98 protein-coding genes and 2 pseudogenes (2 of these 100 running past the window's edge) are annotated in these 113,892 nt (G+C 71.8%); 59 read left to right on the plus strand and 41 right to left on the minus strand.

The genetic code is table 11. From position 1 onward, the window contains the following. Positions 1-1,698: the 5' portion of a protein kinase domain-containing protein gene (locus tag ACZ56E_RS32545; protein WP_471219848.1), read on the minus strand. It extends 192 nt beyond the left edge of the window; the window shows 1,698 of its 1,890 coding nt (coding positions 1-1,698); it begins with the start codon at positions 1,696-1,698; its stop codon lies off the left edge, out of view. Positions 1,699-1,947: 249 nt separating this feature from the next. On the opposite strand from ACZ56E_RS32545, the gene ACZ56E_RS32550 reads away from it, so the two are divergent. Both ACZ56E_RS32550 and ACZ56E_RS32555 read left to right on the plus strand, forming a co-directional pair. Beyond that, positions 1,948-2,478, plus strand: a complete 531-nt coding sequence (locus ACZ56E_RS32550; protein WP_471219681.1) for a cupin domain-containing protein — start codon at positions 1,948-1,950, stop codon at positions 2,476-2,478. Between the two features lie 28 nt (positions 2,479-2,506). Further along, the gene (locus ACZ56E_RS32555) at positions 2,507-3,316 is read left to right on the plus strand and encodes an SDR family NAD(P)-dependent oxidoreductase (RefSeq protein WP_471219850.1); all 810 of its coding nucleotides are present in this window, start codon (positions 2,507-2,509) and stop codon (positions 3,314-3,316) included. 54 nt (positions 3,317-3,370) lie between these two features. Here the strand turns inward: ACZ56E_RS32555 and ACZ56E_RS32560 are convergent, their stop codons facing one another. Then, the gene (locus ACZ56E_RS32560; protein ID WP_471219683.1) at positions 3,371-4,201 is read right to left on the minus strand and encodes an alpha/beta fold hydrolase; all 831 of its coding nucleotides are present in this window, start codon (positions 4,199-4,201) and stop codon (positions 3,371-3,373) included. Between the two features lie 220 nt (positions 4,202-4,421). Here ACZ56E_RS32560 and ACZ56E_RS32565 point away from each other — a divergent pair. The 3 genes and pseudogenes from ACZ56E_RS32565 to ACZ56E_RS32575 form a co-directional block, all read left to right on the plus strand. Next, a pseudogene (locus ACZ56E_RS32565) lies at positions 4,422-5,159 on the plus strand (response regulator transcription factor); the annotation flags it as partial. Positions 5,160-5,355: 196 nt separating this feature from the next. Next, the gene (locus ACZ56E_RS32570; RefSeq protein WP_471219685.1) at positions 5,356-7,470 is read left to right on the plus strand and encodes an ATP-binding protein; all 2,115 of its coding nucleotides are present in this window, start codon (positions 5,356-5,358) and stop codon (positions 7,468-7,470) included. 378 nt (positions 7,471-7,848) lie between these two features. Then, entirely contained in the window at positions 7,849-11,448 is a 3,600-nt protein-coding gene (locus tag ACZ56E_RS32575; RefSeq protein WP_471219687.1) for a BTAD domain-containing putative transcriptional regulator, read from the plus strand. Between the two features lie 53 nt (positions 11,449-11,501). On the opposite strand, the gene ACZ56E_RS32580 is transcribed toward ACZ56E_RS32575, so the two are convergent. Beyond that, complete coding sequence (locus tag ACZ56E_RS32580) at positions 11,502-13,256, minus strand: bifunctional 3'-5' exonuclease/DNA polymerase (RefSeq protein WP_471219689.1); 1,755 nt, start codon at positions 13,254-13,256, stop codon at positions 11,502-11,504. Between the two features lie 255 nt (positions 13,257-13,511). On the opposite strand from ACZ56E_RS32580, the gene ACZ56E_RS32585 reads away from it, so the two are divergent. Then, the gene (locus ACZ56E_RS32585; RefSeq protein ID WP_471219691.1) at positions 13,512-14,354 is read left to right on the plus strand and encodes a nitrilase-related carbon-nitrogen hydrolase; all 843 of its coding nucleotides are present in this window, start codon (positions 13,512-13,514) and stop codon (positions 14,352-14,354) included. A 149-nt stretch (positions 14,355-14,503) separates the two neighbouring features. Here the strand turns inward: ACZ56E_RS32585 and ACZ56E_RS32590 are convergent, their stop codons facing one another. Together ACZ56E_RS32590 and ACZ56E_RS32595 are read right to left on the minus strand one after the other, a co-directional pair. After that, entirely contained in the window at positions 14,504-16,657 is a 2,154-nt protein-coding gene (locus tag ACZ56E_RS32590; RefSeq protein ID WP_471219852.1) for an ABC transporter permease, read from the minus strand. Beyond that, positions 16,657-17,406 carry an ABC transporter ATP-binding protein gene (locus ACZ56E_RS32595; RefSeq protein WP_471219693.1) on the minus strand — a complete coding sequence of 250 codons (750 nt, stop codon included), beginning with the start codon at positions 17,404-17,406 and terminating at the stop codon, positions 16,657-16,659. The genes ACZ56E_RS32590 and ACZ56E_RS32595 overlap by 1 nt, the downstream gene beginning before the upstream one ends. Positions 17,407-18,220: 814 nt before the next feature. Between ACZ56E_RS32595 and ACZ56E_RS32600 the strand changes: the two genes are divergently transcribed. Both ACZ56E_RS32600 and ACZ56E_RS32605 read left to right on the plus strand, forming a co-directional pair. Continuing rightward, a complete protein-coding gene (locus tag ACZ56E_RS32600) occupies positions 18,221-19,429 on the plus strand; it encodes a DUF2786 domain-containing protein (RefSeq protein WP_471219695.1) in 1,209 nt (402 codons plus the stop codon). 132 nt (positions 19,430-19,561) lie between these two features. Further along, complete coding sequence (locus ACZ56E_RS32605) at positions 19,562-20,029, plus strand: hypothetical protein (protein WP_471219697.1); 468 nt, start codon at positions 19,562-19,564, stop codon at positions 20,027-20,029. A 20-nt stretch (positions 20,030-20,049) separates the two neighbouring features. Here ACZ56E_RS32605 and ACZ56E_RS32610 read toward each other — a convergent pair whose 3' ends face one another. From ACZ56E_RS32610 to ACZ56E_RS32620, 3 genes are all read right to left on the minus strand, one after another. Continuing rightward, complete coding sequence (locus tag ACZ56E_RS32610) at positions 20,050-20,550, minus strand: hypothetical protein (RefSeq protein WP_468608436.1); 501 nt, start codon at positions 20,548-20,550, stop codon at positions 20,050-20,052. A gap of 68 nt (positions 20,551-20,618) precedes the next feature. Further along, positions 20,619-22,316, minus strand: coding sequence for a sensor histidine kinase (locus ACZ56E_RS32615; RefSeq protein WP_471219700.1), 1,698 nt, complete (start codon positions 22,314-22,316; stop codon positions 20,619-20,621). Then, positions 22,313-23,014, minus strand: coding sequence for a response regulator transcription factor (locus ACZ56E_RS32620; protein WP_471219702.1), 702 nt, complete (start codon positions 23,012-23,014; stop codon positions 22,313-22,315). Before ACZ56E_RS32620 ends, ACZ56E_RS32615 begins: the two co-directional genes overlap by 4 nt. Positions 23,015-23,168: 154 nt before the next feature. Between ACZ56E_RS32620 and ACZ56E_RS32625 the strand changes: the two genes are divergently transcribed. From ACZ56E_RS32625 to ACZ56E_RS32645, 5 genes are all read left to right on the plus strand, one after another. Continuing rightward, on the plus strand, positions 23,169-23,813 hold the full coding sequence (locus ACZ56E_RS32625; RefSeq protein WP_471219704.1) for a hypothetical protein: 645 nt from the start codon (positions 23,169-23,171) through the stop codon (positions 23,811-23,813). Positions 23,814-23,863: 50 nt separating this feature from the next. Beyond that, entirely contained in the window at positions 23,864-24,928 is a 1,065-nt protein-coding gene (locus ACZ56E_RS32630) for a peptidoglycan-binding protein (protein WP_471219705.1), read from the plus strand. Continuing rightward, entirely contained in the window at positions 24,925-25,707 is a 783-nt protein-coding gene (locus ACZ56E_RS32635) for an ABC transporter ATP-binding protein (protein ID WP_471219707.1), read from the plus strand. The genes ACZ56E_RS32630 and ACZ56E_RS32635 overlap by 4 nt, the downstream gene beginning before the upstream one ends. Position 25,708: 1 nt before the next feature. Next, positions 25,709-26,875 carry an ABC transporter permease gene (locus tag ACZ56E_RS32640; protein ID WP_471219708.1) on the plus strand — a complete coding sequence of 389 codons (1,167 nt, stop codon included), beginning with the start codon at positions 25,709-25,711 and terminating at the stop codon, positions 26,873-26,875. A gap of 83 nt (positions 26,876-26,958) precedes the next feature. Then, entirely contained in the window at positions 26,959-30,213 is a 3,255-nt protein-coding gene (locus tag ACZ56E_RS32645; protein WP_471219710.1) for an FUSC family protein, read from the plus strand. A gap of 2 nt (positions 30,214-30,215) precedes the next feature. Here the strand turns inward: ACZ56E_RS32645 and ACZ56E_RS32650 are convergent, their stop codons facing one another. From ACZ56E_RS32650 to rpmB, 3 genes are all read right to left on the minus strand, one after another. Continuing rightward, the gene (locus ACZ56E_RS32650) at positions 30,216-30,788 is read right to left on the minus strand and encodes a hypothetical protein (protein WP_471219712.1); all 573 of its coding nucleotides are present in this window, start codon (positions 30,786-30,788) and stop codon (positions 30,216-30,218) included. A 104-nt stretch (positions 30,789-30,892) separates the two neighbouring features. After that, positions 30,893-31,198 (minus strand): 30S ribosomal protein S14, encoded by a 306-nt coding sequence (gene rpsN, locus ACZ56E_RS32655; protein ID WP_471219714.1) that lies wholly within the window; start codon positions 31,196-31,198, stop codon positions 30,893-30,895. Next, complete coding sequence (rpmB, locus tag ACZ56E_RS32660; RefSeq protein ID WP_055568530.1) at positions 31,198-31,434, minus strand: 50S ribosomal protein L28; 237 nt, start codon at positions 31,432-31,434, stop codon at positions 31,198-31,200. The genes rpsN and rpmB overlap by 1 nt, the downstream gene beginning before the upstream one ends. Positions 31,435-31,549: 115 nt before the next feature. On the opposite strand from rpmB, the gene rpmG reads away from it, so the two are divergent. The 5 genes from rpmG (at position 31,550) to ACZ56E_RS32685 (ending at position 33,918) form a co-directional block, all read left to right on the plus strand. Further along, positions 31,550-31,714: a 50S ribosomal protein L33 gene (gene rpmG, locus ACZ56E_RS32665; RefSeq protein WP_362997281.1), complete on the plus strand. Its 165-nt coding sequence runs from the start codon at positions 31,550-31,552 to the stop codon at positions 31,712-31,714. Between the two features lie 5 nt (positions 31,715-31,719). Next, positions 31,720-31,965, plus strand: coding sequence for a type B 50S ribosomal protein L31 (locus ACZ56E_RS32670; RefSeq protein ID WP_468090922.1), 246 nt, complete (start codon positions 31,720-31,722; stop codon positions 31,963-31,965). 47 nt (positions 31,966-32,012) lie between these two features. After that, positions 32,013-33,158, plus strand: coding sequence for a CobW family GTP-binding protein (locus tag ACZ56E_RS32675; RefSeq protein ID WP_471219716.1), 1,146 nt, complete (start codon positions 32,013-32,015; stop codon positions 33,156-33,158). 3 nt (positions 33,159-33,161) lie between these two features. Next, a complete protein-coding gene (gene rpsR / locus ACZ56E_RS32680; RefSeq protein ID WP_468608462.1) occupies positions 33,162-33,398 on the plus strand; it encodes a 30S ribosomal protein S18 in 237 nt (78 codons plus the stop codon). Positions 33,399-33,678: 280 nt separating this feature from the next. Then, entirely contained in the window at positions 33,679-33,918 is a 240-nt protein-coding gene (locus ACZ56E_RS32685; RefSeq protein WP_223775964.1) for a DUF397 domain-containing protein, read from the plus strand. Between the two features lie 22 nt (positions 33,919-33,940). Here the strand turns inward: ACZ56E_RS32685 and ACZ56E_RS32690 are convergent, their stop codons facing one another. Continuing rightward, on the minus strand, positions 33,941-34,429 hold the full coding sequence (locus ACZ56E_RS32690; RefSeq protein ID WP_468608464.1) for an ATP-binding protein: 489 nt from the start codon (positions 34,427-34,429) through the stop codon (positions 33,941-33,943). Positions 34,430-34,742: 313 nt separating this feature from the next. Here ACZ56E_RS32690 and ACZ56E_RS32695 point away from each other — a divergent pair, with 313 nt between their 5' ends. The 8 genes from ACZ56E_RS32695 to ACZ56E_RS32730 all read left to right on the plus strand — a co-directional run bounded on the left by ACZ56E_RS32695 (position 34,743) and on the right by ACZ56E_RS32730 (position 41,999). Then, positions 34,743-35,606 carry a helix-turn-helix domain-containing protein gene (locus ACZ56E_RS32695; RefSeq protein WP_468090928.1) on the plus strand — a complete coding sequence of 288 codons (864 nt, stop codon included), beginning with the start codon at positions 34,743-34,745 and terminating at the stop codon, positions 35,604-35,606. 78 nt (positions 35,607-35,684) lie between these two features. Next, positions 35,685-37,142: an aldehyde dehydrogenase family protein gene (locus tag ACZ56E_RS32700; protein WP_471219719.1), complete on the plus strand. Its 1,458-nt coding sequence runs from the start codon at positions 35,685-35,687 to the stop codon at positions 37,140-37,142. 161 nt (positions 37,143-37,303) lie between these two features. Beyond that, complete coding sequence (locus tag ACZ56E_RS32705) at positions 37,304-37,855, plus strand: DinB family protein (RefSeq protein ID WP_471219721.1); 552 nt, start codon at positions 37,304-37,306, stop codon at positions 37,853-37,855. 32 nt (positions 37,856-37,887) lie between these two features. Then, a complete protein-coding gene (locus ACZ56E_RS32710) occupies positions 37,888-38,529 on the plus strand; it encodes a PadR family transcriptional regulator (RefSeq protein ID WP_471219723.1) in 642 nt (213 codons plus the stop codon). Positions 38,530-38,609: 80 nt separating this feature from the next. Continuing rightward, positions 38,610-39,545, plus strand: a complete 936-nt coding sequence (locus ACZ56E_RS32715; protein ID WP_471219855.1) for an ATP-binding cassette domain-containing protein — start codon at positions 38,610-38,612, stop codon at positions 39,543-39,545. 8 nt (positions 39,546-39,553) lie between these two features. Continuing rightward, positions 39,554-40,330 carry an ABC transporter permease gene (locus ACZ56E_RS32720; RefSeq protein WP_468608623.1) on the plus strand — a complete coding sequence of 259 codons (777 nt, stop codon included), beginning with the start codon at positions 39,554-39,556 and terminating at the stop codon, positions 40,328-40,330. An 84-nt stretch (positions 40,331-40,414) separates the two neighbouring features. After that, on the plus strand, positions 40,415-41,176 hold the full coding sequence (locus ACZ56E_RS32725; RefSeq protein ID WP_471219725.1) for a MerR family transcriptional regulator: 762 nt from the start codon (positions 40,415-40,417) through the stop codon (positions 41,174-41,176). A gap of 142 nt (positions 41,177-41,318) precedes the next feature. Further along, positions 41,319-41,999, plus strand: a complete 681-nt coding sequence (locus ACZ56E_RS32730) for a DedA family protein (RefSeq protein ID WP_471219727.1) — start codon at positions 41,319-41,321, stop codon at positions 41,997-41,999. 40 nt (positions 42,000-42,039) lie between these two features. On the opposite strand, the gene ACZ56E_RS32735 is transcribed toward ACZ56E_RS32730, so the two are convergent. Both ACZ56E_RS32735 and ACZ56E_RS32740 read right to left on the minus strand, forming a co-directional pair. Then, a complete protein-coding gene (locus ACZ56E_RS32735; RefSeq protein ID WP_471219728.1) occupies positions 42,040-43,713 on the minus strand; it encodes a threonine/serine exporter family protein in 1,674 nt (557 codons plus the stop codon). A gap of 118 nt (positions 43,714-43,831) precedes the next feature. Then, positions 43,832-44,323, minus strand: a complete 492-nt coding sequence (locus ACZ56E_RS32740) for an inorganic diphosphatase (RefSeq protein WP_055568469.1) — start codon at positions 44,321-44,323, stop codon at positions 43,832-43,834. A 124-nt stretch (positions 44,324-44,447) separates the two neighbouring features. On the opposite strand from ACZ56E_RS32740, the gene dacB reads away from it, so the two are divergent. From dacB to ACZ56E_RS32775, 7 genes are all read left to right on the plus strand, one after another. After that, entirely contained in the window at positions 44,448-45,992 is a 1,545-nt protein-coding gene (gene dacB / locus ACZ56E_RS32745) for a D-alanyl-D-alanine carboxypeptidase/D-alanyl-D-alanine endopeptidase (protein ID WP_471219731.1), read from the plus strand. 459 nt (positions 45,993-46,451) lie between these two features. Next, positions 46,452-47,579, plus strand: coding sequence for a zinc-dependent metalloprotease (locus ACZ56E_RS32750; RefSeq protein WP_471219732.1), 1,128 nt, complete (start codon positions 46,452-46,454; stop codon positions 47,577-47,579). Positions 47,580-47,812: 233 nt separating this feature from the next. After that, the gene (tilS, locus tag ACZ56E_RS32755; RefSeq protein WP_471219734.1) at positions 47,813-48,877 is read left to right on the plus strand and encodes a tRNA lysidine(34) synthetase TilS; all 1,065 of its coding nucleotides are present in this window, start codon (positions 47,813-47,815) and stop codon (positions 48,875-48,877) included. A gap of 54 nt (positions 48,878-48,931) precedes the next feature. Then, on the plus strand, positions 48,932-49,492 hold the full coding sequence (gene hpt / locus ACZ56E_RS32760) for a hypoxanthine phosphoribosyltransferase (RefSeq protein ID WP_030785774.1): 561 nt from the start codon (positions 48,932-48,934) through the stop codon (positions 49,490-49,492). Positions 49,493-49,689: 197 nt separating this feature from the next. After that, the gene (gene ftsH / locus ACZ56E_RS32765) at positions 49,690-51,711 is read left to right on the plus strand and encodes an ATP-dependent zinc metalloprotease FtsH (RefSeq protein WP_471219736.1); all 2,022 of its coding nucleotides are present in this window, start codon (positions 49,690-49,692) and stop codon (positions 51,709-51,711) included. Positions 51,712-51,819: 108 nt separating this feature from the next. Beyond that, positions 51,820-52,425 (plus strand): GTP cyclohydrolase I FolE, encoded by a 606-nt coding sequence (gene folE, locus ACZ56E_RS32770; protein WP_398302467.1) that lies wholly within the window; start codon positions 51,820-51,822, stop codon positions 52,423-52,425. 163 nt (positions 52,426-52,588) lie between these two features. Continuing rightward, positions 52,589-53,485 carry a hypothetical protein gene (locus ACZ56E_RS32775; RefSeq protein ID WP_471219738.1) on the plus strand — a complete coding sequence of 299 codons (897 nt, stop codon included), beginning with the start codon at positions 52,589-52,591 and terminating at the stop codon, positions 53,483-53,485. An 18-nt stretch (positions 53,486-53,503) separates the two neighbouring features. Here the strand turns inward: ACZ56E_RS32775 and ACZ56E_RS32780 are convergent, their stop codons facing one another. The 6 genes from ACZ56E_RS32780 to ACZ56E_RS32805 all read right to left on the minus strand — a co-directional run bounded on the left by ACZ56E_RS32780 (position 53,504) and on the right by ACZ56E_RS32805 (position 58,434). Beyond that, positions 53,504-53,989: a DUF3180 domain-containing protein gene (locus tag ACZ56E_RS32780; protein ID WP_471219740.1), complete on the minus strand. Its 486-nt coding sequence runs from the start codon at positions 53,987-53,989 to the stop codon at positions 53,504-53,506. Between the two features lie 62 nt (positions 53,990-54,051). Next, positions 54,052-54,663 carry a 2-amino-4-hydroxy-6-hydroxymethyldihydropteridine diphosphokinase gene (gene folK / locus ACZ56E_RS32785; RefSeq protein ID WP_471219742.1) on the minus strand — a complete coding sequence of 204 codons (612 nt, stop codon included), beginning with the start codon at positions 54,661-54,663 and terminating at the stop codon, positions 54,052-54,054. Then, the gene (gene folB, locus ACZ56E_RS32790; RefSeq protein ID WP_468608490.1) at positions 54,660-55,019 is read right to left on the minus strand and encodes a dihydroneopterin aldolase; all 360 of its coding nucleotides are present in this window, start codon (positions 55,017-55,019) and stop codon (positions 54,660-54,662) included. The genes folK and folB overlap by 4 nt, the downstream gene beginning before the upstream one ends. A 155-nt stretch (positions 55,020-55,174) precedes the next feature. Further along, entirely contained in the window at positions 55,175-55,714 is a 540-nt protein-coding gene (locus ACZ56E_RS32795; RefSeq protein ID WP_471219746.1) for a nuclear transport factor 2 family protein, read from the minus strand. Further along, on the minus strand, positions 55,711-56,583 hold the full coding sequence (gene folP, locus ACZ56E_RS32800; protein WP_468608494.1) for a dihydropteroate synthase: 873 nt from the start codon (positions 56,581-56,583) through the stop codon (positions 55,711-55,713). The genes ACZ56E_RS32795 and folP overlap by 4 nt, the downstream gene beginning before the upstream one ends. Before the next feature lie 30 nt (positions 56,584-56,613). Then, positions 56,614-58,434: a phosphatidylglycerol lysyltransferase domain-containing protein gene (locus ACZ56E_RS32805; protein WP_471219749.1), complete on the minus strand. Its 1,821-nt coding sequence runs from the start codon at positions 58,432-58,434 to the stop codon at positions 56,614-56,616. Positions 58,435-58,682: 248 nt separating this feature from the next. Between ACZ56E_RS32805 and ACZ56E_RS32810 the strand changes: the two genes are divergently transcribed. Then, on the plus strand, positions 58,683-59,801 hold the full coding sequence (locus tag ACZ56E_RS32810) for an alpha/beta hydrolase (RefSeq protein WP_471219751.1): 1,119 nt from the start codon (positions 58,683-58,685) through the stop codon (positions 59,799-59,801). Positions 59,802-59,860: 59 nt separating this feature from the next. On the opposite strand, the gene ACZ56E_RS32815 is transcribed toward ACZ56E_RS32810, so the two are convergent. Continuing rightward, a complete protein-coding gene (locus tag ACZ56E_RS32815; RefSeq protein ID WP_398302483.1) occupies positions 59,861-61,018 on the minus strand; it encodes an ABC transporter ATP-binding protein in 1,158 nt (385 codons plus the stop codon). Between the two features lie 158 nt (positions 61,019-61,176). On the opposite strand from ACZ56E_RS32815, the gene ACZ56E_RS32820 reads away from it, so the two are divergent. From ACZ56E_RS32820 to ACZ56E_RS32835, 4 genes are all read left to right on the plus strand, one after another. Then, a complete protein-coding gene (locus tag ACZ56E_RS32820; RefSeq protein WP_468608500.1) occupies positions 61,177-61,911 on the plus strand; it encodes an ABC transporter permease in 735 nt (244 codons plus the stop codon). Then, entirely contained in the window at positions 61,908-62,570 is a 663-nt protein-coding gene (locus ACZ56E_RS32825; RefSeq protein ID WP_471219753.1) for an ABC transporter permease, read from the plus strand. Before ACZ56E_RS32820 ends, ACZ56E_RS32825 begins: the two co-directional genes overlap by 4 nt. Positions 62,571-62,603: 33 nt before the next feature. Next, positions 62,604-63,575, plus strand: coding sequence for an ABC transporter substrate-binding protein (locus tag ACZ56E_RS32830; RefSeq protein ID WP_471219756.1), 972 nt, complete (start codon positions 62,604-62,606; stop codon positions 63,573-63,575). 108 nt (positions 63,576-63,683) lie between these two features. Continuing rightward, positions 63,684-64,790, plus strand: a complete 1,107-nt coding sequence (locus ACZ56E_RS32835) for a hypothetical protein (RefSeq protein ID WP_471219758.1) — start codon at positions 63,684-63,686, stop codon at positions 64,788-64,790. 60 nt (positions 64,791-64,850) lie between these two features. Here the strand turns inward: ACZ56E_RS32835 and ACZ56E_RS32840 are convergent, their stop codons facing one another. Next, positions 64,851-66,185: a PH domain-containing protein gene (locus ACZ56E_RS32840; protein ID WP_471219858.1), complete on the minus strand. Its 1,335-nt coding sequence runs from the start codon at positions 66,183-66,185 to the stop codon at positions 64,851-64,853. Positions 66,186-66,226: 41 nt separating this feature from the next. Beyond that, the gene (locus ACZ56E_RS32845; protein ID WP_468090964.1) at positions 66,227-66,736 is read right to left on the minus strand and encodes a PH domain-containing protein; all 510 of its coding nucleotides are present in this window, start codon (positions 66,734-66,736) and stop codon (positions 66,227-66,229) included. A gap of 86 nt (positions 66,737-66,822) precedes the next feature. On the opposite strand from ACZ56E_RS32845, the gene ACZ56E_RS32850 reads away from it, so the two are divergent. Next, a complete protein-coding gene (locus ACZ56E_RS32850) occupies positions 66,823-67,986 on the plus strand; it encodes an NADH-quinone oxidoreductase subunit D (protein WP_471219760.1) in 1,164 nt (387 codons plus the stop codon). Here the strand turns inward: ACZ56E_RS32850 and ACZ56E_RS32855 are convergent. Beyond that, complete coding sequence (locus ACZ56E_RS32855) at positions 67,951-68,940, minus strand: SAM-dependent methyltransferase (RefSeq protein ID WP_471219860.1); 990 nt, start codon at positions 68,938-68,940, stop codon at positions 67,951-67,953. The genes ACZ56E_RS32850 and ACZ56E_RS32855 overlap by 36 nt on opposite strands. Before the next feature lie 163 nt (positions 68,941-69,103). Between ACZ56E_RS32855 and ACZ56E_RS32860 the strand changes: the two genes are divergently transcribed. Further along, positions 69,104-70,306, plus strand: a complete 1,203-nt coding sequence (locus tag ACZ56E_RS32860; protein ID WP_471219761.1) for a sensor histidine kinase — start codon at positions 69,104-69,106, stop codon at positions 70,304-70,306. Positions 70,307-70,369: 63 nt separating this feature from the next. Further along, positions 70,370-71,041 carry a response regulator transcription factor gene (locus ACZ56E_RS32865; protein ID WP_471219763.1) on the plus strand — a complete coding sequence of 224 codons (672 nt, stop codon included), beginning with the start codon at positions 70,370-70,372 and terminating at the stop codon, positions 71,039-71,041. Positions 71,042-71,076: 35 nt separating this feature from the next. Here the strand turns inward: ACZ56E_RS32865 and ACZ56E_RS32870 are convergent, their stop codons facing one another. Then, positions 71,077-72,183 carry a DUF5937 family protein gene (locus ACZ56E_RS32870; RefSeq protein WP_471219765.1) on the minus strand — a complete coding sequence of 369 codons (1,107 nt, stop codon included), beginning with the start codon at positions 72,181-72,183 and terminating at the stop codon, positions 71,077-71,079. A gap of 251 nt (positions 72,184-72,434) precedes the next feature. Here ACZ56E_RS32870 and ACZ56E_RS32875 point away from each other — a divergent pair, with 251 nt between their 5' ends. Next, positions 72,435-72,680: a hypothetical protein gene (locus tag ACZ56E_RS32875; RefSeq protein WP_468608514.1), complete on the plus strand. Its 246-nt coding sequence runs from the start codon at positions 72,435-72,437 to the stop codon at positions 72,678-72,680. Here the strand turns inward: ACZ56E_RS32875 and ACZ56E_RS32880 are convergent. Beyond that, positions 72,637-73,785, minus strand: a complete 1,149-nt coding sequence (locus tag ACZ56E_RS32880; RefSeq protein WP_471219767.1) for a threonine aldolase family protein — start codon at positions 73,783-73,785, stop codon at positions 72,637-72,639. The two genes, ACZ56E_RS32875 and ACZ56E_RS32880, sit on opposite strands and share 44 nt — an antisense overlap. Before the next feature lie 146 nt (positions 73,786-73,931). On the opposite strand from ACZ56E_RS32880, the gene ACZ56E_RS32885 reads away from it, so the two are divergent. From ACZ56E_RS32885 to ACZ56E_RS32930, 10 genes are all read left to right on the plus strand, one after another. Further along, positions 73,932-74,870 carry a Rossmann-like and DUF2520 domain-containing protein gene (locus tag ACZ56E_RS32885; RefSeq protein ID WP_471219769.1) on the plus strand — a complete coding sequence of 313 codons (939 nt, stop codon included), beginning with the start codon at positions 73,932-73,934 and terminating at the stop codon, positions 74,868-74,870. Next, positions 74,867-75,892 (plus strand): pantoate--beta-alanine ligase, encoded by a 1,026-nt coding sequence (gene panC / locus ACZ56E_RS32890; protein ID WP_471219771.1) that lies wholly within the window; start codon positions 74,867-74,869, stop codon positions 75,890-75,892. Before ACZ56E_RS32885 ends, panC begins: the two co-directional genes overlap by 4 nt. After that, positions 75,889-77,604, plus strand: a complete 1,716-nt coding sequence (locus ACZ56E_RS32895; RefSeq protein ID WP_471219774.1) for an L-aspartate oxidase — start codon at positions 75,889-75,891, stop codon at positions 77,602-77,604. Before panC ends, ACZ56E_RS32895 begins: the two co-directional genes overlap by 4 nt. Positions 77,605-77,606: 2 nt before the next feature. Beyond that, positions 77,607-78,599, plus strand: a complete 993-nt coding sequence (gene nadC / locus ACZ56E_RS32900; protein WP_471219776.1) for a carboxylating nicotinate-nucleotide diphosphorylase — start codon at positions 77,607-77,609, stop codon at positions 78,597-78,599. Beyond that, positions 78,599-79,405, plus strand: coding sequence for a type III pantothenate kinase (locus tag ACZ56E_RS32905; protein WP_365359611.1), 807 nt, complete (start codon positions 78,599-78,601; stop codon positions 79,403-79,405). Before nadC ends, ACZ56E_RS32905 begins: the two co-directional genes overlap by 1 nt. A gap of 1,034 nt (positions 79,406-80,439) precedes the next feature. Then, on the plus strand, positions 80,440-81,141 hold the full coding sequence (locus tag ACZ56E_RS32910) for a hypothetical protein (protein ID WP_471219778.1): 702 nt from the start codon (positions 80,440-80,442) through the stop codon (positions 81,139-81,141). Between the two features lie 14 nt (positions 81,142-81,155). Next, positions 81,156-81,338, plus strand: coding sequence for a hypothetical protein (locus tag ACZ56E_RS32915; RefSeq protein ID WP_398302517.1), 183 nt, complete (start codon positions 81,156-81,158; stop codon positions 81,336-81,338). A gap of 210 nt (positions 81,339-81,548) precedes the next feature. After that, a complete protein-coding gene (locus ACZ56E_RS32920) occupies positions 81,549-81,983 on the plus strand; it encodes a BlaI/MecI/CopY family transcriptional regulator (RefSeq protein ID WP_471219779.1) in 435 nt (144 codons plus the stop codon). 9 nt (positions 81,984-81,992) lie between these two features. Further along, the gene (locus ACZ56E_RS32925) at positions 81,993-82,589 is read left to right on the plus strand and encodes an amino-acid N-acetyltransferase (RefSeq protein WP_471219782.1); all 597 of its coding nucleotides are present in this window, start codon (positions 81,993-81,995) and stop codon (positions 82,587-82,589) included. 241 nt (positions 82,590-82,830) lie between these two features. Next, positions 82,831-83,166 (plus strand): Lsr2 family protein, encoded by a 336-nt coding sequence (locus ACZ56E_RS32930; RefSeq protein ID WP_398302523.1) that lies wholly within the window; start codon positions 82,831-82,833, stop codon positions 83,164-83,166. On the opposite strand, the gene ACZ56E_RS32935 is transcribed toward ACZ56E_RS32930, so the two are convergent. Further along, the gene (locus ACZ56E_RS32935) at positions 83,145-83,753 is read right to left on the minus strand and encodes an SCO3374 family protein (protein WP_471219783.1); all 609 of its coding nucleotides are present in this window, start codon (positions 83,751-83,753) and stop codon (positions 83,145-83,147) included. The two genes, ACZ56E_RS32930 and ACZ56E_RS32935, sit on opposite strands and share 22 nt — an antisense overlap. Positions 83,754-84,194: 441 nt before the next feature. Here ACZ56E_RS32935 and ACZ56E_RS32940 point away from each other — a divergent pair, with 441 nt between their 5' ends. Beyond that, entirely contained in the window at positions 84,195-86,723 is a 2,529-nt protein-coding gene (locus tag ACZ56E_RS32940; RefSeq protein ID WP_363248329.1) for an ATP-dependent Clp protease ATP-binding subunit, read from the plus strand. A 96-nt stretch (positions 86,724-86,819) separates the two neighbouring features. On the opposite strand, the gene ACZ56E_RS32945 is transcribed toward ACZ56E_RS32940, so the two are convergent. Continuing rightward, a complete protein-coding gene (locus ACZ56E_RS32945) occupies positions 86,820-89,381 on the minus strand; it encodes an NACHT domain-containing protein (protein WP_471219785.1) in 2,562 nt (853 codons plus the stop codon). Positions 89,382-89,430: 49 nt separating this feature from the next. Then, the gene (locus tag ACZ56E_RS32950; RefSeq protein WP_471219787.1) at positions 89,431-91,983 is read right to left on the minus strand and encodes an NACHT domain-containing protein; all 2,553 of its coding nucleotides are present in this window, start codon (positions 91,981-91,983) and stop codon (positions 89,431-89,433) included. Between the two features lie 88 nt (positions 91,984-92,071). Here ACZ56E_RS32950 and ACZ56E_RS32955 point away from each other — a divergent pair, with 88 nt between their 5' ends. After that, positions 92,072-92,947 carry an alpha/beta fold hydrolase gene (locus tag ACZ56E_RS32955; protein ID WP_471219790.1) on the plus strand — a complete coding sequence of 292 codons (876 nt, stop codon included), beginning with the start codon at positions 92,072-92,074 and terminating at the stop codon, positions 92,945-92,947. A 26-nt stretch (positions 92,948-92,973) separates the two neighbouring features. Here ACZ56E_RS32955 and ACZ56E_RS32960 read toward each other — a convergent pair whose 3' ends face one another. The 3 genes from ACZ56E_RS32960 to ACZ56E_RS32970 all read right to left on the minus strand — a co-directional run bounded on the left by ACZ56E_RS32960 (position 92,974) and on the right by ACZ56E_RS32970 (position 99,270). Next, complete coding sequence (locus ACZ56E_RS32960; RefSeq protein WP_471219792.1) at positions 92,974-96,066, minus strand: NACHT domain-containing protein; 3,093 nt, start codon at positions 96,064-96,066, stop codon at positions 92,974-92,976. 17 nt (positions 96,067-96,083) lie between these two features. Then, entirely contained in the window at positions 96,084-96,416 is a 333-nt protein-coding gene (locus tag ACZ56E_RS32965; RefSeq protein WP_471219794.1) for a hypothetical protein, read from the minus strand. A gap of 82 nt (positions 96,417-96,498) precedes the next feature. After that, on the minus strand, positions 96,499-99,270 hold the full coding sequence (locus tag ACZ56E_RS32970) for an NACHT domain-containing protein (protein WP_471219796.1): 2,772 nt from the start codon (positions 99,268-99,270) through the stop codon (positions 96,499-96,501). Between the two features lie 486 nt (positions 99,271-99,756). Here ACZ56E_RS32970 and ACZ56E_RS32975 point away from each other — a divergent pair, with 486 nt between their 5' ends. Continuing rightward, positions 99,757-100,449, plus strand: a complete 693-nt coding sequence (locus tag ACZ56E_RS32975; protein WP_471219798.1) for a M23 family metallopeptidase — start codon at positions 99,757-99,759, stop codon at positions 100,447-100,449. A gap of 45 nt (positions 100,450-100,494) precedes the next feature. Here ACZ56E_RS32975 and ACZ56E_RS32980 read toward each other — a convergent pair whose 3' ends face one another. Next, the gene (locus ACZ56E_RS32980) at positions 100,495-101,088 is read right to left on the minus strand and encodes a TetR/AcrR family transcriptional regulator (protein WP_471219800.1); all 594 of its coding nucleotides are present in this window, start codon (positions 101,086-101,088) and stop codon (positions 100,495-100,497) included. A 167-nt stretch (positions 101,089-101,255) separates the two neighbouring features. On the opposite strand from ACZ56E_RS32980, the gene ACZ56E_RS32985 reads away from it, so the two are divergent. Further along, on the plus strand, positions 101,256-102,881 hold the full coding sequence (locus ACZ56E_RS32985) for an MDR family MFS transporter (RefSeq protein WP_471219803.1): 1,626 nt from the start codon (positions 101,256-101,258) through the stop codon (positions 102,879-102,881). Between the two features lie 78 nt (positions 102,882-102,959). Here the strand turns inward: ACZ56E_RS32985 and cseC are convergent, their stop codons facing one another. The 5 genes from cseC to ACZ56E_RS33010 form a co-directional block, all read right to left on the minus strand. After that, positions 102,960-104,333 (minus strand): two-component system sensor histidine kinase CseC, encoded by a 1,374-nt coding sequence (cseC, locus tag ACZ56E_RS32990; RefSeq protein ID WP_468608548.1) that lies wholly within the window; start codon positions 104,331-104,333, stop codon positions 102,960-102,962. A 94-nt stretch (positions 104,334-104,427) separates the two neighbouring features. Then, entirely contained in the window at positions 104,428-105,141 is a 714-nt protein-coding gene (cseB, locus tag ACZ56E_RS32995) for a two-component system response regulator CseB (protein WP_468608550.1), read from the minus strand. Between the two features lie 65 nt (positions 105,142-105,206). Beyond that, complete coding sequence (locus ACZ56E_RS33000; RefSeq protein WP_468608552.1) at positions 105,207-105,815, minus strand: hypothetical protein; 609 nt, start codon at positions 105,813-105,815, stop codon at positions 105,207-105,209. Positions 105,816-105,835: 20 nt separating this feature from the next. Then, complete coding sequence (locus tag ACZ56E_RS33005; protein ID WP_365359563.1) at positions 105,836-106,384, minus strand: SigE family RNA polymerase sigma factor; 549 nt, start codon at positions 106,382-106,384, stop codon at positions 105,836-105,838. Positions 106,385-106,579: 195 nt separating this feature from the next. Next, complete coding sequence (locus ACZ56E_RS33010; protein WP_468608554.1) at positions 106,580-107,536, minus strand: HhH-GPD family protein; 957 nt, start codon at positions 107,534-107,536, stop codon at positions 106,580-106,582. Positions 107,537-107,720: 184 nt separating this feature from the next. On the opposite strand from ACZ56E_RS33010, the gene ACZ56E_RS33015 reads away from it, so the two are divergent. Then, complete coding sequence (locus tag ACZ56E_RS33015; RefSeq protein ID WP_471219807.1) at positions 107,721-109,367, plus strand: sensor histidine kinase; 1,647 nt, start codon at positions 107,721-107,723, stop codon at positions 109,365-109,367. Positions 109,368-109,444: 77 nt separating this feature from the next. Then, a complete protein-coding gene (locus tag ACZ56E_RS33020; RefSeq protein ID WP_471219862.1) occupies positions 109,445-110,095 on the plus strand; it encodes a response regulator in 651 nt (216 codons plus the stop codon). Between the two features lie 245 nt (positions 110,096-110,340). Here the strand turns inward: ACZ56E_RS33020 and ACZ56E_RS33025 are convergent. After that, a pseudogene (locus tag ACZ56E_RS33025) lies at positions 110,341-110,958 on the minus strand (phosphatase PAP2 family protein); the annotation flags it as partial. Between the two features lie 172 nt (positions 110,959-111,130). Here ACZ56E_RS33025 and ACZ56E_RS33030 point away from each other — a divergent pair. Next, entirely contained in the window at positions 111,131-111,961 is an 831-nt protein-coding gene (locus ACZ56E_RS33030; RefSeq protein ID WP_471219809.1) for a hypothetical protein, read from the plus strand. Positions 111,962-112,019: 58 nt separating this feature from the next. On the opposite strand, the gene disA is transcribed toward ACZ56E_RS33030, so the two are convergent. Together disA and radA are read right to left on the minus strand one after the other, a co-directional pair. Beyond that, positions 112,020-113,144 (minus strand): DNA integrity scanning diadenylate cyclase DisA, encoded by a 1,125-nt coding sequence (gene disA, locus ACZ56E_RS33035; RefSeq protein ID WP_362997138.1) that lies wholly within the window; start codon positions 113,142-113,144, stop codon positions 112,020-112,022. Between the two features lie 124 nt (positions 113,145-113,268). Next, positions 113,269-113,892 carry the final stretch of a DNA repair protein RadA gene (gene radA, locus ACZ56E_RS33040; protein ID WP_398302560.1) on the minus strand. 786 nt of this gene lie beyond the right edge of the window, so only the last 624 of its 1,410 coding nucleotides appear in the window; its start codon lies off the right edge, out of view — the gene reads right to left on this strand; the stop codon is at positions 113,269-113,271.

Consider the following 113,892-nt stretch of genomic DNA (forward strand, 5'->3'; position numbering starts at 1 on the left):
CAGGCAGGAACCGGACTGCTTGTTGACCACCTTGAAGCTGTTGTTCTCCGCGCTCACGGTCTTCCAGGACGCGCTCGGGTCGCCGCAGCTCCCGTCGTCGGCCGCGCCGTAGACCTGGGTCAGGCACGCTTCGTTGTCGGCGTTCTTCAGCCGGAAGGGGCCGGAGGAACCCGAGGAAGGGGACGAGGGCGAGCCTCCGGAGCCGGTGCCGGCAGAGTCCGAACCGGAGGAGCCGGAACCGGAGCCGGAGCCGGATCCCGAGCCCGAACCGGAAGAGCTTCCGTTCGACGAGTCCGAGCCGGACGAGTCGCTGTCCCTGCCGCTGTCCCTGTCCTTTTCCTTGTCCCCGGAGTCCCGCGAGCCGGACGAGTCACCGCCCTTGCCGTCGGAGCCGTCCTTGCCGCCGGAGCCCGCGGATCCGCTGTCGGCCGCGTCCTGGGACGCCTCGTCCTTCGGCTTCTTCGCCGCGGGGTTCGACGCGTCGTCGGACGGCTGCCCCGGGTCGGCGGGTGCGGTGACAGGGGCGGACGGCGTCGAGCCCGACGCGCGGTCCGGCCCGGTGACGTACGGCAGGTTCTGCAGGGCGAGGGTGGTCCCCGCGGCGACCACCACGACGGGGACGGCGGCCATCACGATGCGCGTACGACGCCGCTCGCGCCGCGGCGGCCGGGTGCGGGCGTCGGCGTCGGCGTCGGGGGTGGTGTCCGGTACCGGGACGGGGGTGGGCGCGGGGGCCGCAGGGGGTTCGGGGGCCGGTTCCGGGGTGGGCTCGGGTGCGGCCTCCGGTACCCGCGCGGCGAATGCGGCCCGCTCGGTCAGCAGCGCAAGGACGGGGCCGGGCCAGACGGGAGATGCCGCGTCCGACGGGCCGCGCCGCTCGGCGAGTTCCACCAGCTCGGAGGCGGTCGGGCGGCCCTCCGGATCCTTGTCCAGGCAGGCCGCGACGTGCTCCGCCAGCTCGGCGTCGAGCGCGCGCAGCGGCGCAAGGTCGGGCTCGTCGTGCACGATCCGGTAGAGCGGACTGCCCTCGCCCGCGTCGGTGAACGGCCAGCGGCCGCTCGCCGCGTACCCGACGAGGAGCCCCAGCGCGAAGATGTCGGACGCGCTCGTCAACCGGCGCTTCCCCGAGGCCTGTTCGGGAGACATGTACGCGGGCGTGCCGACGACGAGCCCCGTCTGCGTCAGCTGGCTCTGCTCGGCGGCACGGGCGATGCCGAAGTCGATGAGGGTGACACCGTCGAGGGTCAGCATGACGTTCGACGGTTTGAGGTCCCGGTGCACCATGTCGAGGCCGTGCACCGCCGTCAGCCCCGCCGCGACCTCCCGCAGCAGCAGCCACAGCGCCTCGCCCGACAGGGCACCGCCGTGCTGCTCGACGGCCTCGGACAGGGTGATGCCGGGGACGTACGCCGTGGCGAACCAGGGCGGCTCGGCGGTGCGGTCGCTCGCGAGGAGGGGTGCGGTGGCGTCGGCGGGCAGCCGCCCGAGGTTGTCCATCTCCTGGCCGAAGCGGCGCAGGAACCCCCGGTCCTCAGCTACGACGGAGGCCAGCATCTGCTTGACGGCGGCGAAGCGTCCGTCGGCTATGCCGAGGTACACCCGGCCCATGCCGCCGGCTCCCAGCCGGCCGACCAGCGGGATCGGCCCGATCCGCCGCGGGTCCTGCGCGCGCAGCGGTTCGGCGCCACTGCCCGTCAGATCGAACCCGCCGCTCCCCTGAGCCCCGCCGCCGGCCCCGGCTGTGCCCCCGGCCCCGCCCGACCCGCCCGAATCGCCTGTCCCGCCTGCCCCGTTCACCCTCACCCCGTTCACCGGCCTCCCCGCGGCCGGACCCGCCGCACAGTCTGGCCCATCCGGCGGCCGGAGTGGAAGATCACGGCGACATCGTCGGCGTGCTCAACAAAACCGGTGGGGTTACGGCACAGCCGGGCCGGGGAGCGATCGACCATGGTCGAGACTGTCGAGACTGCTGACGAAGTGGCCGAACGGCACGGGCTGCGGCCGCTGCCGGTCGAGGGCGGGCTGTTCCGGCGTACCTGGACGGGGCCCCCGGACACGGAGGGCCGCCCCGCGGGCTCGGCGATCGTCGTGCTGCTGACCACGGCCGCGGGCGACTTCTCCGCACTGCACCGCCTGCCCATCGACGAGGTCTGGCACTTCTACGAGGGTGACGCGCTGGAACTCCTCCTCCTCGCGCCCGACGGCACGGACCGGACGGCCGTGCTGGGCAGCGGAGGGCAGGTGCAGCTGGTGGTCCCCGCCGGGACGTGGATGGGGGCGCGCGTCAGGGCCGGCGGGCGCCACGGGTGGGCGCTCTTCGGGACGACGATGGCACCCGGATTCGTACCCGAGGATTACGAGGGCGGGGACGCCGAGGAGCTGAGTGCCCGCTATCCGGGGCGCGCCGGACTCATCCGGGAGCTGTGCCGCCCCGGGGAGCCGCTGCGGATGCGGGGAGAGGACGGCGGGGATGAGTGAGGGGAGGTCCGAGGGAATGTCCGAGGGAATGTGCGAGGGGGCTTCGGTGGGTGATGCGGTGCTGCGTGACGAGACACTGCCCGGGCTGACCGGTCGCGTCGCTCTGGTGACCGGGGCGAGCGGGGGCATCGGCGCCGGGGTCGCCCTGCGGTTCGCGCAGGCGGGAGCCGCGGTCGTGGTGCACTACCGGCGGGGCAAGGAGCGGGCCGAGGAGCTGGCCGGGCGGATCGTGGCGGGGGGCGGTGACGCCGTCGCCGTACCGGCGGACCTGACGCGCGAGGAGGAGTGCCACCGTCTCGTCGCGGAGGCGCACGCCTGGCGCGGGCGCCTGGACGCGCTGGTCAACAGCGCGGGAATCCAGCCGGTGCGGGAACTCCCCGGCATGACGGCCGACGAGTGGCGGCAGCTGTCCGAGGCGAACGTGACGAGCGCGTTCTGCTGCACCCAGGCGGCCGCCGAGGTCATGGCAGGACAGGACGGCGGCGGCACGGTCACGCACATCGCGTCCATCGAGGGATCGAGTCCCGCCCCCGGCCATGCGCACTACAGCGCGTCCAAGGCGGCCCTGATCATGTTCGCCCGCTCGGCGGCCCTGGAGTACGGGCCGCGCGGCATCCGCGTCAACAGCGTCTCGCCCGGCCTCATCGACCGGCCGGGCCTCACCGACGACTGGCCCGACGGCGTGGCCCGGTGGGGCAGGGCGGCGCCGCTCGGACGGCTCGGACGGCCCGAGGACGTCGGCAGCGCCTGCGTGTTCCTCGCCTCGGACGCGGCGTCCTGGATCACGGGGACGGATCTGGTGGTGGACGGCGGGGTGGGGGCGCGGCCCACCTGGTAGGTCCAGATACGTGAGGACCATGCCGAAGGGCTGATGTGCGGGCCGGCGGGGTTCTCAGGAGATGCGGGCCAGCCACGCGCGGACCGCCGCGTTGAACTCGTCGGGGCGTTCCAGGTTCGGCATGTGGGCCGCCGACTCGACGATGTGCAGGGCCGAGTCGGGGAGCGCGGCGTGCATGGCCTCGGCGTCGGCGACCGGCGTGAACGCGTCGTCGCGGCCCACGACGACGAGGGACGGGACGTCGACGCGGGTCAACAGGGCGCGGTAGTCCGGGCGTTCGGCCCGCCCGCGCAGGGCGGCGGCCGCTCCCTCGGGCGGGGCGGCGAGCATCATGCGGTGGACGTACGCGGACGCCTCCGTGTTGTACGGCGCCACCATCTTGTCCCGCACCTCGTCCGCGTACCCCTTCATGCCCTCGGCGAGGAGACGGTCGGCGGAGGAGTTGCGGACGACCTTGCCCTCCGGGGTCTCGGCGGCGGGGAAGGTGTCCGCGAGGAGGAGCCCGGTGATGCGCTCCGGGAAGAGGCGGTAGCACTCCATCACGATCTGACCGCCCATCGAGAGCCCGCCGAGTGCGAACTCCCGTATGCCCAGATGGTCCATGAGGGCGGCGATGTCCTCGGCGAAGGTGGCGAAGCCGGTGGTGCCGGGGACGACGGTGGACGCGCCGTAGCCACGGAGGTCCGGGGTGATCACGCGGTGGGTCGCGGCGAGAGCGGTGCGCTGCGGGGCCCACATGGAGCGGTCGAAGGGGTGGCCGTGGACGAGTACGAGGGGGTGGGTGTGGGGGTGGGAGCGGGGGTGGGGTCGGGTGTTCGGGGGTTCCGGCTCGCTGTGGGTGTCGTCGTAGCCGATGGTGATCCCGTTGAGCTGTGCGGTTGCCATGCGGGGAGGCTAGGCGGGGGGATCGGGCGGTGCAATGAGTTACGGGGGCGGCGGGGGCCGGGGGAGTGGGGGGACACGGGGCGGGGCCAGTGGTGTCCCGAAGCGGGGCGCTTCCGTGGCCGCACCAGTCTGGCGGTCACTTATGAGGATCCTGTCAGGCCGCTGTCCTGATCCCGTTTGGGCGGCCTGAACCAGCCGTGGCATGCCTATCCTCAACGCCATGTGCGCTTTTGTCCTGGTCGCGGAGGACGACGAGAAACAGGCCGAGCTGGTCCGCCGCTACCTGGAGCGCGAGGGTCACTCGGTCGCCGTCGTCCACGACGGTTCCGCCGCCCTCGCCGAGGTGCGGCACCGGCTGCCGGACCTGCTGATCCTCGACGTGATGATGCCGGGCGCCGACGGCCTGGAAGTGACCCGTCTCCTGCGGGACGGGAGCGGGCCGCCCGAGCTGGCGCGGCTGCCGATCCTGATGCTGACCGCCCGCACCACCGAGGACGACCTGCTCGCGGGCCTCGACACGGGCGCCGATGACTACCTCACCAAGCCGTACAGTCCGCGCGAGCTGATGGCCCGGGTGCGGACGCTGCTGCGCCGGGCGGGCGGCATCCAGCCGCCGCTGCCGGACGCCGACCGGCGGATCCTGCGCGTCGGCGGCCTCGTCGTCGACCCGCTGCGGCACGAGGTGACGGTCGACGGGCGGCACGTGGACTGCACTCCGGGGGAGTTCGACCTGCTCTCCGCGCTCGCGGAGGAGCCGGACCGGGTCTTCACCCGGCCCCAGCTGCTCGACCGGATCCACGGCTCGTCCGGCTACATATCCGCCCGCACGGTCGACGTGCACGTCCTCAACCTCCGCAAGAAGATCGAATCCGACCCGCGCCGTCCCGATCGGCTGGTGACGGTTTTTGGGGTGGGGTACAAGCTGGCGGGTGGGGGATCGGGTGCCGGTGCCGGTGCCGGTGGGGGTGCGGGCTCCGGTGGCGTGGTTACCACCGGTGGTTCGGTAGCCCGTGGCGTCGTCGCCGGTGGGCCGGCGGCCCGGGGTGGGGTCACCACCGGTGGGCCGGCGGCCCGGGGTGGGGTCACCACCGGTGGGCCGGTCGCCGACGGCGTGGGCGTGGGCGTGGGCGACGGCGGGGCGGCGGCGCAGCGTCGTGCGTGATGTTCCGCTTCGTAAGAGTCTGCTGGCGCGCCTCCTCGCCGTGTCCGTCCTGGTCTCCATCGGCTCCATCGCCGCCACCGCGTGGCTCGCGGCGCAGACCACGTCCGGCGCGCTGCGGCAGGAGCAGGGGCAGGTCCTCGCCGACGACGCCCGTATCTACGACAGACTCCTCGGCGTCGGCGCGAGCGCACCGCAGTGGCGGGGCGCCGACCAGGCCGTACGCGAACTGTCCCGCAGCACCGGCCGCCGTATCGCCCTCACCACCCAGGACCGCAAGGTCATCGCGGACTCGGCGGCCCGCCGCACCGCCCTGCCCCCGACCGCGTCCGCCGTGCTCGACCCCCTCTCCGTGGACGCGACGCTGGCCCCGGGCCGCGCGGACGAGGGCACGGCGGTCGACCGCATCGACCCGCGCGCGATCGGCCCCTACCGCCTCCCCGAGCGGGAGCGCAAAGCCCTCAAGGAGGCCGCCGACCGGAGCGCGGCCTGTCTGACGGAGCTCGGCATGGGCCCCGAAGTCGTCTTCGGGACCGGCGGCCGGCCCTTCGTCCGACTCGACTACCACTCCGGCGAGTTCATGGACTCGCGCTGCCGCATGAGCCTGCTCGACGTGCCCACCGCGCACGAACAGAAGGCCCTCGACAAGCTCAACTCCCTCTCCGACGCCTGCATGAAGCGGCGCGGGCTCGCCCCCGTCCCGATCGGCCTCGACCTGACCGCGCGGTCCGGGCCGAAGCCGGTCGGTGCCGCCCCGACGTCGGTGCCCGTGGCGCCCCGCGAGACCCCGCCCGTCGACTCTTCGGCCGCTCCCTACTCCGACCTCGGCCCCGCCCTCGCTCCGGCCTACCCGGACCCGGCCCCGGCCCCGGCCCCGACCCCGACCCCGAGTGAGCCGACGGCAGACGAGCAGGGCACGGACGAGCAGGGCACGGGCGAGGAGGGTACGGACGAGCAGGCGGCGGACAGGACCGCCGTCGCAGGCAAACCGGCCGCCGGTGAGCCGACCGACGCCGCCATCAGGTCCTGCGTCGACACCGCACGCCGCGAGCAACTCGGCCCGTACGTCTCCTCGCCCGCCCTGCTCTTCATCACCAGCTCCGACGGCACCCGCAGCACCCCTGCCTTCAGCCTCTCCCGGGCCAACACCGTCCGCCTGTCCGGGCTCGCCGCCGCCGTCCTCGCCGTCACGGTGGCCGTCACCGCGCTCGCCGCGACCCGGCTCACCCGGCCGCTGCGCGCGCTCACCACCGCGACGCGCCGCATGAAGGCGGGCGAGCCGAGCGAACCGGTACCCGAGCGGATCACCCGCTCGGCGGGCGAGATCAGCCAACTGGCCGCCGCCTTCAACGACATGGCGGCCCACCGCAAGGCACTGGAGGAACAGCGCAAGGCCATGGTGAGCGACGTGGCGCACGAACTGCGCACCCCGCTGTCCAACATCCGCGGCTGGCTGGAAGCGGCGGAGGACGGCGTCGTCGACACCGACCCCGAACTGGTCACCTCGCTCCTCGAAGAGGCCCTGCTGCTCCAGCACATCGTCGACGACCTCCAGGACCTGGCGGCCGCCGACGCGGGCACGCTCCGGCTGCACCGCGAGCCGGTGCGCGCCGCCGAGATCGCCGACCAGGTGGCGGCGGCGCACCAGGCGCGCGCGGACACGGCCGGGGTGAAGCTGAGGGCCACCGTGTTCGGTGACCCGTGGGTGACGGCCGACCCGCTGCGGCTGCGCCAGGCGATCGGCAACCTCGTCTCCAACGCCGTCCGCCACACCCCCGAGGGCGGCAGCGTCCGCATCAGCTGCCGCACCACGTCCGACGCGGTGCTCATCGAAGTCGCCGACACGGGCACCGGCATCGCGCCCGCCGATCTGCCGCATGTCTTCGACCGGTTCTGGCGCGCCGACAAGTCGCGGACCCGTGCGACGGGCGGCAGCGGGCTCGGCCTGTCGATCGTACGGAAACTGGTGGAGGCGCACGACGGGACGGTGTCGGCGGAGAGTGTGCCGGGGAAGGGCTCGCTGTTCACGGTGCGGCTGCCGGAGGGGGAGCGGCTGCCGACGTCCGGGGGAGCAGCGGCTTCCGGGGGAGCAACGGCTTCCGGGAAGTGAAGGGAAGGCGAGGGGCCGCGAAGAGGCGGTGAGGGGCCGCGAAGAGACGGCGAGGGGCCGCGAAGAGGCGGCGAGGGGGGCGGCAGGGCGAAAGCCCCGGTCGGTCACCTCCGCCGACCGGGGCTTTCTCTGCCCCCGGATCCGGCCGCGGCGGCGACACTCCCCCGAGCTACGCGCTGTGCGCGAGTACCGGCGGGCCAGATCCGATGGAGTGATCAGATCAGGCCACGCCAACAGATCGCTAACATGTGGCCCGACGGCTCTCTGAGCACTTCGAACCGGACTCCGGCACACGACACACAGCCGCCCACGAGCCGGCGCACGGAGCCGGTACACACAGCGGGACATGGCGATACGAGTACGGCACGGGGGAACGGTGTGAGTGAGCGATGCGGGCTGCGGTTCGGTCTGCTCGGGGCACCCGCCGTGTACGACGACGAGGGCGAGCCGCACCCCGTACGCAGCGCGAAGGGTCGCGCCCTGCTGGCCGCGCTCCTCCTCGAACCCGACCGGGTCGTCTCCCTCGGCGCCCTCAAGGACGCCCTGTGGGGCGACTTTCCGCCAGCTTCGGCACAGGCGTCCCTGCAGAACCACGTGTCGCGGCTGCGGGGACTCCTCGACGACCCGCGGCGGCTGCGCGCGGTGCCGCCGGGGTACCGACTCCGGGTCGGCGACGGCGAGTTGGACGTACGGGTATTCGAACACCTGGTGGCGCAGGCGCGGGCCGCGCACGCGGCGGAGGACTGGGCCCGGACTGTCGCCTGTGCGACGGATGCGCTCTCCCTGTGGCGCGGCACGCCGTTGAGCGGTCTCCCGGACTCGCTGGACGGCCACCCCCTCGTACCGCGCCTCGAAGAGGCACGTCTCCTCGCCCTGCAATGGCGGTACGACGCCGAACTGGCACTCGGCACCGGCGGCCGCCTGGCGACGCTCGCCCCCGAACTCGCCGCCCTGGTCGCGGAACACCCGCTCCGCGAGGCCTTCCACCGCCAACTGATGCTCGTCCTGCACCGCACGGGCCGCCGGGCCGAGGCTCTCGCCGTCCACCGCGAACTGCGCCGCAGACTCATCGAGGAACTCGGCGTGGAACCGGGCACGGCGGTACGTGATGCGCACCGGGAGGTGCTGGGGGCGACTCCGGGCGGAGGGCCGACCGTTCCTACGGGAGGGCCCCGGACGGACTGTCCGGATGAGACAGGTAAGGCAGGTAAGGCGGGTAAGGCAGGTAAGGCGGGTGAGAGGGGTGAGGCGGGCGGTACCGGGGCCGCCCGCCCGGCGCAACTGCCGCCCGCGCCCGCACACTTCACCGGCCGGACCGGCACGGCACGCTCGCTCCGGCTCGCCCTGGCCGGAGGCTCGCGTGTCGCCGTCGTCTCCGGCATGGCCGGGGTCGGCAAGAGCGCGCTCGCCGTCCATGTGGCGCACGCGCTGCGGGAGGAGTTCCCGGACGGACAGCTCTACGTCAACCTGCGCGGCGCGACACCGGGCATGGCACCCCTCACCCCGTGCCAGGCCCTGGCCGCCCTCCTCCGCGACCTCGGCGCCGAACCACCCCACCTGTCCGACCAGGGCACCGGGAGCCCTGCGGATTGCGAATCGTCGGGTGCCGGGGGTGCCGGGGGTGCCGGGGGTGTGGGTTGTGCGGTGCCGGGTGCCGTCGGGGTGGGCCGTGCGTCGACGGATGCGGCGAGTGCGTTGTTGCGGTCGCTGCTTGCGCCCACCCGGACGCTCATGGTGCTGGACGACGCGGCGACGGCGGCGCAGGTGCGGCCCCTGTTGCCCGCCGGCTCCGGGTGCGCGGTGATCGTCACCAGTCGTTCGCCGCTGACGGCCATCGATGGCGCCGCCCGTTTCCCGCTGGCGCCCCTGTCCGACAGGGACAGCGCCGCGCTGCTGCGCGCCGTCTCCGGCCGCGCGGGGCTCGACGCAGGACACCCCCTGATAGAACTCGCGGGCCGCCTCCCCCTCGCCCTGCGCATCGTCGCCGCCCGACTCGCCGCCCGCCGCGCCCTCACCCCGGACGCCCTCGCCGAACTCCTCACCGTCAGCGGCGGCCGCCTGCACCACCTGGAGTACGACGACCTCAGCGTGCGCCGCTCCCTCGCCGTCGCCCTCGACGCCCTGCGCACCTCGGACCGCGAGGCCGACCGCGACGCCGCCCGCGCCCTCACCCGGATCGGCGCGCTCGACCTGCCGACATACGGAGTGCCGCTCCTGGCCCGCCTGTTGGGCACCGACGAACTGCGCGCGGGCGCGGCCCTCGACCGTCTCGTCGACGTCGCACTCCTCGAAGAGACGTCCTACGGCCGGTACGCCCCGCACGACCTCGTACGCGACTTCGCCCGCGAGACGGCCACCAGGGACCTGGGCGGGGACGCCGCGTGTGCCGGCGTCGTCGAGGAGGCCTTCCGCTGGTACGCGGAGTCCGCCCGCCACACCCTCCTGGCGATCCTCCCCGACGGCCTGGACCGCTCCGACCGCCTACGCGACGTCGAGCCCCACCTCACCCGCGCCGCCCGCGCCGGCGCGGAAGTGTCCCCGTCATCGGTGGCGGACGGCGCCCGGCCTGGGGAGCCCACGGCGCCGTCCGCAGGAAGCGATCCCTTGGCCGTGGGTGACGCTGCCTGGGCCGTGGGGGATGCCGCCCGGGCCGTGGGTGACGCCGCCCGGGACGTGGGGGATGCGGCCTCGTCGGTGGGTGATGCTGCCCGAGCTGGGGGAGGTGGCGCCCGGTCCGTGGAGGGCGTCGAGCGGCTCGTGGGTGATGCTGCCCGGCCTGCGGGAGGTGTCGCCCGGTCCGTGGAGGGCGTCGAGCGGCCCGTGGGTGACGCTGCCCGGCCGATGGGGCGCGCCGCCCAGTCCGGGGGTGATGCCGCTCAGCCCCCGGCGGGCGCCGCCACGTCCGTCGGGGCTGCCGCCCGGCCCATGGGAGGCACGGCCCAACCCGTGGGCGACGCCTCCCCACCCGTCGCGGTGGCGAGCGCGCCTGCGCCGAGGACGAGTGCGGCGGACGCGGCCATGTCCGCGGAGGATGCCTTCGCCTGGGGAGATGCCGAGCTTGCCAATGTGCTCGCCCTCGCCGAGAGGCACAGCGACCCCGTCGGACTGCTGCCCGTCCTGGTCCGCTGCCTCTTCCCGTACCTCCAACGCCGCGGCCGTCTCACCGAGTTGGCCGTGCTCGGGGCCCTCGCTCTGGACGGCGCCCGCCAGCAGGGCGACGCCGCTGCCGAGGCCCAGGCCCTCACCGACCTCGCGGGGCTGCACTTCATGTCCGGCCGAAGCCGGGAAGCCCTCACCCTGAACGACGAGGCCCTCACCCTCTGGCGGACACTCGGCATCGTGTCCTGCGTACGCCGCGGCCTCAACAACCGCGGGCTCCTCCTCGAAGGCCTCGGCCGGCACGCCGAATCCGCCGAGGCGCTCCACCAGAGCCTCGACCTCGCGCAGGACCTCGCGGACCCGCTCAGCGAGGCGATCACCCTCAGCCACCTCGGCAACCTCTACGAGCACACCGACGCCCGCGCCGCCATCGCCCACCACGAACGCAGCCTCGCGATCGGCGAGACCATCGGGCACGCCGTCGTCCGCCAGTCCGCCCACTGCAACATCGGCTACGCCCACCTCACCCTCGGCGAACCGGCCGCCGCACTCGGCCACTTCGAGGAGAGCCTGCGCCTGCACGGCGAGTACGAGGACTGGCACGGCGCGTCCCAGGCCCGCCTCGGGCTGGTCCGCGCCCTGCGCGGACTCTCCCGTTCCGTGGAGGCGACGCACGAATGCGCCGCCCTCCTCGACCGCGCCGAACAACGCGGCGACACCCACATGACAGGCCTCGCCCGGCACCAGAGCGGCCTCCTGCTCCGGGCGGCGGGCCGCGACGAAGAGGCGTACGAACAGTGGAGGGCCGCGCTGCGCGCGCTGGACGGGACGGACAGCAAAGTGGCAGATGAGGTGCGGGCGCTGCTGGCGGCGGCGTAGCGCCACCTCCTCTTCATACTCCTTCTGCTTGCCCCTTCTGGCTCCCCGTCTTCCTACTTCGCGTCCGCGTAGCACTTCACGACAGCCGTCGTGAACGGGAACCGGACCGGGGTCTCCCCGAACGCGATCCGGCCCGCCAAGTCCCCCGCCTCACGCACCGCGAGCGCCACCGTCTCCGCCTCCTCGGCGGGGCAGTGCACGATGACCTCGTCGTGCTGGAAGAACACGAGCTGGGCCCGAAGGCCGCCCTCCGCGATCGACCGCCGCAGGGCGGCCAGCATCAGCAGCGCCCAGTCCGCCGCGCTGCCCTGCACCACGAAGTTGCGGGTGAAGCGGCCGCGGGCGCGGGCGTCGGACGAGGCGTAACCGGGGGTGAAGCCGCCCTCTGAGGGCTGGCCCCTGTCGCCCCCGTCGCCGCCGGCGCCGGACGGGACGGCTGTCGCCGGCGGGCCCTCCTGGGGAATGCCCGCCTCGTCGTCCTCCCCGGCGCCCGCCGCGGGCGGACTCGTCCGGCCCAGCCACGTCCGTACGAGCCGGCCCTCCTCGCCCGCCTTCGCCGCGTCGTCGACGTACGCCACGGCCAGGGGGAAGCGGCGGCGCAGCGCCGCCAAATTCTTCAGGCCGTCGCCCGACGTCTGTCCGTACACCGCGCCGAGCAGGGCGATCTTCGCGTGCTCGCGGTCGCCGGAGAACGCGCGGTCCGAGAGGCGCGTGTACAGGTCCTCCTCGCTGCCCGCCACCTCCATCAGGCCCCGGTCCCGCGAGATCGCGGCTAGGACCCTCGGCTCCATCTGATCGGCGTCGGCGACGACGAGCCGCCAGCCGGGGTCGGCGACGACGGCCCTGCGGATCACCTTCGGGATCTGGAGCGCGCCGCCGCCGTTGGTCGTCCAGCGGCCGCTGACCGAGCCGCCCGGGGTGTACTCCGGACGGAAACGGCCGTCGTGCACCCAGTCCTGGAGCCAGCTCCAGCCGTGCGCGGTCCAGATCCGGTACAGCTTCTTGTACTCGATGAGGGGCTTCACCGCGGGGTGGTCGATCCCCTCGAGCTCCCAGCGCCGCGTCGACTTCACCCTGATGCCCGCCTGCGCGAAGGCCTTCACGACGTCCGCGGCCAGATCCGGGCGGACGCGGCGCCCGAACGCGCCGGACACCTCGTCGGCCAGCTCGGCGAGCCGGCGGGGCTCACCGCGGCCCGCGTACCGCTCGCCGAGCAGTTCGGTCAGGAGCGCGCGGTGGACGTCGGCGCGCCAGGGGAGGCCCGCGGCGTTCATCTCTGCGGCCACGAGCATGCCGGCGGACTCGGATGCGGTGAGCAGGCGCATGCGGCCGGGGTGGGCGGTCGCGTCGTGTCTCCGCTGCTGCTCGGCGTGCACCTCCACGAGCTCCGCGAGGGACAGGTCGGTGCCGCCCGGGCGGGGCTCGAAGAGGGAGTCCTGGGTGCCGGGCTCGGCGGCGCGGGGTGGGGGATCGGGGGGTACCGGGGTGTTGCGGATGCGGGCGAGGGCGGCAGCCGCGGAGCGGGGCTCGCCGAGGCGGCCCTCGTGGCCGAGGAGGAGGAGTTCGGCGGCTTCGATGTCGTAGCAGCGGGGGACGCGGAGGCCGGCGGCGAGGAGGTGGGGATAGACGGTTGCGGTGGACCGCCAGACCCAGCGGTCCACGTGGGGGCGCTTGCGGACGGCTTCGGCGAGGTCGGGCTCGCGGACGGGGGTGCCTCCGGGCAGGCCGTCGTCCCCGAGCCGGACGAGCTCCGCAGCTCCTCCCTCGACCACCCCGACAACCCACCTCTCACCCACACCTCCCACCATCGCACCCCCCACTGACATCGCCTCCTGTCCGCCCGTGGGGCGGGGCCCCCTCGGTCGCGCGAGCGGCTGCGGCCAGGTGGGGGGGCTTGCCCCTACTCCCGCAAGGCGTTGCGGGGCAAACGGGTGGGTGGGTGGGAAATATCCGCCGCGGAGCGGCGGGCTTGTTGCTCTTGCCCCGGCGGGGGCGCCGGTGGACCCCGCCCGTCCGGGGGGCTCCCGGGTGCGGTGGGTGGGCGGTGCTGGGAGGCTCGGCGCATGCGAGTCGCGCTGGCACAGACGGACTGCGCCCTGGGCGAGGTCGACCAGAACCTGGAAACCGCGCGGGCCCAGGCCGCCCAGGCCGCCACCCAGGGCGCCGACCTCGTCGTCTTCCCCGAGCTGAGCCTGCACGGCTACCACCTGGGCGGCCTGAAGAGGGACACGTCGATCACGACGGACGACCCGAGGCTGCTCGGCCTGACGGAACCCGGCGGCCCCGACGTCCTGGTCGGCCTCCACGAGCACACGAGCCTCCGCGCGTACAACACGGCGGCGTACGTCACGGAGGGCCGCCTCCTGCACGTACACCGGAAGCTGTACCTCCCGAACTACCTGGCATGGGAGGAACGCAAGCACGTGAGCCCGGGCCAGCACCTCCGCGCGTACGACCTGCCCCACGGGCACGGCCGCGCCGCGACCCTCATCTGCAACGACGCCTGGCAGCCCGCGCTCCCCTGGCTCGCCGTGCAGGACGGCGCCGAGGTCATCTTCGTACCGACGAACAGCGCGGCAAGCCTGGACCCGGAGGCCATGGACACCGGCCTGTACTGGGACACGCTCCTGTCGTACACCGCCCGCATGCTGCAGTGCTGGGTCGTCTTCGTGAACCGGGTCGGCAATGAGAACGGCGCCTCGTTCTGGGGCGGTTCACGCGTCGTCGACCCGCGCGGCACGGTCGTCGCGCAGGCGCCGAAGTGGGAGCCGGGACTGGTGACGGTCGACATCGACGTACACGAGGCGCGCCGCCAGCGCCGCGCCGTGCCGCTCGTCGCCGAGGCGCGGCTCGGCCTGGTCGACCGCGAGGTGCGACGCCTCATCGACGAGGGTGGCGACAGCTGAGGAGGCCGGGGGCCTGGGAAGCCTGTCAGTGGGCTGCCACGGGGGATTCAGGTGATCCTCCTCCCGGAGGTTCCCGGAGGTTCCCGGAGGTTCCCGGAGGTTCCCGGAGGTTCTCGGAGGTTCAGGGTGGCCCTGAAGCTCCGGGAGGTTCACAGTGACCCCCCTGGTCTTCTCCTCGCACCCACCACCGCCGCCGTCACCGCCACCCCCGCACACACCCCCACGCTCACCCCGAGCTCGCCCCACGGCACCGCCACCCCCGCCGGTACGGAGAGGCGGGCGAGGCCGGCGGACAGGCCGGTCAGGTTGACGGCGGTGACGGCCAGGCCGAGCAGCGTGCCTGCCGCCACGGCCACCAGAGCCTCCCCGGCGACGACCAGCCGCACCTGGCCGTGCGTGGCGCCCGCGAGGCGCAGCGAGCGCAGTTCCGTGCGGCGTACGGAGGTGGCCATCAGCAGGGTGCTCGCCAGCGATATGCCCGTGTAGAGGAGGGAGATGCCGAGGAGCATGAGGAGGCCGAGGCGCGTCTGGGCCTTGGTCCGCGGGTGCGTCGCGGCCAGCCACTCCTCGGCCGTACGCACCTCACCCCCGCTGCGGGCCTTCAGCGCGGCGGCCGCGGCACCCCGGTCCGCGCCCGCCGTCAGCCGGACGTCGATCCGGTCGACCGGGACCGACGGGGCGTTCGCCCTGGTGACGTACGCGCCGTTGTCGCCGGTCCCGCGGGCGAGGACCGCCACGATCCGCAGCCGCGCGGGTCGTCCGTCGCCGAGCCAAACGGCGACGCGCTCGCCGACCCGATGCTTCTCCCACTCCTCGTTGACGACGATCGAGCGGTCGTCCAGGTCGCGTACGTCACCGGCGGTCACCGGCAGCCGCGAGGTCGCCGCCAGCGCCGCCGGGTCTCTCACCGCACGTGCGTCGGTCCGTACGAGGGCGCTGCCTTCCTCGCGTACGTAGACGGCGGTGGCGGCGGAGAGGGAGACGGCGGATGCGCCTGGCACGTCCCGGGTTCGGGCCGATTTCAACGAGCCGCCTTCGGCCACCAAGTGGGCCGACGTCCGCCGCTCCGCTTCCACCGCCTTCGCCGCGCTCACGGTCTGCGCCGAGCCGAGCAGGCTGCCCGCGAGGGCGACGCTGACCAGGACCGGTGCCGCGACGGCGGCGGTACGGCGCACGGCGGCCGTGGAGTTCTCGCGGACGAGCAGTCCGACGGCGCCGGGCAGCCGGAAGACGCGGACGACGGGACGTACGAGAAGGGGCGCGAGTGCGGAGGCCGCGGTGATCAGGATCATCGGCTGGGTCGTGTACGCCTTGCGCTTCAGGAGCGCGGACGGGTCCGTGCCCAGGGCCCGTACGAGCAGTCCGAGCCCGCAGGCCAGCAGCAACGCCCCCACGACCCGGCGGCTCCACGGCATGACGCCGCTGTCCACGGACGCGTCGCGCAGCGCCTCGACCGGGCCGATGCGCCCGGCCCGCCGCGAAGCGGCCCAGGCTCCGACGAATGAGACGAACAGGCCGGTCCAGAAGGCGAGTTGGAGGGGCCAGGAGAGCCAGTTGCTTCCCTCGGCTCCTACCGCGAACCATTCCGGTGCGATTCCTGCCCGTACCAGCGCCTCGGCCTGCGGGCGCGCGCCCCATGTCCCGAGCGCGCACCCGGTGGCGGGCGCCAGCACGCCCACCGCGAGTGCCTCGCCCAGGAGTTGTCTGCGCACCTGGCCCGGCGTCGCCCCTGCCATCCGCAGCAGCCCGAACTCCCTGCGCCGCAGCGCGACCACGAAGGCGAACGTCGACGCCGTGACGAACACCGATACGAAGGCGGCCACACCGCCCGCCGTGCCGAGGAAGGAGTTGACGGCCACCAGCGCCTCGGCGTCCCGCGCGGTGCCGGGATCCGCGTGGCGGCGGTCGTCGCCGGTGAGGACGCGGGCCCGTCCACCGACGACCTCGCGTACGGCCGGGGCGGGGGCTTCGACGCCGACGGCGTCCCGTTTGTCCCCGTCGAGCCGTACGGGTCCGAGCCGCCGAAGCTCGCGCAGAAGTTCGATATCCACAGGGTGTGGATGAACGAGCGGCTTCGTTACGTGGCTGACGTCCGGGCCGCGCCGGACCGGAACCGTCAGTGTGTCCTGCCCCATGACGACGACGGGCCACCTGGCGAACCGCTCCGGCGCCCGCTCGGGCGCCGAGAGGCTCGCGGCCAGTCCCAGCGCCATGGCGGCGGTGAGTCCGACGCCCAGGGCGACGGCCACGAAGGCGCCCACGAGACTGCTCCAGCGTGCGCGGAGGGAGGCGAGGAAGATCATCACGCGCGCGCCCCCGCCGCTCGGACCGCTCCGACCGCTTCGAGGCCCGCCATCGCCGCCGCCACCTCGCCGGCGTCCGGCGCCCGCAGCTCGCTCGCCACCCGCCCGTCGACGAGGAACACCAGCCGGTCCGCGTACGAGGCCGCCACCGGGTCGTGGGTGACCATCACGACGGTCTGCCCCTCCTCGTCCACCAACCCCCGCAGCAACGTCAGCACCTGGCGGCTCGTCCCCGTGTCGAGCGCTCCGGTCGGCTCGTCGCCGAAGAGGACCGCGGGGCGGGTGACCAGCGCCCGCGCGAGCGCCACCCGCTGCTGCTGCCCGCCCGACAGCTCACCGGGCCGGTGCCCGGCACGGTCGGCGAGGCCCACCCGTCCGAGCGCGTCGCGAATCTCCGCACGGGAGACCTTGCGGCCTGCGAGGCGCAGAGGGAGGGCGACGTTCTGGGCGGCGCTCAGTGCGGGGAGGAGGTTGAAGGCCTGGAAGACGAAGCCGATGTGCTGCCGTCGCAGCAGCGTCAGGCGCCGCTCGGTCAGGCCCGTCAGTACGGTTCCGCCCACCTCGACGAGGCCGGACGTCGGGCGGTCGAGTCCGGCGGCGCACTGCAGCAGTGTGGACTTGCCGGAGCCGGAAGGGCCCATGACGGCGACGAAGGTGCCGGCTCGGACGTCTAGGTCGACGCCGTCCAGGGCGGTGACGTTGGCGTGGTGGCGGTGGACGTCGGCGAGACGTACGACGGTTTCGCTCATGCCTCCCACCCAACCGCCGCGCCCCCTCAGGGACACGCCCCCTGGAGGGCGTCCGGGGGTAGGGCAGGCCATACCCTCCGGGGTGGGCGGGGTGGGGTTCTGCCCGGCGCCGCCCCGCTGGGGAAGGACCCCCAAGCCCGCCGCTCCGCGGCGGATGCCTCCCACCCACCCACCCGTTCACCCCGCAACGCCTTGCGGGGGTAGGGGCGGGTGGGTGGGTGTTCCCCCGCGACGCCCCGCCGGGGTAGGAGCACCGAGCCCGCCGCTTCGCGGCGGATGTTTCCCACCCACCCACCCGTTTGCCCCGCACCGTCTTGCGGGAGTAGGGGCGGGTGGGCGGGGGTTCACCCCGCGACGTTCCGCGGCAGTAGGGGCGGGCGGGTGGCAGTTCACCCCGCGACGTTCCGCGGGAGTAGGGGTGGGTTGGGTGGGTGTACCCCGTGACGTCCTGCGGGGAAGGGGCGGGCGGGTGGGGGACTGCCCCGCCCCGTCCTGCGGGGGTAGGGGCGGGTGGGTGGGGATTGCCCCGCGACGGCCCGCAGGGGAAGGCGTAACCCCCGCCGGGCCGTAGGCGTGAGCGCGCCCGCAGGGGAAGGCGCGAGGCCCCCGCCGGGCCGCAGTCGCGAGCGCTCGCGAGGGGACGTGGGGGTATGTGCGAACGGAGCACCGAGCCAGCTCTGGCGTCTTTGTTCGGGCAGCGCGGCGCAGGGATGGCGAGTACGCACATACCCCCGCGGCCCCGCCCCACAGACGGGCAGTGGGCGCGACCCGCCCGAGGCGCCCCGCCAGAACCCGTCCCCCATACCCTTGCCCCATGGACTCGGTGATCGACAGGGCGTTCGCGGCGGCGCTCTACGGCGACGGCGACGAAGGGCTGGACGCCGGGGCGTCACTCCTCGCGGCCACCCCCGACGCGGACGCCGACCTGCGCCGCCGCGGCGAGGAGTACCTGCATCGCGCCTGGCACCGAGGCTGGCAGCCCGCCGACATCATCCGCCTCGTCCGCCGCGACCTGGCCGACCCCCACGTACGCCTGACCGCCACCCTGATCCGCGCCGAGACCAGCCGTTACGCCCACCTGCCGCCCCGCTGGGCCGCCCAACTGGCGGACCTCGGGCCGGCCGACGCGGAGGGCCCCGCCCAGGACCGTTTCACCCGGGCCACCACCCACCTCCAGCTCTACCGCCTCCTCCTCCGCCTCCCCCCGATCGAGCCGGCAGGCCCACCGCCCGGCGACGCCCTCCCCGGCCCGGTCCACGGCGAGCCCCGCACCCTCACCCGTATCCGCGCCCTGCTCGCCAAGGCCGAGGCGACCGGCTTCCCGGAGGAGGCCGAGGCGCTGACCGCCAAGGCGCAGGAGCTGATGGCACGGCACTCGCTCGACGAGGCGCTGCTCGCGGCCCGTACGCACGCGAAGGACGTTCCTGCCGCGTGCCGCGTCGGCGTCGACGCCCCGTACGAGACCGCGAAGGCGATCCTGCTCGACGCCGTCGCCGCCGCGAACCACTGCCGGGCGGTGTGGAACGAGGCGTACGGCTTCTCCACCGTCGTCGGCTTCGAGCCCGACCTGGAGTCGGTCGAGCTCCTCTACACCTCCCTGCTGGTGCAGGGCACCACGGCGATGACCAAGGCGGAGGCCGGCCAGCGTGCGGCGGGACGTAAGCGTACGAAGACGTTCCGGCAGGCCTTCCTGATGGCGTACGCGCACCGCATAGGTGGCCGCCTGGCCGAGGCGGGCGAACACGCGATGACGGAAGCGGCACGGGAGGCCTCCCGGGCCACGGGTACGGGCGAGGAGGTCGGCCCGGGCGCCCTGCTCCCCGTGCTGGCCGCGCGCGACGTCGCCGTCACCGACCACACCGAGCGGATGTTCCCCGAGACGACCACGACGCGGGTGCGGGGCGTGACGGACGCCGAGGGCTGGAACCACGGAACGGCGGCAGCGGACCGCGCCCACGTCGCGCACCGCGGCCGCGGCCAGGGGCAGGGCCGGGACCGGGGCCGGGGCCCGGCGCTGCCGTGAGCGGACGCGTAAGAACGCGAACGAACACGAGCGCACGCGTCCGCACGCCAGCCAATACCCCCACACCACACGGCAGTTCGCCTACCCTGGACACCACTCCGCACTGACGGTTCAGGACCTCGGGGGCGCCGGATGGATCCGTATCTGCTCACTCTGGCCGGCACCGCCGGCACGTCCGTCGTCACCCTCCTCGTGACCGACGGCTGGCAGCAGGCCAAGGACGGCGTGGTGGAGCTCTGGCGCCGTTTCCAGCCCGAGGCGGCCGACGACGTGGAGCGGGAGCTCGAAGCTTCGCGCCGCACGGCGCTGGACGCGACGGAAGGCGCCGCCACCCCGGAGACCGGCCGCCCGGACAGCCGCCCGGACAGCCGCCCGGACAGGCGTCTGAACAGCCGCCTGGAGGGCCACTGGTGTGCCAGAGCAGTCACCCTGCTGAGCGAACACCCGGAGGCAGCAACCGAGTTGGAGGCCCTGCTCGACCGCCTCACGCGCGGAGCCGGCGGTCAGGCAGTCACCGGCGGTATCCACATGGAGGCCCACGCGGAGAGCAACGGCAGCATCTACCAGGCCGCACGCGACCAGCACATCACCCGGCGCTGACCCTCACCACCCAGCCCCACCTACTTCAAGAAGTCCGAGCAGACATAGGGCCCCAACTCGCCCTCCTCCTGCGTGCGCACGGACACCCGCACATCGTCAGGACGCGTCCGCCCCCGCTTGTCGAGGACGGCCCGCGCCCGCGCCAGACTGCACACCAGCTGCCCGGTGAAGTTGCGGTCACCGACGGAGGTCGGGTCGAGCGCGGCGACGGGCACCCGCACCGACAGCCGGTCGCCGTCGCCGGTGACCTCGAACGACCCGCTGTCGACCAACGAGGTCAGCCCGGACCGCTGCTCCGCCTCCGTGGGGCCCGACATCAACAACTTGATGACGGCGGCGGGTTCGCGGATGGGCGTGGTCCGTGTGACCCCTTCGAGTCGTCCCGTCTCGGAGACGAAGTAGATCCGTAGCCCCTTAGTGAGCCCGCCCGCCGCCTCGCCCGCGTCCACCACACCGGTGGGCCGCACCCCGCACCCCGCGAGGATGAGCGCGCCCACGATCACGCCCACGGCCACGCCCACGACCGACGTGCCTCCCAGCACACCCCTGGCCGCACGCCCAGGCCCACACACGACATCGCGTACGACCTTCACCGCGCGTCACCCTCTTCACCCTCGTCGCCCTCTCCTCCCTCTTCGCCCCGCCGCCACGGCAGCCTCAGCGTGAACACCGCCCCGCCACCCGCCCTGTTGGCCACGTCGATCGTCCCCCCGTGCAGCCGTGCGTTCTCCAGCGCGATGGCCGTGCCGAGCCCGCTGCCTTCCGACCGCGTCCGCGCGCTGTCGGCCTTGTAGAAGCGGTCGAAGACGTGGGGGAGGACATCGGGGGCGATGCCGGGCCCGCGGTCGGTGACCTCGACCGTCACCCAGTCGCCCGCAGCGTGCAGTGTGAGGGTGACCGGCTCGGCGCCGTGCCGCAGGGCGTTGCCGACGAGGTTGGCGACGACGACATCAAGGCGCCGCGGATCGGCGACCACCCGCACCCCGCCCCCACCCCTGTCCCCGAGCCCGCCCCGTACCCCTCCCCCCACCTCGACCCGAACCCGCTCCGTCCACCCCCGCAGCGCCAGTGTGTTCCGCACGGTCTCGGTGAGGTCGAGCTCGCGGAGGTTGAGACGCGCGGCGCCCGAGTCGAAGCGGGACATCTCCATCAGGTCGTCGACGAGCCGCGCGAGGCGCGCCGTCTCCGCGCTGACCGTGCGTGCGGCGCGCGCCGCATCCGGCGGCAGCTGCCCGGCGTCCTCGTCGAGAACGGTGGCGACCATCGTCATCGCGGCGAGCGGCGTCCGCAGCTCGTGCGAGACGTCGGCCACGAACCGCCGCGCCTTCGCCTCCTGCTCGCGCAGCTCGGCGACGGATGTCTCGAGGGCCGCCGCGGTCCGGTTGAAGTCCCTTGCCAGCTCGGCGAGTTCGTCGCGCCCTTTCGGCACCACGACCCGCGAGGTGAGGTCACCGGCCGCGTGCCGGCGCGTGGCCCGCCCCAGTTCCCGTACGGGCCGCAGCACCGTACGGGCGGCGAGCAGCGCGAGCACGACGGTGAGCAGCAGGACCGGCACCAGGCCGTCCCGCACGGCGGCGAGTATGGCCTCCGTGTCGTCCTGCTCGGCGCGCAGCGAGCTGACGGCGAAGACGTCCAGCCCGGACGGCGCCCCGGAGCCCAAGTCGGAATCGGAGGCGGAATCGGAGGTGGGATTGGAGGCGAGATTGGAGGCGGAGTCGAAGGTGACGGGCGTGCCCACGACCAGGTAGGGGCTGCCGTCCCGCTCGACACGCTGGAGGCTCATCCGGTTCCGGGTGCGTACGGCGTCGCGCAGCGAGGCGGAGATCAGCGACCGGTCGGCGGACGCCTCGGCGGAGGCGTCGGAGGATGCCGTCAGCGACCGGTACTCGGCGACGACCACGGTGTCCCCGAGCCCGTCGGCGACCCCGGCCGCGAACCGCGTGAGGGACACCTCGTCGGGCGGCATGGCGAGGTCGGCGGACGCCTGGTCGACGCGGTTCTTGAAGTCGGTGCGCACGGCGTCCTGTTTGCGGTCCAGGACGGCGTTGCGGGACTCGCGGTAGGCGAGCCCGGTGGCGGTGACCGCGCTGACGAGCGCGACGAGCACGAAGGCGACGACGAGGCGCGTACGCAGCCCGCCCCACACCTTCCACGGAGGCCGCCCCTTCGAACGCTGCCGCCCCTGCCGCCCCTGCCGCCGGGGCCACCACAGCCACAGGGGCCGCCCCTGCCACCGGAACCACCACTTCCACCGGGGCCGCCGCGCGCCGGGCCCGTGGTCGTTCATACCGGCCCGAACCGATACCCGAAGCCCCGCACCGTCTGCACGAACACCGGCCTGGCGGGCACGTCCTCGATCTTGGCCCGCAGCCGCCCGACCGCCGCGTCGACGAGCCGCGAGTCCCCGAGGAAGTCGTGCTCCCACACCGACCGCAGCAGCTGTTCGCGGCTGAACACCTGCCCCGGCGACGCGGAGAGTTCCAGCAGGACCCGCAGCTCGGTCGGCGGCAGGGCGATGGGCGTGCCGCACTTGGTGACGGTGAGCCCGGCGCGGTCGATGACGAGACCGGCGTACGTGTCCTCGCCGGGCCGCCGCCGCACCGGTTCGGCCCGCCGCAGCGCCGCCCGGATGCGGGCCTCAAGGACCGGTGCGGTCACGGGTTTGACCACGTAGTCGTCGGCACCCGCCTCCAGGCCGCGCACGATGTCGCTGTCGTCGCCGCGCGCGGTGAGCATGACGACGGGGATCGTCGACCCGCCGGCCCGGATCCGCCGGCAGACCTCGAAGCCGTCCATGCCGGGCAGCATCAGGTCGAGCACGGCGAGTTCGACGTCGTGCCCGGCGGGCCTCGCGAGGAGGGCGAGGGCGTCCTCACCGGTGGCGGCGGTGTCGACGGCGTACCCGTGGCGGCGCAGCACGAGTTCCATGCCGTCGCGCACGGACGCGTCGTCCTCGATCAGCAGCACGTGGGGTACTCGGGCCATGCGGACGATTATGGGCGAGGGTTTGCCCTGTTCAGGGGCCGGCGGGACAGTGATTGCGGCCTCGCGGGGCATTGTTACGTGCTCATCATGCGGCGTTACGTGTTCATCATGCGGTCGTGGAACGACCACCATGTGGCGGCGGCACATTGCCGCCATGAGCATCCACACCAACCACATCCACGCCACACCCGGAGCGGCCGTCCGGCGCCGCCTCGCCGCCCTCCTCGCCCTGCCCGTCCTGGCGATCACGGTGGCCTGCGGGGCTGACGGCGACAACGCTGACGGCAGCAACAAGGGCACAGCCACAGCCGGCGACACAGGGAAGAAGGGAACCAAGGGAACCGACGCGACCAAGTCCAGAAGCGCCTTCTACGACGCCCAGCTGAAGTACGTCCAGTGCATGCGCGGGAAGGCCGACGTCAAGGACTTCCCGGATCCGAAGCTGAGCGGCTATCTCGACTGGGCGAAGATCGACGAGGTCGTCGACCCGGCGGGGAACGGCGAGGAGTACAAGGGCGGCAAGGACGGCGTCTGCGCCCCCGAGCTGAGGGCCGCCATGAACCTCGAGCCCGAGCGTGACGCCCAGAAGGACTACGAGTCGATGCTCGCGCACGCCAAGTGCATGCGGGAGAACGGCTTGTCGAAGTTCACCAACCCCACGATGTCGGGCGGCAACGTCATGCCCGGCGGCGAGCCGAACCCGACGGACCCGACGATGGACCGCGACTCACCCGCGTACAAGGAAGCCCGCGAGACCTGCAAGGGAAAGCTGCTCGAGGGCCTGGACGGCATGCAGTGACGAGACGCCGCCGTACGGAACTCCTGACGGGCAGGGGCAGGAGCGTGGCCGTGTCAGCCGCCGCAGTGGTCACGGCGATCACGGCGGGCGTCCTCGTCCTCTCCGGCCCGGGAGACGACACTGGCACCGGAAGCAGCGAGGGCGACCTGCCGCCGGCCACCGCCACCGTCATCCGCACCGACCTCGTCAAATCCGAGACCGTCGACGGAAAGATCGACTTCGCCGGGCGCCGAGCAGTGAAGTCACCCGTCGACGGCACGGTCACGGTCGCCGCGCGGGAGGGTGCCACCGTGACGCGCGGCCAAGCCCTCTACGAGCGGGACGACAAGCCGGTGACGCTCCTCTACGGCCCGGTGCCCGCCTTCCGCGAGATGAAGGCGGGGAACCGCGGCAGCGACGTGCTCCAGCTGGAACGCAACCTCGTCGCCCTCGGCCACGGCGCGGGCCTGTACGTGGACCCGCGCTTCGACCGGGCGACCGAGGCGGCCGTCAAACGGTGGCAGAAGTCCCTCAACCGCACACCGACGGGCCGGGTCGGCAAGGGGGACGTGGTCTTCCAGACCGAACAGGTCAAGGTCGTCTCGGCGGACGCGGCACTCGCCGATCCCGTCGGCCCGGACGAGGCGGTCCTCACCGTCGCCTCGACGCAGCCGGTCGTCCGGGCCGAGCTCGACCAGTCCGACGCGTCCCTGACCGCACGCGGCACGAAGGTCGAGGTCACGCTCCCCAGCGGCAGGAAGGAACCGGGCCGCGTCACCGGCACGGCGCGGCCGGAGGACTCGGCCGCGTCCGAAGGCGGCGGCTCCGGGACCTCCGGCGACGGCATCACGGTCGAGGTGACCCTGGACGGCGGCAGGTCGGCGGCGTCGGGCGAGGACACCAGGGCCACGGCGAGCGTGAAGTTCGTCAGCGAGTCCCGGAAGAACGTCCTCACGGTCCCGGTCGAGGCGGTCGTCGCCCTGCGCGGCGAGAACGGCGGCTACGGCCTCCAGACGGTCCGGGGCCGTACGTCGCGCATGGTGCGGGTCAGGACGGGCATGACGGCCGACGGCAGAATCGAGGTGACCGCCCCCGGACTCGAGGAGGGCACGAGGGTAGGCGTGGCCGCCCCATGAACCCCCCACCCACCTCCACCCCAAAGCCCCTGCCCCCCACTCCCACCGCCGCCCCCGTCATCGAACTACGCGACGTCACCAAGTCGTACGCCGGTGACGTGCACGCCCTGCGCGGCGTGTCCCTCACCGTCCGCGCCGGGGAACTCCTCGCGCTGGTCGGTCCTTCGGGCTCCGGCAAGTCGACGATGCTGAACATCATCGGCACGCTCGACAAGCCCACCTCCGGCACGGTCCGCGTCGCGGGCCACGACGTGAGCGCGCTCGGCGACGCCCGTCTGTCGGCCCTCCGCGCCCGCCACATCGGCTTCGTCTTCCAGCACTTCCACCTCGCGGCAGGCCGTGACGCGCTCGACAACGTCGCGGACGGACTGCTGTACGCCGGCGTGCGCAGCAAGGAGCGCCGCGCCCGGGCCCGCACCGCCCTGGAACGCGTCCGCCTAGGCCACCGCCTGGACCACCGGCCGAGTGAGCTCTCCGGTGGCGAGAAGCAGCGCGTGGCGATCGCCCGCGCGCTCGTGGGCGGCCCGTCCCTCCTCCTCGCGGATGAGCCGACGGGTGCCCTGGACACGGCGTCGGGTGCGGTCGTCATGGAACTGCTCCGCGAACTCAACGAGACGGGCACGACGATCTGCGTGATCACCCACGACAACGACATCGCCGACTCCCTGCCCCGCAGAATCCGCTTCCGGGACGGCACCATCACGTCCGACTCCGGCACCGACCCCGTATCCGCATCCGCATCCGCATCCGTGTCCGCATCCGTATCTGGGGGAGGTTGAGATGCGCCCGACCGACATCCTCAGAGTCGGCGCCGTCGGCCTGCGGGCCCGCCGCGCGCGGGTCGTTCTCTCCGCGCTGGGCATCGCGATCGGCATCGCCACGATGGTCGCGGTCGTCGGCCTCTCCCAGTCCAGCAAGTCGGACCTGATGGCGAAGCTCGACCGGCTCGGTACGAACCTCCTCACCGCGGAGGCGGGCAAGGACGCCATGGGGAACGACGTGCCGCTCCCCAAGTCGGCGGTGGCGATGGTGGAGCGCATCGGTCCGGTGCGGCACGCCACGGCGACCGGTGACGTCGACGCCCGTATCCGCCGCAGCGACGTGGTCCCCGAGGAGCGGACGGCGGGTGTGACGGCACAGGCCGCCCGCCCGGACCTCCTGGAAGCGCTCAACGCCCGGGTGCGGGAGGGGAGGTGGCTGGACGAGGTGAGCGAGACGCTTCCCGTCACCGTCCTCGGCTCGGTGGCCGCGGACCGGCTCGGCGTCACGTCCCCCGGCGAGAAGATCGTGATGGGCGACGAGTACGTGGTCGTCATCGGCGTCCTGGAACCCGTGGAGCTGGTCCCGAACCTGGACCGCGTGGCGATGGTCGGGTTCCCCGCGGCCGAGAAGTACTTCCGCTTCGACGGCCACCCGTCCATGGTCTTCGAGCGGTCGCCCGACCACACGGTCGAGGACGTACGAGAGGTACTCGCCCGTACTGTCAGCCCGGGCGACGAGGGCTCGGTGAAGGTCTCCCGGCCGTCCGACGCGCTGGCCGCGAAGGCGGCGACGGACGAGGGCCTGACGACCCTCATGCTGGGCCTCGGCGCGGTGGCGCTCCTGGTCGGCGGGGTCGGGGTCGCCAACACGATGGTGATCTCGGTCCTGGAACGCCGTGCGGAGATCGGCCTGCGCCGGGCGCTGGGCGCAACGAAGGGGGCGATACGTCTCCAGTTCCTGGCGGAGTCCCTGCTCCTGTCGGCGCTGGGCGGGGTGGCGGGCGCGCTGCTGGGCGCGACGGCGACGTACGCCTTCGCCCTGAGCCGGCACTGGACTCCGGTGGTCCCGCCCTGGTCCCTGACGGCGGGTTTCACCGCCACGCTGCTCATCGGCATGGCGGCGGGTCTCTACCCCGCCGTCAGAGCATCCCGCCTGCACCCGACGGCAGCGCTGAACGCGACGTGACCCGGCACTGAACGCGACGTGACCGGGCCACTTGCGGCCCCCCTCACTCCATCCCCGCCCGATATGCCCCGTATCATCACAGAGTGACCTGGCTCCGCGCGCTGAAAGAGACAGCTCGCTCGGGTCTGACCGTCGAGCGCAAACGCCTTGAGCCGCTGGTCGCCCTGCGGGGTGCGGCCGGTCTGGCGATCATCATCGGCGTCAGCCTCACCCTGTTCGGGCCGGCGGTGGCGGCGAGCTCCGCGTTCGGGGCGTTCCAGGCGGCCATCGCCACGTTTCAGCGCAGCTGGCGCCCCCGCCCCGAACTGGCCCTCGCCTCCGGCACGAGCCTCGCCGTCTCGACCTTCCTCGGCTACCTCACCGGCTCCCACCTGCTCCTCTTCCTCGGACTGCTCTGCCTCTGGACCTTCCTGGCCGGGCTGAGCTGGGCGGCGGGCCCGACGGTCGGCATCATCGCGTCGTCCAACGTCGCGATCATGCTGGTGACGGTCACGATTCCGACCTCGGTCGCCGCGGCGGCGGGTCACGCGGCGATGATGATCGTCGGCGGCTGTGTGCAGGCGGGGCTGGTGATCCTCTTTCCGGTACGCAGATGGGGCGCCCACAGGGACGCGCTGGCGGACGCGTTGGCCGCCGAGGCGGACTACGCGCGCAGGCTCCGGCACGACCCGGTGGCCGCGTTCGACCCGGAACCCCTGATGGCGGCGCGCGACGCGGCGACGATCACTCCGCGCCAGGCGCGGACGCGCCCCGCGGAGCTGCACGGCGCGCGAGGCGTCGCCGAACGCATCCGTCCGGTCCTGGCCTCCCTCGCGGACCCGGCGGTCGGTGTACCGCCGGAGGGCAAGGAGCGGGACAGGGTCCGCGAACTCCTCGGCGCGGCGGGCGCGGTCCTGGACGCGGCGGCCCGGGCGATCCGCCACGGCGCCCCGGTCCAGATCCCCCCAGCAGCCCTGGCCGCCCTGAAAACCCCCGACACCGGCACAATCCTCACGGGCCCGGCCCACCGAGCGGCAACCCGCCTGACCGCCCTCCTAAACGACGCCCTAGAAACAGCAGGCAACACCCAGCCATCACCCCCCACCCCACCCCCCTCAAGCAACACCCCAGCAACTTCGGCCGCGCCCACCGCCCCGGGGGCCCTGGCCGAGTCGGCCGCGCCCACAGCCCCGGCGGCCCCGGCCGGACCGGCTACGCCCTCTGCCCCCGGCGTCCCGGCCGAACCGGCCGCGCCCATTGCCCCCGGCACCCCGGCCGAACCGGCCACGCCCACTGCTCCCGGCACCCCGGCCGAGCCAGCCGCGCCCACCGCCCCCGGGGCCCCGGCCGAACCGGCCACGCCCACCGCCCCCGGCACCCCGGCCGAACCGGCCACGCCCACCGCCCCCGGCGCCCCAGCCGGGCCGGCTGCGCCCACCGCCCCGGACGCCCCAGTCGGACCCGGCGAGCCTGCCGCCTCCACCTCCCCCACCAGGCCGGTTACGCCTACCGCTCCGGGCGGCGTCCCCGCCGCCCCCGCAACCTCCGTCACCCCGACCGGGCCGACCACGCCTGCCGGGGCCGGTCCGGACACTCCCGCCGACCCCGACCCCGACCCCGACCCCGGCGCCTCCGCCGGGCCCGGCGAACCTGCCACCTCCATCACCCCGACGCGTCCGGGCGCTCCCGCGGCCCCGGACGCGCCCCCCGCCCCGGGCACCCCCGCCGAGCCCGGCGAGCCTGCCACCTCTGCCGCCCCCACGGGGGCGCCTACGCCTGCCACTCCGGGCGGCACCCCCGCCGCCCCCGCCGCCACCCCGCCTGGGCCTGCCGTGCCCGCCGGCCCAGGCGCTCCCGCCGAGCCCGGCGAGCCTGCCACCTCTGCCGCCCCCACCGGACCGCCCACGCCTGCCACTCCGGGCGGCACCCCCACCGCCCCCGCCGCCACCCCGCCTGGATCTGCCGCGCCCGCCGGCCCAGGCGCTCCCGCCGAGCCCGGCGAGCCTGCCGCCCCCGGTACCCCGACCGGGCCGGGCAGTCCCACCGCCCCGACCGGGTCGGGAGCGCCCGCCGACCCGGCTGCCCCGGCTGACCCAGGCGCCCCGGCCGGGCCGGACGCGCCCACCGACCCCGGTGCCCCTGCCAGCCCCAACACCCCCACAGAGCCCCTCACCCCCGTCACCCCCACCACCGACCCTCCAACCCAGCCCAACCTGCACCCCCACAAGCCCCGCCCCCAAACCCCTCACCCCAACCCCCTCCTCCGCCCCAGCCTGCTGGCCCTCGTGCCCGCCGCTATTCGGGCCGTTCGGGATGACTTCAGGCACGATTCGGCTGTGACGCGGCATGCGATCCGGGTCACGGCGGTGGCTGCCGCCGGGTATCTGCTCGGGCACTGGCTGCCCCTCGGGCACGGGTACTGGGCCCCCATGGCGTCCGTCATGGTGATGCGCCCGGACTTCTCCCAGACGTACTCCCGCGCTGTGGCCCGGTTCGGCGGCACCCTCGTCGGGGTCGCCCTCGCCACGGGCCTCGTCCAGCTGGCCCACCCCGGCACGGGGCTCTCCGCCGCGCTCGCCGTGCTCTGCGCCGGGCTGATGTACCTGCTGATGCGCACCGGCCAGGTGGCCGCGCAGGCCTGCGTCGCCGCGTACGTCGTGTTCCTGCTCGGCATGGGCGGCCAGCAGTGGACGCAGACCGTGCCGGAGCGCGTGGTCCTGACCCTGCTCGGCGGCGTCCTCGCGATGATCGCGTACGCGGTCTACCCCGCCTGGGAGACCCCGCGCCTGCGCACCCGCCTCGCCGATTGGCTGATCGCGGACGGCCGGTACGCCGCCGCGGTCGTCGACCACTACGCCCACCCGGCGGGCAAGGCCTGCCCGGACGTGCGTCAGGCCCTGCTCGCGGCCCGCGACGCCCGCGTCGCCTGGCAGGAAGCGGTGAACCGGGCCAAGAACGAGCCCGTACGCCACCGCGGCCTCTCCCGCGCCGCTGCCGCCGACGCAGAGGAGACACTCGCCCAACTCGGCCGCGTGGCCATGCTGATGGAAGCGCATCTGCCGGAACGCGGCGACACCCCCGTGCCCGCGGCGGCCCGCCTCGCCGAGGCGCTGCGCAAGTCGACGGAGCAGGGCGCGAAGGCGGTGCGCGAACGCCGCGTACCGAAGTGGGACGCGGTCCGTACGGCTCTGGAGGAGTGGGACGGCGAGGGCGTCCCCGACCGGGTGGTCCGCAGGGGGGCTGGGCTGCTCCTGGAGACTTTGGATGAGCTCTCCGACGCCCTGGACACGGCGCCCCCGCCGATGCTGGTGGACGGCTCCACCACCCCTGACCCTCCTCCGGGTCCCACGGCCCGGTGACGTCAGGGCTGGGGCGCCCCCGCCGTGGGCAAGCCGTCCGGCAGCTTGCCGCCCCGCGTCTTCAGGAACACGTCCTTGCCGGCGCCCTCCCAGGCGACCTTCATGGACTTGCCGTCCACGGACTCGACACGTCCCGTCGTACGGTCCGCCTTCCCCTGCGGGCACTTGAGGCTGATCACCTGCGACCCCGCCCGGCCCCCCGCCGTGCCGTTGCACAGCACGTCCTCGCCGAGCAGCGTCACCGTCTTCCCGGTGACGGCGAGGGCGAGCGGCGTCCCGCCGGCCGTGGTGACCCACGTACCTTCCAGGCTGCCGCCCTTGGCCCCCGAGCTGCCCGAACCACCCGAGCCGCCCGAACCACCGGAGGTGCCGGAGCCGCCAGAGGTGCCGGAGCCGCCGGTCGAGCCCCCGTACTCGTCCCCGTAACCGCCGGAAGAGCTCGAACCGGAAGAGCCGTAAGAGCCGGAAGAGCTCGAACCAGACGACCCTCCGCGGCTCTTCTTGCCCCCACCCCCGCCCCCACCACTCCCACACCCCGACAGCACCAGCGCGACGACCACCCCCGCACTGGCCACGACAGCACCTGCACGGACCCTACGGACGTACGCGCGCACTTGAAGTCCCCCTGAGAGCGGCCCGATCCGGTCGGATCGGATCGCGCGTCAAGCTACCAGGGCGTCTACCAGGAGGACTTGCGTACGCCGGGGAGATATCCGGCGTGCGCCTGCTCGCGCAGCTTCACCCTCGACAGGCCGAACGCCCCCACGTATCCCCGCGGGCGCCCGTCGACGCTGTCCCGGTTGCGTACCCGCGTCGCGCTGGCGTCGCGCGGCTGGCGCGCCAACTCCCTTTGTGCCGCCAGCCGTTCGGCGTCACCCGTGCCGGGTCGGCGGATGATCTCCTTCAGCTCGGCCCGCCGCGCGGCGTACCGCGCGACGATCTCGCGCCGCTGCTCGTTCTTCGCGATCTTGCTCTTCTTGGCCATCAGATCCTCACTCCACGCGCACGGATCCTGGCGACGGCCGCCTCGATCCCGATGCTGTCGACGGTCTTGATCCCCTTCGTGCTGAGCCGTAGCCGCACGTACCGCCCCTCGCTCGGCAGCCAGTACCGCTTGCGCTGGACGTTGGGGTCGAAGCGGCGGGACGTCCGCCGGTGGGAGTGGGAGATGTTGTTGCCGAAGCGGGGTTCCGCGCCGGTCAGCTGGCAGTGGGCGGACAAGGTGACACACCTCTCGGTAGTCGGGACAGGGCTCCTGCTGAGCCCCCGGGGCTCCTGTTCGCGGCCCCGTCGAACCCCCAGTTGAAAACGGGAGTCATTTTCATATACTAGCCCCATGGCCCGCACCGAACACCGCCCCGTCATCAAGCTCCGCTCCACGGCAGGAACCGGCTACACCTACGTGACCCGCAAGAACCGCCGTAACGACCCCGACCGCCTCACGCTGCGCAAGTACGACCCGATGGCAGGACGCCACGTCGACTTCCGAGAGGAGCGCTGACCGCCATGCGCAAGGACATCCACCCGCCCTACGGCCCCGTCGTCTTCCGCGACAAGGCCGCCGGCTTCGCCTTCCTGACCCGTTCGACCGCGACCAGCGCCAAGACGGTCGAGTGGGAGGACGGCCGTACGTACCCCGTCATCGACGTCGAGGTCTCGTCCGCGAGCCACCCCTTCTACACGGGCACCGCCCGCGTGATGGACACGGCCGGCCGCGTCGAGCGCTTCGAACGCCGCTTCGGCAAGCGCTGATGCCGGGCCCGGACCGGCCCGCGCGAGCCGAGGGAGAGGCATCCCGGATGGAGACGCCCCGTATGGACGTCGTGATCGTCGCCGGCCTCCACGCGGCCGCCCGCACGGCGGCCGTCGACGAACTGCTCGCCGGCGTCCCCGGCAGCGTGGCCCTGCACCACGACCTGTCGACCGCCGTGACGGGCACCGTCGTCCGCACGGTCCGCGACGCCACCGGCGTGCTCTCGACCGGTGACGCCCCGCTGGTCAACGACTGCGCGTGCTGCGCGCTCCGCGAGGACCTCGTGCCCGAGCTCGACCGCCTCGCGGACGCGGGGCTCACCCGCCTCGCGGTCGTCGAGCTGTGGGACTCGGTCGAGCCCAAGGCCATGGCCGAGGTCGTCGCCGCGCACGGCGGCGACGGCCTCGCGCTCACGGGTGTGGTCACGGCGGTCGACCCCGCCCTGCTCCTGCCCTGCCTCGGCAACGGAGACGACCTCATGGACGCCGGACTCGCCGCCGCCCCCACCGACCAGCGCACCGTCGCCGACACCTGGGCGCGCCAGCTGGAGTACGCGCCCGTGCTCGCCGTCGCCGACTCCCCGGAGGCCGACGACGAGGACCGCGCCCTGCTCGCCCAGCTCCACCCGACCGCCCGCCAGGTGCTCATCGGCCGTGGCGACCTGGCCCGCGCCGCGCTCACCGGATTCGACGTCGAGGCCGCCGCCGCGGCGCAGCACCCGGCCTGCGCGCTGCTGCCGACCGAGGCCGACGCGTGCGGGGTCGCCACCCTCGTATGGCATCGGGAGCGGCCGTTCCACCCGGAGCGGCTCTACAACGCGCTGGAGGACCTGACCTGCGCGGCCGCCCGCAGCCGTGGCCGCTTCTGGCTGGCCGACCACCCGGACACGCTGCTCGGGTGGGACGCGGCGGGCGGCGCGCTCTGCGTCGAGAGCGCCGGGCCGTGGCTGGCCTCGCTGCCGGACGCCGCGTGGGAGATGGTGCCGCCGGTGCGCCGCGCGGCCGCCGCCCTCGACTGGCACCCCGAGCACGGCGACTGCTGCAACCACCTGGTGTTCACCTCACCGGGCCTGGACCGCGAAGGACTCATGGAGGTCCTGGAGTCCTGCCTGCTGACGGACGAGGAGTACGCCGCAGGGCGCGACGCCTGGAAACACCTGCCCCCCGCCTTCGACACCCTCCTGGAGGTCTGACCCTTGTCCCCGCGCAAGCCCCCGCGCCCGCAGAAGCCGAAGCCCAACCCGCTGGATCAGGCCGGAATCACGTACGTCGACTACAAGGACACGGAGCTGCTCCGCAAGTTCATCTCGGACCGCGGCAAGATCCGCAGCCGGCGGGTGACGCGCGTGACGGCCCAGCAGCAGCGGCAGATCGCCGCGGCGATCAAGAACGCCCGCGAGATGGCGCTCCTGCCGTACGGGGCGCCTCGCTGATCGGGCCGGCCCCGGCCCCCGGAACGCCCCCTGCGGCACCCCAAGGTGCCGCAGGGGGCGTTTTCCTGCCCGAGAGGGTCCGAGGGCGTCCGAGGGAACAGGACAGGCCCGGTATGCGTCTCTCCCTAATACGAGACGCCGACAGGGCTGTAATCAGGGGAACACCCCGCGTGCACGTGCATCTGCCCATGCATCGGCATGTGAACACAGCTATGATCCGGGACAGTTGACCACTGCATCTAGAGCCACTCACGGCACCGCACCACCCGGGGAGCGACCTGTGCACCACGCGTTTAACGGCATGGCGGCCACGGAGCTTCACGGGGTCGTCTGGCAGAAGAGCAGACACAGCAACTCGCAGGGCTCGTGCGTCGAGTTCGCGAAGCTGCCGGGCGGCGACGTCGCCGTGCGCAACTCGCGCTTCCCGGACGGCCCGGCGCTCGTCTACACGCGCGCCGAGATAGAGGCGATGCTGCTGGGGATGAAGGACGGGGAGTTCGACCACCTGATAGGCGGCTGACCCACTCCCCGCACATCGGGTCTCAACCCAGGCGGAACAGCGCCCAGACCACCTTGCCGCGCAGCGCGCCGGCGAGCGGGTGCCAGCCCCAGCTGTCGCTGAACGAGTCCACGAGGAACAGACCCCGGCCCGACTCCGCCGAGAAGTCGTCGTCGGTGTCGCGCGCGACCGGGCTGTCGTCGCTGGGGTCGCGCACCGCGCACACGAGACGCGTCGCCCAGTGCATCAGGTGCAGCCGCACGGGCGGCTCCTGCCGGTCCCGCGGGGTGTCCGCGGGCAGCGCGTGCCGCAGCGCGTTGGTGACGAGCTCGGAGACCACGAGCGCGATGTCGTCGAACCTCTCGTCGAGATCCCACTGGCCGAGCGTCGTCCGGGTGAACCGCCGTGCGCTGCCCACCGCTTCATAGCGGGCGGGGAGGGCGATGGAGGCCGCGTCGGAGACCGCGGAGGGGTCGATCGGAGGTAGCCCCTGCCTTAACGGCTCGAGCATGGTCGATCCATTCGTCCCCATGCGAGGCACTCCCCGGTTTCGCGGTACATAGCGATGGAGCGGTGGCGCGGTCGGTCGCCGATGGTGCGGTGGTACGCGGTCGGTACAGCAGTGGCGCGCGGACCATGGTTCCGAATGCGCACAGCAGATGCAAGGGCAGATGCACGTGCACGCGCCGGACTTGGTCGCTCCCGTGCCACTTCTTGCCCATTTCTTCCCACGACTTCTTCTGGAGACCTTTCGGACCCTTTCCGTTTCTGTAACCGGACGTGTACGGCCCGGAGCGTTTAATGGCAGACTGCTGGCTTCCAGTCGATCGGGAGGATTGAGCGAAGTGACCGCAGGGGAGTCGAGCGGCTCGGTGGTACGGCGCATCCTGCTGGGCTCGCAGCTGAGGCGGCTCAGGGAATCCCGCGGCATCACCCGTGAAGCGGCCGGATACTCGATCCGCGCCTCCGAATCGAAGATCAGCCGCATGGAGTTGGGACGGGTGAGCTTCAAGTCCAGGGATGTCGAGGATCTTCTGACGCTCTACGGCGTCACCGACGAGGCCGAGCGCGGCGCACTCCTCTCGCTCGCCAAGGAGGCCAACCTCACCGGCTGGTGGCACAGTTACTCGGACGTCCTGCCCGGCTGGTTCCAGACATACATCGGCCTGGAGGGCGCGGCCTCGCTCATCCGTGTCTATGAAGTCCAGTTCGTCAACGGCCTGTTGCAGACCGAGGCGTACGCCCACGCGGTCGTCGCACGCGGCATGAAGGGCGCGAGCAAGGCGGAGATCGAGCGGCGCGTCGCGCTGCGCCTGGAGCGCCAGAAGCTCCTCGCCTCCGAACACGCGCCCCGCTTCCACTGCGTACTGGACGAGGCCGCGCTCCGACGGCCGTACGGCGACCGGGAAGTGATGAGGGGTCAGATCCAGCACCTCATCGAGATCTCCGAGCGCCCGAACGTCACCCTCCAGGTGATGCCGTTCAGCTTCGGCGGGCACGCGGGCGAGAGCGGCGCCTTCACGATGCTGAGCTTCCCGGAGTCCGACCTCTCCGACGTCGTGTACGTGGAGCAGCTCACCGGTGCGCTCTATCTCGACAAGGCGGAGGAAGTGGCGCAGTACGACAGGGTCGTGGCCCAGCTGCAGAAGGACAGTCCCGACCCGGTCGGCAGCCGGGATCTTCTGCGCGGACTGCTTCAACTCACCTGAAACATAAGTACTATGACGTGAGATCAGGTGTCTGCTTCCGTTAGCGGCCGTCAGCTGCCGCGGCAAGGGGTCCGTCTCATGTCCTTCTTCACCGACCTGGCTCACCAGTACATCGACGGCGAGTGGAAGGCCGGGTCGGGTTCCTGGGACATCATCGACTTCAATCCGTACGACGGGGAGAAGCTGGCGTCCATCACGGTCGCCACGGCCGACGAGGTCGACCAGGCCTACCGCGCCGCCGAGCGCGCGCAGCAGGAATGGGCCGAGACCAACCCCTACACCAGGCGTGCGGTGTTCGAGCGGGCCCTGCGGATCGTCGAGGACCGCGAGGAAGAGATCACCGAGGCGATCATCGCCGAGCTGGGCGGCACCCGGCTCAAGGCGGCCTTCGAGATCCACCTCACCAAGGAGTTCCTGCGCGAGTCGGTCCACCTCGCGCTGCGCGCCGAGGGCCGCGTCCTGCCCTCGCCGGACGACGGCAAGGAGAACCGCCTCTACCGCGTCCCCGTGGGCGTGGTCGGGGTGATCAGCCCCTTCAACTTCCCGTTCCTGCTGTCGATCAAGTCCGTCGCCCCGGCCCTCGCCCTGGGCAACGCGGTCGTCCTCAAGCCGCACCAGAACGCGCCGGTGCTCGGCGGCGCCCTCGTGGCCAAGGTGTTCGAGGACGCCGGACTGCCGGCCGGACTGCTCAACGTCGTGATCACGGACATAGCCGAGATAGGCGACGCCCTGATCGAGCACCCGGTGCCGAGCATCATCTCGTTCACCGGCTCGGACCGCGTGGGGCGGCACGTCGCCACGGTCTGCGCCGCGAACTTCAAGCGCTCGATCCTGGAGCTCGGCGGCAACAGCGCGCTAATCGTCCTGGACGACGCCGACATCGACTACGCCGTGGACGCGGCGGTCTTCAGCCGCTTCGTGCACCAGGGCCAGGTCTGCATGGCCGCCAACCGCATCCTCGTCGACCGGTCCGTGGCGGACGAGTTCACCGAGAAGTTCGTCGCCAAGGTCGCGAGCCTGAAGGTCGGCGACCCGGCCGACCCGGGCACCCACATCGGCCCGCTCATCAACTCCTCGCAGGCGGACGCCGTCACGGCCGTCGTCGACCAGGCCGTCGCCGCCGGCGCGAAGCCCCTGCTGCACGGGCGGACCGAGGGCAACCTCGTCGCCCCCTCGGTCCTCACGGACCTGCCGGCCGGCTCCCCGGTCCTGAGCCAGGAGATCTTCGGCCCGGTCGCCCTGCTGCTGCCCTTCGACGGCGAGGACGAGGCCGTCCGCATCGCCAACGACACGCCGTACGGCCTGAGCGGCGCCGTGCACACCGCTGACATCGAGCGCGGCGTGCGCGTCGCCAAGCGCGTCAGGACCGGCATGATCCACGTGAACGACGGCACGGTGCACGACGAGCCGATCGTGCCCTTCGGCGGCGAGAAGAACTCCGGCGTCGGACGGCTGAACGGCGAGTCGACGGTCGACGCCTTCACCACACAGAAGTGGATCTCGGTGCAGCACGGCAGGTCGCGCTTCCCGTTCTGACCTTTCCTCTTCTGGCGTTTTCTCTTCTGGCATTTCCTCGCCCTCGGAGCCTTGCGGACAGCACCTGACCGCAAGGCTCCGTAGCGTCTGTGGTGTCGGAAAGCCCGGCGGAACGGCCCAGCGGGACCTGCGTGAAGCAGGCCGGAGAAGAGGCGGACACCATGGTCACTCACGTCAGCGCGGAAGCCAGGGGCGACGAGCGCGGCGCCCTCATCGCCTTCGTCGAGGCCCAGCGCGGCGGCATCCGCCGCTCGGTGCTCGGCCTGACCGACGAGCAGGCGAAGGCCCGCCCGAGCGCCAGCGAACTCACCCTCGGCGGTCTCGTGAAGCACGTCGCGGAGACGGAGCTGAACTGGCTGCGCATGGCCCAGCAGAAGCCCAACGAGAAGGCGCGCACGGAAGCGACCTGGGGCGACAGCTTCCGCCTCGTGGAGGGCGAGACGCTCGCCGAGACGCTGGCCTTCTGGGACGAGGTCGCCCGCGAGACCGAGGACTTCATCCGCGCGGTGCCGAGCCTCGACGACACGTTCCCGCTGCCCGAGGCGCCGTGGTTCCCGCAGGACGGCGCGGTGTCGATGCGCTGGCTGATGCTGCACCTGGTCGAGGAGATCGGCCGGCACGCGGGCCACGCCGACATCGTCCGTGAATCCCTCGACGGAAAGACGGCCTTCGAGCTGGTGGCGCTGGAGCGGGGATACCCTAGTCAAAATTGATGACCGGGGGGCTGAGCGGAAGGGCGCGGTACATGTCAGCGATCCGGCTACTGGTTCTTGGAGCCGTCCGGCAGCACGGCCGCGCCCACGGCTATCAGGTCCGCAACGACCTGGAGTTCTGGGGCGCCCACGAGTGGTCCAATGCCAAGCCCGGCTCGATCTACCACGCCCTGAAGCAGCTGGCGAAGCAGGGCTTCCTGCTCGCGCACGAGGTCGCCCCCTCCACGGCCGGCGGCCCGCCGCGCACCGAGTACGAGGTCACGGAGAAGGGCACGGAGGAGTACTACTCCCTGCTCCGTGACTCCCTGACCACGTACGACCAGCGGCCCGACGTCCTCACGACCGGGATCGGTTTCATCGTGGACCTGCCGCGCGAGGAGGCCGTGGCCCTGCTCAAGGAGCGGGTGCGCCGCATCGAGGAGTGGCGCGCGTCCGTCACGGAGTACTACACGCCGCAGGACGGCCCCGAACAGCTCGGCCACATCGGCGAGATCATGAACTACTGGGTGCACTCGGCCGACACGGGCGCGGAGTGGACCAAGGGCCTGATCGCCCGCATCGAGGCCGGCGCCTACACCTTCTCCGGCGAGGGCGATCCCTTCGTGGGAGTGCTTGCCGAGGACCAGGAGAATCCGTACGCGGCGGGGAGCGGGTCCGCGGGGGACGACCACTAATCAAGTTTGACGAATGGTGAGACTCGGGCTACCTTCCCTGCGTAGTCAACTTTGACTAGATGATCAGCGAGGGGAGCCGGATGACGGACGCGATCGTCGTTGAGGGTGCACACAAGGCGTACGGGAGCAAGAAGGCGCTGAACGGCCTCGACCTGCGGGTGGAGCGCGGCACCGTGCACGGGGTGCTGGGGCCGAACGGCGCGGGCAAGACCACGGCGGTGCGGATGCTCGCCACCCTCCTGCGGCCCGACGAGGGTCGCGTGGAGGTCGCAGGGCACGACGTGCGGCGCAGGCCCGACGAGGTGCGCAGGCGCATCGGTCTGCTCGGCCAGCACGCCGCGGTGGACGAGGAGCTGAGCGGCCGGCAGAACCTGGACATGTTCGGGCGGCTCCATCACCTGGGCGCCCGCCACGCGCGCGTGCGGGCCGACGAGCTCCTGGAGCGGTTCGGCCTCGCGGACACCGGCCGCAAGGCGGTCAAGCAGTACAGCGGCGGCATGCGGCGCCGCCTGGACCTCGCGGCCTCCCTCGTCACGGAGCCCGAGGTCCTCTTCCTGGACGAGCCCACCACGGGCCTCGACCCCCGCGGCCGCGCCGAGGTGTGGGACTCGGTGCGCTCGCTGGTCGGCGGCGGCACCACCGTGCTCCTGACCACGCAGTACCTGGAGGAGGCGGACCAGCTGGCCGACCGCATGTCGGTCATCGACGAGGGCCGCGTCATCGCGGACGGCACGGCGGACGACCTCAAGGCGAGGCTGGGCGGCGACCGCATCGACGTGGTGGTGCGCGACGCGGCCCAACTCGTCCGTACGGCCGCGCTGTTGCCCGCGGGCGCCACGGTGGACCCGGACCGCCGTCTGGCGTCCGCGCCCGTCACGGACCGCATGGAGGCCCTCACGGCGGTCGTACGGGCCCTGCGGGACGCCGGCATCGACGCGGAGGACGTGGCGCTGCGCAGGCCCACGCTGGACGAGGTCTTCCTGAGCCTGACCGAGCGTACGAAGGAGAGCGTGTGAGTACGTCGATGAGTCTGGCCGCGACCGACTCCTGGACCATGACACGGCGCGAACTCGCCCACTGGGCACGGCAGCCGGTGCAGGTCCTCGTCGGCCTCGTCTTCCCCGTGATGATGCTGCTGATGTTCACCTATCTGATCGGCGGCGGAAAGGGCATCGCGGGGGAGTACGCCGAGTTCCTGGTCCCCGGCATGTTCGCGCTGACGATGGTCTTCGGCCTGGACGCGACGATGGTCGCGATCACCCAGGACCTCAACAAGGGAGTGATCGACCGCTTCCGCTCCATGCCGATGGCCAACGGCGCGGTGCTGGTCGGCCGGTCGGTCGCCGACATGCTCCAGTCCTTCGTCTCGCTCCTGGTCATGATGGGCGTGGGGCTCGCGATCGGCTGGCGCTGGCACGGCTCGTTCGGGGCGGTGCTCGGGGCCGTGGGGCTGCTGATGATGCTGCGGTTCGCGATGCTGTGGCTCGGCATCCACCTGGCGATGGTCGCGGGTAGGCCGGAGCTGGTGACGGCCGTGCAGATCCTGGTCTGGCCGGTCGGCTTCCTCTCGAACGCCTTCACGGTTCCGCAGAACATGCCGGGCTGGCTCGGCGCCACGGTCGAGTGGAACCCGATGTCGGCGACGGCCACCGCCGTCCGTGACCTCTTCGGCAACCCGGGGGTGACCGGCACCTCCTGGGCGGCCGAGAACGCGGGTCTCCTGGCGGTGCTGTGGCCCGTGGTGCTCGTCGGGGTGTTCCTGCCGTTGGCGGTCCGCAGGTTCGGGGCGCTCAGCAAGTAGGGGCGGTCTCGGCGGCCGGCTTGCACCTCACGTGACGTGAGGGCGCAGGCTGATCCGCGTACCGAAAGAAGAAGGGCGGAAGCCATGGCCTACTCCGTGGGACAGGTCGCCGGTTTCACCGGAGTGACGGTGCGCACGCTGCACCATTACGACGAGATCGGCCTGCTCGTGCCCGGCGGGCGCAGCCACGCGGGACACCGGCGCTACGGCGACGCGGACCTCGACCGGCTGCAGCAGATCCTGTTCTACCGAGAGCTCGGCTTCCCCCTCGACGAGGTGGCGGCCCTCCTGGACGACCCGGACACGGACCCGCGGGACCACCTGCGCCGTCAGCACGCGCTGCTGACCGACCGGATCCACCGGCTCCAGGAGATGGCCGCCGCCGTCGAGACCGCCATGGAGGCGAAGAAGATGGGCATCAACCTCACCCCCGAGGAGAAGTTCGAGGTCTTCGGAGACCACGATCCCGAGCAGTACGCGGAGGAGGTCGAGCAGCGCTGGGGCGACACGGAGGCCTACCGCGAGTCGCAGCGCAGGTCCGCCTCGTACACGAAGGACGACTGGAAGCGGATCAACGACGAGATGAACGCGGTCCACGCGCGCGTGGGCGACCTGCTCGCCCGGGGTGTCCCCGCGGACTCCCCGGAGGCCATGGACGCCGCGGAGGCGCACCGCCGCTGCATCACGGCGCACCACTACGCGTGCTCGCCCGAGATGCACACCTGTCTCGGTGAGATGTACGTCGCCGACGAGCGGTTCACGGCCTTCTACGAGGCGATCCGCCCCGGCCTCGCCGTCTATCTGCGGGACGCGATCCTGGCGAACGCGGCACGCGACGGCGGGTGACGGGGCGCGCGGTGTGGTTGCAGTTTCCGCACAGTGCACGCCGAGAAGGGGAGTGGAACCCGGTCGGGGCGCCTGGCGTTGATAACTTTGGGCGGCTGCACCCGCCGCCGCACCACCCCCTCACCCTCAGGAGCCCGGAACCGTGACGACGCTTGCGCTCGGACCAAGCTGGTTGGATCCGGATTACCTGCTCAACCAGTTCGGCCTCTGGGGCCTGCTGGTGATCGTCTTCGCCGAGTCGGGCCTGCTGATCGGCTTCTTCCTGCCCGGTGACTCCCTGCTGTTCACCACGGGCCTGCTGATCACCACGCACAAGCTGGACACCCCGCTGTGGCTGGCCTGCCTGCTGATCTGCATCGCCGCGATCCTCGGCGACCAGGCGGGCTACCTCTTCGGCAAGAAGGTCGGCCCCGCGCTCTTCAACCGCCCGGACTCCAAGCTCTTCAAGCAGGAGAACGTGGTCAAGGCCCACGACTTCTTCGAGAAGTACGGCCCGAAGTCCCTGGTCCTGGCCCGCTTCGTGCCGATCGTGCGGACGTTCACGCCGATCATCGCCGGCGTCTCCGGCATGCGGTACCGCTCGTTCATCACGTTCAACATCATCGGCGGCGTCCTGTGGGGCGCGGGAGTCACCCTGCTCGGCGCCTGGCTCGGCAACATCGAGTTCGTGCACAAGAACATCGAGGCGATCCTCATCCTGATCGTCCTCATCTCGGTGGTGCCGATCGCCATCGAGTTCCTGCGGGCCCGCAGCAAGTCCAAGAAGACCGCGGCGGCCGAGGGCACGACGCCGTCCCAGCGCGGCCGCCACGCGAAGCGGTGACAGCGGGGCAAGACAGCCCCGGCCCCGCCGACCCGCAGGGTCAGAAGCCCCTCGTCCGCTTGGCCGCACGGCGATTCGCCGCCGACGCGGCCCCCGGCACCTTCAGGATCAGCCGGGAGACCTCGCTCCCCAGGTTCACGCCGATCGCGATGGCCAGCGCCGTCGCGACGGCCCTGGTGAGCGAGTTCATGCCCGTGTTGAGGTCGTTCTGCGCCAGGGCGAGCAGCCCGAAGTACGTCGCGCTACCGGGCAGCAGCGGCCCGATCGCAGCCGTCACATAGGGCAGTGACGACGCGAACCGATAGCGCGAGAACAGCTGCCCGAAGAGGCCCACAAGACCGGCCGCGATGGCCGTCGCCGCGACGGGCGAGAGCGCCAGCGGAGTCTGCGCCAGAGCGCCGAACATCACCCACGCGACGCCGCCGTTCAGGGTCACCATCAGCACGGTGTTACGTTCCTGCTGAAGCAGTATCGCGAAGGCGAGACTCAGCGCCATCGACGCCAGGATCTGGATCACCGGCCGCGACGACGTCACGCCGAACTTCGTCTCCGGAGTCAGGTTCGTCGCGTCGAGCATCACGCCGAGCGACAGCACGAGCAGCACACCGCAGACGATGCCCACGATCAGGTACATGACCTCCAGAAGGCGCGCGGCAGCGGTGATGTAGTAGCCGGTCAGCCCGTCCTGCACACCCGCCACCAGGGCCCGCCCCGGGATCAGCGCGAAGAGCCCACCGGTGATCACCGCCGAGGCCATGGACGCCTCGGTGTGCACGAAGCTGAGCGCCACACCCATCCCGGCGGGCGGCATCGCGGCGCCCACGAACTGGTAGAACTCCGGCAGCCCGCGCCCCGCGCACAGCCAGGCGAGCCGGTCGCCGAGCATCGCGCCGACCGCGGCCACCACGAAGACGAGAGCGCCACCGCCGACCAGCACGGACGCGGAGCCCGCGAGCAGGCCGCTGGCCGCCGTGAGCGCCCACCCGGGGTAGGGGTGACGGTTACGCCGAATGCCCGCAAGACGGCGGTAGGCCTCCTCCAGGGAGACCTCGATCTCGGGGTCGCTGATGTCGTCCACCAGGTGGAAGACCGCCGCCAGACGCGTGTAGTCCGTGCCCCGGCGGCGCACCGTCCTGGAGGCCGTGACGGGGTCGTCCACCAGCGAGGGCTGGTGCGAGATCGACAGGAGCGTGAACGTCACGTTCGGCTCGCAGCGGTCCAGGCCGTACGAGCGGCAGACGGCGAACATGGCCGCCTCCACGTCCTCGGCGCCCTCACCGCCCGCCAGCAGCAGCTCGCCGATACGGAGCGTCAGGTCGAGCACGCGCGGCACGGCGGGCCCGGCCTCGTCCTCCTGCTTCTGCGCGGCCTCCGTCGCCGGACGCTCGGTCACCGGCATGCGCAGCATCGTGCGCATCTGGTCCTGCCAGGGGACGTCCTTGGTGAGCTTCACCAGGGGTATGCCCTGCGCGGGCGTGAAGGCCTGCGGGGCGTTCCGCGCGCTGTAGGTGTGCGGCGGCGTGAACGCCGACTTGTCGGTCTCCTGGGTCGTCGTGGACGGCGTCGCGAGGCCCGTGGGGATGGCGAACTCGGATGTCGTCTGGGACTCGTCCTCAGGGGCCTGTGGTTGCGGCATCACCCCGCTGGGCTGCGCGAACGCGCTGCGGGCCTCGTCCGACTGAGGCTTACGGTCCTCGGCCTCCTGTTCGGCCACTGATGCCCTCACTTCTCATATGACTCGTACGCACCCTCCGTATGGCCAGTATGGGCACAGATACACGAACGGGCCGCGTGACCCCCTTGGGTCCCGCGGCCCGCCCGGAACGACTGGCTCAGTGGCCGCCCTCGTCCTTGAAGCGCTTGTAGGAACGCTCGATCTCGGCCTCGGCGTCCGTACGGCCGACCCAGTCGGCACCCTCGACGGACTTGCCGGGCTCCAGGTCCTTGTAGACCTCGAAGAAGTGCTGGATCTCCAGGCGGTCGAACTCGGAGACGTGGTGGATGTCCCGCAGGTGCTCCACGCGCGGGTCCGAGGCCGGGACGCAGAGCAGCTTGTCGTCGCCGCCCGCCTCGTCGGTCATCCGGAACATGCCGATCGCGCGGCACTTGATGAGGCAGCCGGGGAAGGTCGGCTCGTCCAGGATGACCAGGGCGTCCAGCGGGTCACCGTCCTCGCCGAGGGTGTTCTCGACGAAGCCGTAGTCCGCGGGGTAGCTGGTCGACGTGAAGAGGCGACGGTCCAGACGGATCCGGCCGGTCTCGTGGTCCACCTCGTACTTGTTCCGCGAACCCTTCGGAATCTCGATGGTGACGTCGAACTCCACGGGTGGCTCCTCCATGATCAGCACATACTTCGGGTGATTAAGTGTCCCTCACGCAGATGTGTGATCGCGAAAGGGGCTGGTCGTCGTGCCGGAGCTCAAGCCTTGGCAGCGGCCTCGACAGCTTTTGAGACAGCTGTCCAAGCCTTCCGCCGACAAGCTCGCCGGGTTCTCCGGCAAGCTCACGACCTTGCAGCTCACGGCTGGTGCCGCCACCTTCGGCCTGGTCATCGCGGCCGGGGCGGTGGCCGCGGCCGGCCCTTGGGACTCCTCCGGTCAGCGTACGGCGGAGCGGGTCCGGGCTGCTTCCCAGGAGGCCTGGGGTGGCGCAGATCACGCCGGCGGAGCGCCGGGACGCGGGCCGGCGGCCGCGCCGAGCGCCCCTTCCGTGCTCGCCGGCCTCGGCGCGCCCGCGGGCACGGCACCCCGGCCGACGGACCGCGCCCTCGCGGAGGTGCTCGATCCGCTCCTGAAGGACCCCGCGCTCGGCCCGAAGCGGTCGGCCGTCGTGCTCGACGCGGCCTCCGGCAAACGGCTGTACGGCAAGAACGCGGGCGACGGCCTGACACCCGCCTCGACGATCAAGATCGCGACGGCGGTGGCGGCGCTGGATGCGGTGGGCCCGGACCACCGCATCCCCACGAAGGCCGTGCTGGAGCCGAACTCCGTCGATTCCTCCGACTCGTCCGACTCCTCGGGCTCCTCCGAGGCGCCGGATGTCGTCCTGGTCGGCGGCGGCGACCCCACGCTGACGGCCCGCAAGGACGGCCGCTACACCGACACGGCGGCCAGCCTGCGCAGGCTCGCCGAGGACACGGCACGCTCCCTCAAGAGCCGCGACATCGACAAGATCAAACTTTCGTACGACACGTCGCTGTACTCCGGCCCTCCGCAGCACCCCATCGGCCCCAACGAGAACATCACGCCGGTCAGCGCCCTGATGGCCGACGAGGGACGCCTCGACGACTCCTCAAGCGGGCCCGCCCCGCGCGCGGGTGACCCGGCGGCCGAGGCGACGAAGAAGTTCGCGGGCTTCCTGAAGGACCACGGCATCACGACCGAGCCCGCCCCGGACGCCGCTCCCGTCCCCTCCAAGGCGACGGACCGGGCCGAGTCCCTCGCGAAGGTCGAGTCGCCGCCGCTGTCCTCGCTGGTCGAGCGGATGCTGACGCACAGCGACAACGACATCGCGGAGGCGCTGGCCCGCCAGACGGCGATCGCGGCGAAGGAGCCGGCGAGCTTCGACGGTGCGGGCAGGGCGGTCCGGGCCCGCCTGGAGAAGCTGGACCTGCCCCTCTCCGGGACGACGTTCGCCGACGGCAGCGGTCTGGACCGCGCCGACCGCGTCTCCGCGGAGCTCCTGGCGGCCCTCCTGGACCACGCGGCGGACCCGGGCCGCCCCGGACTGCGCTCCGCGGTGACGGGCCTGCCGGTGGCCGGCTTCACCGGCACGCTGGTCGACCGCTACCCGAAGGACTCGCCCGGCACGGGCCTGGTCCGCGCCAAGACCGGCACCCTGACCGGCGTGAACAGCCTCGCGGGCACGGTCGTCGACGCCGACGGCCGCCTTCTCCTCTTCGCCTTCATGACCACAGGCACGACGGACCCCCAAGCAGCCCAGTCGGCCTTGGACCACATGGCCTCCACAGTGGCCAACTGCGGCTGCCGCTGACCCAACGGCCGAACGACTCCAACGGGCCGCAGGGCTACCCAGGGACGCGGGGAACTGCGCACCCAGCCACCCCCATGACTCCGACGGGCCGAAGGCGCCGCTAAGGGGCGCGGGGAACTGCGCGCCCAGCCACTCCCATGACTCCGACGGGCCGAAGGCGCCGCTCAGGGGCGCGGGGAACTGCGCACCCAGCCACTCCCATGACTCCGACGGGGCGCAGGCGCCGCTGAGGGGCGCGGGGAACTGCGCGCCCAGCCACCCCCAAGCGGCAGCCGCCCAAAAACCGAAGCCAAACGGCGCCCCGCGCAGGACACCCGCCCCGGGCACCCAGGAACAGCGAGCCCACCCCACACCACAGCCCCCCACAAGGCCCCCACAGCCCCCTAGGGGCGAGCTCCGGGCCAATGTCAGGGGTGCAAGCCCCTCCACCAGAGGGAGCCACCACGTACCGTTGAGCGCATGACGAGCATCCGTGGTGCGGAGATGGTCGACTGGAACCTCGCGGTGGCGACCGCGACCCGCCTCGTGAGGCCGGGCCCAGAAGTGAGCCGGGACGAGGCGCGAGCCGTCGTCGCCGAGCTCCGGCGGCACGCCAAGTCCTCGGAGGAGCACGTCCGTTCCTTCACGAGGATGGGCTCGGAGGACACCCACAACACCCCGGTCCTCGTGGTGGACAGAGCGGGCTGGGTCCGGGCCAATGTGGCGGGCTTCCGGGAGATCCTAAAGCCCCTCCTGGACAAGATGCAGGACAAGCGCGGCAGCGGCCCGGGCGGCGCCGTGCTCGGCGCGGTGGGCGGCAAGGTGACGGGCGTGGAGCTGGGCATGCTCCTGTCCTTCCTCGCCTCCCGCGTCCTCGGGCAGTACGAGACCTTCGCCCCACCCACCCGAGACCTCCCCGCGGGGGCGAACGGCGGGGGCCGCCTCCTCCTCGTCGCGCCGAACATCGTGCACGTCGAGCGCGAGCTGGACGTGGACCCCCACGACTTCCGCCTCTGGGTCTGTCTGCACGAGGAGACGCACCGCACGCAGTTCACCGCCGTGCCCTGGCTGCGCGACCACCTCGAAGGCGAGATCCAGTCGTTCCTGGGGGAGACCGAGGTCGACCCGATGACGGTCCTGGAGCGCGTCAGGGAGGCCGCCCAGTCGCTCGCGGGCGGCCGCACCGACGCGGAGGGCGAGGAGGACGAGGGGGGCCGTTCCCTCGTCGAGCTGGTGCAGACGCCCGCCCAGCGCGAGATCCTCGCCCGTCTGACAGCGGTGATGTCCCTCCTGGAGGGCCACGCGGACTTCGTGATGGACGGCGTCGGCCCGGACGTCGTGCCGTCCGTGGCCGAGATCCGCGAGAAGTTCCAGCAGCGGCGGGCGCGCGGCGCCAGCCGCCTCGACCAGGCCCTGCGCAAGCTCCTCGGCCTCGACGCGAAACTGCGCCAGTACCGGGACGGCGAGCGGTTCGTCCGCGCGGTCGTGGAGCAGGTCGGCATGGACGGCTTCAACCGCGTCTGGACCTCCCCGAACACGCTGCCCACCAAGGCGGAGATCGCCAAACCGGCGGACTGGGTCGCGCGGGTGCACCGTAAGGGAGAGTGAGGAACCGGTTGCGGCCGATGGCAGGAGAACGCCCCCGCAATCACCCGTCCGAGGGACCGTGGGCGATGGGTAGGCGTGCAATGCTCGGGTAACGGCTCGGCTCTGTCACCATCGACACACTCTGAGTGACCGTACGCAAGGGAGAGAAGGCCCCGCATGGGACCGGATCTCGCTGGTGGGTCCTGAGTGACTGGTCCGAGCTCACCCCCCGAACTTCACGAAGGGAACCGGACATGGGTCCCCATCCTGCGGTCGCGGCGATACGCCTGGCGGTCCGCCGCGTACTCCACGACGTACTGACCGACCTACAGCGCAGCGCCGAAACCGACCCTCCACACCCCTCCCACCCCCTGCACGCCCCGCACTCCCCGCACGAGCAGGCCCCGCCACCGACCGTGCTCGTCGCCTGCTCCGGCGGCGCCGACTCCATGGCGCTCGCCTCCGCGCTCGCCTTCGAAGCCCCCAAGCTCGGCATCCGCGCGGGCGGCGTCACCGTCGACCACGGCCTGCAGCCCGGGTCGGACCTGCGCGCCGCCGAGGTCGTCGTGCGCCTCACCGCCCTCGGCCTCACCCCGGTCGAGTCCGTCGCCGTGGACGTCGGGCGCGAAGGCGGCCCCGAAGCCGCCGCCCGCGACGCGCGGTACGCGGCCCTGGACGCCGCCGCCGAGCGGCACGCGGCAGCCGCCGTCCTGCTCGGACACACCCGCGACGACCAGGCGGAGACCGTGCTGCTCGGCCTCGCCCGCGGCTCCGGCATCCGCTCCCTGTCCGGAATGGCCGCGACCTCGGGGGTCGCGGGCCGTTACCGCCGCCCCTTCCTGCACATCGACCGGCAGACCGCCCGCAAGGCCTGCATGGTGCAGTCGCTGCCCGTCTGGGACGACCCGCACAACGCCGACCCGGCGTACACCCGGTCCCGGCTGCGCCACGAAGGCCTGCCCGCCCTGGAGAAGGCCCTAGGCAAGGGCGTCGTCGAGGCGCTCGCCCGGACGGCCCAGCTGTCCCGTGACGACGCCGACGCGCTCGATGCCTGGGCCGCCCAGGCCGAGGCGACCGTCCGTGACGCCGCCGGCCGCCTGGAGTGCGCGAAGCTCTACGCCCTGCCGCCCGCCGTGCGCCGCCGCATCGTGCGCCGGGCCGCCATCGAGGCAGGGGCACCCGCGGGCTCGCTCTTCGCCCGGCACATCGAAGAGGTCGACCGGCTGATCACCGGCTGGCGAGGCCAGGGAGTCATCAATCTCCCGGGCAAAGTCGTGGCTCAGCGCCAGGGTGGCAGACTGGTGATCCGGCAAGGCTGACGAGAGCCCCGTGTTCGTTGGGGACCGAGTCGGCCGGTGGGACGACCGAAAGTGATGCGGGTGGACGCGAAAGACATGGGCACCGACCTCAAGTCGGTGCTCATCACCAAGGAAGAGATCGACGCGAAGCTGGCCGAGCTGGCCGCGAAGATCGACGCGGAGTACGCGGGCAAGGACCTGCTGATCGTCGGAGTCCTCAAGGGCGCGGTGATGGTCATGGCGGACCTGGCGCGCGCGCTGTCCACCCCCGTCACGATGGACTGGATGGCCGTGTCGTCGTACGGCGCGGGGACCCAGTCGTCCGGCGTCGTGCGGATCCTCAAGGACCTGGACACCGACATCAAGGGCAAGCACGTCCTGATCGTCGAGGACATCATCGACTCCGGTCTGACGCTGTCCTGGCTCCTGTCGAACCTCGGCTCGCGCGAGCCCGCCTCCCTCGAGGTGTGCACGCTGCTGCGCAAGCCGGAGGCGGCGAAGGTCGCGATCGACGTGAAGTGGATCGGCTTCGACATCCCGAACGAGTTCGTCGTGGGCTATGGCCTCGACTTCGCGGAGAAGTACCGAAACCTCCCGTTCGTCGGCACGCTCGCCCCGCACGTCTACGGCGGCTGACGTCCCGCGGAAGCACTCCGCGGGCTTGCGTACGACGTCGGGGAACCCTCACCCGTTTCCCGGCGTTGAAGCATGCGAAGGCGGGATTGCCAGCCGTCCCCGGCGGCTTCGGGTCACAATGCTGGGGTACCGTCCGAAGAACAGTCTTTATCAAACTCACTATGGCAGGAGGGACGGGGCGTCATCGCTCCGTATGGATGGACGTGAAGCGATACTTCCGTGGGCCAGTCATGTGGATCGTGCTGGCCGTCCTTGCCGTGGTCGTGTTGATGCAGGTCGTCGGCTCGTCCGGTGGCTACAAGACGGTGGACACCGGCGAGGTCGTCCAGGCGATCGAGAAGAACCGGGTCGAATCCGCGAAGCTCACCACCGGTGACGAGCAGATCATCAAGGTCGAGCTCAAGGACGGCCAGAAGGTCAAGGACAGCAGCAAGATCCAGGCGAGCTACATCGGCGACCAGGGCGTCGACCTCGCCAAGACCCTGCAGGCCAAGTACCAGAGCAAGGACATCCCGGACGGTTACACCGTCTCTCCGTCGAAGCAGAATCCCTTCGTCGGCATCCTGCTCTCCCTGCTCCCCTTCGTCCTCATCGTCGTCGTCTTCCTGTTCCTGATGAACCAGATGCAGGGCGGCGGCTCCCGAGTCATGAACTTCGGGAAGTCCAAGGCCAAGCTCATCACCAAGGACACCCCGAAGACGACCTTCTCCGACGTGGCCGGGTCCGACGAGGCGGTCGAGGAGCTCCACGAGATCAAGGAGTTCCTCCAGGAGCCGGCGAAGTTCCAGGCCGTCGGCGCCAAGATCCCCAAGGGCGTGCTCCTCTACGGCCCGCCCGGCACCGGCAAGACGCTGCTCGCGCGTGCCGTCGCCGGTGAGGCCGGAGTTCCGTTCTACTCGATCTCCGGTTCCGACTTCGTCGAGATGTTCGTCGGTGTCGGTGCCTCCCGTGTCCGTGACCTCTTCGAGCAGGCCAAGGCGAACGCCCCGGCGATCGTCTTCGTCGACGAGATCGACGCGGTCGGTCGGCACCGCGGCGCCGGCCTCGGCGGCGGCCACGACGAGCGCGAGCAGACGCTGAACCAGCTGCTCGTCGAGATGGACGGCTTCGACGTGAAGGGCGGCGTCATCCTGATCGCCGCGACGAACCGGCCGGACATCCTCGACCCGGCGCTCCTGCGCCCCGGCCGCTTCGACCGGCAGATCGCCGTCGACCGCCCGGACATGCAGGGCCGTCTGGAGATCCTCAAGGTTCACCAGAAGGGCAAGCCGGTCGCCCCGGACGTCGACCTGTCGGCGGTCGCGCGCCGCACGCCGGGCTTCACCGGCGCCGACCTGAGCAACGTCCTCAACGAGGCCGCGCTGCTCACCGCCCGCAGCGACAAGAAGCTGATCGACAACCACTCGCTGGACGAGGCGATCGACCGCGTCGTGGCGGGCCCGCAGAAGCGGACCCGGATCATGTCCGACAAGGAAAAGAAGATCACCGCGTACCACGAGGGCGGACACGCCCTGGTCGCGGCGGCTTCCCCGAACTCGGACCCGGTCCACAAGATCACGATCCTGTCCCGCGGCCGGGCCCTGGGTTACACCATGGTCCTCCCCGAAGAGGACAAGTACTCGACCACGCGCAACGAAATGCTCGACCAGCTCGCGTACATGCTGGGCGGGCGCGCGGCCGAGGAGCTCGTGTTCCACGACCCGACGACCGGCGCGGCGAACGACATCGAGAAGGCCACGGCCACCGCACGCGCGATGGTCACGCAGTACGGCATGACCGAGCGGCTCGGCGCGATCAAGTTCGGCGGGGACAACACCGAGCCGTTCCTCGGGCGCGAGATGGCGCACCAGCGGGACTACTCGGAAGAGGTCGCGGCGCTGGTCGACGAAGAGGTCAAGAAGCTCATCGAGACCGCGCACAACGAGGCCTGGGAAATCCTGGTCGAGAACCGCGACATCCTCGACAACCTCGTCCTCCAGCTCCTCGAGAAGGAGACGCTCAACAAGGAGCAGATCGCCGAGGTCTTCGCCGGCATCGTGAAGCGCCCGGCCCGCCCGGCGTGGACCGGTTCCTCCCGGCGCACGCCCTCGACCCGCCCGCCGGTGCTCTCCCCCCGGGAGCTCTCACTGACGAACGGTGCGAACGGCGCGACCCCCGCCGTGACCTCGGGCACGGAGAAGTCCCTCGAGGTGGCCCCGGAGGACCGCCCCGAGAGCTGACCCGCGCCTCAGCAGGCCCGGAATGGATGCCGCGCCCCCCTGGTTCTAGCCTGGGGGGCGCGGCTGATTTCGTACGCCCGCGCGAGACGCACAGGAACGAGGCACAACATGACCGACCCGGTGACGCTTGACGGCGAGGGCTCGATCGGCGAGTTCGACGAGAAGCGGGCCGAGAACGCCGTGCGTGAGCTGCTGATCGCCGTGGGAGAGGACCCCGACCGCGAGGGCCTCCGGGAGACCCCGGGCCGCGTGGCACGGGCGTACCGGGAAATATTCGCAGGCCTGTGGCAGAAGCCCGAGGACGTCCTGACGACGACGTTCGACCTGGGCCACGACGAGATGGTCCTGGTGAAGGACATCGAGGTCACTTCCTGCTGTGAGCACCATCTGGTCCCGTTCAGGGGTGTGGCGCACGTGGGCTACATTCCGGCCACCAGCGGCAAGATCACCGGCCTGTCGAAGCTCGCCCGCCTCGTGGACGTCTATGCTCGCCGCCCGCAGGTGCAGGAGCGTATGACGACGCAGATAGCGGACTCGCTGATGGAGATCCTGGAGCCGCGTGGCGTCATCGTCGTCGTGGAGTGCGAGCACATGTGCATGTCCATGCGCGGTATCCGCAAGCCTGGAGCGAAGACCATCACTTCCGCGGTGCGCGGCCAGCTGCGGGATCCGGCCACGCGCAATGAGGCGATGAGTCTGATCATGGCGCGATAGCCACCGCTGTCAGTGCCGCCCGATACGGTCCTGGATCAGTGCGATTGGGCGCTCGGCAAAAGGGATCGCGATGGGCTACGGGTTACCGAGCAGGCAGACGGTGAACGCCGTAGACGGGCGTCGACGTGCACGAGACGTGCAAGTGGGCTGCAGGCTGTGGACGTTGGACGGTGAGCGCACGGTTCAAACGGTTGTTACAGGTGTGACGGCCGTCAAGGCGCGTGAAGTGGTGGACGTCGTAACCGACAGCGTGACCTTGACGGTCGCAGCGGATCAGATGTTGGGCACACCCGACGGATGGGTTCACGCGCGCGACGCTGTGGGAACGGTGGTCGCGTGGACCCCCGCCCGCAAGCTGTGTCGACTGCGCCTGGCGATGCGGCCCGGTTACGAGTGGGGATATCTGATCGGTGCCACGTGCTCGGACGGCACCGTCGGAACGAACTATGTCTCGCTGGTGGTGAACGACAAACTGTTCGCCGAGCATTACGCACGGTGCCTGAGCGTCGCCACAGGCTTGCGGGGCGAGCTTGAGGCTGTCGTGCGTCCCTCTGGTTATCTGGGACGCGAGGTACCCGGCTACCGGGTCCGTGTCGTCTCGTCGTACCTCGCGGATTTACTGCGGCAGTACGTGGGTGGGGACGCCCACCACATGCGTCAGCGGTTCCCGCGGGTAGTGCTGCGCAGCAGGGAGACCTTTCAGGGCTTCCTGGACGGTTACATGGACGGCGACGGGTTCCCCATCAAGACGTGGCCCGCGCGAGTGCTCGTCAGCGCGAACGTGCCCTTCCTCACGGAACTCGCCCGCATCGTCGGCGCCAGGTTCACGGCGCGGACCGACGGACGGGCATCGAAGCTCATCGTGGCCGACAGCTGGCCCAGCCGAGGCACCTTCACGCCTGAGAGGCATCCGATCGACCTGAGGGAGTCGTCCTGGGCCGGAATCCAGGAAGTACGTGAACGCTCAGCCAAGGACAAGCCGTTCACCCTTTATGCGTTCCAGCTCGCTCCGCAGCCCAGTTTCCTGGTCAACGGTCACCTGGCCCGACAGCAGTGGTGACCCTCGGACAGGTCAGAGCTACGCCGCCGGGGCCGTCTCTCCGTTTTCGTCGTCGTCTTCGGGGAGCTTGCAGACGCGTTCCATGAAGAAGGCGGCCGCTATCACCGCGATGCCCATCAGGACGGAGAGCCCGGCGTAGACCGCTTGGTCGCGGCGGGGCGGGATGTCGAGGAACTCCAGCAGGAATGCGCCCGTGCCGCCGTACATCCCGGCGACGAGGGCCGCGACCAGGGCGCTGGCCTGGCCGAAGACGACGGCGCGGGCGGCCATCATCGGATCCACGCCCTTCGCGCCGGGACGGCGCTCGCGCTGGGCACGCAGGCGTGAACGCAGCGAGAGCGCCGTCGCCAGCAGGACGACGGCGATCACCGCGAGCACGATGGGCGCGGCCAGCGGGACGCGCGGCAGCGTGCCGACGGAGTCCCACAGTCGGGCGCCCGACCAGGACAGCACTCCGGCCGCGAGAAAGAGGCCGGCCAGCGTCCTGATGCGCAGTTGCTTCACGGATGACCCTTCATCGGCTTGATTGCCTCGACCGCTTGATTGCGTCGACCGCCTTCTAACGACTACTCGGGCAGTCGGAGTTCCAGGTCGGCGCGGGGTGCGACGCCGTCGCGGGTGACCGCGGCCAGCAGCTGTGCCACCGGGCCGTGGCCCGTGAGCTGGGCCTCGGGCTCCACGTCGTGCCAGGGGGCGAGGACGAAGGCACGCTCGTGGGCGCGCGGGTGGGGCAGCGTGAGCGCCGGGTCGTCGGAGACCACGTCGGCGTACGCCACGATGTCCACGTCGATCGTGCGCGGGCCCCAGCGCTCGTCGCGGACGCGGTGGAAGGCCTCCTCGACCGCCTGCGCGCGCTCCAGGAGCGAGGCGGGCGGCAGGGTGGTCTTCACCACCACGACCGCGTTGAAGTACGAGGGCTGGCTGCCCGGGTCGACGCCCCAGGGCTCGGTCTCGTACACCGGGGAGACCGCCTTGACCCGCAGGCCGGGGGTGTCCTCCAGGGCGTCGACGGCGCCCTGCAGCGTCTCCAGGCGGTTGCCGAGATTGCTGCCGAGGGAGATCACGGCGCGCTTGGGGTTGGACAGGGTGGTGTCCGCCGCATCGACCTGCTCGACCACGGAGGTGGGCACCGGCTGGACGGTGGGGTCGCTCTGACCCGCTTTGAAGGGCGCAGTCATACTCGGCTCCGGGTGATGGTGACGGTCACGTCGTCGAACGGGACGGTGATCGGGGCGTCCGGCTTGTGCACGCACACCTCGACCTCCAGGACTCCGTCGTGCTTCAGACACGCCTGGGCGATGCGCTCGGCGAGCGTCTCGATGAGGTCGACGGGGTCGCCCTCGACGACGGCCACGACCTCTTCGGCCACGACTCCGTAGTGCACGGTCTTCGCCAGGTCGTCGTCGGCCGCGGCCGCTCGCGTGTCCAGGCCGAGCACCAGGTCCACGATGAAGGTCTGGCCCTCTTCGCGCTCCCGCGGATAGACACCGTGGTGCCCGCGGGCCTTGAGGCCGCGCAGCGCGACACGATCCACGCGAATCACTCCTGCAATCGTCGGTATCGGCAGGCCTGCACCGAGTGCGGTCGGCACACCAGCCTCGTTCGAATCTACCTGCGAGCACTGACAGTGTTCGCCCGAGGGGCCCGTCGGCCGCCGCGTCGTACGCCTGTCGAACCGCGCCTACCCACTCAGGAGGGGGTCTCGTCGTCCTCTTCGTCGTCGGTTTCGGCCAGCACAGGGGACGCGTGGTGCGACCAGAGCTTCCAGCCGTCGGGTGTGCGGCGGAACACATTCGTGGCGACCACGAGCTGGCCGACGAGCGGGCCGAGCTCGCCGCCGCCCGCCGGGGGCGGGCCGCCGCTGAGGATGTTCTCGGTGCACGTCACCAGGGCGGTGTCGCCCGCCACGCCGACCTTCACGTCGGTGAGGAAGAACTGGATGTACTCCGTGTTCGCCATGATCAGGGCGTACGACCTGAGGACCTCGCCGCGGCCCGTGAGGACCGGCCAGCCGGGGTGGACGCAGGAGACGGCGTCTCCCGCCGCGTCCTCCGCGTCCTCTGTGTCCTCCGCGTCTTCAGGGGCGTCGGTGTCGTCCGCGTGTCCGGTGGTGTCCTCGGAGTCCAGCCACAGGTCGGACACCTCGTCGAAGTCGCCGCGTTCCAGCGCTTCGTAGAAGGCGGTGTTGGCGCGCTCGACCTGCTCGATGTCGGTGCCGGCCGCGGTCACCGGTGGCCGCCCGCCGCACCTGTCACGGCGCGGGCGACACGGACCGCGTCGGCCGTCGCCCGCACCTCGTGCACGCGGACCGCCCAGGCGCCCTGGTGGGCGGCGATGGCGGAGACCGCGGCGGTGGCGGCGTCGCGCTCGCGGGCGGGCGGCGGGGCGCCCTCCGGGCCCGCGAGGACGCGGCCGAGGAAACGCTTGCGGGAGGCGGCGACCAGGATCGGGTGGCCGAGCTCGCGCAGCCGGTCCAGACGGGCCAGGAGCGCCAGGTCGTGCTCGGCTTCCTTGGAGAAGCCGAGGCCCGGGTCGACGACGACGCGCTCGGGGGCGATGCCGCCCTCGATGACGGCCGCCACGCGCGCGTGGAGCTCGCCGACGACTTCGGAGACCACGTCTTCGTAGACCGGCTTGGCGTGGATGTCGGTGAGGAAGCCGCGCCAGTGCATGACGACGAAGGGGGCTCCGGCGGCGGCGACCGCGGGGACCATGCGCGGGTCGGCGAGGCCGCCGCTGACGTCGTTGACGAGGACGGCGCCCGCGGCGAGTGCCTGCTCGGCGACGGTGGCCCGCATGGTGTCCACGGAGACCGTGACGCCCTCGGCGGCCAGGCCCCGCACGACGGGGACGACGCGCTTGAGCTCCTCGTCCTCGTCGACGCGGGTGGCGCCGGGCCGGGTGGACTCGCCGCCGACGTCGACGAGGTCGGCGCCCTGCTCGACCAGGTCGATGCCGTGCTTGACGGCGGCCGTCGTGTCGAACCAGCGGCCGCCGTCGGAGAAGGAGTCCGGCGTCACGTTCACGACGCCCATGACCGCACAGCGGTCCCACTCCGGCAGCCCCTGGACCGATCCCCGCCCGCGCAACGTACTCATACCTCCAGCCTAGGCCCGGACGGGGACGGGTTACGCCGCCTGCATCTCACGTTCGGTGCTCTGGTGCGGGCAGGGGCGGCGCTGCGGGGTGCCCCTGCGCAGGAAGCGGGGGAGCGCCAGCGTGACGAACCCCTCGGCCTGCATGGCGGCGAAGCCGATGCGGGGGAGGTCCTTGCTGGAGCGGTAGACGACGAAGCGGGGCTCCCAGCGGGGGCGGAACTTCGCGTTGAACTTGTACAGCGACTCGATCTGGAACCAGCGGGAGAGGAAGACCAGCAGGCCGCGCCAGGCGCGCAGCACCGGTCCTGCGCCGATCTTCTCGCCGCGGGCGAGGGCCGCGCGGAACATCGCGAAGTTGAGGGACACGCGCGCGATGCCGAGCTTCGGTGCGGCCTGCAGGGCGGCGACGATGAGCAGCTCGTTCATGCCGGGGTCGGCGGCGCGGTCGCGGCGCATGAGGTCCAGGGAGACGCCGTCCTTGCCCCACGGCACGAAGTGGAGGACAGCCTTCAGGTCGCCGTAGGGGCCCGGCTCCTCGTCGGCCTTGTGGGCGGTGGCGATCAGGCAGTCGCCGTCGTCCGGGTCTCCGATGCGGCCGAGCGCCATGGAGAAGCCGCGCTCGGTGTCGGTGCCGCGCCAGTCGTCGGCGGCGCGCTGGATCTTGGCGAGTTCCTGTTCGCCCAGGTCACGGATGCGCCGTACGCGCGTCTCGTAGCCATTGCGCTCGATCCGCTTGACCATCTGGCGTACGTTGCGCATCGCACGCCCGGACAGGGAGAAATCCGCGACGTCCACCACCGCCTCGTCACCCAGTTCGAGGGCGTCGAGGCCGGTCTCGCGGGTCCAGACCTCGCCGCCGGTCTCGGAGCAGCCCATGACGGCGGGCGTCCAGGAGTGGGCCTTCGCCTCGTCCATGAAGCGCTCGATCGCGCCCGGCCAGGCCTCGACGTCGCCGATCGGGTCGCCGCTGGCGAGCATCACTCCGGAGACGACGCGGTAGGTGACGGCGGCCTTGCCGCTGGGGGAGAAGACGACGCCCTTGTCGCGGCGGAGCGCGAAGTGGCCGAGGGAGTCGCGGCCGCCGTGCTTGTCGAGCAGCGCGCGCAGCTTCGTCTCGTCGTCCTCGGTGAGCCGGGCGGCCGGGTGCTCGGGGCGGAAGGCCAGGTAGATGGTGGTGAGGGCGGTGAGCATGCCGAGGGCGCCGAGGGAGAAACCGACCGTCCAGGACGTGCGTCCGTAGTAGTCGACGGGCCCTTCGAAGCCGAAGAGTCCGTAGAGGACGTGTTCCAGGCGCTCCGTGATGCTCGGGTCCCCGATGACCCTGCCGGGATGAACGCTGACGATCACCAGACCCAGCAGAATCGATCCGGCACCTAGGAGGACGAAGTTGGCCAGGGCACGCCAGCGGCTGCGCGGGTCGGGGAGGGCGGTGAACTCACTCCGATGGCGCAACAGAAGCGCGAGCAGCGCGAGCGAGATCACGACGCCGACGACCGAGTGCCGGTACCCGAACTGCGCCACGGCACCCGCGGGCAGCAGCACCACGGCGGCCCGCCAGGCCCGCCGCTTGTGGCGCCGCAGGCCGTGCGCGAGCAGGAGCAGCAGAATGCCGGAGCTCAGCGCGAGGGCGGCGGCGAAGGGGCCGAGAGCGCCGGGCAGCACCTCGGCGATGGCGTGCATGCGGCTGTGCCGGAAGCGGGGGAACACGCCCGCCGCGACGTTCAGCAGGCCGACGAGGGCGCAGGCTCTCGCGACGAGGGCCGGCACGGCCTCGGGGCGCGGCCCCCGCAGTATCCGGCGCAGCCGGCTGTCGTGGTGGCGCACCTCACTGCCCGGAACCCCGCCCGACATTTCCCCATCTATCCTGACAGACATCGCATCCCGTAGTTCTGCGAGAGAGCTTTAACCCGGTGCCAAAGAGGCATCCGGCAACATTGCCCCCTCTAGGACGGTCCTTCGGGTAGACGGGTTCATTCCCGACCGGAAACCGCTGGAAAAGCTCTGGCAAGGCCCCGACTCGCGTCGGCAGGCCCGGTCCCGGGTCCGGTCAAGCCGAGGCATGTGCCCGGCAAAGGTAGAAAGCGCAGGCTGAACACCCCATGGGTCTCACGAGCAACAAGGTACTCGCCCTTGCGGTCTTGCTGGCCGTACTGCTCTTCGTCGGCACGATCTGGCTCTGGCCGCGGCTCTCCCGCCGCAGCTGGAAGGCGATCACCGGCCGCGTCGGGCTGCTCCTCGCCACCCAGGTCGCGATCTTCGCATCGGTGGGCCTCGCGGCCAACCAGGCCTTCGGCTTCTACGCCACGTGGGCCGACCTCTTCGGCCAGGAGACGGCGCCCGGACTGGTGGTCGACCACGATCCGGCCAAAGGAGCAGGGCCCGTCAAGGTCGTCGACACCCAGACCGTGAACGTGCCGGGCGGCAGCAGGACCGTGACCGGCGGCCAGATCCAGAAGATCGAGGTCAGCGGCCAGCAGTCGAAGATAGCCAGCCCGGCCTACGTCTATCTGCCGCCGGAGTACTTCCAGCCGCAGTACAAGGACCGGAAGTTCCCCGCGGCCGTGGCGCTCACCGGCTACCCCGGCACCGCCGAGGCGCTCATCAAAGGGCTCCACTACCCGCAGACCGCCCACCGGCTGTCCTCCGAGGGCAAGATGCAGCCGATGATCCTGGTCATGATGCGGCCGACGGTGGCGCCGCCGCGCGACACGGAGTGCGTGGACGTCCCCGGCGGGCCGCAGACCGAGACGTTCTTCGCCAAGGACCTGCCCACGGCGATATCGGACCACTACAGGGTGGGCGTCAAAGGGCAGAACTGGGGCGTCATCGGTGACTCGACGGGCGGCTACTGCGCCCTGAAGCTCGCCATGCACCACCCCGACGCGTACGGCGCGGGGGCGGGCCTGTCCGCGTACTACAAGGCGCCCATCGACGTCACCACCGGCGACCTCTTCCACGGCGACAAGGAGCTGGAGCGGCGCGCCGACCTGATGTGGTACCTCGACCACATGCCGGCGCCCAAGACGTCCCTCCTGGTGACCAGCAGCAAGAAGGGCGAGGACAACTACCGCGACACCCTGAAGTTCATCGACAAGGTGAAGGCGCCCACGCGCGTCTCGTCGATCACTCTCGAAAGCGGTGGGCACAACTTCAACACCTGGCGCAGGGAGATCCCCGCGACGCTCCAGTGGATGAGCGGGCGCCTGAGCGGCGGCTGAGCACCGCTCGAGCACCAACTGAGCGCTGCTTGAACGTCGGCCGAGCGGTACCTAAGGGGTCAGTCCGTGCCGATGGCCGCCACCGTCTCCAGTTCGACCTCCGCGCGCGCGATGTCGCGCGCGTCCGCCGCCGTCGAGCGGCGCAGCGCCTCGTGCAGCCGGGCCGGGGTGAGCACGCCGAGGAAGCGTCCCTCGCTGTCCTTGTCGATGACCGCGATCCAGCCCGCGTCGTGCTGCAGCATCGTCGCGAACGCCTGCTTCAGGCTCGCGCCGACCGGGAGCCACGCCTCCATGCGGCGGGCGTGCTCGCGGACCGTACCGCTCCCCACGCGCGCGTGCTCCGCCGACAGCCAGCCGTGCAGGTTGTTCTCGCCGTCCAGGACGACGGCCCAGCGGGCGTCGAGCTCCTTGGGCAGCGGGTCGTCGAGGTGCACCACGGGAGGCTGTTCCAGGTCGCCCTCCTCGATCGGTGTCACGGAGAGCCGCTTCAGGCCGCGGTCCGCGCCGACGAAGTCCGCCACGTAGTCGTTCGCGGGGGCGCCGAGCACCGTCGAGGGCGTGTCGAACTGCTCGATGCTGCCCTGGCCGTAGACGGCGATGCGGTCGCCGAGCCGGACCGCCTCCTCGATGTCGTGCGTGACGAAGAGCACGGTCTTGCGCACCGCCTGCTGGAGGCGGAGGAACTCGTTCTGCAGGTGCTCGCGGACGACGGGGTCGACCGCGCCGAACGGCTCGTCCATCAGGAGCACCGGCGGATCGGCCGCCAGGGCGCGCGCCACACCGACGCGCTGGCGCTGCCCGCCGGAGAGCTGTTCGGGGTAGCGGTCGCCGAAGACGGCGGGGTCGAGGCCGACCAGGTCGAGGAGTTCGGCGGCGCGCTCCCGGGCCTTGCCGCGCTTCACGCCGAGGAGATGCGGGACCGTCGCCGTGTTGTCCAGCACGGTCTTGTGCGGGAAGAGACCCACCTGCTGGATCACATAGCCGATGCGGCGCCGGAGTTGGACGGGATCGATGCCGGATATGTCGTCGCCGTCGACGAATATCCGGCCCTCGCTCGGCTCGATGAGCCGGTTCACCATCTTCATCGTGGTCGTCTTGCCACAGCCCGACGGGCCGACGAGCGTGACCAGTTCACCCTCGGCGACCTCGAAGGACAGATCGTCGACGGCCGTGGTGCCGTCCGCGTAGCGCTTGGTGACGTGCTCGAACCGGATCATGGTTCCCCATTGTGGACGGCGGTGGCGGGCTCTGCGTGACGGCCGTGTTGCGGCCGTACGACGAGTCTCTGCGATTGTCGGTGCCGCGCGTTAGGGTCGCCAGACACGGGGGGACGTGTGTGCGGCATACGTCCGGGGATTCGGGGGAGGTGGGGCGCGTGGCCGAGCAGAACTGTCTGGTGAGGAACGACTGGATCTGCGGGGAATATCTCCGCACCCGCAGCCAGGAGTTGATCGACGCGACCCTTCAGCACGTGGGGATCACCGTCGCCGCCGTGGCGATCGGCGTCGCCGTGTCCCTGCCGCTCGCGCTCCTCGCGCGACGCTGGCGGTTCCTCTCGGGACCGATCCTCGGCGTGACGACCGTGCTGTACTCGATCCCCTCGCTGGCGATGTTCTCGCTGCTCCTGCCCTTCTTCGGGCTCTCCGTCTCCCTGGTAGTCACCGGCCTCGTGCTGTACAGCCTCACGGTCCTCGTGCGGAACATCCTGGCCGGCCTCCAGGCCGTCCCCGACGAGGCGCGGGACGCCGCGAAGGGCATGGGGTACGGCCCGTTGAGGCTGCTGTGGGAGGTCGAGCTGCCGCTCGCGCTGCCCGCCCTGCTGGCCGGCGTCCGCATCACCACGGTCTCGACGGTCGCCCTGACCACCGTCGGCGCCATCGTGGACTACGGCGGCCTGGGCACCCTCATCCTCGACGGCCTCGACACGACCTTCAAGGCCCAGGTGCTCACGGCGTCGGTGCTCTGCGTCCTCCTCGCCGTCACCGCCGACCTGCTGCTGCTCGCGCTCCAGCGCTGGCTGACCCCGTGGACGAGACTCCATCGACGTCGAATACGGACGAGCAGGGCGGCGCGCGAGACCGCCGTGGCCAAGGTGGCTGAGCCGGTATGAACGCGATCACGGGTGCGTACGACTGGCTGACCACGGGCGCCAACTGGCAGGGCGAGAAGGGCGTGTGGCACCGCCTCGCCGAGCACCTGTACTTCAGCGGGGTCTGCCTCGCCGTCGCCTGTCTCGTCGCGCTGCCCCTCGCGCTGTACCTCGGCCACATCGGCAAGGGCGGCGCCCTCGCGGTCAACATCTCGAACGTGGGCCGCGCGGTGCCCACGCTCGCCCTGCTGATCCTGCTCACGCTGACCCCGCTCGGCGAGCACGGCGACGCGCCGACGCTGATCGCGCTGGTGCTCTTCGCCGTGCCGCCGCTGCTGACCAACGCCTACCTCGGGATGCGCGAGGTGGACCGGTCCGTGGTGGAGGCCGCCCGCGGCATGGGCATGAGCGGCGGTCAGCTGTTCGCGCGGGTCGAGCTGCCGCTCGCGTATCCGCTGATCATGACCGGCATCCGCTCCGCAGGCGTGCAGGTCGTCGCGACGGCCACGCTCGCCGCGATGGCGGGCGAGGGGGGCCTCGGCCGGATCATCACGGCCGGGTTCAACCTGCAGAACACTCCGCAAGTGGTCGCGGGCGCCTTCCTCGTGGCGCTGCTCGCGCTCCTCGTGGAGGGGGTCCTGGTGGTCGCCGGGCGCCTCTTCGACCCGATGCGGCGTTAGCGAATTCCTTCCTTTCGAAATGGTGGTTCACCGATGAACAGCACAACGCGTCGCGCGCGACGGATGGCAGGGACGGCCGCGGCCGTCGTGGCGCTGACCGCGGGGCTCGCCGCGTGCGGCGGGGACAGCCTGGAGGACGACGGCAAGGGCTCGGACAAGGTGGGCGGTGACAAGAAGGGCTCGCTCGTGGTGGGTTCCGCGCGGTTCACCGAGCAGAAGGTGCTCGCCGAGCTCTATGTGGGTGTGCTGGCGGACGCCGGTTATGACGCGCAGGTCAAGACCGTGCAGAACCGCGAGATCTACAAGCCCGAACTGAAGAAGGGCACGATCGACATCGCGCCCGAATACGCGGCGACCCTCGCGGAATTCCTCAACCTGGAGAAGAACGGCCCGAAGGCGAAGACCGTCGCCTCCAGTGATCTCGACGCCACGGTGAGCGCTCTGGAGAAGCTCGCGGAGCCGCAGGGGCTGAAGGTGCTTCCGGCCGGTGAGGCGGTCGACCAGAACGCGTTCGCGGTCTCCAAGGAATACGCGGAGAAGCACAAGCTCAAGACCCTCTCGGATCTCGGCAGGTCGGGGGAGAAGGTCAGGATCGCGGCGGGTGACGAATGCGAGTCCCGCCCGTTCTGCGCGCCGGGGCTGAAGAAGAAGTACGGCATCGACGTCGCCGGAATCGACCCCAAGGGCGTCGGCACCACGCAGTCCAAGCAGGCCGTGAAGAACGGCACGGACCAGTTGGTGCTGACCACGACGACCGACGCGACGCTGAAGAACTACGACCTCGTCATCCTCGAGGACGACAAGAAGCTGCAGAACGCGGACAACATCCTTCCCGTGGTGAACGCCAAGGAGGCGGGCGACAAGGAGATAGCCGCCGCGCTCGGGAAGCTGACCAAGACGCTCACGACGGAAGACCTCATCGAACTCAACCGGAAGGTCGACGAGGAGCGTCAGAAGGAAGCGGATGTCGCCAAGGAGTATCTGGAGTCGAAGGGCCTGATCTGAAGTTGATCAAGAAGAGGGGTGGGGAGTCGGAGGCGAGTTATGGATACGATGCCTGCTTTTTGCCGTGCGCGGCGGCATACTTCGCCTACGCGCGGTAAGTTTCTGGCCATGCCACGTGGACGTCACCGCCATTCCCCACCCCTGCACAGGCTGCTTCCTCCCTCGGCGGTCGCAGGCGTATCGATTCTCAGCGCCGGCGGCGCCTGGATGTTCGCGGAACCGGTCGTGCTCCGCGGGCTCGTCGCGGCAGCGGCCGCGGCCGCCGTCGTCGGCTCGGTCGTCATGCGCCGCTGGGACCAGGCGGCCGGCAAGCGCGTCGCCGAGCTCGGCCGGGCGCGCGCGAGCGACGAATGGCGTTACGAGGAACGGATAGCCGAGGCCGAGGCCGACCTCGAGGAGTCCCGCGAACTGCGCGGCAAGCTGGAGACGAAGCTGCGCGCCAAGCGCGCCGAACTGGCCGCCCTGCGCAACGAACACGCCGCGCTCCTGCGGCGGTACGCCACCGCGGAGACGGAGCGGGCCAGCGCCCTGGAGGGCAGGCGGCTGCTCGCCATAGAGGCGACGTCCACGCCGTCCACGACGCCCGCGCTGCCGGCGGCCGGTTCGGATGCCGGTGCCGACAAGGGCTCTGCTTCGGGTGCCGGTTCCAGCGCCGAGGACCTCGTGCCCGCGGTGCGGGCGGGGGCACCGGTGCCGGCCGCGCGTACGGAGGCTCCCGCTCCGCCCCAGCTTTCCGACCGACCGGGCGCTACCCCCACCCCCTCGCTGTTCCAGCTGGCCAACGCCGCGCTCGACCGCATGACCCCGCGCGCGACGACCCGGGCGGAACCCGAAGCGACGCCGGCGACCGCGCCGGAAGCGGAGGACGAGTCGCGGGGGAAGCCCGGGGCGGCCGATGGATACGCCGGGCACGAGCGCGCGGTCGCCGTCGCGCCGCCAGTGCAGGCCCGACGCCAGGTGCCCCAGGGCGACTTCGACTTCTTCGGCACCAAGGGCGTGGCGCCGGCGGCGCTGGAGTCCGTGCAGAACGAGGACCTCGCCGACGTGGTGGGCGAGGAGGCCCTCGCGGTCCACAAGGCGGAGTCCGAGGGCGAGTTCAAGGACGCCCCCGAAGGGGACGCCGCGCAGAGCGTCGGCCAGGTCATCGACCTGACGGCCCACGACGAGACGGAACAGATCGACGTGGCGGAGCTGCGCACGGCCCTCCGGGCGTGACGCTCCGCTGGGGACCCTGCGCCCCTTAGGGGGCGCCCCCCTTGGAGCCTCTTGCGGGGCTCACGCCATCCAGCGGTCCGGGACTGCTTCTCTGCGGCCCGTGCGGGAACGGTCCGCCTGGGACCGGAGGAGAGCTGACGCCTCCTCGGTGGGGCGCAGGCGTGCCGTCACCGTCTTGTTGGCGCCGGTGTCCACCCGTACGTCCGCCACGTCCCTGTAGCGCTCCCAGGGACCCTGGGAGAGCCGCACGCTCTGCACCTTGGCGTGCGGCACGAGCGAGAGACGGCGCTTGAGCAGGCCGTGGCGGGCCGCGAAGACCTCGTCGGTGACCGACAGGCCGTACCCCTTCCACCAGAACGGCACGCACCACGCCGCCCGCGCGGGCGGCCGCACGAGGTCCGCCGCGTCCGGCACGCGCGCGCCCGGCAGGACCCGCCCGATGACCGCCTCGGCGTGCTCCCGCGGTGCGACCGGCACCAGGACGCTGTTCGACGAGCCCGCCACGTCCAGCTCGACGCGCACCCAGCCCATCCGCCGCCACAGCAGCGGCTGCACGACGTGGACGGTCTGCACCCGGCCGGGCGGCACGGTCTCGTGGGCCTTGTCGAGCAGCCCGTGGTCGATGCGGATGCCGTCCGGGGACTCGCCCACCGTCCAGTCGTACTCCTTGATGAAGCGGCCGCCGCTGCTCGCGAAGGCGCCGCCCAGCATGGGGAGCGCGGTCGCGAGGACCGTCCATGCGTTGTGCGTGGCGAACCAGAGGAAGGCGGGCACCACGGTCGCGGCGAGGAGGAGCGCCCAGGGGGCGCCGGTCAGCAGCAGGGAGAGGGCGAGCACGCGCGGCTGGACGTGCAGCAGGCCCCGCACGGGTGCCTCGCCGACCTCGCGGGCCTCGTCGGGGGCGAAACCGGCTGCCCGTGCGAGGAGTTCGGCCCGCAGCTTGGTGGCGTCGCGCTCGCTGAGGTAGGCCAGCTCGTCCTTCTTGTCCGCCCCGACGACATCCAGCTTGAGCTTGGCGACTCCCGCGACGCGGGCGAGCAGCGGCCGTGTCACGTCGACGGCCTGAAGCCGGTCGAGGCGGATGTGGGCGGTGCGCCGGAAGAACAGGCCGGTGCGGATGCGCAACTCGGTGTCGGTGACGGCGAAGTGGGTGAACCACCAGCTCAGGAAGCCGTACAGGGCGCCGCCGACGACCACGGCGAGGCTGCCGAGGAGCAGGGTGGTGGCGGTCAGTTCGGAGAGGCGCTGCTGGGTGCCGTTCGGATCGTGGACCGCCCAGCCGACGAGGACCGCGAAGGGCGCCCACGCGCGACGCAGCGGCGTGACGGGGTGCAGCCGCCGCTCGGACACCTCCTGCGGGACGCTCGGCAGCTCCTGCGGGGCGCTGTCCGGCACCTCCTGCGGGACGGCGCTGTCCGGTACCTCCCGCGGCCCGTTCACAGCCCCGCCGATCGGGCCTCGCCGAGCTCCGTCAGGCGGTCCCGCAGCCGCTCGGCCTCTTCGGGGAGCAGCCCGGGGATGCGCGCGTCGGTGGCGGCCGCGGCGGTGTGCAGCTGGACGCTCGCGAGCCCGAAGCGCCGCTCCACGGGGCCCGAGGTCACCTCGACGAGCTGCATCCTGCCGTACGGCACGACGGTCTCCTCGCGCCAGAGGACGCCCCGGCTGATGAGCAGGTCGTCGGCGCGCTCCGCGTACCGCCACGAGCGCCAGTTGCGGCCGAGCACCGGCCACCCCCAGGCCAGCACGGCGAGCGGCAGCAGCGCGAACGCGGCCCAGGCCGGGCCCGCGAACAGGCCGAGCAGCACGCCGACGGCCGCCGCGAGCGGCACGAGCCAGACCACCAGCAGGAGCCGCCGCAGCTTCAGCAGCCCGCGCGGCAGTCCGGTCCACACCGGCTCCGTCCCCTGTCCCGCCGGTCCTGCGGGCCCCGCCGTCCCCGTTTCCATGCCCCAAGCGTACGTACGTCCGGTGACAGCGGCGTGGGCCGGGAACAGGCGGCCTCGGACGGCGGCGGGTGCGAGAGACTGTGGCCATGAGTCCCACGACGGAGACCACCACGGAGACCACGCTCGGCATCGGCGGCGCGGCGGAGAGCACCGACATGGTGCTCAACATCGGCCCCCAGCACCCGTCCACGCACGGGGTGCTCCGCCTCCGCCTGGTCCTGGACGGCGAGCGCATCCAGCACGCGGAGCCGGTCATCGGCTATATGCACCGCGGTGCGGAGAAGCTCTTCGAGGCGCGGGACTACCGGCAGATCGTGATGCTGGCCAACCGGCACGACTGGCTGTCGGCGTTCTCGAACGAGCTGGGTGTCGTGCTCGGGGTGGAGCGGATGCTCGGCATGGAGGTCCCGGAGCGCGCCGTCTGGATGCGCACGCTGCTCGCCGAGCTGAACCGCGTCCTCAACCATCTGATGTTCCTCGGGTCGTACCCCCTCGAACTGGGCGGTATCACCCCGGTGTTCTACGCGTTCCGTGAGCGCGAGGAGCTCCAGAACGTGATGGAGGAGATCTCCGGCGGCCGTATGCACTACATGTTCAACCGTGTCGGCGGCCTCAAGGAGGACCTGCCCGCCGGTTGGCCGACACGCGCGCGTGCGGCGGTCGCTTCGGTGCGTTCGCGGATGGACGTGTACGACGATCTGGTGCTCGGGAACGAAATCTTCCGGGGCCGTACGCGCGGCGTCGGCGTCCTCACCCCGGAGGCGGTGCATGCCTACGGAGTGAGCGGTCCGATCGCCCGCGCCTCCGGAGTCGACTTCGACCTGCGCAGGGACGAGCCGTACCTCGCGTACGCCGAACTGCAGGACACCCTGAAGGTCGTCACGCGCGAGGAGGGCGACTGTCTGGCCCGCTTCGAGTGCCTCTTGGAGCAGACCCACAATGCCCTCGACCTCGCGGACGCCTGCCTGGACCGGCTCGCCGACCTCCCGCAGGGGCCGATCAACCAGCGCCTCCCGAAGGTCCTCAAGGCCCCCGAGGGCCACACGTACGCGTGGACCGAGAACCCTCTCGGCATCAACGGCTACTACCTCGTCAGCAAGGGCGAGAAGACTCCGTACCGCCTGAAGCTGCGTTCGGCGTCGTACAACAACATCCAGGCGCTGACCGAGTTGCTTCCGGGGCAGCTGGTCGCGGACATGGTGGCGATCCTGGGATCACTGTTCTTCGTGGTGGGCGACATCGACAAGTAGGGCGTTCAGAGAAGCACCGGTGACGCCGACGCCGACGGGCTGCAGCAGCCATCCGAAGTCGCCGAGGCCGCCGGGCGCGGTGAGCTCGGCGGCCTCTCCCGCGCGCGTGAGGGCGCGTACGTACGCCGCCGGGTCCTCGGAGGCGAGCGTGAGCGGCGGGCGGGCGCCGCTCACCCCGAGCGCGCCGAGGGCCGCCCGCTGGGTGAGCAGGGCGGCTCCCGCCGACGCGCAGGCGTCGAGTGCCACGTGGGCCGTGATGTCGCAGCTGCCGTCGGGCACGGGTGCCGTCTCTCGGCCCTCTCTGAAGCCCGTCAGCGTCCCGAAGGGCGGGCGGGCGCCCCGGGTGTGGGCGTAGTCCACGGCGACCGCCAGGCCGCGCGTCAGCGTCGCCACGGCCGCCGCCCACGCCTCGTCCCGGGCGCGACCGATCTCCGCCCGCAGGCCCGGCTCGGCGTCCAGCGGCCACCAGCGCGCCAGCCAGTCGGCGTCCGGGCCCTCTACGGGGTCGCCCAGGCACTCGGTGCCGTCGTCGCTCACGAGGACGCGGCGCGGGGTTCCGTCGGCGGCGACCTCGGCGATGTCCAGGGGGACGTTGTCCAGCCACTCGTTGGCGAAGAGGAGGCCCGTGACGCCGGCCGGGGGCGCGGTCCGCCACTCGACGCGCCCGTCGAGGTCCGCGGGACGCTCCGCGAGCTCCACCGCGTACGCGCGCACGCGTGCCGCCACATCGGGGGGCAGCGCGGCCAGGACCCCGGCGGTCAGTTCGCCGCGGCCCGCGCCCATGTCCACGAAGGCCACCTCGTCCGGGTGACCGAGTTCGGCGTCCAGACGGGTCAGCAGACGTGCCACGGCGCCCGCGTAGAGGGGCGAGGCGTGCACGGAGGTGCGGAAGTGCGCGGCGGGCCCTTCCGGGCGGCGGTAGAAGCCGGTGGGGCCGTACAGGGCGGCCGCCATGGCCTCGTGCCAGGCGTGCGGGGCCGGTGCACGCGCCGCGCCGTTGTCGTTCGTCACAGACCGCAGGCTAAGGGGGCCTCCACCTTGGGGAGTACATGTAGTCGGTACGGATCGGACCTCCGGTTGACCCGGGGGCACCGCCGGGCTGCCTACGCTGGGTTACGTGCAGCGCCTCTATGACTTCCTCCGCAGACACCCGACATGGGTCGACGGCTTCTGGGCCCTCGTCCTGCTCGGGCTCTCCGGAATCGGTCTGATCTCGATGTCGGAGACGGAGGGCCGCGATCCGGGAGTGGCGGCGATCCCCGTCGCCCTCGGTCTGTTCCTGGTGGTCACGCTGCGCCGACGGGCCACCGAGAAGATGTTGGTGCTCGCCGCGGTCATCGGTTTCCTCCAGCTCGTCTTCGACGTCGAGACGATGCCCCTGAACTTCGCGATGCTGGTGATCGTCTACACCGCCGCGGCCGACGGGGAGCGGTGGGCCTCGCGCTTCGCGCTGGTCGGCGGGTTGTGCGCGGCTCCGCTCGCGATGATGCGCTGGCCCGCGGAGGACACCGGAACCGCCGGGCTCATCCTCTTCACGATGTTCCAGATCGTGCCCTTCGCGCTCGCCTGGGTCCTCGGCGACTCCATCCGCACCCGCCGCGCCTACCTCGCCCAGCTGGAGGAGCGCGCCGCCCGCCTGGAGCGGGAGCGCGAGGCGCAGTCGAAGGTCGCGGTGGCGGCCGAGCGGGCCCGCATCGCACGCGAACTGCACGACGTCGTCGCGCACAACGTCTCGGTGATGGTGGTCCAGGCCGACGGCGCCGCGTACGTCCTGGACGCCGCGCCCGACCAGGCCAGGAAGGCCCTGGAGACCATCTCGGGCACCGGCAGGCAGGCGCTGGCCGAGATGCGCAGGCTGCTCGGCGTGCTGCGCACCGGCGAGCCCGAGGAGAGCGGCGAGTACGTCCCGCAGCCCGACGTCGAACAGCTCGACGAGCTCATCGAGCAGGTGCGCACGGCCGGTCTGCCCGTCGACTTCAAGGTGGAGGGCACCCCGCGCCCGCTGCCCAGCGGCGTGGAGCTCACCGCGTACCGCATCGTGCAGGAGGCGCTCACCAACACCCGCAAGCACGGCGGCGAGAACGCCGGGGCGAGCGTGCGGCTCGTCTACTTCGACGACGGCCTCGGGCTGCTCGTCGAGGATGACGGCAAGGGCGCACCGCACGAGCTGTACGAGGACGGCGGGGCCGACGGCTGCGGGCACGGGCTGATCGGCATGCGTGAGCGCGTCGGCATGGTCGGCGGCACGCTGGACGCGGGACCGCGCCCCGGCGGCGGGTTCCGGATCAGCGCACTGCTGCCCCTCAAGCCCGCACACTGACGGCTGCGCCTCGAGCCCGCACACTGAGACGTGCCAACGAACCTTCCGAAGGGACCCCCCTTGATGTCCATCCGCGTGATGCTCGTCGACGACCAGGTGCTGCTGCGCACCGGGTTCCGGATGGTGCTCGCCGCCCAGCCGGACATGGAGGTCGTCGCGGAGGCGGGCGACGGCGTCGAGGCCCTGGAGGTGCTGCGCGCCACCAAGGTCGACGTGGTCCTGATGGACGTCCGCATGCCGAAGCTGGACGGTGTGGAGACGACCCGCCGCGTCTGCCAGGGGGCGAACCCTCCGAAGGTGCTGATCCTGACCACCTTCGACCTCGACGAGTACGCCTTCTCGGGCCTGAAGGCGGGCGCGTCCGGTTTCATGCTCAAGGACGTGCCCCCGGGGGAGCTGCTCGCCGCCATCCGCTCGGTGCACAGCGGCGACGCCGTCGTCGCGCCGTCCACCACGCGACGGCTCCTCGACCGCTTCGCGCCGATGCTGCCGACCACCGGCGGCCAGCCGCAGCTCAAGCAGCTTGAGCGGCTCACGGACCGGGAGCGCGAGGTGATGATCCTGGTCGCGCAGGGCCTGTCGAACGGCGAGATCGCGGCGCGGCTCGTCCTCTCCGAGGCGACCGTGAAGACGCACGTCGGCCGCATCCTGACGAAGCTGGGCCTGCGGGACCGGGTGCAGGTGGTGGTCCTCGCGTACGAGACGGGGCTGGTGCGGGCCGGGGGCGGTTCGTAGCCCGGGGCGGGGGCTTACTGCGCCAAGCCTGTGCCCTAGCGCAGGACGCCCTCGATGAAGTCGCTGCCCAGGCGGGACACGACGCCGATGTCCATCTGGTGCTGGACATAGCGGCCGCGACGGCGCGTGGTGATCAGACCCGCCTTCTTCAGGACGCTCAGGTGCCGGGATATCTCCGGCGCCGTCATGCCGTGCGCGTCGGCCAGCTCGCTCGTCGTGTACGCACCGCGCGCGAGGTGGCGGCACAGGCGCATCCGCACCGGGTGGGCGAGCGCGGACATGCGGCGGGTCAGCTGCTCCACGGTGGGCGGGTGGGTGAGGCCGGGGGCGCTGATCGGGTACGTGATCGACGCCTGCCAGCCCTTGCGGTGCAGCACCCACAGATGCGGCCAGCCGAGGCTGGTCGGGACGATCACGAGGCCGCCCGAGCCGGTGGTGGTGCGGCCCACGGAGATCTTGTCGACGGTGACGAGCTGTGCCTCCTCGTCCAGGGACACCGCTCCGGAGATGGCCTTCAAGGCCTCCGCCAGTCCCTTGCGGCGCAGCAGCTCGGTCTTGTGCCGGGCGTCCGCGGCCAGTTGATGGGACACCCGGGCCCAGGTGTCGGCGAAGAACGCGTCGTCGCAGTCCTCCAGGAGCGTGCGGAACCATGCGCGGACGACCGGTGGGTCGTCGAGCAGCCGCTGGGTGAAGCGGACCTGGTGCGGGCCGCGGGCGGCGGCGAGGTCGAGGGCGCGCCGCTGCACGGCGGGGTCGGAGAGGAGCTTGCGGTCCGGCTCCGCGTACGTCGACTGGCAGGTGAACTCCAGGGCCGCGTCCACGAACTGCTCATCGGTCAGCTTGTCCAGCTGGTCGAGCTCCTCGGCGAGCGTGGCCCCCGGGAGGGCGCTCTGCCCGGGGAGACCGGCGAACGGCGCGAAGACGTCGGAGAACGTGGTGCGCCACAGGAAGTCGGCCTCGCACAGGCGGTCCGCGAGGCCCGGGTCCAGGCGCGTGGAGACGGCTGTCGCCCAGCCCTGGAGGCCGGGGTGGTGGCCCGGCTCGGACAGTGCGTGCAGCGCCATGCCGAGCTCGGACAGGGGCGAGGGCGCAACATGGATCCGCTCCTGGGCCAGCCCGCTGATGTCGATGCTCACGCTCATGGCCCCATGGTGCACCTCGCCACTGACAGCGCGGCCGACGATTGACGAGCGCCGTCAATCGACGCGACGCGGACGGGGTGGCGGGAGCAGGCTGTAGTCATCGCCGAAGCCGCTGAAGCCTTCGGCCCCTTCCCCTCACCCCTGCTCCCACCCCTTCGCCCCCCTCCTTCGCTCTCCACGGCACCGGGCCCGGGATTCCCGCGACCATTCGCTGTCCGTTAAGTACTATTCATCCAGAAAGGTGAACCGTCATGAGCGTCACCCAGCAGTACCTCCTCGACGCCTACCGCGCCGCCCAGCACGGCCGGCCGACGCCGCCCGCGCCCGGCGCCCACGACTGGCAGGCCGTGCGTGAGGTCCGCGACTACGGCCGGTTCCGCGCCGTCGTGGCGGAGCGCCCCGCACGCGGCAGGTTCCGCGCCGCCCTGGCCCGGCTCGCCCGCGGCGGCCGGCTCAGCGGGGGATCCGTCGCACGAACTCCGCGACCGCTTCCGTGACGTCGTCGGCCGTCCACTTCAGGCCCGCCTCGGTCACGGTGACCTCCGTGACCGAGAGGCCCGGCGGCCCGTCGGGGAACCAGCGCCCGAAGAGCAGGGTGCCGGTCTCCTCGGCCTGCCCGAGACCGGCCTCGCCCAGCACGTCCGGCGCGTACGGCAGCCAGACCTGGAACTGATGGGTGTACGGGCGCTCGGGGTGCACGCGCGACCAGGGCACCCCGGCGGCCGTGAACCCGTCCCGCAGCGCCTCGGCGACCACGCGCGCGTGGGCGACGTAATCGGGCAGCCTGGGCAGCGTGTTCTTCAGGCCGAGAAGGGCCGACACCGCCGTCGGGAACTGCTGGAAAAGCTGGCCTCCGTAGCGGTGGCGCCACACCCTCGCCTCCTCGACGAGCGTGCGCGGCCCGGCCAGCGCGGCGCCGCTCAGCCCTTCGAGCGACTTGTAGAACGACACGTACACGGAGTCGGCGAGCCCGGCGATCTCCGCGAGGCCGCGACCGAAGTGCGGCGTGCACTCCCACAGACGGGCGCCGTCGAAGTGCACGACGGCGTCCCTCTCGCGTGCCGCCGCCACGACCTCCTCCAGCTCCTCCCACTCCGGCAGGACGAAACCCGCGTCCCGGAGCGGCAGTTCGAGCATCAGCGTCCCGAAGGGCTCCTCGAAGTCCCGCACCTCGTCCGCGGTCGGCAGTCGCGGCTCACCCGTCGGATGTACGGTGCGCAGCCCGCTGACCGCCGAGAAGGCGCCCCCTTCGTGGAGCTCGGGGTGCGCCTTCGGATGGAGCGCCACCGTCGCGTTGCCCGTACGGCCCGCCCAGCAGCGCAGCGCGACCTGTTGCGCCATGGTCCCGGTCGGGAAGAACGCGGCGTCCTCCTTGCCGAGCAGACGCGCGACCTCGCTCTCCAGGGTGGCGACGACACCGTCGCCGTAGATGTCGGTGGGATCGTCGGGGCCGACCACCTCGGGAGCGGCGGCCGCCAGGGCCGAAAGCCGCTCGGCGAGCGGGGTGTGCAGGACGGGACGGTGCAGGGTGCGGGTCGCGCCCAGCGACGCGGCACGACGGCGGGCCGCCTGCTGCTCTTCGGCTGTGATGTGGGAGGGCATTCTCCGAGCATGGCCCGTCCACCGCCACCGGTCATATGAATAACCACAGCCTGTGGACAGCGGAAGACGCGGCGCGGACCGATCGCGTTAGCATGACGAGAAATCGTCCGGTACCCCGAGCGGACTGGAACGGAAGGCGCCGCCGCGTGAACGCATCGCATCAGCCAGACCCGCGGGACCGCCCCGCGAGGCTCACCGTGGGAGTCGTGGGAGCGGGCCGTGTCGGCCCCGCGCTCGCCGCGTCGCTGCAGCTCGCCGGGCACCGCCCGGTGGCCGCGTCCGGCGTCTCCGACTCGTCGGTGCGACGAGCCGCCGCGCTGCTGCCCGACGTCCCCCTCGTCCCGCCCGCCGAGGTCCTCGAGCGGGCCGACCTGGTGCTCCTGACCGTCCCCGACGACGCCCTGCCCGGCCTCGTCGAGGGCCTCGCGGAGACCGGAGCCGTCCGCCCCGGCCAGCTGCTCGTGCACACCTCCGGGCGGTACGGCACCAAAGTCCTCGAGCCCGCCCTGCGCGCCGGCGCCCTGCCGCTGGCGCTGCACCCCGCCATGACGTTCACCGGCACCCCCGTCGACGTACAGCGCCTGGCCGGCTGCTCCTTCGGCGTGACCGCCCCCGAGGAGCTGCGGCTCGCCGCCGAGGCCCTGGTCATCGAGATGGGCGGCGAGCCCGAGTGGATCGCCGAGGAGAACCGCCCGCTGTACCACGCGGCCCTCGCCCTGGGCGCGAACCACCTGGTCACCCTGGTCGCCGAGTCCATGGACCTGCTGCGGGACGCCGGTGTCGCCCAGCCGGACCGGATGCTCGGCCCGCTGCTCGGCGCCGCCCTGGACAACGCGCTGCGTTCGGGCGACGCGGCGCTCACGGGACCCGTCGCGCGCGGGGACGCAGGCACCGTCGCCGCCCATGTCGCCGAGCTCCGCAAGCACGCCCCGCAGACCGTCGCCGGCTATCTCGCGATGGCCCGCGCCACCGCGGACCGCGCCCTCGCGCACGGCCTGCTCAAGCCGGAGCTCGCCGAGGACCTCCTCGGCGTGCTCGCCCACGGAGCGGAAGGCGGCACCACGCCCGAAGGAGGGCCCCGATGACCGGCCCGGCCAGCACGCACCCCACCCTCCTGCACACCGCCGAGTCCCTGCGCACGCGCACGCGCGCGGGCCGCCGTGCCGTCGTCATGACCATGGGAGCCCTGCACGACGGGCACGCCTCGCTGATCCGCGCCGCCCGCCGCGTCGCGGGCCCCGAGGGCGAGGTCGTCGTCACGGTCTTCGTGAACCCGCTGCAGTTCGGGGCGGGCGAGGACCTGGACCGCTATCCCCGCACCCTCGACGCCGACGTCAAGATCGCCGCCCAGGCGGGCGCCGACATCGTGTTCGCCCCCGGCGTGGACGAGGTCTATCCGGGAGGCGAGCCGCAGGTCCGCGTCAGCGCGGGCCCCATGGGCACCGTCCTCGAAGGGGCCACGCGCCCCGGCCACTTCGACGGCATGCTCACCGTCGTCGCCAAGCTGCTGCACCTCACCGGGCCCGACGTGGCGCTGTTCGGGCAGAAGGACGCCCAGCAGCTCGCCCTGATCCGCCGCATGGTGCGCGACCTCAACTTCCCCGTGGAGATCGTCGGCGTCCCCACCGTCCGCGAGGACGACGGCCTGGCCCTCTCCAGCCGCAACCGCTACCTCGCACCCGGCGAGCGGCGCACCGCCCTCGCCCTCTCCCATGCCCTCTTCGCGGGCCGCGACCGGCACGCCGCGCAGGAGGCCCTCCGCGCGCGGGCCGCCAGCGCACCCGCCTCACGCGCGCGTGCCGACGCGCTGAACGCCATGGGCGAGTCCCGCGCCGCCGCCGACGCCCACGCCGTGGCGGAGTCCACGGACCCCGCAGCGCCCGGGGGCGGCCCCGCCGCCGTCGTCGCGGCGGCCCGGCTGGTCCTCGACGACGCGGCGCGCCTGCACCCCCCGCTGGAGCTGGACTACGTCGCGCTGGTGGACCCCGCCGACTTCACCCCGGTCCGCCCCGGACACACCGGTGAGGCCGTCCTGGCCGTCGCCGCCAAGGTCGGCTCGACGCGGCTGATCGACAACATCCCGCTGACGTTCGGAGTCGCCGTATGAGTGCCACCGGAATACGGCTGCATGCCCCCGCCCCCGGCTGGTCCCTCGACGCCGACGTCGTGGTCGTCGGCTCCGGAGTGGCCGGACTGACCGCCGCCCTGCGCTGCGCGGCCGCCGGAGTGAAGACCGTCGTGGTGACCAAGGCCCGTCTGGACGACGGCTCCACCCGCTGGGCCCAGGGCGGCGTCGCCGCGGCGCTCGGCGAGGGCGACACCCCCGAACAGCACCTGGACGACACGCTCGTGGCCGGCGTCGGCCTGTGCGACGAGGAGGCAGTCCGCATCCTCGTCACCGAGGGCCCCGATGCCGTACGCCGCCTCATCGAGACCGGCGCCCACTTCGACACCGGCCCCGAAGGCGCCATCGAGCTCACCCGCGAGGGCGGCCACCACCGCCGCCGCATCGTGCACGCGGGCGGCGACGCCACCGGAGCGGAGATCTCCCGCGCCCTCGTCGAAGCTGTCCGCGCCCGCGGCATACCGACGGTGGAGAACGCGCTGGTGCTCGACCTCCTGACGGACGCCGACGGCCGCACCGCCGGTATCTCCCTGCACGTCATGGGAGAGGGCCAGCACGACGGCGTGGGAGCCGTCCACGCCCCCGCCGTGGTCCTCGCGACCGGCGGCATGGGCCAGGTCTTCTCGGCCACCACGAACCCGTCCGTCTCCACGGGCGACGGCGTCGCGCTCGCCCTGCGCGCGGGCGCCGAGGTCTCCGACCTCGAATTCGTGCAGTTCCACCCCACGGTGCTCTTCCTCGGCGCGGACGCGGAGGGCCAGCAGCCGCTGGTCTCCGAAGCCGTCCGGGGCGAGGGCGCGCACCTCGTGGACGCCGACGGCGTGCGCTTCATGGTCGGACAGCACGAGCTCGCCGAGCTCGCGCCCCGCGACATCGTCGCCAAGGGCATCACGCGCCGCATGCAGGAGCGCGGCGCCGAGCACATGTACCTCGACGCCCGGCACTTCGGCGCCGACATGTGGGAGAACCGCTTCCCGACGATCCTCGCCGCCTGCCGCAGCCACGGCATCGACCCGGTCACCGAGCCCATCCCGGTCGCCCCCGCCGCGCACTACGCCTCCGGAGGCGTCCGCACCGACCGGCACGGCCGCACCACCGTCCCGGGTCTGTACGCGTGCGGAGAGGTCGCCTGCACCGGCGTCCACGGCGCCAACCGCCTGGCCTCCAACTCCCTGCTTGAAGGCCTCGTCTACGCCGAGCGCATCGCCGCCGACATCACGGCCCGCCACGCGGAGAACGCCCTCCACGCGCGCGTGCCGGTCCCCGTCACCCCGCCCGAGACGCCGACGCACCCCCTGCTGCCGGCCGAGGCCCGCTTCGCCATCCAGCGCGTCATGACCGAGGGCGCCGGAGTCCTCCGCTCCGCCTCGTCCCTCACCGAGGCCGCGGCACGCCTCGCCCGCATCCACGCGGAGGCCGCGGGGGCGCTCGCCGAGCACGGCAAGACGGCCGAGCCCGGCGTCGACACCTGGGAGACCACCAACCTCCTGTGCGTCGCCCGCGTCCTGGTGGCCGCCGCCCAGCGCCGCGAGGAGACCCGCGGCTGCCACTGGCGCGAGGACCACGCCGACCGCGACGACGCGGCCTGGCGCCGCCACATCGTCGTACGCCTGAATCCCGACAGGACGCTGGCGGCGCACACCACAGAGACCCCCGACTTCCCTCCGACCCGTCCCAGTCCCCAGGAGAAGTGACCGTGAGCACCCCCGACGACCTCCCCCTCGCCCCCACAGCCGCCGGTGGCTGCGGCGACGCCTGCGGCTGCGGCGGGGACGACGCGTTCGACCCCCTGGAGTGCGGCCTCGACCCCGCTCTCGCGCGGCTCCTCGCCGAGGCGGGCCTCGACCCCCTCCAGATCGAGGACATCGCGCACATGGCCATCGAGGAGGACCTGGCCGGCGGCGTGGACGTCACCACGGCCGCCACCATCCCCGAAGACGCCGTCGCCACCGCCGACTTCGCCGCGCGCGAGGCGGGCACCGTCGCGGGCCTGCGCGTCGCCGAAGCGGTCATGTCGGTGGTGTGCGAGGAGGAGTTCGAGGTCGAGCGGCACGTCGAGGACGGCGACCGCGTGGCGGCGGGCGACATCCTGCTGAGCGTCACCACCCGCACCCGCGACCTGCTCACCGCCGAGCGCAGCGCGCTGAACATCCTGTGCCGCCTCTCCGGCATCGCGACCGCCACGCGCGCGTGGGCCGACGCGCTCGACGGCACCAAGGCGAAGGTCCGCGACACCCGCAAGACGACGCCGGGCTACCGCGCCCTGGAGAAGTACGCGGTCCGCGCGGGCGGCGGCGTCAACCACCGCATGTCGCTCTCCGACGCGGCCCTGGTCAAGGACAACCACGTGGTCGCCGCGGGCGGCGTGGCACAAGCCTTCAAGGCCGTACGCGAGCAGTTCCCCGACGTGCCGATCGAGGTCGAGGTCGACACGCTCCACCAGCTCCGCGAGGTCGTCGACGCGGGCGCCGACCTGATCCTCCTGGACAACTTCACGCCGGGCGAGACGGCGGAGGCCGTCGCGATCGTGGCCGGCCGCGCCTTCCTCGAATCCTCGGGCCGCCTCACCCTGGAGAACGCCCGGGCGTACGCCGAGACGGGCGTCGACTACCTCGCGGTGGGCGCCCTCACGCACTCCTCGCCGATCCTCGACATCGGCCTCGACCTGCGGGAAGCGGTGCGGGACTGATGCTTCTCACGATCGACGTGGGCAACACCCACACCGTCCTCGGCCTCTTCGACGGTGAGGACATCGTCGAGCACTGGCGCATCTCCACCGATGCGCGGCGCACCGCCGACGAGCTGGCCGTCCTGCTCCACGGTCTGATGGGCATGCACCCCCTGCTCGGCGACGAGCTCGGCGACGGCATCGACGGCATCGCGATCTGCTCCACGGTCCCCTCGGTCCTGCACGAACTGCGCGAGGTCACCCGCCGCTACTACGGAGACGTCCCCGCCGTCCTCGTCGAGCCCGGCATCAAGACCGGCGTCCCGATCCTCATGGACAACCCCAAGGAGGTCGGCGCCGACCGCATCATCAACGCGGTGGCGGCGGTGGAGCTCTACGGAGGCCCCGCCATCGTCGTCGACTTCGGCACGGCGACGACCTTCGACGCGGTCTCCGCGCGCGGGGAGTACGCCGGTGGGGTCATCGCCCCCGGCATCGAGATCTCCGTGGAGGCCCTCGGGGTACGCGGCGCACAGCTCCGCAAGATCGAACTGGCCCGTCCGCGCAGCGTCATCGGCAAGAACACGGTGGAGGCCATGCAGGCGGGCATCCTGTACGGCTTCGCGGGCCAGGTCGACGGCGTGGTGAACCGCATGGCACGCGAGCTCGCGGGCGCGGGGGGCGACCCCGACGACGTCACGGTGATCGCCACGGGTGGTCTGGCTCCCATGGTGCTCGGCGAGGCCTCGGTCATCGACGAGCACGAACCGTGGCTGACGCTGATCGGACTCCGGCTCGTCTACGAGCGGAACATCTCCCGCGCCTGACCGATAGCCGACGCTTCGTGTGCACAACCCGCCCCCTTCTGCGAGAGTCTGCGCTGGCACGGGGACTTGGGCGGTGTGGGGCGGACTGGGGCGGATGAGGCGCAGGAGACGACTGAGGGCTGCGGTGGTTGCGGCGGCGCTGGTGGTGGTGGCCGGTGGGCCGGCGACGGCGGCCCGGGCGGTTCCGCGTTCGCCCGCCCTGGCCGGGGCGGGGGCGGGGGTGCTGCCCTGGCTCGCGGTGGCGGCGGTTGCCGGCCTTGGCATAGGCGCGGTCGCCTACGCCTTGGCCCGCCGCCGCCCGGACTGACCCCGCGACGGGGCCGACGTCTCTCCCCGGGTGGGGTGCCCGGCGCCGTCCCGCCGGGGTAGGGGCTCCAAGCCCGCCGCTCCGCGGCGGATGTCTCCCACCCACCCACCCGTTTGCCCCGCACCGTCTTGCGGGGGTAGGGGCGGGTGGGTGGGTGCTCACCCCGCGACGTTCCGCGAGTAGGGGCGGGTGGTTGGGTGTTCACCCTGCGATGCCTTGCGGGGGTAGGGGCGGGGGTGGGTGGGTGTGTCCCCGCACCGCCTTGCGGGAGTAGGGGCGGGGTGGGTGGGGGCTGCCCCGCGCCGTACAGCGGGAATAAGGGTGGGTGGGGTGGGTGTACCCGCGACGTCCTGCGGGGGTGGGGGACTGCCCTGTGCTGTCCTGTGGGAGTAGGGGCGGGTGGGTGGGGATTGCCCCGGGACGGGACGCAGTTGCCACGCAGGGGAAGCAAAGGCAGGGGACCCCCACCGGGCCGCAGTCGCGAGCGCTCGCGAGGGGACGTGGGGGTATGTGCGAACGGAGCACCGAGCCAGCTGTGCCGTCTTTGTTCGGGCAGCGGGGCGCAGGGATGGCGAGTACGCACATACCCCCGCGGCCCCGCCCCACAGACGGGCGGAAGGCGAACCCCGCCCAAGGCGCCCCCGCCAGAATCCGCCCCCGCCCAAGGCGCCCCCGCCAGCGAGTGGCGTTAAGCCGATTTTGTCCGGTTGGCGCGTATCGTCAGTCCATGCCCACGCCATACGGATCCCGGGGCGGCATGGCCTTCGGTGCGGAGGAGCTGCGTGTGCTCCGTCGCGCCCTGGCGCTCGCCCTGCACCCCAGCCCCGTCCGCGACCGCGACCCCGCTCGTGACGAGGACGTCCAGGACTGTCTCCGGCTCGCCGAATCGGTCGACGAAGCGATGCGCGAGGGCGCCAGGCTGCGCGCCTTCCTCGTGGCCGACCTCGCCCGCTACCGGGCCGCCCTGCCCGGCACCGCCTCCGGCTACCTCGCCCTGCTCGACGATGTCCTCGCCGCCGGCTACCAGCCCGGCGCCGACGACCTCGCCGCCCTGCGCGCCCTGCGCGGCAACCCCACCGCGGCCGCCCTCCTCGACCGCTGCCGCGCCCTCGCCGAACGCGCCGTCCGCGCCCGTCTCGCACGCCGCGCCGTCCCGGACCCCGTCGCCACCGCCACCGCCACCGCCACCATCTCCATTCCCGCGCCCGCCTCCCGCGCCCGCCTCCACGCCCTCCCCGGAGGTCTGAGCGACAGGGACGGGGCGCAGTCGCCCGCCGAGCGGCCCGCCGCCCCGGAGCCGCCCCGCCCGGTGCCCACGCCGGCCGAGGTGTTCCCGCCGAAGCGCCGCCCCGAGGCCCCCGCGCAGACGCCCACGCAGACGCCCGCGCCGACACCCGCGGACCCGCCGCACCAGCTCGTCGCGGGCTAGCTACTCTGGGAGGCATGGACTACGTTTCCGCGCTCGTGCCCCCCGTAGTGATGGCCGTGTTCTTCACGGGGCTCATCGTGACGATCGTGAAGACCCAGGGCGGCGCCAACAAGGCCAAGGAGGACGCGGCCGTGGACGCCGCGATCTCCCGCGCCGAAGCCGCCGGCCAGACCCCGAAGGCCACCGGCAGCGCCTGAGCAGCGCTTGAGCGCACCGGCGGCGCCACCTCGCCCCCGGCCACGGCCCCGAGCACCCGGCGTACGACTCGACGTGTCATTCGAGTCGTACGCCCTTTTTGTTGTGGAAATTAGTGGTACGCCACGTCCCTCACGCATCACGCCAATAGTGACGTCTCCCACTATTGTTCTGCTGTGCCTCGTCCATTGGGAGAACTCGAAGACTCAGTCATGACGCGGGTGTGGAAGTGGAACCGCCCCGTGACCGTTCGAGAAGTCCTGGAAGACCTTCAGCAGGAACGGTCCATCGCGTACACCACCGTGATGACCGTTTTGGACAATCTCCATCAGAAGGGCTGGGTGCGCCGCGAAGCGGAAGGCCGCGCCTATCGATATGAGGCGGTCTCCACTCGCGCCGCCTACGCAGCCGCACTGATGAACGAAGCCTGGTCGCAGAGCGACAACCCGGCCGCCGCACTGGTCGCCTTCTTCGGCATGATGTCGGAGGAACAGCGGGAAGCCCTGAGCGACGCGATGCGTATCGTCCAAGGCCCGGAGAACCCCGGGAACCCTGGGAACAACCCCGGGAACCCTGGGAACAACCCCGGCAACGCCGCGAACAACCCCGGGAACCCCGGCGCCGCAGAGCACGAAGCAGAGCGATAGCGTCCGCTCATGCCAGCAGAGGTCCCCGAACGATCCGAACGATCCGAACGGCCCGAACGATCCGAACGACCTGAACGATCCGAACGCAGCGAACTCAGTGCAAAAGCGGTCTCCGTCCGCAGGGCGCGAACCTCCGATGTGCCGGCCGTGCGCCACCTCCTCGACTCCTACGTCCGCGAGCGCATCCTCCTGGACAAAGCGACGGTGACGCTTTACGAGGACATCCAGGAGTTCTGGGTCGCGGAACGCGACGACAACGCCGAGTTGGTCGGCTGCGGCGCTCTGCACGTGATGTGGGAAGACCTCGCGGAAGTGCGCACCCTCGCGGTGAACCCCGAGGTCAAGGGTGCCGGAGTGGGCCATCAGCTGTTGGGCAAGTTGCTGCAGACCGCCCGCTGGCTCGGCGTCCGCAAGGTTTTCTGTCTCACCTTCGAAGTCGACTTCTTCGCGAAGCACGGCTTCGTGGAGATCGGCGAGACTCCGGTCGACGGAGATGTCTACAGCGAGCTCCTGCGTTCCTATGACGAGGGCGTCGCGGAGTTCCTTGGCCTCGAACGAGTGAAACCGAACACCTTGGGCAACAGCCGGATGCTTCTGCATCTGTGATCGGGTGATCGTCCCGTCAGGTATTCCGAGCCGCCCCTGCCCTGGTGGGCTATGTCCGAAACGCGCATGTTTCCAGGCTTCTAGGGGTCCCCTGTCTCTCCCAGGGGTTTGTGTTTTTCCGGCAAAAGCGGTTTGCTTTCCGACGTACTGCAGTACTGCATATAACAGGGGCCGGTGAATCGGCGGCGTGCGGTGTGCGTCGCGCGGACCGGCCTCACAGTTATCGATGAAAGGAAATCCGGTGGCACAGAAGGTTCAGGTCCTTCTTGTCGATGACCTCGACGGTGGCGAGGCGGACGAGACCGTGACGTTTGCGCTGGACGGCAAGTCCTACGAGATCGACCTCACCACGGCGAACGCGGACAAGCTCCGTGGCGCCCTTGAGGACTTCGTCAAGGCAGGTCGGCGCACCGGGGGCCGTTCGAGCGGCCGCGGCAAGACGCGTACCGCCGCGGCGAGCGGTGGCCAGGACACGGCCGCGATCCGCGCCTGGGCGAAGGAGAACGGTTTCGAGGTCAATGACCGCGGCCGCGTTCCCGCGTCCATTCGTGAGGCCTACGAGAAGGCCAACGGCTGACGGTTGCGACGCCGCAGCCGGACCCGGTGGCAGTGTGTCGCCGCCGTGTCCACCAGTCGTACGAGACCGGAGCCCACAGCGGGGTCGCTGTGGAGCGCAGTCCCGCCTCCCCCCACCTCGGACAGGGGTCCCACCCCTGGCAGGGACGGCAGCGCAGGCAGTGTCGGCTCCACCTCACAGCCGGGCTCCGGGGGCCGCAGCCAGACGGCGGCCCCCCGCGAGCCGGACCAGCCCGGGGGAGCGGGCGCGTCGATCCGCCCGCCCGCCCCGATCGCGGTGAGGCCGAGGGGGATGTGTCCCCACTCCAGCCAGTCGAGCAGCCCAGGCAGCTCCTCCGCGCTGCCCGCGCTCACCAGGAGGCGCATCGTTTCCCCGCGCAGCGCCACCGGGGCCTTCGGTCCGAGGTGGCGCAGCGCCGCGAAGCCCGCCTCCGCCGGCAGTTCAAGGACGTCGAAGCGCAGGCCGGTCAGGAGCCGCACCCGGCCGGGCCCGGGGGCGGTCGCCCAGCCGAGCTCGTTCTCGTACCACTGCCGCACCGGGTCGCTCTGCTCGAAAGGCGCTCGGGGCTGAGGAACTGTGGGGGCCATGTCCGGGCAACAGCCGGAAGGGCCCTCGGGTTACGCAGTGTGGCGCCGTAGATGCGGTGCGTATCCGGCAGGGGGGCGTGCGGGCGTGTTCGGCGGCGCAAGAGTGTTCGCCCGTAGCGGAGGGAACCGGGGCACGCTGCATGGACTGTCAGTCGTTACGGGTAAGACATCCCTAGTGGGAGGGGGCGACACGCGGTCCTGGGCATGTCACGTTCGCCATCGGCGTAGTGATGGTGGGGGTAACTGCCTGGCCTGCGGGAACATCGTCTCGCACCATCGGGTTGGAGCAGTTGTCGGCGTTCGGGGTCAGGAGATCCTCCGAGTTGGGGTCCGGGTGTCGGCAGTTGGAATGAGCGGTCCCCGCTTGCGGGACTAAGCTGCGGAAGGACAGGGAGGGGACCGACCCCTTTACTGCCTGACCGCTCTGAGGAGCGATTAACGATGTTCGAGAGGTTCACCGACCGCGCGCGGCGGGTTGTCGTCCTGGCTCAGGAAGAAGCCCGGATGCTCAACCACAACTACATCGGCACCGAGCACATCCTCCTGGGCTTGATCCACGAGGGCGAGGGTGTCGCCGCTAAGGCCCTGGAGAGCCTCGGGATTTCGCTCGAGGCGGTCCGCCAGCAGGTGGAGGAGATCATCGGGCAGGGCCAGCAGGCTCCGTCCGGGCACATTCCCTTCACTCCCCGTGCCAAGAAGGTCCTGGAGCTTTCGCTCCGCGAGGCCCTTCAGCTGGGCCACAACTACATCGGCACGGAGCACATCCTGCTCGGCCTGATCCGTGAGGGCGAGGGCGTCGCCGCCCAGGTCCTGGTCAAGCTGGGCGCCGATCTCAACCGGGTGCGGCAGCAGGTCATCCAGCTGCTCTCCGGTTACCAGGGCAAGGAGACCGCCACCGCCGGCGGTCCTGCGGAGGGCACGCCTTCCACGTCCCTGGTGCTCGACCAGTTCGGCCGGAATCTGACCCAGGCCGCTCGTGAGTCCAAGCTCGACCCGGTGATCGGGCGCGAGAAGGAGATCGAGCGGGTCATGCAGGTCCTGTCCCGCCGTACGAAGAACAACCCGGTCCTGATCGGTGAGCCCGGCGTCGGCAAGACCGCCGTCGTCGAGGGTCTCGCCCAGGCCATCGTCAAGGGCGAGGTGCCCGAGACCCTCAAGGACAAGCACCTCTACACCCTGGACCTCGGCGCCCTGGTCGCCGGCTCGCGCTACCGCGGTGACTTCGAGGAGCGCCTGAAGAAGGTCCTCAAGGAGATCCGCACCCGCGGCGACATCATCCTGTTCATCGACGAGCTCCACACCCTGGTGGGTGCGGGTGCCGCCGAGGGCGCGATCGACGCCGCGAGCATCCTCAAGCCGATGCTGGCCCGCGGTGAGCTGCAGACCATCGGTGCGACCACGCTCGACGAGTACCGCAAGCACCTGGAGAAGGACGCCGCGCTCGAGCGCCGCTTCCAGCCCATCCAGGTCGCGGAGCCGTCGCTGCCGCACACCATCGAGATCCTCAAGGGCCTCCGCGACCGGTACGAGGCGCACCACCGTGTGTCCATCACCGACGAGGCCCTCGTCCAGGCGGCCACGCTGGCCGACCGGTACATCTCGGACCGCTTCCTGCCCGACAAGGCGATCGACCTGATCGACGAGGCCGGCTCCCGGATGCGCATCCGCCGGATGACCGCGCCGCCGGACCTCCGCGAGTTCGACGAGAAGATCGCGGGCGTCCGTCGCGACAAGGAGTCGGCCATCGACTCCCAGGACTTCGAGAAGGCGGCCTCTCTCCGCGACAAGGAGAAGCAGCTGCTCGCCGCGAAGGCCAAGCGCGAGAAGGAGTGGAAGGCCGGCGACATGGACGTCGTCGCCGAGGTCGACGGCGAGCTGATCGCCGAGGTCCTGGCCACGGCGACCGGCATTCCGGTCTTCAAGCTGACGGAGGAGGAGTCCTCCCGTCTGCTGCGCATGGAGGACGAGCTCCACAAGCGCGTCATCGGCCAGAAGGACGCCGTCAAGGCGCTCTCGAAGGCGATCCGGCGTACGCGTGCGGGTCTGAAGGACCCGAAGCGTCCCGGCGGCTCGTTCATCTTCGCGGGCCCGTCCGGTGTCGGTAAGACCGAGCTGTCCAAGGCGCTCGCCGAATTCCTCTTCGGTGACGAGGACGCGCTGATCTCCCTCGACATGTCGGAGTTCAGCGAGAAGCACACGGTCTCGCGTCTCTTCGGTTCGCCCCCCGGTTACGTGGGTTACGAAGAGGGCGGCCAGCTGACGGAGAAGGTCCGCCGCAAGCCGTTCTCGGTCGTCCTTTTCGACGAGGTCGAGAAGGCCCACCCGGACATCTTCAACTCGCTCCTGCAGATCCTGGAGGACGGTCGCCTGACCGACTCCCAGGGCCGGGTCGTCGACTTCAAGAACACGGTCATCATCATGACGACCAACCTCGGCACCCGTGACATCTCGAAGGGCTTCAACCTCGGCTTCGCGGCCCAGGGCGACACGAAGTCCAACTACGAGCGGATGAAGAACAAGGTCAGCGACGAGCTGAAGCAGCACTTCCGCCCGGAGTTCCTGAACCGCGTGGACGACGTCGTCGTCTTCCCGCAGCTCAGCCAGGACGACATCCTCCAGATCGTCGACCTGATGATCACCAAGGTGGACGAGCGCCTCAAGGACCGGGACATGGGCATCGAGCTCTCCCAGTCCGCGAAGGAACTGCTCGCGAAGAAGGGTTACGACCCGGTGCTCGGCGCGCGTCCGCTGCGGCGCACGATCCAGCGCGAGGTCGAGGACACCCTCTCCGAGAAGATCCTCTTCGGTGAGCTCCGTCCCGGCCACATCGTGGTCGTCGACACGGAGGGCGAGGGCGAGACCGCCACGTTCACCTTCCGTGGCGAGGAGAAGGCGGCACTGCCCGACGTGCCGCCGATCGAGTCGGCCGCCGGTGGCGGCGCCGGCCCGAACCTGAGCAAGGAGGCGTAGCCCGCACAGGGCGCGCCACAGGGGCTGCCCCGGAACCGTTTCGTACGGTTCCGGGGCAGCCCCTTTTTCGTACGCCTGTACGGGAGCAGGTCGCCGTCAGGCGGTGATCGAGACGCCCTCCGGTACGTTCCGCACGCGTGGCAGGCGCGGGTTGACGCGCAGGACGCGCAGGGCGGGGAAGCGGGCCAGCCACGACATGTCCGGGTCGGGCAGCTCCGCGTTGAGCCACAGGTGGGTGAGCCGGTCGGGGACCAGGCCCGCTAGGAGCTCGTCGGTGCGCATGACGCCCGCCACCTGGATGCGGGGCCGCCCGCCGAGGCCGCGCAGGGCCGCGAGCTCGGCGGCGTCGGAGACGGGGAAGTACAGGCCCTCGGGGGAGAGGTGCGCGATGATCTCGCGCGCGTACCGCTCGGTGTCGAAGTGCCGCCAGGGGCGGGCCAGCTCGGTGCGGATGGCGAGCGAGGTGCGGGTGCGCAGCCGGGCGAGGTAGTCGATGGCCGCGTCGTCCTGGACGCGGGTCGCGGTGATGGCGAGGAGCAGTGCCTGCTGGTCGCCGGGGATCTGCTCGGGGTCGGGCAACTGCTCCAGGACGATGGGGCCGACCCAGCCGAGGCTGCGGGCGCCCTGTTCGGTGGTGGGGCGCAGGAGGTTCTTGGTGCGTCGGTGGACGAGCTCCTGGATGGCAGGGTCCAGCTCGCTGACGTGTTCGAGGCAGGCGGCGGCCATCAGGCGCCGGTGGTTGACGTGCGGCCTGCGCAGGCCGGGGGCGGCGGCCAGGAGGCGCTCCAGGAAGCGGGCGCACTCGTCGGGGCGGGCGTGGGCGGCGGCCATGCGGATGACCTCCTCCCACTCCGGCTGGTGGGCGTGTTCGACGAGGGTGTCGAGGTCGCCGCGGGCCACGATCTCCTTGGCCGCCAGGTAGTCCTGGAAGGTGCGGTGGATGAAGTCGACCGAGACGCCCGCCTGTTCGCGGAGCAGCCCGGTGCGGTGCAGCAGGTGGCGGAAGATCTTCTCGCCGTCGCCCGCGGCCCGGGCGGAGGGGATGGCGGGCAGCGCGTGGTTCAGGACGTCGACGACGCGGCGGCGCGGCAGCTCCGAGAGGCCCTCGTCGAGCATGGCGTGGGCGAGCTTGCGCAGGAGCAGTTCGCGGGCGCCCTGCTGGAGCCGTACGTCGTCGGCGTACAGCACGTCCCGTTCGGGGTCGCGGCGCTGCAGGAGCATTTCCAGGGCGGCGTCGTAGAGCTCCTTGCGGCCCTTGGGCAGGGAGCCCGAGCGGTCCCGGTTGAGGGCGCATATGAGGCCGCACATCAGGGGGTTGGTGGCGAGCTGTCGCAGCTCGCGGTAGATCCGTACGGAGTGCAGCAGGCGCTGCTCGTACTCCTTGAGGGATTCCGTGTCCTGGCCGGAGTCGCTCATCGCCGCGGCGTGCCAGTCGCGGATGAAGCGGGTGACCTGGTCGCGGGACATCGGGGCGAGCGACAGCTCCGTGAAGCCCTCTTCGGCGAGGCGTTCCTGGGCGAGCCAGCCGTCCTCCACGGCGGAGGGCCGCGAGGTGACCAGGCAGGCGGTGCCGGAGAAGATGCGCAGCAGGCGGCGGAGCTGGTCGCGCAGGGCGCCGCGGGTCTCCTCCGGGGCCTCGTCGATGCCGTCGACCAGGAGCAGGGCGCGGCCCGCGAGGAGGGTGCGGACGACCCAGCCCTCGGGCGCCGCGCCGGCGAGCGGGTGGCGTACGGCGCGCAGGAAATCGTCCGGGGCGGGGAAGCCCTCGCGGGCGAAGCGGCGTACGGGGAGCACGAACGGCACGCGGGCGCCCTCGCGGGCGGCGGCGACGGCGAGCCACTGCACGAGCGTCGTCTTGCCGGAGCCGGCGACGCCGCGCAGCAGGACCCGCTCGTGGCCCTCCAAGGCCCGGTCGGCGAGGAGGACGGTGCGCTGCTGCCCTCCCGCTCCCGCCACCGGGCCGCCGCTGTTCTCCTCGGCCTGGAGGCTCAGATAGGTGTCCTCCAGGGGCCAGCGGTCGGGCGCGTGCGCGAAGTCGACGCCGACGATGGTCAGCCAGCCGTGCTGGCGCAGCACCTCCTGGGCGTACGCGGCCTCGAAGTCGGCGTCCTCCTGGGAGGGTTCGGGGCGGCGGGCGACGGCCGCCTCGGCGTCGTTGAGGTCGACGAGCTGGCGGATGCGGCTGGCGCGCTCGGGCATGTGCCGCTGGATGTACGGGGAGCGGCGCACGAGGTGGTGCAGGACGTGCAGGCAGACGGCGACGAGCAGTTCGTCGTGGAACCAGGCGGCGTCGGGGGTGAGGCGGCGGTCGGCGCCCTGGACGGCGCCGCGCAGCCGCCGGGCGTAGTCCTGAGGGCCCAAGCGCACGGCGTCGGCGTCGGTGAGGTCCAGTTCGCCGATGGCGAGCAGCGTGCGGGTCAGGACGTCGGCGACCGCGGGGAGCTCGGCGGTGGGCGTGGAGTGCGTCTCCGCGGCGAGCTGGATGAAGTCGGCGGCGGTGCGGTGCACGTCGTCGGGGTCGGCGGGGGCGTCGGGGCCGCGCCAGGTGGTGAGGGCGGCGATCAGGTGGGGGGTGGTGGGTGGCCGGTCCGGGATGCGGAAGAACCGTTGTACGAGGGGCATGGCGAGGGCCGAGGGGGTGCGTACTACGGGCTCCATGGGCATCGGGGTCCCTGGGGTCGGGTCTTGCCGTAAGGCCAAGGATAGGTCAAGTGCCCTGTGTCTCCGGGGTGTTGAGACGTACGCCGGACGGAACCTGCTCGGCCGTGCTCGCGCCGACCGCCACGTCCAGATCCACGTCGGTGAGGTGCGGGAAGGCCGAGAGCCAGGCGAGGCCCTCGACGGGGTGGGGTGCGTCCAGGGAGAGCCGGGTGAGCTGCTCGGGCACGAGGAGTTCCGTCAGGTCCTCGACGCGGTAGGCGCCGACGACCTTGATGATCGGCCAGCCGCCGATGGCGCGGAGGGCTCGGAGGTCGTCGGGCCCGTGCACGGGGACCATGGGGCGCTGGGACAGATGCGTCAGGACCTCTCGTACGTACAGCTCACGGTCGAAGATCGACCAGGAGGCGGTCAGGGCCAGCTGGACCTTGCGGTCGGGGTGGTCGCGGAAGCGGGTCAGGTAGTGCAGCGCAGGCGCGCTGCCGACCTTGGCGGCCACCAGGGGCATCAGATACGCGAGCTCGCCGTCGACCTCGTCGGGGCCGGGCAGCAGGTGGAGCACGAGATCGCCGCCCACCTCCGCCAAGGCGTAGGCCTCGCGCTCCGTCCGCGGCGGGACCAGCGACCGTATGCCCTCCTCGACCAGCTGCCGCACGGCCGGCGCCACCTCCGCCGCGTACGGCAGCGCGGCGGCCGCGAGGAGTTTGCCGCGCGGCGTGGCGCTGGACACCAGCCGCCGCAGCATCAGTTCGGCCTCCTTCGGCCGTGCGTGCGCGACGGCCAGCAGGATGACGTCCTCCCACTCGGACCGGTCCGCGTGGTTCACGAGCAGGTCGAAGTCCAGCTCCTGCACGGCGAGCCGGGCGCCGAGATAGTCCTGGAAGGTGCGGTGCAGGAAGTGCACGCGCCCTTCGGCGGGCTCCCGCAGCAGCCCCGACCGCAGGAGCAGCCAGCGGTAGACGTCCTCGCCGTCGCCGTCGAGGTTCATCGCGGGGGCGGCCTCCCCGAGGATGTGCACGGCGTCCGAACGGTCCATCTCGGAGCGGCTGTTGCGGATCAGCCACCAGGCAAGTTTCTGGAGCAGCTGGACCTGGATGGCGAACGGCAGCCGTACGGCCGTGACGTCCCGCTCGACGTCCCTGCGCTCGAGCAGCATCGTCAGCGCCGCCTCGTACAAGGACTTCCTGTCCTGCGGCAGGAAGCCACGCCGCTCGCGGTGGAGCGCGCAGAGCATCCCGCACATCAGCGGGTTCGTCGCGAGCCGGTTCAGCTCGGACGCGGCCCGCACGGACTGCAGCAGGGCGGCCCCGACGGCCTCGTCGGCACCCGCCGCGCGGTGCCACCGGCTTACGAACGTCTCCACGTCGTCGCGCGCCATTGGCGACAGCGTGAGCTCGGCGAAGCCGGTGGGGTCCAGCCACTTGTCGGGGACAGCGGAGGGGCGGGTCGTGACGAGCCACAGATTGCCCGGGAAGAAGCGGATCAGATCGCGCAGCCACCGCTTCGCCGACTCCCGCCGGTCCTCGGAGATCTCGTCCATCCCGTCGACCAGCAGCACGCCGCGCCGCCCCTCCAGGACGCGCTCCACCCAGCCCGGCGGCTGCTCCCCGGCAACGAGACACCCGACGGCGGTCAAGAACTGGTGGGGCGCGGGCAGTTCGGCGCCCGGCCGGACGATCCGCCGCATCGGCAGCACGAACGGCACCCGCCCGATGAGGTGGGTGAGCCCGTGCTCGTACGTCCGGTCGGCCGCGGTGACCGCGAGCCACTGCACGAGGGTGGTCTTGCCGGATCCGGCGACGCCGCGCAGCAGCACGTGGTTCTTCTTGGAGAGGACGCGCTCGGCGGCGACCTTGACGGCCCCCTCCCCCGGGGACTCCTGGGTCGCCTCCAGGCTCAGATACGCCGTGTCGAGGGGCCACTCGCTGGTCCCTGCGTAGACGTCGAGGCCGTAGATGGTGAGCGTGCCGTGCCGCGCGGTGATGTACGAGGCGTACCGCTCCTCGAACGCGGCGTCCTCGCTCGACTGCGACGGCAGCCGTTCCAGGAGTACGTCGACGGCCGCGACGAGCCGTGCGAGCTGCTGGCTCTGCGAGGTCTGTTGCCGGGCGATGTAGGTGGAGCGCTGCGTGAAGAAGGTCAGGATGTGGAGGGAGGCGGTGTGGAGCAGTTGGTCGTAGAAGAGTTCGGCGTCACGGCTGAGCGCGAACGTCACGACGGTCACGGCCGACTGCGAGCGGAGCACGCGCGCGAACTCCTCAGGCCCCAGGGCCACGGCTTCGTAGTCCTCGATGGTGAGGGTGCCGAGGGCGGCGAGGGAGTGCGTGAGGGCGTGCTTGACGGCGACGGCCTCGGCGGCGTCCACGGGCCGTTCGCCGGGCCCCGCCGCCTTCAGCGCCCTGCGGACGAGCTCCTCCGCGACCTTCTCGACGTCCTTCGGCGTGACCTCGCGCTTCTCGCCCCGGAACGACACGAGCCCCGAGATCCGCACCGGCTTGGTGACGAGGCCCGCGCCCGGCTGGTCCTTCACGAAGAGCTTTTTCACGAGGGGGGCGACTGCGCTGGACGCGAGGCGAGCACCTAGGGCTGCGGGGTCGACCATGGCTTCAGATTAGGTCAACGGCCGCCGACACATGGGCCGTTCGGCACCGGCCCCCTGCCCGGGGGGCGGGCGCGGGACAATGAGGATCATGGACTACGGCGTACGGGAACCAGCGCGGCTCGGACAGTTCCAGCTGCCGGACGGACGACTCCTGGGCTGGGCGGAGTGGGGGCCGGCCGACGGCACCCCGGTGCTGTTGTGCCCTGGGGCGGCCACCAGCAGGCGGCTCGCTTTCGGCGGTGACGTCGTCGACGCGGCGGGGGTCCGGCTCATCAGCGTGGACCGACCCGGCCTCGGCGTCTCCGGTCCAGCCCCTGGCCGGACCCTGACCAGTTGGGCCACCGACATCCGGCACCTCTGCCTGGAACGGGGTCTACGAGCGCCGGCGGCGGTGGGATTCTCACAGGGGGCACCGTTCGCCCTCGCCCTGGCGGCGAACGGTCTGGTGAACGCGGTGGCCGTGGTGTCCGGCAGCGACGACCTGGCACATCCTCGCTTCGCCCACTCGTTGATCCCGCAGGTGAGGGACATGGTGGACGCCGTCGCGGCCGACCCCGTCGCCGCCGAGGCGAGCTTCGCCGACTTCGGCAGCGCCGACGCACTGTGGGAGCTGACCGTCACGACGGCCTCCGGGGCAGACCGGGCGGTCTACACCGACCCGGTCTTCCAGTGCGCCTTCCGGCAGGCGCTGGACGAGGCGTTCAGCCAGGGCCCGGCCGGCTACGCCCGCGACACGGTCCTGGCGATGGGCCGCTGGCCGTTCGACCCCGCCGGCATCGCCGTCCCCGTCGACCTCTGGTACGGGCAGCAGGACACCAGCCCGGTCCACTCTCCGGACCTGGGCGAGTCGCTCGCCCAGCTGATCCCGACAGCAACCCGGCACGTGCTTCCCGATGCCGGGGGGTCCTTGCTCTGGACACACGCCGAGGCCGTGCTGCACACGTTGCTGACCCACGTCCGCTGAGCTCATGACTCCGGTGTGGTTTCAGCTCAATCGCTGAGGAGGTCGTAGACGGACACCTCGACGTGGCCGGGCAGGGATTCCAGGCCGGTGGTGGTGGGGGTGGGTGTCCGGAGGCGCCTGAGGGCCGGGAGGCCGACCAGGGGGGTGATGTCGAACGATTCGTGGCCCGGGGGCTTGAGCACGTTCACGTCCACGAGCCCGGGCAGGAGTGTCACGAGACGGGCCATCGCGGCATCCCACTCGCCCTTGGGGGACACCTGCAGCTTTCTGACACCGGGCAGGGTCAGGCCGGGTGGCGCGGCCGCGATGCTGTCGGTGGACATTGTCAGTTCCGAGAGATGGGGGAGACGGGTGAGGGCCTCCCACTGCACGGCGGTGTCCAGGCGTTCCGAGGAGCCGAAGATGACCCAGTTCAGCTCCCGCCACGTCTCCATGTGATGGATATCGGTCAGGCTGTCGACAGAGCCGAAGAACCCCAGGGTGTGCAGGGGCGCGTCCGAGGGGAACAAAGAGAGGTCCCAGGGCTCGCGGGCATCGAAGACGCGCAGGGCGGTGAGGTCGCGCAGGGAGGACAGCGCTTCGGGGGTGAGGCGGCCCGGAGGGATCGCGAGCATCAGGAACGTGGGCACGCAGGCCACGAGCAGCCGGGAGGCCGTCTCGGGGGAGACCTCCGCGCGCAGGTCCAGGAGTTTCGGGCGTATCCCCAACCGCTCGAGCTCCGCCGCCTGTTCGTCGTTGAGGATCGTGAAGTGTGTCTGCCCGTCGTCGAGGTGGGCGATGACCTGCTCGGCGTACGCGCGACAGTCGTACCGGTTCCACCCCCACATCAGCTGGCTGCGCACGGGGAGACTCGGGTGCCGTGCGAAGCGGGCGAGGAAGGGGATCGCCGCGTCCGACCTGACGCGGGTCGCGGTGATCGTCACGTGCCGGGCCTCGTCATCGGTCAGACCCTCCGGGCCTGGAAGCAGGTCGAGCACCACGGGACCGGCCTCCGCGAGCGCACGGGCATCCGAAGCGCTGCGCGGCGGAATCAGTTCCGCCGTCCGCCGCTCCACCTCCTCCCGCACGGCCGGCGCCAGCTCCGCCGCGTGCTCCAGGCAGGCCGCCGCCAGGAGATGGATCCGCTTGCGGGTCCCCTCCTCCGGGTGGCCGTCGCCGAACGAGAGCAGGTCGCCCAGCAGATCCGCCCGTTCACGCGGCCGCGCCTGCGCCACCGCCATGCGGATGACGTCCTCCCACTGGTCGTCGGCGGCATGCTGCGCGAGGACCCCGAAGTCGCCCTCGTCGACTGCGGCCCGTGCGCCGAGGAAGTCCTGGAACGTGCGGTGGACGAAGTCGACCGTGTTGGGTTCCGGCTCGCGCAGGAGGCCGCTGCGGTGCAGGAAGTGGGTATAGACCGCTCCGGCGTCACCGAGCGGGGCCAGCTCAGGTACGGCAGGCAGCGCGTCCGCGATGATGGCCTCCGCGCGCGAACGGTCCATCACCGTACGGCCATTGCGGATCAGCCAGTACGCGAGCCGCTGGAGCAGTTGCAGCTGCGGCTCCTCCCGCAACTCCGGGACCGCCATGTGGCGCTCACGGTCCCGGCGTACCAGAAGCATCGAGAGAGCGGCCGTGTAGAGGTCCTTGCGGCCCAGCGGCAGGAAGCCCCGCCGGTCCCTGTGCAGCGCGCAGATCAGCCCGCACATGAGGGGGTTCGTGGCCAGGCGCCCCAGGTCCGGCTTCGACCGGACCGCCGCCAGGAGCTGGCTCTCGTACGCGGCGAGCGCGGCCTCCTCCTCGGGCGCGCCCGTGGTCGCGGCCGCGTGCCACCGCTCGATGAACGCCGCCACCTCCGCCTTCCGCATCGCGGAGAGCGTCAGCTCGGCGAAGCCCTCCTCGGTGAGCCAGTCCTCCCGTACGGCCGAGGGGCGCGACGTCACCAGCCAGCGGTTGCCCGGGAACGCGTCGATGAGATCGCTCAGCCACTCCCGCGTCCGGGCGCGCTCCGCCTCAGGGACCTCGTCGATCCCGTCGATCAGGACCAGCGCACGGCTGGCCGTCAGCACGCGCGCTTCCCACCCCTTCGGCTGGGTCCCCGCGAGCGGGCAGTCCACGGAGGCGAGGAAATCGGCGGGCGCGGGCAGACGCTCGCCGTGGCGGGTGAGGGTGCGCAGCGGGAGGACGTACGGGACGCGGTCTTCGAGGTACGTCATGGCGTACCCGGGGCCTGTCGCCTCCTGCCGCGCCGCGCTCACCGCAAGCCACTGCACCAGCGTCGTCTTGCCGGAGCCCGCCTCGCCCCTGAGCAGGACCCGGTCATGGGTGGCGAGCGCCTGGTCGGCGGGGAGCGGGGGCGTGCGCTCGACGATCTCCACCTCTTCCGAGTGGTACTCGGCGCCCGCCTGGTAGTGGGCCATGGCCACGCGCCCGGGCGGCGCCGCCTCCAGCGACATGTAGGCCGCGTCCAAGGGCCACTTTCCCGGGGAGCCTGCCAGGTCGATGCCGTAGATCGTCAGCTTGCCGTGCTTCTTCGCGACGTACGCGAGGTAGCGCCGCTCGAAGGCGACGTCCTCCGCCCCGCCGGCGATCGGGCTGCGGGAGATCAGCTCGTCGACCTTCGCGATCAGCTCGTCCTGCGCCCGGCTCTGCGCGACCAGCGTCGCCGCCACGAACGTGGAGCGCTGCGTGAAGAACTGGAGGATGTGCAGACACGCCCACTCGGTGACCGAGGCGAGGTAGAGGGAGGCGTCGGCGGAGAGCCGGGAGTCCGGTGCCGCGTGCAGCAGTTTGCGGGCCAGCTTCTCGTGGCCCAGCCGGACCGCCTGGACATCGTCCATGTCGAGCTCGCCGAGCGAGAGAAGCGTCCGGGTCAGGGCGTCGGTGACAACTAGGACCTCGTCGGGCGGAAAGGTGTGCTCGCCCGGTGAGTCGAGTGTCGCCGTCACGAGCCGCTCCGCGAGCCGCCGCACGTCCCGCTCGCCCAGCGTGCGCTTCTCGCCCTTGAACGACACCAGCGAGGACAGCCGTACGGGCTTGTCGACCAGCCCCGCGCCCGGACCCTCCCGCACGAACAGCTTCTTGATCAGAGGGGCTACGGCGCTCGATGCCAGGCGGGTGCCTATGACCGCGGGATCCATGGCATGAGAGTAGTAGGTCAGGGGCGCACGAGTCGGCGTCCGTTGACGACCAGCTCCACAGAGTCGGGGAGTTGGGCGGGGTCGGGGACCTCGTTGGTCTGTGACACGCTGACGCGCCGTAGTCGAGGGTTTGCCCGCAAGGGGGTCAGGTCGAGCGCGACCGGCGCGACCACGCTGACAGCTGTCATCGAAGGGAACGCCTCGACGGCCTGCCGTAGATCGCACTCGGAGCCGTCAGCCATGACGGTGGGGCGGCCCACCGCGTCCAGTCGGACTCCGCTCGCCGCCAGGCTCGACAGCTCCTTCAGGCTCAGACTCAGGTACTCCAGATGCGGCAGGCCCGCGATCACCCGCCAGTCTTCGGCGGTGAGCGGAACCTCCAGCTCCAGGCCGAGTTGAGTGAGCGAGGTGAATGTGCCGAGGGCCGACAGGTCAGCCGTGTTCTTGGGTAGAAAGACGCACTTCAGCGGTGCTGTGTCCGGTATGAGCTCGAGAACCCCACTCGGTCTCCGTCCGCGCGCTGAGGAAAGTGAGCTGGTCGAGCGACCGTAGTGGGCCCAGGTCGAGTCGAGGAACCTCAAGGAGGACCAGCTCGCTCAGAGGGAGCCCGGTCACCGGTGCGAGTGAGGATACGGCGCGACAAACCAACAGACCAAGGCGTTTCAGGTGCCGGAACCGGGCGACGAATTCCAGGTTGTCGATCACTTCGTTGAAGGAGAGGGTGAGCCGCTCCAACTCCACGTCGCCCAGCGCGTCGACTATCTGGTCGGCCGTGAAGTCGCCCACGAAGTCGACGAGCTGATGTCCGCCCAGGCGGCTCAACGCGGTGAGTTCGTCCTGCGAGCGGATCAGAATCGTCGTGTCGGGCTTGTTCCGCAGGTGGCGGATGATCTCGCGCGCGTACGTCTCCGTGTCGAACCGGTCCCAGTGGGAGCCGAGTTGATGGCGGACGACGGAGTACGCGTGATCCCGGTACTTCACCAGACACGGCAGCGCGGCATCGCCCCCGACGAGAGCCGCCGTATTGGCGACGTAGGCCGCTTCCTGATCAGTCGCCACCTCGTCGGGGCCGGGAAGCAACTCCAGCACGATCGGCCCCAGTTCAGCCAACGTCTGCGCCTCCGAATAACTCTGCGGAGGAATCAACTCCGCAGCCCGCCCCTCCACCTCTCCCCGCACCTCGGGATCCAGCTTCGCCGCGTGCTCCAGGCAGGCCATGGCCAGCAGGTGCAACCGCATCCGGTGCTCCGGCTGCTTGTCGCCCCGCCTCATCAGGCCCCGCAGCAGCCGCACCCGCTCGTCGGGGCGGGCGTGGGCGACGGCCATGCGGACGACGTCCTCCCACTGGTCCAGATGCCCGTGCCGGACCAGCAGGTCGAAGTCGCGCTCCTCCACCGCCGCCCGCGCCCCCAGATAGTCCTGGAAGGTGCGGTGGACGAAATCCACGGCCCCCGCGCCGGGCTCGCGCAGCAGTCCGGACCGTACGAGGAGGTGGCGCAGGACGTCGTCGGCCGTGCCCAGCTCGGCGACGACGTGCGGCATGGACGGCAGCAGCCGCTCCAGCTGGCTCACGGCGTCCGCGCGGTCCATCTCGGAGCGGCCGTTGCGGATGAGCCAGTAGGCGAGCCGCTGCAGCAGCTCGATCTGGGACTCCTCGTCCAGGTCGGCCGCCATGTCGCGCTCGCGGTCCCGGCGCTCCAGGAGCATCGAGAGCGCGGCGTCGTAGAGCGCCTTCCTGCCGCGCGGCAGGAAGCCACGGCGCTCCCGGTGGAGCGCGCAGATCAGGGCGCACATCAGGGGGTTGGTGGCGAGCCTGCCGAGGTCCTGCTTGGTGCGTACGGCGTCCAGGAGGGCGTCGCCGAGAGCCGCGTCCGCTCCGGCCGCCTCGTGCCAGCGGCGGATGAAGACCTGGATGTTGTCGTGGGTCATCTCGCAGAGGGTGAGGTCGGCGAAGTCGTCGCCGCCGAGCCAGTCCTCGCGGACGGCCGAGGGGCGCGAGGTGACGAGCCAGAGGTTGCCCGGGTAGGCGCAGAGCAGGTCGCGGAGCCAGCGCCGGGTGCGTTCGCGTTCCTCCTCGGGGACCTCGTCGATGCCGTCGATCAGCATGAGCGCCCGGCCCGCCGACAGCACGCGGTCCGCCCAGCCGGCGGGCTGGGCCGAGGCGATCATGGCGTCGGCCGCGCCCAGGAAGTCGCCCGGAGCGGGTAAGGACGCGCCCCGGCGCGTGAGCGTGCGCAGCGGAAGGACGAACGGGACGCGCCCGATGAGGTGGGCCAGTTCGCCCGTGAGCCGGTCCTGGCATGCGGTGGTGACCGCGAGCCACTGCACCAGCGTGGTCTTGCCGGAACCGGCGGCGCCGCGCAGCAGGACCCGCTCGTTGCCCGCGAACACTCCCTCGACGGGCTGGGAGAGTGGCGGGATCCAGCGCTCGGCCGGCGGGAGCCCGTCGCGGCTCTCCGCCGCGAAGGTGCCGTCGGCGACGGGCTGGTGGTCGGCGTTCCGGGACGCCTGAAGGCTCAGGTAGGCGGTGTCCAAGGGCCAGTCACGGCACTCGTTGAGGTCGATGCCGAAGATCGTGAGACGGCTGTGCTTCTTCGCGACGTACGCCTCGTAGCGCTCCTCGAAACCGGCGTCCTCCGCCGACCGGTCGCAGAGGCGCCGGATGAGGATGTCCGTGCGGGTGATCAGCTCGTCGAGCTGCCGGCTCTGCTCGACCAGGGAGCGGGCGACGAAGGTGGAGCGCTGCGTGAGGAAGTGCAGGATGTGGAGGCAGGCGCTCTCCAGGATCCGGGAGTACAGGGCGACCGTGTCCTGGCTGAGGAAGCGCACGAGCTGACGGCCGCCGGCCCGCTCGTACAGCTTGTCGGCCAGCCTCTCGTGACCGAGGCGCACCGCTGCGACGTCGTCGAGGTCCAGGTCCGGCAGCGCGTACAGCGTCAGCTCCAGCGCGTCCGTGAGGGGATCCAGCTCGATGTCGGCTGCCTCAGAGGTTTCCCGGGCGGCCCTGTCGACCAGTTCCCGTACGAGCTTGCGCAGGTCCTGCTGGGACAGCGTGCGCTTCTCACCGCGGAACGACACCAGTGCGGACAGCCGTACGGGTCGCTCCACCAGGCCCGCGCCCGGGCCGTCCCGCACGAAAAGCCTCTTGATCAGTGGGGCGATGGCGCTCGATGCCAGACGGGTGCCGACGACCGCGGGGTCCATGGGCGTGAGCGTAGTGCGGGTCACATTCGGGGTGGGGCGGATCCCGGGGGCCGGTGACATGACGCACAGGGGTTTTGGCCGGTACTAGGCGCCATAGTGGGCGCGGCCCGATCCGGGCCCGGGACCTTCGGCCCGCAACCCCCGGGACCTTTGCCGCGTCGGGGGGTGACGGGTCGTGGACCGCCGTGGGTATGCGGCGTCTGCCCGTCCGACGTCGGGTTAAACCCGTGCGCGAGGGGAAAATCCCGCCGCGTGAGCTCGGGGTAAATGTCCGGATTTGAGGGTGTCAAGAGGTCTAAATGCTGGCGCTCAGCTACGGCTTTACGTAGTAGATGGGCCCTTTGTGCCCCGGCCGGGGTGGGGGTTACCAAGGGATGGCCGACCCGGCGAAGCGCGATCTGCGGGTGACTCGCCCGCTGCCCGCCTGCCGGGTCCACTCATGCCCCCCTCAGTCGTCACAGCCGTCACACTCCGGAGGACATCCTCATGCTCAAGCGCACCAAGTCCCACCGTCCCGGCCCGTCGATGTTCCGTACGCGTGCGGCCGTCATCGCCGTCGGCCTCGGAGCCTCGGCGGCCCTGGGTGCCGGGGTCTCGGTCGCCGCCGCTGGGGACGCCAAGAGCGGTGGCGCGCTGCCCGGCGTCGCCGTGAACTCCGTCCAGGCGCAGGCCGCCGCCCAGGCCAAGGCCGCCGAGAAGGCGCAGCAGGCGCAGGCGAAGAAGGCCGCCGACGCGAAGAAGGCCGCGGCCGCGAAGGCCGCCGCCTGGGTCGACCCGGTCAGCAACTACACGCTCTCCGCCAGCTTCGGCCTCGGCGGCAGCATGTGGTCCAGCAAGCACTCCGGCCAGGACTTCGCCGTGCCGGTCGGCACCCCCGTCGAGTCCGTGCACGGCGGCACCGTCGTCAAGGCGGGACCGAACGGCGCCGGTGACGGCCCCGCGTACGGCAACGCCGTCGTGGTGAAGCACAGCAACGGCACGTACTCCCAGTACGCGCACCTCTCGCAGATCGACGTCCGGGTGGGCCAGAACGTCGGCACCGGCCAGCGCATCGCCCTCTCCGGCAACACCGGCAACTCCAGCGGTCCGCACCTGCACTTCGAGATCCGTACGACCCCGAACTACGGCTCGGCCGTCGACCCGGTCGCCTTCCTCGGCTCGGTGGGCGTGAAGGTCTGACGAAGACCTGACGATGGACTGACCCGCCCCAGCCGCTGGGCGTGACTACGCGCCCGTGTGCGCCCGCGTCACCAGATCGATGGCGACCTCCAGGATGGCCTTGCGCTTCTCCTCGGGGTCGCCTTCGACGTCCTTGAGCACGAACATCCCGCCGTGCATGGTGAACAGCGCGCTGAAGCAGCGCACCTGGTCGGCCATCGGCGCGTCCGGATCCTTGAGGATCTCGTAGAGCCCCAGCATGCGGTCCTTGAAGCTCTCGCCCGTCTTCAGGTCGCGCATCGTCGCCTGGTTCTCCTGCATGAAGCGGAAGAGCGGCGCCGCGTCGACGAGGATCTCGTTGTACCGGCGCAGGGTCGTCTTCTTGGTCTCCAGGGAGACCGGCCGCGGCTGCTCGTGACCCCATGCGATCAGCTCGTCGATGGGTCGCGTGATGTCATCGAAGATGCTGGTCAGGATGTCTTCCTTGGTCTTGAAGTGGTAGTACAGCGCCGCCTTCGTGACCTCCAGACGCTCCGAGATCTCGCGGAGTGACGTCTTCTCGTACCCCTGCTCGGCGAAGAGTTCGAGGGCCACGTCCTGGATGCGCTGACGGGTGTTCCCGCGGCGCTGCTGCTTGCCCGTGCCTGTGCCCGTGCCCATCGGGGTGCTCCTCGGCTTCATGCCAATAACTTACTTGACGCCCGGCTAGTAGGGGGTCTACCTTCCCTCAGTGTAGTCAACTAGCCGGGCGGCAAGTAAGTGCCCGGCGCGATTCCGGGAAGTCCGGGATCTGCGGCAAGCGCGGGGACATGCGGGGAGTGGGGAACATGGCGGAGAAGACCATCGAGAAAGCCGGGCGGGCGGCCGGCCCGGGGACGGAAGAGACGGCCCCACCACCCCCCGGGACCGGTGCGGCACAGGCCGCGACCGGCAAGGCCGAACCGCAGCCGCGCAGCGTGCGCGTCGTGCTGTTCGCCCTGATGATCACCATGCTGCTCGCGATGCTCGACAACATGATCGTGGGCCCCGCGATGCCGACCATCGTCGGTGACCTCGGCGGCATGGAACACCTGTCGTGGGTCGTCACCGCCTACACCCTGGCGACCGCCGCCTCCACCCCCATCTGGGGCAAGCTCGGCGACATGTACGGGCGCAAGGGCGCCTTCCTCACCGCGATAGTCATCTTCCTCGCCGGTTCCGTGCTGAGCGGCATGGCGCAGGACATGGGCCAGCTCATCGGCTTCCGCGCCGTCCAGGGGCTCGGCGCGGGCGGTCTGATGGTCGGCGTCATGGCGATCATCGGTGACCTGGTGCCGCCGCGGGACCGCGGCAAGTACATGGGCATGATGACCGGCGTCATGGCGGTCGCGATGATCGGCGGCCCGCTGGTCGGCGGCTCCATCACCGACCACCTCGGCTGGCGCTGGGCCTTCTACATCAACCTGCCGCTCGGCGCCGTCGCCCTCGCCATGGTCACCAGCGTCCTGCACCTGCCCAAGAAGAAGGCGGAGGGGCGCATCGACTACCTCGGCGCGGCCCTGCTCACCGTCGGCATCAGCGCGCTCGTGCTCGTCACCACCTGGGGCGGTACGGAGTACGCCTGGAGCTCGGCCGTGATCATGGAGCTCATCGGCATCGGCGTCGCCTCGCTGATCGGCTTCCTCTTCGTACAGAAGAAGGCCGCCGAACCGGTCATGCCGCTCCACATCTTCGCCAACCGCAACTTCTCGCTGATGGCCGTCATCGGCTTCATCACCGGCTTCGTGATGTTCGGCGCGATGCTGTTCCTGCCGCTCTTCCAGCAGTCGGTGCAGGGCGCGTCGGCGACCAACTCCGGTCTGCTGCTCCTGCCGATGCTGCTCTCGATGATGGCCGTCTCGATGGTCGCGGGCCGGGTCACCACCGCCACCGGCAAGTACCGCGTCTTCCCCATCGTCGGCACCGTCCTGATGGTCGCCGGCTTCTATCTGCTCGCGCAGATGGACACCGGCACCTCGCGCCTCACCTCCGGCCTCTACATGGCCGTGCTCGGCGCCGGCATGGGCTTCCTGATGCAGATCACCATGCTGGTCGCGCAGAACAGCGTGGAGATGAAGGACATGGGCGTCGCCTCGTCGTCCGCCACGCTCTTCCGCACGCTCGGCTCCTCCTTCGGCGTCGCGATCATGGGCGCGCTCTTCAACAACCGCGTGCAGGACGTCATGGACGACCGCGCGGGAGCCCTGGGCGGCAAGGTCACCGAGACGTCGGCACAGCTGGACGCGGCGAGCCTCGCCAAGCTGCCGGACGCCGTCCAGGACGCCTACCAGCACGCGGTGTCGTCCGGGACGCACTCGGCCTTCCTGCTGGGCGCCGCCATCAGCGTCGTGGCGCTGCTCGCGTCGTTCTTCGTGAAGGAGATCCCGCTGCGGGGCTCGGGCCCCGAGGACAAGCCGGCCGCGATCGTCGAATAACCGTCACCGACATAACCGTCACCGAATAGCCATCGCTGAACAGTCACCGTCACCCCGCCGGGCAGCCTCTGCGCGATGTCAGAGGTTGTCCGGCAGCTTGAGCACCGGATAGCTCCCCGTGTTCGTCGGCGCGTGCTCCGGCAGCCACAGCACGGCGACCGCGCCCTCGGCCGGTACGTCGGGCGCCGCACCGGCGGGCCGTACGTTCCGGAAGGTGAGCCGCGCGCCGAGCACCCTGGCCTGGCCCGCCGCGATCGTCAGACCGAGACCGTGCCCGTGGCCCGCCCGGTCGGCGCTGCCCGTGCGGAAGCGGCTCGGCCCCTCGTCCAGGAGCGCCTCGGGGAAGCCGGGCCCGTGGTCGCGCACCCGGACCACGCGGCCCTCGACGCTGACCTCGATGGGCGGCTTGCCGTGCTTGGTGGCGTTGGCGACGAGGTTGCCGAGGATGCGCTCCAGGCGGCGCGGGTCCGTGGTGACCTCCGACTCGTGCACCACCGTCACCGTCACGTCCGTGGTCAGGATCGCCATGCGCCGGGCCACGAACTCGCCGAGGGTGATGTCCTGCAGCTCGGCCCGCTCGGCGGCGGAGTCCAGGCGCGCCACTTCGAGGACGTCCTCGACGAGCGTGCGCATCGCCTGCGCCCGGTCCTTGACCAGCTCGCTCGGCCGGCCCGGCGGCAGCAGCTCGGCAGCGGTGAGCAGCCCGGTCACCGGCGTACGCAGCTCGTGCGCGATGTCGGCGGTCACCCGGCGCTCGGCCTCCAGGCGCTGCTTGAGCGCGTCGGCCATGGCGTCCACGGCGCTCGCCACGTCGTCGGTCTCGTCCTTCACGACACCGCCGATCGCCTCGCGGACGCTCACGTCCGAGTGCCCCTGGGCGACCTCGCTCGCCGCCGTCGCCGCCTTGCGCAGCCGCCGCGACAGCTGCCCGCCGATCAGCACGCCCAGCGCGCAGCCGCCGAAGACGACCGCGATGGAGCCGATGACCAGGGCCTGATCGAGGTCCTTCATGACGGTGGCGCTGCGGTCGGTGAAGCGGGAGTGCAGCGACAGGACATGCCCGTCGGCGAGCGGCACGGCGGCCCAGATGTCGGGCACGCCGTCGGTCTTCTCCTCGACGAAGGTGGCGCGGCGGCCCTTCAGGACCTTCTGCCGCAGCTCGTCGGGCAGCTCCGGGTCGTCGACCTTCGTGCCGAACTGCAGCGTCTGCCGCTGGGACGCGGAGGAGTAGAGCCGCAGGGCGAACTGGATGCGCTCGTCCTGCACGTCGCGCGCGTTGTCGAGCATCGAGACCCGCGCGGCGTTGTGCACGACCAGGCTCAGGGCGATCGCGACCAGCGCGCCGACCAGCGCGATCGCCGCGGCGATCTTCCAGCGCACGCCGGTGCGCAGGTGCACGCCGGAGCGGAACCTCTCGCGCACGCGCTCGACGGCCCTGCGCCCCCCGTTCATATACGTCGTCCTCTGAGTGCTGTGAGTGCAGTGAGTTCTGCGGATGCCGTGCGTGCCGTGAGAGCTGAGGCTCCCGTGAATGTCCTGATCGTGTTCACGCCTTGAGCTTGTAACCGAAGCCGCGGACCGTCTCGATGCGGTCCTGTCCCACCTTCGTGCGCAGCCGCTGCACATGGACGTCGACGACGCGGGTGTCACCGCCCCAGCCGTAGTCCCACACCCGCTCCAGGAGCTTGTCGCGGGAGAGGACCGTGCCGGGCGCGGACGAGAACTCCAGGAGCAGCCGCATCTCGGTCGGCGTCAGCGCCACGGGCGCCCCGCCCCTGCGCACCTCCATGCCGACCGTGTCGATCTCCAGATCGCCGAAGTTCAGCACCCCGCCGTCCGCCGCGGAGCCCTCGTCCTGGCCGGCCGACGCCGAGCCGTGCCCGCCCGCGTGCCCGAAGCGGCGCAGGACGGCGCGGATGCGGGCGACCAGGACGGCGCCGTCGAACGGCTTGGTCACGTAGTCGTCGGCGCCCGCCTCCAGGCCGAGCACGACGTCGATGGAGTCGGCGCGCGCCGACAGCATGATCACCGGGACCGTCGACTCGTCACGGATGCGGCGGCACAGCGAGACGCCGTCCAGGCCCGGCACCATCACGTCGAGCAGCGCGATGTCCGGCTGGTCGGCACGGAACGCCTCCAGGCCCGCGAGGCCGTCCGGCATGGCGGTGACAGCGAAACCGTCGCGCTCCAGGGCCAGCTGCGTGGCCTCGCGGATGACGTCGTCGTCCTCGACGAACAGGACGTGGGTCTGCTCTGCCATCGGGTGCTCTCAGTCCTTCTCGGTGCGTCTCTGCGTCTCTGCGTCTCTGCGTACGACCGTCGTGGTCAGTCCGCGGACGGGGTGGGTTCCCCGTCCACCGCGTTGCCGAAGTCGTTGCGGGTACGCCCCGACTCCGTGAAGCGGTTCGCGGACCAGCGGTACGTGATCACTTCCTCGCCGGAGGGGTAGGCCACCGAATCGCCCGACTCGTACAGCTGCTTCGTCACGACCAGGTCGCCCCGGTCGATCTCGGCGTAGACGGAGGCCGGCTCCTCGGCCGTGAAGACATTCTCGTACCGACCGCCTTCGGCGCGATACACGTAACTGCCGATGCCCACCGCGTCACCGCAGGTCAGCACGTTCACCACCACATCGGAGGCGGTTCCTCCGGTCAGGTTCCCGTACGACACGTCGACCGGGTAGGCCTTACCGACGCACGGCTTCAGGTCCCGCTTGATCGCCGGGCTGACCTTCGGGTCCTCCCTGACGAGCCGGACCGCGTCGATCTTCTTCGTCGGTACGGACGCCGAGGCCGAAGGGGACGGTGCCGTGGACACCACGGGCTCGCTGCGGGCCGGCCCCTCGTCACGCGCGCCGGATCCGCCCGTCGAACAGGCGGAGAGCAAAAGGCCGAGGGCGGCGACCGCGGCCGTCGCCGCGCTCACCGCCTTCACGCTTCTCGTGACCCGATGGCCTAGGCCGCGCAACTCTCCCGCTCCTCACGTCCGAGCGCGCTGGCGACCAGCTCTTCGCGGTCCCGGCTCTCCAGCTCCTGGCGGAGCCGGGCGAGCGCCCGGTGCAGCGTGCTCTTGACCGTTCCGGCCGACATACCGAGGGCGGCGGCCGTCTCCTCTGTGGACATCTGCTCCCAGTGTCGCAGCACGACCACGCTGCGCTGCTTGGGTGCGAGCACCTTCATGATGTCCATCAGCAGCGCGCGGTCCGCGTGCTGCTCGGTGGAGTCTTCCACGCTCGCGTCGGGCAGCTGCTCGGTGGGCACTTCCTCCAGCTTCCGGGCCCGCCACCACTCCGTACGCGTGTTGATCATGACGCGGCGCAGATAGGCGTCCGCGAGCCGCTTGTCGGCTATGCCGTCCCAGCGGCCGTACGTCCGTACGAGCGCGGTCTGCAGCAGGTCCTGGGCGTCCACGGGGTCCGGGACCAGGCGCCGGGCACTGCGCAGCAGGGCATCCTGCCGAGTGCGGACGTACTCTTCGAACTCGAGCACCTCGCCGTGCGCCATACCAAACCGCCTCCGTTCCGTCCCCATTGCCGACCGCCATCCCTGCTGTGCGGTACGGGTATGAAGTTACGGAGGCGTTGTCACGAGGTTGTGCGGAGCAGCCAGCGGCGGACGCACGGCTGTACGTAGGTTGTGTAACAGCCGCGAGACTTGGGCGAATACCTACGTTTTGCAGGTCGCCCGGCGCCTTGGCCGTCAGGTCAGAGGCAGCCGGTACCTGCCGCCGGGCAGCGGCTCGACGAGGCCGTCCGCGACCAGTCCGTCCAGCGCTCGGGCCCGCTGCACGGGTTCGTCCCACACCCGGTCCAGCGTCGCCTGCGGCACAGGTGTTACAGCCTCGCGGAGCACGGCGAGCAGCTTGCCCCGCACCTGCCGGTCCGTCCCCGCGTATGTCTGGCCGCGGCGGGCGGGCCCCTCGTGCGCGGGCTTCCCGGCGAGACGCCAGGCGCACTGCGCGGCAATCGGGCACGCCCCGCAGTTCTCGTTCTTCGCCGTGCAGACCAGGGCGCCGAGCTCCATGGAGGCCGCCGCCCAGCGGGACGCGGTGCGCTCGTCCTCGGGCAGCAGGGCACGGGCGAGCTTGCGCTCGGCGGCGGTCGTCGCGTTCGGCGGGTACTGCACGCCGGTCACGGCCCGCGCGAAGACCCGGCGCACGTTCGTGTCGAGCACGGCGTGCCGCTGCCCGTACGCGAACGAGGCGACCGCGGCCGCGGTGTACTCCCCGATGCCGGGCAGCGCGAGCAGCTGCGCGTGCTGCGTGGGTACGTCGCCGTTGTGCCGCTCCGTTATGGCGAGGGCCGCGCCGTGCAGCCGCAGGGCGCGGCGCGGATAGCCGAGCCGCCCCCAGGCGCGCACGGCCTCGCCGGGCGGCTCCTTGGCGAGGTCGGCGGGGCGGGGCCAGCGGGCCAGCCACTGCTCGTACACGGGCAGGACACGGCTGACCGGTGTCTGCTGGAGCATGAACTCGCTGACCATCACGCCCCACGGGCCGGCGTCCGCACGCCGCCACGGCAGGTCGCGGGCGTGTGTGTCGAACCACGCGATGACGGGGCTGTGCAGGGCCTCACCCGCGGGCTCGGCGGGGCCCGCGGGGGCGGGCCCGCTGAGGGGGCTGTCGGAACTGTTCGGCATGGGCTTCGTGGGCGCAGTCATGGCACACCCGATCCTGCCACGGGCACGCCGGGGTACGAGCCAACCGCGCGGTTCGCCTCGGCGGTTTCCCGGGGGCGGGGGTACGGGGTGGGTCCGGATGGGCTCCGTGCCGACGGGCTCCGGCGGGGCGTACCTGACGATCGGCAGGGGTGCCGGGGTGGGGCGGGACAGTAGCGTCGGGGGCGTGCAGAGACGTACACGGAGCGCGCTGTTGTGGGTGGCGCTGGCCACCCCCGTCGTGTCGGTCGACCGGCTGGGCCTCAACGAACCGCGTTCCGCCGCGGAGCAGCTCGTCGGCCTCGCCGTCCTCGCCGGCGCCGTCGCGGTCTCCCGGACCCGTCCCCTCCTCGCCTTCCTCCTGGCGGCCGCCCTCGGTCTCGCCACCGCCCCGTCCCTCTTCACCCTCTCCTTCGGCCCGGCCCTCGCCGTCCTCGTCCTGCTCCTCGGCCGCCGCGCGGACCGCGCCCGTCCGGCGCTGCTCGCCTTCGCCGGCCTCGCCGTCGTCGGCACCCTCAAGATCGCCGCACGTGACGTCGACCCGGTCGTCGAGTGGCTCGTGCTCATGGCGACGCTGCTGTTCGGCGCCGTCTTCCCCTGGCTCGCGGGCCGCTACTGGCGCCAGGGCCGCGAGCTGGCCGCCGCGGGATGGGCCCGCGCCGACCAGCTGGAGCGCGAGCAGCGCATCGTCGCCGACCGCGCCCGGCTGCGCGAACGGGCCCGTATCGCCCAGGACATGCACGACTCGCTGGGCCACGAGCTGAGTCTGATCGCCGTACGGGCCGGCGCCCTCCAGGTCGCCCCCGACCTGCCCGCACCGCACCGCGCGGCCGCCGCCGACCTCCGCGCGGCCGCCTCGCAGGCCACCGACCGGCTGCACGCCATCATCGGCCTGCTCCGTGACGAGGACGACGAACAGGCGCCGCTGGCCCCGGCGGGCGAGAGCGTCGCGGCACTCGTCGCGCGCGCCGCCGAGTCGGGGCTGGACATCACGTACGTGGACGGGGAGGGCGAGGGGGAGGCGCCGGCTGCCCCGGCTCGGCACGAGGTGGCCGACGACACGGTCGGCCGTACGGTCCACCGTGTCGTCCAGGAGGCGCTCACCAACGCGGCCAAGCACGCGCCGGGCGCCCCGGTCATGGTCGCGGTGAGGCGCGACAGCACCGCGAAGACGTCCGACGCGACGACGGTCACCGTCACCAATGGGCGCCCCGGCACGGGGAGTTCACGCGCCCCCGGCGAGCTCTCCGGCGGCGGCTCCGGCCTGCGCGCCCTGCGCACCCGCGTCACGGACCTGGGCGGCACGCTCGACGCGGGCCCCCACGGCCACGGCTTCCGGGTCACCGCCCGCCTCCCGGCCGGGAAGAGCGCCCCCGTACCGCCGCCACCCCCGCCGGGCGGCCGCCTCGCGCACGCCCGGCACCGCACCGCCCTGGCCTTCGGCATCGCCGTCACCACGGGCGTGTTGCTCATCGGCGGAACCTTCGCCTGGTACGCGTACTCCCGCACGCACTCCGTCCTCGACCCCGCCGACTACGCACGCCTGCGCATCGGCGAGACCCGCGCCGAGGCCGCCCGCTTCCTGCCGGACAGGACCGTCGCCGACCCACCGCTGGAGCGCGCGCCCACCCCGCCGCCCGCCGGCGCCGACTGTGCGTACTACCGGGCGAGCGGTGAACTCTTCACCGCCGTGACGCACTTCAGACTCTGCTACGCCGAGAGCGGCCGCCTCGTGGACAAGGCCGTCATCCCCACGGCGAGCGAGGCAGACGCAGACACAGAGACAGACGCAGACACAGACATGGGCAGCAAGGAAAAGGAGCGGGTGCGGTGAATGAGGAGCGAGCGTCGGACGGGGCCTCCGGGAGCGCGGCGGGCCCCATCCGTGTCCTGCTGGCCGACGACGAGGCCATGATCCGCGCGGGCGTGGGCGCCATCCTCGCCGCGGGCCGGGGCATCGAGGTCGTCGCGGAGGCCGGCGACGGGCGCGAGGCCGTGTCCCTGGCGCAGGCCCACCGCCCCGACGTGGCGCTGCTCGACATCCGCATGCCGCGCCTGGACGGCCTGGCCGCGGGGGAGGAGATCGTCCGGACGGTGCCCGGCACGGCGGTCGCGATGCTGACGACGTTCTCCGAGGACGCGTACATCGCACGCGCCCTGAGCGGCGGCGCCACCGGCTTCCTGCTGAAGTCCGGCGACCCGCACGAACTCATCGCGGGCGTACGGGCGGTGGCGGGCGGCGCCGCCTTCCTCTCGCCCAAGGTCGCCCGGCACGTCATCGACGGCTTCGGCGCCCGGCGCATGGGCCGCGGCGCCGCCGCCCGCGCCAGGACCGAGGCCCTCACCCCACGCGAGCGCGAAGTGCTCGGCCTGGTCGGCGCGGGCCTGTCCAACCCGGAGATCGCGGCCCGGCTGCACCTCGTCGAGGGCACGGTCAAGGCGTACGTGAGCGCGGTCCTCGACCGGCTCGGGGTCAAGAACCGCGTCCAGGCGGCGATCGTCGCGTACGAAGCGGGGCTCGCCCCCGAGGCAGAGACGGGGACGGGGACGGGGACGGGCTGAGCGTCAGCTCAGCGCGGCTGGGTGTCGTCCCGCCGGAACGTCATGGTCGGCGAGTCGTACGCGGCCGGGTCGTAAGGGGCGGGCTCGTGCGGGGCGGGCTCGTGAGCGGCCGGGTCGTACGGGGCCGCGTTCTGGTCGTACGCCCCGTACGCCGAGTACTCGTTGTACGCCGCCGGGTCGTAGGCCCTCGGGTGCGGAACCGGCGCGGGGCCGCCGGCGGGGGCCGGGACGGAGGCGGCGCGGGCGTGGGCGGGACGCGTGGGGCCCGGTCCCGCGAACCACTGCACGATCCCCGTGGACGACCCGCGCATCGCGAGCGTGACCCGCGCCACCGGCCGCGTGGTGATCCGGACGAGGACGAACACGATCACCGCGCCGAAGACGAGCCCCACCGCCACGTCGTGCGGATAGTGCACACCCACGAACACCCGCGAGAACGCCATGAGCACGGCCATCGGCACGGTCAGCGCGGCGATGCGCGGCCAGGCGAGCGCGAGGCCGATGGCGGCGGCGCCCGCGATCGCCGAGTGGTTGCTGGGGAAGGACCAGTCGCCGTGCGGCGGGCACTCGACGAGCGGCTTCAACGCCCCTGACACCGCCCGGCAGGGACGCTCCTCCTCTATCCCGGACTTGAGCAACTCGCTGCACACGTACGCCACCGCCGTGGCGAGCGGAGCGAGCACCGCGACCGCGAGCGCGCGGGGATCACCGTGCCTGGCCCGCCACCAGGCGACGACGAAGAGCACCCCGAAAAGCAGCAGCCCGAGCTCCGTCCACACCTCCGCGAGGTGCTGGAACCACGACGGCGTGTCGTGGGCGAAGTCGGTGATGTCGCGGTAGAGATCGTCCGTCATGGTGTCCATGATTACGGACGGTACGAGTGACGCCGAATCGTCACATCCGGCGATCGTCCCGTCACACCCCTGACGATGGTCGGGGGTCCGGGGGCGGTCCCGGGATGATGATCCGCAAACTTTGTCGCCCAAGGCGGCGGGTGGGGCGGGAGAAGCAGCGGATCTCTCGTAAGGTTTGGGCGTGGGATCTCTGCGCAATCCGGTCGGGCCGCTTCCCTCCACCATCTACTGGCGTCGGAGGGCCGTCCTGCTGTCCGTACTCGGCCTTCTGCTGCTCCTTGTCGTATGGGTCATCACCTCCGGTGGTGGCGGCGGCAAGAACAACGCCGACGGGCCTGGCGGCAACGGACCCGCCACGTCCATCACGCCGGGACCCACCGGGTCCGGGCCCGCGATCAGTGAACACCCGGGCGGGCGGGACGAGTCGGGCGACGGCTCCGACTCCGGCTCGGGCGGTTCCGGCGGTGGTTCCGGCGGCTCGGGCTCCGGCTCGGGCTCCGGTTCGGGCGGCTCCGGCGGCTCGGAGGACTCCGGTGGCGGCGGCGGTTCCGACGACGGCGCCAAGGGCGGCGGCGGCTCGGGCGACCGCCTCCCGGCCGGTACGCGCCTGCCCAACTGCACCAGCGGCGCGGTGAACTTGCGGGTGCGCAGCGTCCAGAACACGTACGCGATCGACGAGAAGCCGAAGTTCGAGCTGATCGCCGAGAACAGCGGCGGCAAGGCCTGCAAGGTCGATCTGGGCGGCAAGGGAACGGTGCTGACGATCACTCAGGCCGAGGACGACGACGAGTTCTGGTCGTCGGCGGACTGCCCCGGCGGCAGCGGAAGCCTGCTGCTGCGCGTGCCGGCGGACGGACGGATCACGCACTCGGTCCAGTGGGACCGGCGGCCCAGCGCCCCGCGCTGCGCGACACCTCCGGCCGGCTCGGCGGAACCGGGCACGTACCTGGTCGAGGCGAAGACCCCGGGCCTGGGCACGGCCCGCGCCTCGTTCGTCCTGGAGAAGGACTGACTGTCGGCGTACAGCGCCTGTCCCTGTCGGCGTATAGAGCCTGTCCGTCGGACAGGCTCTATACGTAACGCTCCAGGATCGACGACTCGGCCAGGCGTGACAGTCCCTCGCGCACGCTGCGCGCCCGTGCCTCGCCGACGCCGTCCACCGTCTGGAGGTCGTCCACACTCGCGGCGAGCAGCTTCTGCAGTCCGCCGAAGTGCTCCACGAGCCGGTCGATGATCGCCCCGGGCAGCCGGGGGACCTTGGCGAGCAGGCGGAAGCCGCGCGGGGACACCGCGGAGTCCAGGGCCTCGGGGGAGCCGGTGTAGCCCAGGGCGCGGGCCACGGTGGGCAGTTCGAGGAGCTCCGCGTGCGTGAGGGAGTCCAGCTCCGCGAGCGCCTCGTCCACCGTGCGGGAGCGCTTGGCGGTGGGCTCGGGGACGTAGTCCCGGACGACGAGCTCGCGCTCGGGCTCGACGCCCGCGATCAACTCGTCCAGCTGGAGGGCGAGAAGGCGCCCGTCCGTGCCGAGCTCCACCACGTACTCGGCGATCTCCGTGGCGATGCGGCGAACCATTTCGAGGCGCTGGGCGACGGCGGTGACGTCCCGGACCGTCACCAGGTCCTCGATCTCCAGGGCGGAGAGCGTGCCCGCGACCTCGTCGAGGCGGAGCTTGTACCGCTCGAGGGTGGCGAGCGCCTGGTTCGCGCGGGAGAGGATCGCCGCCGAGTCCTCCAGGACGCGGCGCTGCCCGTCCACATAGAGCGCGATCAGCCGCATCGACTGGGACACCGACACGACGGGGAAGCCGACCTGCTTGCTCACCCGGTCCGCGGTGCGGTGCCGCGTGCCCGTCTCCTCCGTGGGGATCGTCGGGTCCGGCACCAGCTGCACGCCCGCGCGCAGGATCTTGGTGATGTCCTTGTCGAGGACGATGCCGCCGTCGAGCTTGCACAGCTCGCGCAGCCGCGTCGCGGTGAACTCGACGTCCAGGATGAAGCCGCCCGTGCACATCGACTCGACGGTCTTGTCCCAGCCGAGGACGATCAGACCGCCGGTGTTGCCCCGGAGGATGCGCTCCAGGCCGTCACGGAGCGCCTGGCCGGGTGCGACGGCGCTCAGGGAGGCGCGCATCAGCCCATCGGCAGCGGAGCTGCCGCCGGACTTGCCGGGGTTCGCTGCCCGGTCGTTGGCTGCCACTGCACTCCCTCGGTCGCAGGTTGTCCAAGCCTCTGCCGCGAGCTTGCTCCGTGCGGAGCGCACGCCTTGCCCCGCACGCAGCGGACACCTTGCTTCGTACGGATGGGCGAGACCAGGGCAAAGTCTACCGGCGCTCTTCCTCCTCCCGTGGGGCCTCTCGGCGACGGGATCTCGGAAGGACACGGAGGGCGTCCCCCATGTCGGCGACTTCGATGACCTTCATACCGGCGGGAACCCTGCCGGGGTCGGACGGCACGAGGGCGTGGGTGAAGCCCAGACGGTGGGCCTCGGCCAGTCTGCGCTGGACGCCGGTGACCCGCCTGACCTCGCCGGCCAAGCCGACCTCGCCGATCGCCACGAGGTTCTTGGGCAGCGGGGTGTCGCTGGCCGCGCTGGCCAGGGCGAGGGCCACGGCGAGGTCCGCGGCGGGCTCGGAGAGCTTCACGCCGCCGACCGTCGCGCTGTAGATGTCGCGCTTGCCGAGGGCCGTGATGCGGCCGCGCTGCTCCAGGACGGCCAGCATCATCGAGACGCGGGACGTCTCCAGGCCGGAGGTGGTGCGCCGGGGGCTGGGGATCTGCGAGTCGACCGTGAGCGCCTGGACCTCGGCGACCAGGGGGCGGCGGCCTTCGAGGGTGACGGTCAGGCAGGTGCCGGGGACGGGCTCGGCGCGGCGGGTGAGAAAGAGGCCGCTGGGGTCGGCGAGGCCGGTGATGCCCTCGTCGTGCAGCTCGAAGCAGCCGACCTC

This window comes from Streptomyces sp. NPDC039480 (genome assembly GCF_055597165.1).

Excerpts from the sequence above, each read along its gene's own strand:
- ACZ56E_RS32550 (WP_471219681.1), top strand. The coding sequence starts at position 1,948 with ATGGTCGAGACTGTCGAGACTGCTGACGAAGTGGCCGAACGGCACGGG.
- ACZ56E_RS32555 (WP_471219850.1), top strand. The coding sequence starts at position 2,507 with ATGTGCGAGGGGGCTTCGGTGGGTGATGCGGTGCTGCGTGACGAGACA.
- ACZ56E_RS32560 (WP_471219683.1), bottom strand. The coding sequence starts at position 4,201 with ATGGCAACCGCACAGCTCAACGGGATCACCATCGGCTACGACGACACC.
- ACZ56E_RS32580 (WP_471219689.1), bottom strand. The coding sequence starts at position 13,256 with ATGGTGGGAGGTGTGGGTGAGAGGTGGGTTGTCGGGGTGGTCGAGGGA.
- ACZ56E_RS32585 (WP_471219691.1), top strand. The coding sequence starts at position 13,512 with ATGCGAGTCGCGCTGGCACAGACGGACTGCGCCCTGGGCGAGGTCGAC.
- ACZ56E_RS32590 (WP_471219852.1), bottom strand. The coding sequence starts at position 16,657 with ATGATCTTCCTCGCCTCCCTCCGCGCACGCTGGAGCAGTCTCGTGGGC.
- ACZ56E_RS32595 (WP_471219693.1), bottom strand. The coding sequence starts at position 17,406 with ATGAGCGAAACCGTCGTACGTCTCGCCGACGTCCACCGCCACCACGCC.
- ACZ56E_RS32600 (WP_471219695.1), top strand. The coding sequence starts at position 18,221 with ATGGACTCGGTGATCGACAGGGCGTTCGCGGCGGCGCTCTACGGCGAC.
- ACZ56E_RS32605 (WP_471219697.1), top strand. The coding sequence starts at position 19,562 with ATGGATCCGTATCTGCTCACTCTGGCCGGCACCGCCGGCACGTCCGTC.
- ACZ56E_RS32615 (WP_471219700.1), bottom strand. The coding sequence starts at position 22,316 with ATGAACGACCACGGGCCCGGCGCGCGGCGGCCCCGGTGGAAGTGGTGG.
- ACZ56E_RS32620 (WP_471219702.1), bottom strand. The coding sequence starts at position 23,014 with ATGGCCCGAGTACCCCACGTGCTGCTGATCGAGGACGACGCGTCCGTG.
- ACZ56E_RS32625 (WP_471219704.1), top strand. The coding sequence starts at position 23,169 with ATGAGCATCCACACCAACCACATCCACGCCACACCCGGAGCGGCCGTC.
- ACZ56E_RS32635 (WP_471219707.1), top strand. The coding sequence starts at position 24,925 with ATGAACCCCCCACCCACCTCCACCCCAAAGCCCCTGCCCCCCACTCCC.
- ACZ56E_RS32640 (WP_471219708.1), top strand. The coding sequence starts at position 25,709 with ATGCGCCCGACCGACATCCTCAGAGTCGGCGCCGTCGGCCTGCGGGCC.
- rpsN (WP_471219714.1), bottom strand. The coding sequence starts at position 31,198 with ATGGCCAAGAAGAGCAAGATCGCGAAGAACGAGCAGCGGCGCGAGATC.
- rpmG (WP_362997281.1), top strand. The coding sequence starts at position 31,550 with ATGGCCCGCACCGAACACCGCCCCGTCATCAAGCTCCGCTCCACGGCA.
- ACZ56E_RS32670 (WP_468090922.1), top strand. The coding sequence starts at position 31,720 with ATGCGCAAGGACATCCACCCGCCCTACGGCCCCGTCGTCTTCCGCGAC.
- ACZ56E_RS32675 (WP_471219716.1), top strand. The coding sequence starts at position 32,013 with ATGGAGACGCCCCGTATGGACGTCGTGATCGTCGCCGGCCTCCACGCG.
- ACZ56E_RS32690 (WP_468608464.1), bottom strand. The coding sequence starts at position 34,429 with ATGGGGACGAATGGATCGACCATGCTCGAGCCGTTAAGGCAGGGGCTA.
- ACZ56E_RS32700 (WP_471219719.1), top strand. The coding sequence starts at position 35,685 with ATGTCCTTCTTCACCGACCTGGCTCACCAGTACATCGACGGCGAGTGG.
- ACZ56E_RS32705 (WP_471219721.1), top strand. The coding sequence starts at position 37,304 with ATGGTCACTCACGTCAGCGCGGAAGCCAGGGGCGACGAGCGCGGCGCC.
- ACZ56E_RS32710 (WP_471219723.1), top strand. The coding sequence starts at position 37,888 with ATGTCAGCGATCCGGCTACTGGTTCTTGGAGCCGTCCGGCAGCACGGC.
- ACZ56E_RS32715 (WP_471219855.1), top strand. The coding sequence starts at position 38,610 with ATGACGGACGCGATCGTCGTTGAGGGTGCACACAAGGCGTACGGGAGC.
- ACZ56E_RS32720 (WP_468608623.1), top strand. The coding sequence starts at position 39,554 with ATGAGTCTGGCCGCGACCGACTCCTGGACCATGACACGGCGCGAACTC.
- ACZ56E_RS32725 (WP_471219725.1), top strand. The coding sequence starts at position 40,415 with ATGGCCTACTCCGTGGGACAGGTCGCCGGTTTCACCGGAGTGACGGTG.
- ACZ56E_RS32750 (WP_471219732.1), top strand. The coding sequence starts at position 46,452 with ATGACGAGCATCCGTGGTGCGGAGATGGTCGACTGGAACCTCGCGGTG.
- tilS (WP_471219734.1), top strand. The coding sequence starts at position 47,813 with ATGGGTCCCCATCCTGCGGTCGCGGCGATACGCCTGGCGGTCCGCCGC.
- hpt (WP_030785774.1), top strand. The coding sequence starts at position 48,932 with ATGCGGGTGGACGCGAAAGACATGGGCACCGACCTCAAGTCGGTGCTC.
- ftsH (WP_471219736.1), top strand. The coding sequence starts at position 49,690 with ATGGACGTGAAGCGATACTTCCGTGGGCCAGTCATGTGGATCGTGCTG.
- folE (WP_398302467.1), top strand. The coding sequence starts at position 51,820 with ATGACCGACCCGGTGACGCTTGACGGCGAGGGCTCGATCGGCGAGTTC.
- folK (WP_471219742.1), bottom strand. The coding sequence starts at position 54,663 with ATGACTGCGCCCTTCAAAGCGGGTCAGAGCGACCCCACCGTCCAGCCG.
- folP (WP_468608494.1), bottom strand. The coding sequence starts at position 56,583 with ATGAGTACGTTGCGCGGGCGGGGATCGGTCCAGGGGCTGCCGGAGTGG.
- ACZ56E_RS32805 (WP_471219749.1), bottom strand. The coding sequence starts at position 58,434 with ATGTCGGGCGGGGTTCCGGGCAGTGAGGTGCGCCACCACGACAGCCGG.
- ACZ56E_RS32810 (WP_471219751.1), top strand. The coding sequence starts at position 58,683 with ATGGGTCTCACGAGCAACAAGGTACTCGCCCTTGCGGTCTTGCTGGCC.
- ACZ56E_RS32815 (WP_398302483.1), bottom strand. The coding sequence starts at position 61,018 with ATGATCCGGTTCGAGCACGTCACCAAGCGCTACGCGGACGGCACCACG.
- ACZ56E_RS32825 (WP_471219753.1), top strand. The coding sequence starts at position 61,908 with ATGAACGCGATCACGGGTGCGTACGACTGGCTGACCACGGGCGCCAAC.
- ACZ56E_RS32830 (WP_471219756.1), top strand. The coding sequence starts at position 62,604 with ATGAACAGCACAACGCGTCGCGCGCGACGGATGGCAGGGACGGCCGCG.
- ACZ56E_RS32835 (WP_471219758.1), top strand. The coding sequence starts at position 63,684 with ATGCCACGTGGACGTCACCGCCATTCCCCACCCCTGCACAGGCTGCTT.
- ACZ56E_RS32845 (WP_468090964.1), bottom strand. The coding sequence starts at position 66,736 with ATGGAAACGGGGACGGCGGGGCCCGCAGGACCGGCGGGACAGGGGACG.
- ACZ56E_RS32850 (WP_471219760.1), top strand. The coding sequence starts at position 66,823 with ATGAGTCCCACGACGGAGACCACCACGGAGACCACGCTCGGCATCGGC.
- ACZ56E_RS32855 (WP_471219860.1), bottom strand. The coding sequence starts at position 68,940 with ATGGCGGCCGCCCTGTACGGCCCCACCGGCTTCTACCGCCGCCCGGAA.
- ACZ56E_RS32865 (WP_471219763.1), top strand. The coding sequence starts at position 70,370 with ATGTCCATCCGCGTGATGCTCGTCGACGACCAGGTGCTGCTGCGCACC.
- ACZ56E_RS32870 (WP_471219765.1), bottom strand. The coding sequence starts at position 72,183 with ATGAGCGTGAGCATCGACATCAGCGGGCTGGCCCAGGAGCGGATCCAT.
- ACZ56E_RS32875 (WP_468608514.1), top strand. The coding sequence starts at position 72,435 with ATGAGCGTCACCCAGCAGTACCTCCTCGACGCCTACCGCGCCGCCCAG.
- ACZ56E_RS32880 (WP_471219767.1), bottom strand. The coding sequence starts at position 73,785 with ATGCCCTCCCACATCACAGCCGAAGAGCAGCAGGCGGCCCGCCGTCGT.
- panC (WP_471219771.1), top strand. The coding sequence starts at position 74,867 with ATGACCGGCCCGGCCAGCACGCACCCCACCCTCCTGCACACCGCCGAG.
- ACZ56E_RS32895 (WP_471219774.1), top strand. The coding sequence starts at position 75,889 with ATGAGTGCCACCGGAATACGGCTGCATGCCCCCGCCCCCGGCTGGTCC.
- ACZ56E_RS32905 (WP_365359611.1), top strand. The coding sequence starts at position 78,599 with ATGCTTCTCACGATCGACGTGGGCAACACCCACACCGTCCTCGGCCTC.
- ACZ56E_RS32910 (WP_471219778.1), top strand. The coding sequence starts at position 80,440 with ATGCCCACGCCATACGGATCCCGGGGCGGCATGGCCTTCGGTGCGGAG.
- ACZ56E_RS32915 (WP_398302517.1), top strand. The coding sequence starts at position 81,156 with ATGGACTACGTTTCCGCGCTCGTGCCCCCCGTAGTGATGGCCGTGTTC.
- ACZ56E_RS32920 (WP_471219779.1), top strand. The coding sequence starts at position 81,549 with ATGACGCGGGTGTGGAAGTGGAACCGCCCCGTGACCGTTCGAGAAGTC.
- ACZ56E_RS32925 (WP_471219782.1), top strand. The coding sequence starts at position 81,993 with ATGCCAGCAGAGGTCCCCGAACGATCCGAACGATCCGAACGGCCCGAA.
- ACZ56E_RS32935 (WP_471219783.1), bottom strand. The coding sequence starts at position 83,753 with ATGGCCCCCACAGTTCCTCAGCCCCGAGCGCCTTTCGAGCAGAGCGAC.
- ACZ56E_RS32940 (WP_363248329.1), top strand. The coding sequence starts at position 84,195 with ATGTTCGAGAGGTTCACCGACCGCGCGCGGCGGGTTGTCGTCCTGGCT.
- ACZ56E_RS32945 (WP_471219785.1), bottom strand. The coding sequence starts at position 89,381 with ATGGAGCCCGTAGTACGCACCCCCTCGGCCCTCGCCATGCCCCTCGTA.
- ACZ56E_RS32950 (WP_471219787.1), bottom strand. The coding sequence starts at position 91,983 with ATGGTCGACCCCGCAGCCCTAGGTGCTCGCCTCGCGTCCAGCGCAGTC.
- ACZ56E_RS32955 (WP_471219790.1), top strand. The coding sequence starts at position 92,072 with ATGGACTACGGCGTACGGGAACCAGCGCGGCTCGGACAGTTCCAGCTG.
- ACZ56E_RS32960 (WP_471219792.1), bottom strand. The coding sequence starts at position 96,066 with ATGGATCCCGCGGTCATAGGCACCCGCCTGGCATCGAGCGCCGTAGCC.
- ACZ56E_RS32970 (WP_471219796.1), bottom strand. The coding sequence starts at position 99,270 with ATGGACCCCGCGGTCGTCGGCACCCGTCTGGCATCGAGCGCCATCGCC.
- ACZ56E_RS32975 (WP_471219798.1), top strand. The coding sequence starts at position 99,757 with ATGCTCAAGCGCACCAAGTCCCACCGTCCCGGCCCGTCGATGTTCCGT.
- ACZ56E_RS32980 (WP_471219800.1), bottom strand. The coding sequence starts at position 101,088 with ATGGGCACGGGCACAGGCACGGGCAAGCAGCAGCGCCGCGGGAACACC.
- ACZ56E_RS32985 (WP_471219803.1), top strand. The coding sequence starts at position 101,256 with ATGGCGGAGAAGACCATCGAGAAAGCCGGGCGGGCGGCCGGCCCGGGG.
- cseC (WP_468608548.1), bottom strand. The coding sequence starts at position 104,333 with ATGAACGGGGGGCGCAGGGCCGTCGAGCGCGTGCGCGAGAGGTTCCGC.
- cseB (WP_468608550.1), bottom strand. The coding sequence starts at position 105,141 with ATGGCAGAGCAGACCCACGTCCTGTTCGTCGAGGACGACGACGTCATC.
- ACZ56E_RS33005 (WP_365359563.1), bottom strand. The coding sequence starts at position 106,384 with ATGGCGCACGGCGAGGTGCTCGAGTTCGAAGAGTACGTCCGCACTCGG.
- ACZ56E_RS33010 (WP_468608554.1), bottom strand. The coding sequence starts at position 107,536 with ATGACTGCGCCCACGAAGCCCATGCCGAACAGTTCCGACAGCCCCCTC.
- ACZ56E_RS33020 (WP_471219862.1), top strand. The coding sequence starts at position 109,445 with ATGATCCGCGCGGGCGTGGGCGCCATCCTCGCCGCGGGCCGGGGCATC.